Below are 113,855 nucleotides of genomic sequence, written 5' to 3' on the forward strand. Positions count from 1 at the left end.
TACCGAGGCGATCGGGCGAACTGTGGTTAAGGAACTCGGCAAATTGCCCCCGTAACTTAGGGAGAAGGGGGGCCGGAGACGTGAAGCCCCGCGCGGGTGGAGCGTTGTATGGCCGCAGAGAGCAGGGGGAAGCGACTGTTTACTAAAAACACAGGTCCATGCGAAGAAGTAATTCGATGTATATGGACTGACGCCTGCCCGGTGCTGGAACGTTAAGGGGACCTGTTAGCTCTCACGAGCGAAGCGGAGAACTTAAGCGCCAGTAAACGGCGGTGGTAACTATAACCATCCTAAGGTAGCGAAATTCCTTGTCGGGTAAGTTCCGACCTGCACGAATGGCGTAACGACTTCCCCACTGTCTCAACCACAGGCCCGGCGAAATTGCATTACGAGTAAAGATGCTCGTTACGCGCGGCAGGACGGAAAGACCCCGGGACCTTTACTATAGCTTGACATTGGTATCTGAATTAGCTTGTGTAGGATAGGTGGGAGCCGGTGAAGTCCATACGCCAGTATGGGTGGAGGCAATCTTGAAATACCACTCTGGTTGATTTGGGTATCTAACTTCGGACCGTTATCCGGTTCAGGGACAGTGTCTGGTGGGTAGTTTAACTGGGGCGGTTGCCTCCTAAAGGGTAACGGAGGCGCCCAAAGGTTCCCTCAGCCTGGTTGGCAATCAGGTGTTGAGTGCAAGTGCACAAGGGAGCTTGACTGTGAGACTGACAGGTCGAGCAGGGACGAAAGTCGGGACTAGTGATCCGGCACTGGCATGTGGAAGCGGTGTCGCTCAACGGATAAAAGGTACCCCGGGGATAACAGGCTGATCTTCCCCAAGAGTCCATATCGACGGGATGGTTTGGCACCTCGATGTCGGCTCGTCGCATCCTGGGGCTGTAGCAGGTCCCAAGGGTTGGGCTGTTCGCCCATTAAAGCGGTACGCGAGCTGGGTTTAGAACGTCGTGAGACAGTTCGGTCCCTATCCGCCGTGCGCGTAGGATACTTGAGAAGGGCTGTCCCTAGTACGAGAGGACCGGGACGGACGAACCTCTGGTGTGCCAGTTGTCCCGCCAGGGGCACGGCTGGTTAGCTACGTTCGGAAGGGATAACCGCTGAAAGCATCTAAGCGGGAAGCTCGCTTCAAGATGAGGTATCCCACCCACATTTGTGGGGTAAGGCCCCCAGCTAGACGACTGGGTTGATAGGCCGGAAATGTAAGCCCGGTAACGGGTTCAGTTGACCGGTACTAATAGGCCGAGGACTTGACTACTAAGCTGCTACGCGTCCACTGTGCAACTCTGAACAAACCACCACCCATGTTGTGGGGTTGGTTGACATGTTCATAGAGTTACGGCGGTCATGGCGGAGGGGAAACGCCCGGTCACATTCCGAACCCGGAAGCTAAGCCCTCCAGCGCCGATGGTACTGCACTCGGGAGGGTGTGGGAGAGTAGGACACCGCCGGACAATCTTCCAATTCAGGGCCACCCCATGCGGGGTGGCCCTGAATTGCGTTGCCCCCCGGAAAAACACCACGACGGACCGCCTCGGTCTCGTACCGTCGAGCCGGGACCGGCGACGCACGTTCGCCCGCCGGCTCGGCGGCGCGAAACGTGACGTGTCGTACGCCGGGACCGTGATCGGGTCCGACCGCACGGGGTACAGGAGTGGGCATGGAGATCGGAATCATCGGGTCGGGGCACATCGGGGGCACCCTCACCCGTCGTCTGCGTTCACTCGGTCACGACGTCGCGGTGGCCAACTCCCGCGGGCCGCAGAGCCTGACCGACCTCGCCGCCGAGACCGGCGCCCGGGCGGTGTCGGTGGAGGAGGCCGTGCAGGGCGCCGAGCTGGTGGTCATCGCGATCCCGCTGAAGGCGGTGCCGCAGCTCCCCGCGGCGCTCTTCGACGGCAAGCTGGTGGTCGACGCCGACAACTACTACCCCCAGCGGGACGGGGACATCCCCGAGCTGCTGGACCGCAGTCTCAGCTCCAGCCGCTGGACCGCCGATCACCTCAAGGGCGCGCGGGTGGTGAAGGTCTTCAACAACATCCAGGCCGCGCACCTGATGGACGAGGGCAAGCCCGCGGGTACGGCGGGCCGGATCGCGCTGCCGGTGGCCGGTGACGACGCGGACGCCAAGCGGATCGTGATGGAGTTGGTGGACGAGCTGGGCTTCGACCCGGTCGACGCGGGCACCCTGGACGAGAGCTGGCGGCAGCAGCCGGACACGCCCGTCTACGGCACCGACCGGGACGCCGACGGCGTACGCGAAGGGCTGGCCGCGGCACGGCCGTGAGAATCATGGGAAAGGCCCCGCCGGATACGTCCGGCGGGGCCTTTCTGCGTCTCGTGGATCAGTCGTCGCCCGGCTTCGGGGCGCAGATGAAGCGCGGCTCGGCGTCGTAGCGCCAGCTGAACTTCTCCCGCTTGAACACCTTGCCGTCCTTCTTGATGACCCGGAACGCGTCCTGGGCGAACCCGACAGCGCCGGCGGCGGCGATGCAGGTCGGACCCGGCGTCAGGTAGACCGTCTTCGGCTGGGTGATGTTGCGGCGCGGGCCGTACTCGGTCTTCACGCTGTCGTAGATCTTGGTGCTCCAGATCGAGACGGTGATCGAGTTGGACGTGTACGACGTGTCGATCAGGACGCCGTACGGCGTGTTGTTGCGGAACTTGAAGTCGAGCTGAGGCCAGTAGATGGTCGACTCGATCACCGCCGGGTATCGGCTGAAGTAGAACGAGTGCGGCTTGTGCTCGACGTCCTCCAGCCCGGCGTAGTAGGTGGCGTTGAACAGCGTGGTGGTGAACTGGGAGACACCGCCGCCGACGCCCGGCACCAGCTTTCCGCCGACGATCGTCGGCGCGTCCTTGTATCCCTGGTCGTAGCCGCGTTCGCCGGTGTGCCCGTTGAGCGAGAACGTCTCGCCCGGCTTCACCAGCGCGCCGTCCACGTCCTTCGCCGCACGGACGATGTTCTGGCTGCGCGGCGACGAGAGGCCGCCGGTGAATTGGGTGGTGAACGTCGACACCCGCTCCTTGATGCCGAGCTTCGCCAGCTCCGCCTCGGTCAGCTCGGGGGCGGCCGGCTTCAGCTCGGCGGTCACCGTACGGCCCTCGGTCTTCGGCAGCACCGCGAGCAGCGCCGGGCCGAGCGCGGCGGCGTCGACCTGGCGTCCGGGCTTGCTGGGCAGCACCTTCGGCTTGCCGCCGCTGATGGTCAGTCCGGCGTCCCGCGGCTCGACCTCGAGCTTCGTCAGCCGGTCCCCCAGTGCGGTACGCAGCCGCTTGACGTCGACCTTCGGGGTGAGCGTGCCGGCGTCGTCGGCGGAGAAGCGCAGCGACCGGGCGATGGCGGCGGGCGGGACGGTGACCGAGCCGCCGTCGGTGGTGAGCGTGACCGGTGCGGCCACCGCGGGCCGGGCCAGCTCGGCGACGAGCCGGTCCACCTCCTCGCGGGTGGTGGCCGGCCACTTCTCGACGAGCGGCACGGTGACCGGCTCGGCGGCCAGCCAGCCGGCCTTCACCACCGAGGTGGCGCCATCGGTGTCGATCGTCAGCGCCGGCTTCGGGTAGACCGGCTTCGGTGTGGTCCCGGTCCAGATGATCGCCGGCATGGTCATCTCACGCCCCTGCGCGCCCATCACCTTGCGCAGGGCCGTCCCAAGCTTGGCCTGGTCGACGGTTACCACCGGCTCGACCGCCCGGGAGCCGACGAGCCGGCTCACCGCGTGCGCGTCGGCCTCGGCAGCCGCCGCCACCGTCGCGTCCACGTCGATGGCGAGCCCCACCTCGGACGGCTTCAGCTCGGCCTTGTTCTCACCGACTGCGACCGCGAGCGGGGCGTCCAACTTGTCGGCCCGGCGTTCCAGCTCGGCGCGGAGCGCCTGGGCCGCCTCCGCGCGGCTCCGCCCGCCCAGCTCGGTGCCGAGCACCGTGGTGCCGCGGGGCACGTCACCGGCGTACGCGTAGGCGCCCAGGCCGACGCCGCCGGCGAGCACGGCCGCGACGATCCCTCCGGCCAGCAGCAGCCGGGCCCGTCGCGAGCGTGTCGGCTTGGCCGCGCCGCCTCCGGGTGGTGTGGCGACCGGCTCCATCTCGACGCCGGGCCAGCTCACCGCCGCCACCTTGATGGTGGGACGGTCGTCGGCAGCCGGCATCTTCTCGCCGTACATCGTCACTGCAACCTCGATCGGAAGTACACGCGGGGACCGCTTCCCCCGCGGGAGACACCTACGGTAACCAACGCTCGGGCCCGCCGGGAGTGTCCGGTCCGGCGGTCGTGTCGGTTGACCGCCGGTGTCGCACCGATCACCCGTTTCGGGGCGGTGCCGCGGTGCGGATCGTGGCACGGTGAGCTGGTGCGGACACAGGATCGGGTGCCGGCGTACGGCGGCGGATGGCTGGACCGGGCGGCGGCGCGGCGCGCCGACGCGGACTGGCTGGCCGAGCGGCTGACCGACCCGGCGAGCGTCGTGCTGCCGCTGTGGCGGGACCGCTGCCTGGTCGACGGGGACGGCCCGGTCCGGCTCACCGGTGAGCGGGCGTCGGCCGTCCGGGCCGCGGCGGGCGAGACCGTCTTCCTCGGGGTCGACGGGGACGCCGCGGTGTTCGCCGTCGATTTGTCCGCGCTGGGCGAGCGGGCCGCTGTGGAGGCGGCCGCCGCGACGCGGGCGGCCGACCTGCGGGCGCTGGCCGGCCGGCTCGACCCGGCCGGGGCGGCCGTCCAGGCGTACGCCCGGGGGTTGCTGCTGTGGCACCGGCAGCAGCGATACTGCGGCGCGTGCGGCGCGGCGGCGGTGGCCGGTGGCGGCGGACACGTCCGGACCTGCGCGGACGCGGAGTGCGGGCGGCTGCTGTTCCCCCGGATCGAGCCGGCTGTCATCGTGCTCGTCGAGGCGCCCGGCCCGCCGGGGCGCTGCCTGCTGGCCCGGCACGCGGGCGCGGCCGAGGGGGCGTATTCGACGCTCGCCGGCTTCGTCGAGGTCGGTGAGAGCCTGGAGGACGCGGTCCGCCGGGAGCTGGCGGAGGAGGCGGGGGTGACAGTCACCGACGTGACCTACCAGGGGTCGCAGGCGTGGCCGTTCCCGGCCGGCCTGATGGTGGGTTTCCGGGCCGTCGCCACCTCCGAGCAGGTCCGCGTCGACGGTGTGGAGCTGCTGGAGGCGCGCTGGTTCACCCGGGCGGAGCTGCGGGAGCGGACCGCGTCCGGTCGGTCGCTGGGCCGGGTGGACTCGATCGATCACCTGTTGCTGGGTGACTGGCTGGGCGCCGAGTCGCCGGCACGGCCATCAGCAGTGTCGTGACCACGGCCGTGGCGAGGGCCGCGACGACGAGACCGCCGACGGTACGCGGACGCACGATCGCGGCAACGGTCACCAGCGCACCGGTGCCCAGCCACAGCGGTGCGGCCGGCCACCTGACGCCTCCGGCGAGACGGTCGTTGAGCAGAACGAACGTCACCGCGTAGAGCGCGCCGACGGCGGCGAACAGCGGCGCGTACCGGCCGAGCGCCGTGTAGTCGGGTCCGCCGACGAGCCGGAAGGCCAGCCCGCCGGCGACTGCCGACGCGCCCACCAGGACCAGGCCGCAGGCACCCGTCACCGCGAGCGCGACCGTGCGGCTGCGGCGGTCCCCGCGGGCCAGGCGTGGCAGGGCGAGGACGGCGGCGACCTGCGGCGCCCAGAGCGCGCCCTTGGTCAGGACGGTCCCCACCGAGTACGCCCCGGAACCCGACGGCGGCAGCAGTTGCCGGGCCAGGAGCAGATCGGCGTAGGAGACGACGAGCATCGCCAGCGTCGCCCCGCACCCGGCGGTCACCTGGGCGACGGTCAGGCGCGGGGCGGCCGAGGGACGCCGGGGCGTACCGGTGAGCCAGGCCAGCGCCGGTGGCGCCAGCGCGGCGGTGAGCGCACCGATCGCGAGCGCGCCGGTCAGGCCCGCGCCGAGCAGCAGCCCCACGATCACCCCGCCGTAGCGCGCGGCGGCCAGCAGCGCCATCGCGGCGGCGAGCCGCAGGAAGCGCTGACCGCCCTGCAACTCGCCGAGCGAGCGCGACGAGAGCACCACCGAGGCGGTGGTGACCGCCAGCAGCGCGGGTACCACCGCCGGCAGGTCCAGCGCGGCGACGAGCACAGGCGTCGCCACCAGCAGTGCCCCCGCGCTGAGGGCGGCGGTCAGCACGGTGAGCCGCCGGGTGTCGGACGGGCCGTGCCGGGCGTGGTGCACGGCGACCGCGAGTTGCAGGCCGAGCCCCGGCACACCGGCGATGGCCACGAGGCCGAGGGCGGTGGCGAGCGCGCCGAGGTCGTCCGCGTCGAGCTTCCGGGCGGCGAGTACCGGCACCAGGTAGGCCAGGCCGTTGACCAGCACACCGGCGAGCGTGACGGCGACGCCCGCCGCTCCCAGCCCGGTCCTCCGGCCGTCCGCCGGCTGCGGGCCCGGCCGGCCCTCGCTCACGTGATCTCCGAGACGCGGGACGCCGGGCCGTCCTCCGGCCCCGGCGCGACGTCCGGTGCCGGCCGCCCGTCCGAGTCGGGCTCGGCGCGACCGTCCAGGTTCGTATCCGGCTCGGCCTCGCCGTCCGGCCCTCGGCCCGCGTCCCGGTCCGTGGCCGGCTCGACGTCGAGGTCCGGCCCCAGGTCCGCGCCCGGCTCGGTATCGCGGTCCGGCCCTCGATCCGCGTCCCGGTCCCGACCCGGCCCGGCGTCGTGCGCCGCGCCCGGCCCGGCGTCGCGGTCCGCGTCTCGGTCCGGACCCGGCTCGACGTCGAGGTCCGGCCATCGGCCCGGACCCGTGCCTGGACCGGCGAGGGCGGCGGGAGCGGCGACGGCCGCGGCGGCGAGGGCGGGGACGGGCGTCGGCTGCGCGGCCGGCTCCGGCGTCCGGGGGGCCGGCACGGCCGGGGCCGCCGCCGAGGCGGGCCTGGTCCGGCGTACGGGCCGCCGGCGGGCGGTCGTGGAGAGCCAGAGCGCGCCCAGGGCGGCGACCGTCAGGAGTTGCGGCAGCACGTCGGTGTGCCGGTCGCCCGATTCCAGATAGACCCACCCGGCCAGCGCCACCAGCGCGCCGGGGAGCCACGTCTCGGCCGCCCGGGCGATCCTCCTGACCCGCCGGGGGTCACTGGTCCACGGCAGGCGACGCGGCCCGGGTACGGCGAGCATGAAGCCCGCTGCGACCAGCAGGGCGCCGAGCAGACCGCTGTGGAGCACGAGCGCGGCGGCGCCGACTGCGAGCAGCGGCAGCGAGCGGGTGAGCCGTCGCCGGGCCGCCGGTGCGACGACGACCGCGCGATCCCCGGCGGGCCGGCGATCGGGCAGCACCGCGAGCAGCACCACCACCGCCAGCAGGACGCCGCCGAGCAGCAGACCCATCCGGTACGGGGTGTCCGGCGTGAAGCGCAGCACCACGTCCCCGGAGACACCGGCGGGCAGGATCCAGCCCTGCTGCCAGCCGTCCACCACGAGCGGGGTGAGCGTCGTGCCGCCGACGGTCGCCTGCCAGCCGGTGTTGGTGTTCTCCCGCACCGCGAGCACCCGGTCGACGGAGTGCTCGGACACCCGTACCCGCCGCTCGGTGGCCGACCAGGAACCCACCTCGATGTCGCCGGCGGTGGCCTCCGCGGCGGGCGTCGCGGTCCGTGGCGTCAGCGCGACGCGGGTGGCGGTGGCGAGCGTGCTCGCGGTGGTGACGAGGCGGTGCTCCCCGCTACCCAGGTCGAGCTGCTTGGGCGTGGTCCGGCCGCAGGCGGTGACCGGCATCTCGCGCAGCTCCAGCAGGTCGCGGACGGTGCCGGTGAGCGTGGTGGTGATCCGGGACGAGCCGACCTGGAGCGTCGGGCCGGAGCCGCAGGCCAGCTTCAGCGGCGTCTCCGGGCGGGGTGCGACAGTGGTGCCGAGGGGCAGCACCGTCACCTCGCCGACAGCGATGGGCAGCGGCTCGGGCAGCCGCAGGCCGTACGGGTCGGTGCTGGTGGCGGACGGCTTGTCGAGGAACTGGATGGTGATCGAGTCGGTCCGCATCGGCGGGTCGAGCGTGAGCACGCCGTCGTTGGTGAGCAGGTTGCTGCGGAACCCGTCGTTGCCGACCACCCGGACGCTGCCGATCCGGGTGGCGGCGGTCCCCTCCTCGACGGTGAACCGGATCCGGCTGATGACCTGCGGTTCGAGCCAGGTGAGGCGCAGGATCGGCGCCTCGTCGTTGAGCGCCGGTGACCAGCTCGTGGCGGGGTTTCCGTCGAGGACCGCGCCGGGCCGGCCGGCCGGGTCGGGCACCGCCGTCGAGGACGCGGTGACCTGCGGCGCGAGGCGCAACGGCTGGGCGTCGGCGACCAGCTTGTCCAGAGCGGCGTTCAGCTCCGGGCCGGGCGTCGGCCGCGCCCACAGCTTCGCGTCGTACGTTCCGGCCACCGGCAGCGTGAAGGTGCGGTCGATGGTGGAGGCGTCCTCCGAGCCGCGGATCGCGTCGGTGGAGCAGCGGGGGCGGCCGTCGACGGTGAAGCAGGCGGGCGTGGACGGGGCCGCCGACACGACCACGCCGGCGGGCTGGTCGGTGGCGGGGGCGGCGGGCAGTTGGAGGGTCCGGCCGGTCTGGACACCTGGGATCTTGATCTCGGTGATGCCGACCGTCTTGTCGCCGAACGGGCGCAGGTCGAACGCGGCGTCCACTGATACCTCGACCTTGCGTGTGGCGTGCACGCCGGGCAGCTCGAAGACCATGTGGTCACCGAACTGCTCGACGGTGCGGCTCTCGTATCCGGCGGTCACGGTGACTGTGGTGGGCAGGGCGTCGGCCTTCAGGTCGAACCAGACCTCCACCCGGGTGACCCGGGTCGGGTTCGCCAGGTTCACCTCGATCCACTGCCTGTCGCTGCGTGAGTGCGGCGCCGACCGCCAGGATGTGGCGGTGTTCCCGTCCATCGCCGCGTACGGCTGGTATTCGGGCCGGGTGCCGCCGGTCGCGTCGATCTGGGAGCGGGCGGTGGAGGCGCGGATCCCGCTGATGCCCTCGAAGCGCGCGACGGTCGACCACTCCGGCCCCCAGTCGGGCAGGTAGTCGTGCGCGGGCGCGGACACCGCGAAGGTGTCGTCGGCGGTGAGCGTCTGGGAGGAGTTGTCGCGCAGCCGGCCGAACGAGACGTCGCGCCTCCGCAGCCCGTCGGTCATCACGACCCGCCCGGTGGTCTCACCGGCCTTCGCGTCGCCGGCCAGGATCGTGGGCGCGGCGCCGAGCTGGCCCGAGGCGGCCAGGTCGAGCAGCGACTCGGGACCGCCGACGACGGTGGTCACGTCGTCGCGGTCGTACGCGACCACCGGCTGGACGGCGCGGTCCACCCGGTACACCTCAAGCGCCCGCCCGGGCACGTCCAGGCCCTGGTCGCGGAACTCGTCAGGGGCGTCGGAGCCGCCGCGCACCGGGCCGAAGGACACCACGCGGGTCAGGCCGGGCGAGCGTTCCAGCGCCTGCCGGACGACCGCGGGGCGGGCCGTGTCCGAGCGGCCGTGGTCGAGGTCGGCGCGGAACAGGACGTGGCTGATCCCGGAGCGGGCGAGCAGGTCGGCCAGGCCCGCCGAACCGGCGCCGGTGGCGAGCGTCGACTCGATCGCGTCCAGCAGCCGGATCGTGGCGGGCGGGGTGAACGGGATGGCGTTGCGGACCGCCCACCGGCTGTCCAGCAGCGGCTGGGCGATCTCGTCGGTGGTGCTGCCCCAGTCGTACGCGGGGAAGCGCGCGCCGGGGACGACGAGGACCCGCCCGCGTCCGGTGTTCGCGTCCAGCCAGTCGGTGGCCTCGTGCCAGTAGCCGGGCACGTCCTTCACCGCCCCCGGGGTGGCGAGGCCACCGGCGAGCGCCGGTGAGGCGACGCCCGCGACCGCGACCATCGCCGTGCCGGCGGTGAGCCAGGCCCGTGCCGTGGCCCGGCCACGACGCTGCTCGGGGGCGGTCCGGGCCGCGCGTACGGCGAGGCTGACCAGGTGCGCCAGGCCGAGCGCCAGCGGCAGGCGCAGCAGCACGTCGAACTTGTGCACGTTGCGCAGCGGGGCGCCGATGCCGTCGAGGAACTGCTGCTGCGGCCCGGCGAGGATGTTCGGCAGGTCGCCGGTGTGCCCGAGACCGACGAGCGCGACGCCGAGCAGCAGACCGGTGATGAGGAACCGGCGGTGCGGCATCCCGCGCCGGGACAGGCCGAGCACCCCGAGCGCGGCCACCGCCAGGGTGGCCACCACGAGCAGCGTGTCGTTGGCCAGCCGGGCGCCGGCCGGGATGTTCGCGCCGAACGGGGACGCCAGGTACGCGACCCAGTAGGAGGCGCCGCGCAGCGTCGTGACCGCGTCGGTGACGCTGGTGGTGTTGCGGGCGGTCTCGATGTAGTCCAGGAACGGCGGGCTGTACCGGCCGAGGACCAGCAGCGGGATCAGCCACCACGCGGTGGCCAGGGCGACCGCGCCGCACCAGGCCGCGAGGGCGGTGACGCGGCGGCGCAACGGCCGGAGCGTGGCGAGCCAGAGCAGGGCGAGCGGCACCACGGCGGCGACGGCTGTGGCGTTGACGCCGCCCGCGCAGGCGACGGCGACCGCCGACCCGGCGACCGCGCGGCGCAGCCGGGCGCCCCGGGCGAGTCCCACGAGCGGGATGAGCACCCACGGCGCGACGGCGCTGGGCCAGGACTCCACCGACGACCAGCCGAGCTGGGTCAGGATGCGCGGGGACAGCGCGAACGCGACACCGGCGATCATCCGGCCGGCGGGGCTGCCGATGCCGAGCCGGCCCGCCAGCCGCACCACACCGAGGTACGCGACGCAGAACAGCAGCGCCCACCAGAGCCGCTGGACGATCCACGGCGCGATGCCCAGTTCCGTCCCGAGCAGGAAGAACGGGCCCATCGGCCAGAGATATCCGTACGCCTGGTTCTGGAGCTGGCCGAACGTGCCGGTGGGATCCCACAGGTGCAGCGAGCGCAGCAGCCACCCGGCCGGATTGACGTTGAGGTCGACCTTCGTGTCCGGTACGACCTGCCCGGGGGCCTGCTGGAAGGCGAGGGCGGTGAGCGCGAGGCAGATCGTCAGGTGCCGGAACCGTCGCGCCGTCTGCCGGGCACGGCCGGTCTCCCGGGCGGGGGTTTCCGTCCCCGTCGGCGACGTTGTCGTCCCGTCCGCACGCATTTTCGGCTCCCGTCTCCGCCGGCCGTACGCGCACCTGCAACATGACGCGTGTCGCGCGACGTTATCCGGACCGGACGCGCAGTGGCGACCTGGGGGCGCGGCAGGGCGTTATCAGGAGAACGGCCGTCCCCACGGCGTGTAAGCGTGTGGCAGGCTGCCGACCATGTCAATGCCACAAGCAGCGGCCGAGACGCATCCGGCAGCCGTCGGCGCGGAGGACGACGGACCCGGACCGATCGGTCGCTGGATTGCCGCCGACCGCGTCCGCGCGGTCGCGATCGCCCTCATCGTCGTGTCCGTCGCGTCGCGCGCCGGGCTGGCCGCCCGTGGCTGGTTCTCGCAGGACGAGTTCGTCATCGCCGCGCAGGTGCTCGACACCCGGCTGGACCCGGACTACCTGCTGGGCACGTTCAACAACCACCTCATGCCGGCCGGGCTGGCGGTCGCGTGGCTGATGGTCCGGGCGGCCGGTTTCGCCGGCTGGCCGTGGATCCTGCTGCTGGCGGCCGGGCAGGCGGCGGTGGGGATCGCCCTCTACCGGCTGCTCCGTGATCTGCTGCGGCCCGGCTGGGGGCTGCTGGTCCCGCTGAGCCTGTTCCTGTTCAGCCCGCTGACGCTCGAGGTGTCGTCGCTGTGGCTGGTCGGGCTGCTCGTTCTGCCGCCGCAACTCGCCCTGGTCCTCGCGGTGGCGGCCCAGGTCCGGTACGTGCGCACCGGCCGTAGGCGGCACCTCGTCCTGGTCGCGTTCTGGCTGGTGTTCGGCCTGCTCTTCGACACCAAGGCGCTGCTCATCGTGCCGCTGCTGTTCCTGCTGACCGCGTTCCTGTTCACCAAGGGCCGCGCGTGGCGCAGCCTGGTGACCACCGTCGTGCGGTTCTGGCCGGCGTGGCTGATGCTCACCGTGCTGTCCGGGGCGTACCTGGCGTACTACCTGACCCGCCCGGCCCGGGGGCTGGACGAGCCCACCTCGGTCGGGCAGGTCTTCTCCTTCCTCGGCGACCTGATCGGCGACACGGTGGTGCCGGGCCTGCTGGGCGGGCCGTGGCGCTGGACGTACGCCGGTGACGGGCCGCCGCTGTCCGACCCGTACGACATCGCGAAGTGGCTGTCCTGGGCGGTGCTCGCGGCGCTGATCGTGGTCACGGTGCGGCGGCGGCCGTCCGCCGGGCGGGCCTGGCTGCTGCTCGCCTGCTACCTCGGCCTGGTCGCGGCGCTGTTCGCGGTGACCCGGCTCGGCGGGCCGCTCGGGCCGCTGGTCGGCGTCGTCCCCCGGTACGTCGCGGACGTGGTGCTGGTGGCCGCGATCTGCGTCGGGGTGGCGCTGCTCGGGATGAAGGACAACGACGAGGACGACGTGTCCGCGTGGCCGCTGCCGACTGTGCTGCGGGAGCCGGGCGCCTTCGCCGTCGGCCTGGTCTCGATGGTGGTGCTGCTGGCGACCATCGGCGTGGGCACGCTGTGGAGCACCGCGCGGTTCGGCGACAACTGGAGCACCAAGCACGGGCGGGACTACCTGGCCACCACGCAGGCCGAGCTGGCCGCCGCTCCGCCGGGCACCGTCTTCTTCGACACGATCGTGCCGGACCGGGTGGTGGCCGGATACTTCTGGCCGGACAACCTCCAGTCCCACTTCTTCCGTCCGGCGGAGCGCCGGCCGACGTTCGTGACGATGAGCGAGAAGCCGTCGACGTTCGACGAGAACGGCCGGATCCGTCCGGTGGTGGTCGAGGGACGCAAGGTCGCGCCCGGCACCGTGGAGGGCTGCGGGCACCTGGCCGAGGGTGGCCGGACCACCCGGATCCCGATGGACGGCTACCTGGTCGAGTGGCCGTACGTGGTGCACTTCGGCTACGTCAGCTCCGGTGACTCGACGGCGGTGTTCAAGCTCGGCGACGCCACCCGCGAGATCACGCTCAAGAGCGGGCTGAACGACGTGTTCTTCATGGTGGAGGGTGCCGGGTCCGCCGTCGAGCTGACCGTGAACACGCCCGGAGTCAGGTTGTGCACCAACCTGATCACCATCGGCCGGGCGGTGCCGAAGCCGTAATGACCGGACGTCCCGCCGAGGGCGGCGGCCCCGCGGTCCGGCGGTGGCGGGAGGCGCTGCCGCTGTACCTCGTGGCGGTCGTCGTCACCGCGTTGATCCTGGCCCCGCTCGCGGCGCCGGGCTACGCGCTGCGGTACGACATGGTGTTCGTCCCCCGGCAGCCGCTGAGCTGGGATCTGGTGGCCCCGGCGCAGAGCCTGCCCCGGGCGGTGCCGATGGACGCGCTGGTCTCGCTGGTGACCCAGCTCGTGCCGGGCTGGGTGGTGCAGCGGGTGGCGCTGGCCGGTGCGGTCCTGTTCGCCGCCGTGGGCGCCGGACGGCTGGTGCCGACCGAGCGGCGTGCGGTGCAACTCGTCGCCGCCGTGGCGTACGCGTGGACGCCGTACCTGGCCGAGCGGCTGCTGATCGGGCAGTGGGGGCTGCTGCTGGCGTACGCCGCACTGCCCTGGCTGGTGCGGGCGGCGCTGGACCTGCGGGCGGGCCGCGACGGCGCGCTCGCCCGGGTGGTGCTGCTCGCCGCGCCCGCCGCGATCACCCCGACCGGCGGCCTGATCGCCCTGGCGACGGTGCTGGTGCTGGCGGCGGATCGGGCCCGGCTCCGGCTGTCCGCGGTCGCGGTGGGCGGTGTCGCGCTGCTCAACGCACCGTGGATCGTGGCGGCCCTGGTGACCGGCGCGGGCGGCACGTCCGACCCGGCGGGTGTGGCGGCGTTCGCGGCGCGCGCCGAGAACTGGGCCGGCCCGCTGGTGGCGCTCGCGGGCACCGGCGGCATCTGGAACGTGCAGGCCACCCCGTCCAGCCGGTCCGGCACGCCGGCCCCGCTGGCGACCCTGGTGCTCGTGGTCCTGGCCGTGGTCGGCGCCGGCCTGCTGCGGCGCCGGCTGCCGGCGGGCGCGGCGGTACGGCTGGGCGTGCTGGCCGGCGGCGCGTACCTGCTGGCCGCCCTCGCCGTGCTGCCCGGCGGGAACACGGCGCTGAGCTGGGCGGTGGCGCACGTGCCGGGCGCGGGACTGCTCCGCGACGGGCAGAAGTTCCTCGCGCCGTACGCCCTCGTGCTGGTGGTGTGCGCGGCGCTCGGCGCCGAGCGGCTGGTGGCCCGGATCGACCGGGAGGTCGGCGGGATCGTGCTGGCCGGGCTGCTGCTCCTGCCGTTGGCCGCGATGCCGGACCTGGCGTTCGGCGGGGCCGGCCGGATCAGCCCGGTGCGCTACCCGGCGGACTGGCAGGCGGTCGCCGAGCGCCTGCCGGACGACCCGGGTGAGATCCTCGCCCTGCCGCTGACCACCTACCGGGCCTATCCGTGGAACCCGGGCCGGGTGGTGCTGGACCCGGCGCCCCGCTACCTGCCGGGAACCGTGCTCACCGACGACACGCTCGTGGTCGACGACGTCGCGGTGGCGGGCGAGAATCCGCGCCTGCGCGAGGTACGCCGGGTGCTCGCCGAGGGACGGCCGGTCTCGGCCACCGGCGTGCGCTGGGTGGTGGTGCAGCACGGTACGCCGAGCACAGTGGACCCGGCCGTCCTGGCCGGTCTCGACCTCCGGTACGAGGGGGAGTCGCTGAGCCTCTACCGGAACCCGGCCGCGTCGGGCTCGCCGCAGCGGGCCGGATCCGGTCGCTGGCTTGTCGTGCTCGCGTGCGGAACTGCCGTTCTGGTGGTCATGGCTGCCGCCTTTTCGACCCTACGCCGGCGAGCTACTGCGTGGTAACGTCCGCTCGCACGTCTCACCACTGGAGGAATGGCATGCGTAGAGCTCTAACCCTTGTCGTGTCCGGCCTGGTGGCGGCGTTGCTCGGGGTCCTGGCCCTCGGCGGGCTCTCCGCCGCCGCGACCGCCACGGCGGAGGAGGCCGCAACCGAGGCGCGTAACGCCTCGGAGGCGGCCAAGCGGGCCGGGAAGCAGGACCCGTACGCCCCCGAGGTCTACGGCAACAGGTAGGACGGATCGCCCCGCCGCTGCACCCGGCGGGGCGAGTCCGCGGTCTCCAGCAGGGTCGCGAAGCGTTCCCCCGCCACCGGCCAGGTGAAGTTCGCCGCGTGCCGCCGGGCCTGAGCGCCCATCTCCTGACGCATCTCGTCGTCGTGCAGCAGCGCGCGCACCTTCGCCAGGTAGTCGTCGATGTCGTCGGCCAGCAGGCCGGTGCGCCCGTCGACCACCGCCTCCGCGACGCCGCCCGCCTCCCGGAACGCAACTGTCGGCGTGCCCGCCGCGCCGGCCTCCACGATCGTCAGCCCCCAGCCCTCCTTGAGCGACGGCGTCAGAGCGACCCAGGCCGAGGCCAGCAGCGCGGCCTTCTCCTCCTCCGTCACGAAGCCCCGGAAGTCGACCCGGTCGGTGATGTCCAACTCGTCGGCGACCTCGCGCAGGTGCGACTCCCACCAGCCCTGACCGGCCACCACCAGCCGGAGCTGGGGCAGCTCGTCGGCGAGCGCCGCGACCGCCCGCAGCGCCACCTCCACCCGCTTGTGCGGCACCAGCCGGTTCAGCGTCACGAGCAGCGGGAACGGTGCGCGCCCGGCGTCGGTGCGGGGCAGCTCCGGCGTGCCGTTGTAGACCACCGAGACCTGCTCCGGCGGTACGCCGAGGGTGGCGAGTTCGCGCCGGGTCGCCTCGGACACGGTGACGTACCGGCACCGCCGGTAGACGCGTACCGCCAGCGACGACTCGACCCACCAGCCGAACCGGGCGGCCCACTGCGGCAGGACCACCGGCCACTGCTCGCGGTGCACGTGGTGGATCAGCTTGACCACCGGACGCCGGGCCCAGAGCGGGGAGAGGAACGGCAGGCCGTTGCAGACGTCGACGAGGATGTCCGGCCGGCCGCCCCGGCGCGCGGCGAGCGGGCCGAGGCCGAACGCCCCGGCCAGGTAGCAGAGCGCGGCCCAGAGGTAGACGGTGTGCCGGCCGCCGCGACGGACGAACCGGATGCCCTCGTCGTTGACCTCGTCGGCGGGAGCCTCACGGTGCGCGGCACAGAACAGGGTGGCGCGGAATCCGCGCGCCACCAGCTCGGCGGCGATCCGTTCCACGTACACCTCGGAACCGCCGCCCTCGGGGTTGCGAGTGTCTCGCCAGTTGAGGAACAGCACGTGTCCGGGCATGCCGAAGCGACGCTCCACGCGAACCCTACTCTCAAGTAATTTAGCGGTGCGCGTCACATTAAGGGCTGGGCCTGCGCCCGGCAATGCCCCGAGCGGCGGCGTTGAGCCGCCGGGCGTCGTCGGATGACGCTCGGTGTTCGGCTGGTGACCGCTAGGCGGGTGCCGCGACGTCCGGCGTGGTGGCCGGGACGTCCGGCGTGGTGGCCGGGACGGCCGGTGCCCCCGCCGCCGGTCCGCGCCCGGTCGGCCGGCGGCGGCTCTGCGTGCCGAGCGTCTGGAGAGGGCGCTCGACGCCGTAGTAGCTGGCCGCGGCGTACATCAGTCCGAAGACCATGGTCAGGGCGAAGACGTTGACGAACTCGCCGGTGAACAGCGGCCGGTCCTCGAGCAGGTAGATCAGCTCGATGACCAGCGGGTGCCACAGGAACAGCCCGTACGACACGTGGCCCATCCACCGCGCCGACCCGGTGCTGAAGACCTCCTTCGCCCGGGTCGGGCCGCCGAACGCCACCGGGACCGTGATCAGGACGGCGATCAGGAGGTAGAGCGCCATCTTGGTGCCGAACTCGACGGCGGTCGGGCTGGTCAGGTCGCGCGGGCCGGCGATCGGCGTCGTCGCGATCGCCATCACCGCGACCGCGGCACCCCAGCAGGCGAGCGGCGCCGAGGCGAGGTCGTCGAGCACGCGGAAGGCGGCCGGCGCGGTGCCGGTACGCAGGGCCACGTGCGCCGCGGCCAGCGCCATGCCACCGCCGAACCAGGCGCCGTACGAGGGGAACCACATGGTGTGCAGCGCGCCGTCGAGCCAGCCGGCGCCCATCATGGCGACCCACGCGACGGTCAGCAGCGCGCCGGAGGAGGCGAGCAGGACGGTGCGGACGGGACGCCAGGTCCGGCCCACGGCGAGCACCGCGAGCAGCGGCAGGAGCAGGTAGAAGACGACCTCGGTGGCGAGGCTCCAGGTCTGGCTGAGCCCGTGGCGGAGCTGGCCCGGGCCGTAGATCTGGGTGAGCGTGAGGTGGCGCAGCCAGTCACCGGCCGACACCGGGTGGTTGCCGGGCAGGACGACGAAACAGACCACCACCGCCAGCCAGTACGCGGGCAGGATCCGCAGCGCCCGGCGCCAGAAGTACCGCTTGGCGCGGGGCCGTGGGCGCCCGGTGGCGACGGTGAGCGCCCACGGGCGGAACAGCAGGAAGCCGGAGAGCACGAAGAAGATCGCCACGCCCACGTCCAGGCGCGCCAACCAGCCGCCCCACGTGGTGTTCATGGTGACGGCGGTCTGGAAGCCGACGTGGTGACCGACGACCGCCACCGCGCCTATCGCTCGCAGCGCGTCGAGGGCGGGAAGACGGCCCGTTACCGGTGGCTCCGGGATTGTTGGCGTGGTGGCTGTGGACATCTGGACATCCAGGGGGTCGCTTTTGCAGGTGACTGGGGAGTAACCTCCCGCCAATGCTAAGGATCGGGTGCCCCGGACGACAGACCGTAGGGCGGCAGGTTACAGGAGGATGAGTGAAGCTTCGCGTGGGCGCCGCGCTCTTCGGGCTAGGTGTCTTGTTGCTGGTCTTCGCGGCCGGGCTGCCGTTCTACGTGGCCCCCGCCGTGACCAAGCTGCCCTATGACCTGGAACCAACGACGTCCGTCGCGGAGGCGAAGGGCGCGAAGTTCCTACAGATCAAGTCCGAAGCCGGCGGCGTGAGCATCGACGTGCCGCAGGCCGACCTCGTGTCCAGCGTCGAGGTCATCCCGCAGCCGGAGGACACGAAGGACCGCTTGCCCAAGGAGCTGAAGGGCGACGCGGTCATCTGGAACGTCTTCCAGACGGTCAAGCGCGGCGACAACCAGGATGTGATCAGCCAGTACAGCACGGAGCTGGCGCTGTACCGGATCTCCGGCGCGGCGGCGCCGTGGGACGAGCAGTGGCTCAACGAGTCCGGCGCGCAGCAGACCCCGGTCGGCAACGTGCGCTACTCCGGCCAGATCTACAAGTTCCCGTTCGGCACCGGCAAGCGTGACTACCAGGTGTTCGACCGTGACCTGAAGAAGACGGCCCCGGCGCGGTTCACCGGCACGGAGAAGATCAAGGGCGTCGAGACGTACCGCTTCGAGCAGCGGATCGAGAACGAGCCGCTGAACACCCCGGAGGACAGCGTCAAGACGCTGCTGGGCAAGTTCGCGCCCGGCGCGACCAGCGGCCAGGTCGTCTACAGCAACACCCGTACGCTCTGGGTCGACCCGGTGACCGGCGCCTACGTCAAGGTCCGCGAGCAGCAGTACAAGGAGCTGCGCCCGGACACCGGCGCCCCGACCGTGCTGCTGGACGCGGACTTCAACTACAACGACGCCACGATCAGCCGCAGCGTCGAGACGGTGAAGGACAACCGTTTCAAGATCGGCCTGATCAGTGTCTGGGGTCCGATCATCGCCGGCGTGCTCGGCCTGATCGCCCTGATCGCGGGCGTGTGGCTGGTGACCCGGCCCAAGGGTGACGGCAGCGCCCGGCACCGCGCGGACGCGCCGACCTCCGACCCGACGCCCACCCGCGTGGACCAGGAGCCCGTGGGTGGCCCGCTCGACGACGAGATCCCGCCGGCGTCGACGAACTGGCGGTCCGACGATCCGTCGGTGCCGGCCCAGCGTTCGGGCGCCGGTGAGGTGGAGCGCCGCTGACCGGTACGCCGGAAGCACGACGGAGGGGTGGGCCGCGATGCGGCCCACCCCTCCGTCGTCAACATCTCCCATGCGGGCGAACCTACTTTACATTCGTTACTCGATTGTAACGGCGAGATGTCCGGTGACTTTCCGTCGCGTTCACCGTCATCTATGCCCGGTTTGCCGCGACATTTCGCCCTCCACGCCCTGCCTGGGCAGGGATTTCGTGACGCCTGGTCACCTTTCTGTCTCACCCCGGTGTTACCGCCGGGTAATCAGGGGGTTGTGAGCTGCACCGCATCGGGTGCACGATCAGGCTCGATCGTTACCCGTCGGTAACAGAGGACGGGCCCGGCGCGGGCCACCGGTTCCCCACCGGCCGCCGCGCACATTCGTTCGAGGAGGAACCCCGTGCAGAATCGGCTCGACAACCAGGGTCGTACCCGGTGGCGGCGGTTCGCCGCCATGATCGTGCCCACCACGGCCGCCGCCGGTGCCATCCTGTTCGGCATGTCGACCGGCGCCATCGCCTCCGACATCACCGTGTCCGGGCAGACGTTCAAGATCGGCGCCGACCGCCTGGAGGGTGAGGGCTTCAAGCAGTACGGCGGCATCGTCCGCGAGAAGGGCGAGGACGGGAAGGCCGGCGCGACCCGCCCGGTCGCGATGGCCGAGATCAGCAGCGCCGAGCTGTACAAGCTCTGCCAGTCCGTCCGCGCCGACCTGCCCGGCCTGCCGGTGGTGCTCACCATCAACGCCGGTGAGGGCAAGGACCCCGCCCGGGCCAAGGACCTCGTGATCGCGATGGACTCGCTCGAGGGCAACGCGACCTTCACCAACATCAAGATCGGACGCGACGCCAGCGACCTCAACCCGACGGCGCAGCGCGGCTCGTTCGGCCAGAACTCCGACCGGGTGACCATCCGTGACCTGAAGCAGGTGTCCCGCTACACCACTTCCTCGACGTTCAACCTGGTCGGGCTGCGGCTCAAGGTCAACGTGGGCGACGACGCCAAGGGCAAGGAGTGCTTCTGAGCTGAGCACGGCCCGCGGTGGCCGACCACCGCGGGCCCGCCCGATCGTTCCCGTCCCCGCTCCGCCAGGAGGAGTACGTGACAACCGTCGACCCGTCCCACGCCCGGCTCGGCACCGCGGCCCGGGCATGGCGTACCTTCCGCCGCTGGCAGCGGAGCCGGCCGTTCTGGGGCGGCCTGTTCATCATCCTGGCCGGGGTGGAGATGCTCGCCTCCACCCGGTTGACCCTCAACGGCCTGAGCTTCAGCAGCGGCGCCACCGGTCTGCTCTCGCTGCTGATCCCGGGCATCCTCGTGACCTGCGGGGTGCTGCTCTGGCTCAGCCCGCCGCAGCGGCTGTTCTACTCGATCGTCGCGGCGATCACGACCGTCTACTCCCTGATCGGGCTCAACCTCGGCGGCTTCTTCGTCGGTCTGCTGCTCGGCATCGTGGGCAGCGCGCTCGCGTTCGCCTGGGTGCCGACCCCTCCGGCCGGTCCCGCCGGTCCGGCCGCCGACGAGCGCGACGCCGAGGCGGACGCCGAACCCGGCACCGCTGTGGACGCCGAGCCCGGCACCGCCGCGGACGGGCAGCCCGTGGACACGCAGCCCGCGGACGAGCGGCCGACCGTCGAGGTGCCGGCCGGCGTACGGCCGGCCGTCGAGCAGCCGACTGCCGAGCGGCCGGGCGGGGAGCGGCCGGTCCCTCGGCAGTCGGTGAACGGGCAGGCGGCCGGATCCGACGGCGGCCCGCCGGAGTGGGCGGGGCGTTCGGCGGACCCGCGCGCCTTCGGCATCGTCCTCGTGGTGCTCGGCCTCGCCACCGCCGGCCTCGCCGTACAGCCGGGGGTGGTGCAGGCCGCCCCGAGCAAGCCCGCCGCCAGCGCCTGCCCGTCGAAGCCCGCCACGCCGACGCCCGGCGCGAGCGCGCCCACGGCGACGCCCACCCCGTCGCCGAGCGCGAGCCCGACGCGGGAGGGCAACATCATCACCGACTTCTTCGAGGGGATCGGTGACCTGTTCAAGGGCAGCAGCAAGAAGAGTGAGACGCCGTCGCCCACACCGACCGCGAGCGGGTCGGCGGCCCCGACGAGCAAGCCGGCGACCCGGCCCGGATCGACCGAGTGCCCGGCGCCGGGCAAGCCCGGCAAGGTGGACCCGGCGAAGCCCGGCAAAGTGGAACCCGGCAAGCCCCTGCCGCGTATCGCCGCCGACCCGAGCCTGCCGAAGGTGGGCCAGACGCCGTCGAAGCTCACCGGCTCCAAGGTGACCATGACCGGGCTGCGGTTCGAGGGGATCACCGACCTCCAGACCGAGCAGGGTGCGCTCAAGGTGCTGAAGTTCAGCATGAAGGAGGCGGTGACCGACGACTTCCTGCTGGTCGCCGACGGTCCCAGGGGCCGCACCCAGCGGTACGCGACCGACCGCCTCACGGTTCGCGACGACGTCGCGTTCTACTGCACCCGGTTCGTCGGCAAGCTCGCCGGTATCAAGCTGACGCTGACGCCGGACCTGCCGTTCCCGGACGGCCTGCCGGTCACGCTGCCCATCCCGGTGACGTTCACCGACCCGGTCATCGACCTGGCGTACGTCACCAGCAACACGCTCACCGGCCGGCCGACGTTGCGGCTGACGCTCGGCGCCTGACCCGGCGGGTGCCGGCGGGACTCACCGCCGGCACCCGCACCCGGTTCAGAGCCGGGCCAGCGCCTTGCGCAGCGGGTCCAGCCCCAGCGAGCCCAGGTCGAGCGCCTGGCGGTGGAACTCCTTGAGGTCGAAGTCGGCGCCCTTGCGGGCCTTCGCGTCCTCGCGGGCCTGCAACCAGATCCGCTCGCCCACCTTGTACGACGGGGCCTGCCCGGGCCAGCCCAGGTAGCGGTTCAGCTCGAAGCGCAGGTTCTCGTCCGGCACCCGGCAGTGCGCCCGCATGAACTCCCAGCCCAGCTCCGGCGTCCACCGCTCGCCCGGGTGGAAGCCGAACGGGTTGTCCCTCGGGATCTCCAGCTCCAGGTGCATGCCGATGTCCACGATGACCCGGGCCGCGCGCAGCGCCTGCCCGTCGAGCATGCCGAGCCGGTCACCCGGGTCGTCGAGGTAGCCCAGCTCGTCCATCAGCCGCTCGGAGTAGAGCGCCCAGCCCTCGCCGTGCCCGGAGACCCAGCACAGCAGCCGCTGCCAGCGGTTGAGCAGGTCGGCCCGGACGGCGGTCTGGGCGACCTGGAGGTGGTGACCCGGCACGCCCTCGTGGTAGACGGTGGTCACCTCCCGCCAGGTGGAGAAGTCGGTGATGCCCTGCGGCACCGCCCACCACATCCGTCCCGGCCGGGAGAAGTCCTCGCTCGGGCCGGTGTAGTAGATGGCGCCGTCGCTCGTCGGCGCGAGGCAGCACTCGATCCGGCGCACCTGCTCGGGGATGTCGAAGTGGGTGCCGTTCAGCTCGGTGACCGCCCTGTCGGCGAGCGCCTGCATCCAGTCCCGGAACGCCTCCTTGCCGCGTACCGTCCGCGCCGGGTCGGCGTCGAGCGCGCGTACCGCGTCGTCGACCGAGGCGCCGCGCCCGGCGATCCGCGCGGCCACCGCGCGCATCTCAGCCTCCAGCCGGGCCAGCTCGGCGAAACCCCAGGCGTACGTCTCGTCCAGATCGACCTTCGCGCCGAGGAAGTACTGCGAGGCCAGCTCGTAGCGCTCCCGCCCGGCGGCCTGCTTCTCCCTGCCCACCGGCGCCAGCTCGGTGCGCAGGAACTGCCCGAACTCGGCGGTGGCGGCGGTCGCTGCGGCGGCGCCCTTGCGCAGCTCCGCGCCGAGCGCGCCGTCGGCGTCGATCCGCTCGACCAGCCCGTGGAAGAAGTTGTCGCCCTCCGGGTCGACCCAGACGTCGCACTGCTTGGCGACCTCGACGAGCTGCACCCGCGAGCTGACCCGTCCCGCCGCGGCGGCCTCGCGCAGCGTGCGCTTGTAGCCGTCCAGCGCGGACGCGAAGCGGTTGAGCCGTGCGGCCACGTTCGCCCGGGCCTGTTCGCCGTCGGTCGGCATGAGGTCGAAGACCATCCGGATCTCGTGCAGCCCGCTCGCGATCACGTTGACCTCGCTGCCGGTCTCGCCCGCGTCGTAGCGGGCCAGCTCCAGGCCGAGGCGCTCCTGCATGGCCTCCTGGGCGGTCCGCTCCGCCTCGGTCTCCGCCTCGGTCACGTCGAGTTCGCCGAGCGTGCGGCGGGCCAGGTCGGCGCGCGCCGCGTAACCCTCGGGCGACAGGTCGTCGAGCTGGTCGTCGTAGCCGGCGATGCCGACGTAGGTGGCGCCGGTCGGGCTCAGCGGGGCCCACTCGGCCACGTACCGGTTGGCGAGGTCATCGATTCGTCCCACGAGGCGACCCTACGTGACCCCGCATCCGGAATACCGCGCGACTTCGTCGTACCTCTGCGGCAGAGTGTCAGGGGTGAACGTCGAGATCACTCCTGACCGCGCGCCGGCGCGGAGCTGGCTGCCCGGGTTCGTCGCGCTCGCCGCCATCTGGGGTTCCAGCTTCCTGTTCATCAAGGTCGGTGTCACCGAGCTGCACCCCGTGCACCTCACCCTCTACCGGGTGGCCACCGGTGCGCTGACGCTGCTCGTGGTGCTTGCCGTGCTGCGCGACCGGCTGCCCCGCGACCCCCGGGTCTGGGCGCACATGCTCGTGGTGGCCGCGTTCGGCGTCGCGGTGCCGTTCACGCTGTTCGGCTACGGCGAGCAGCGGGTCGAGTCGATGCTCGCGGGCATCTGGAACGCCACCACGCCGCTGATCGTGCTGCCGCTGGCGGTGCTGGTGTTCCGCACCGAGCGGCTGACCGTCCGGCGTGCGGTCGGGCTGGGGCTGGGCTTCGCCGGCGTGCTCGTGGTGCTCGGCGTCTGGGAGGGCGTGGGCGGCGCCCACTTCGTCGGCCAGCTCATGTGCTTCGGCGCGGCGGCCTGCTACGGGCTGGCGATCCCGTACCAGAAGAAGTTCGTCGCGGGCAGCGCGTACTCCGGGCTGTCGCTGTCGGCCGCCCAGCTGCTGGTGGCGACCGCGCAGCTCGCGCTCGTCGCGCCGTTCGTCGGCACGCCGCCGTCGCCGACCGGCCTCTCCCCGCGCGTGATCGCGAGCGTGCTGGCGCTCGGCGCGCTCGGCACCGGGCTCGCCTTCGTGATCAACATGCGCAACATCCGGCTGGCCGGGGCGAGCACGGCGTCCACCGTGACGTACCTGATCCCGGTGTTCGCGGTGCTCGTCGGCGCGGTGGTGCTCGGCGAGCGGATGAACTGGCACCAGCCGGTCGGCGCGTTCGTGGTGCTCGTCGGCGTGGCGGTCGCCCAGGGCCTGTTCGGGCGGCGTCGCCCACGCCCGGAGGCGGTGGCGCCCGCAGTCCGCGCCGCCGAGCCGGCCACCCGGGGCTGACGTTCAGCTACGGCCGGTCGTCCACTTCACCAGGCGGTCGGCCGTCCAGGTGTTCACCACCCGCTTCGCCGGTACGCCGCACAGCGCGGCACGCTCGCAGCCGAAGCGCTGCCAGTCGAGCTGGCCCGGCGCGTGCGCGTCGGTGTCGATGGCGAACCGGCACCCGGCCTCCAGCGCGAGGCGGATCAGCCGCTTCGGCGGGTCCTGCCGCTCCGGCCGGGAGTTGATCTCGACGGCCACGTCGTGCTCGGCACAGGCGGCGAAGACGGCGTCCGCGTCGAACTCGCTCTCCTTGCGGGTACGCGCCCGGTGCCCCCGGTCGCCCGGCCCGGTCACCCCGGCGGGCCGGGAGGAGACCATCCGGCCGGTGCAGTGGCCGAGGATGTCCAGGTGCGGGTTCGCGATCGCGGTCAGCATCCGGCGGGTCATCTTCGCCCGGTCGTCGTTGAGGCCGCTGTGCACCGAGCCGACCACCACGTCGAGGCGCGCCAGCAGGTCCTCGTCCTGGTCGAGTGAGCCGTCGGCGAGGATGTCCACCTCGATGCCGGTGAGGAGGCGGAAGCCCTTCGGCAGCGCCTCGTTGACGGCGGCGACGCGGTCGAGCTGCTTGCGCAGCCGCTCCGCGGTCAGGCCCCGGGCCACAGTCAGCCGCGGCGAGTGGTCGGTGAGCACCATGTACTCGTGGCCCAGCTCGACCGCCGCCAGCGCCATCTCCTCGATCGGTGAGCCGCCGTCGGACCAGTCCGAGTGGGTGTGGCAGTCGCCGCGCAGCGCGTCCCGCAGCTTCGCCGCCGCCTCGTCCAGGTCGGTGCCCTCGGTCGCCAGCAGGCGGCGCAGATAGACCGGCTCCTCGCCGGCCAGCGACTCGGCCACGCAGCGGGCGGTGACGTCACCGACGCCGGACAGCTCGGTCAGCTTGCCGGTGCGGGCCCGCTCGGCCACCTCGGCGGCGGGCAGCGCGCCGAGCGTCTTCGCCGCCGACCGGAACGCCCGGACCCGGTACGTGGCCTCGTTCGCCCGTTCCAGCAGGAACGCGATCCGGCGCAGGTCGGCGAGGGGATCCCGGGCACTCATGTCCTGGAACCTACGCGCATACGCCGTCCGCCGCGTGGCCCCGCAACCGCGAGTCGGTCAGCCGCTGCGGGTGGACCGGCCGGGCGAAGCCGGGCAGCCGTGCTTGCGCTGCCAGGCGGTGACCTCGGCGACCGGCGAGCGGTTGCCGCCCTTGCGCCACGAGTTCAGGTACGGCGCCGGCCAGACCACGCCCCGGCGGATCCACCAGTCGTCCGCGCCCGTGCATTTCGGGGAGAGCCCGAAGTGCAGGTGGCAGACGTTGTTGGCGTTCCCCGTACGGCCCACCTCGCCGAGCTGCTGCCCGGCACGCACCCGTACCCCGGCGTCGACACCCGCAGTGATCGCGCTCAGGTGCGAGCCGTAGTAGCGCACCCCGTCGTCGCCGAGCAGCGAGACGGAGAGCCCACCGTTGTCCGGGCCCAGCGGCCCGCGCTTGTCGAACCGGTCGACGCGGCTCACCTCCAGCACGACGCCGTCGGTCACCGCCACCACCGGTTCCCCGCAGTCGGCGAACACGTCGGTGCCCGGGTAGCCGCCGTGCGTCGGGTGGTAGTCGACGTTGCCGGCCCGTACCGGGAAGACCCGCTTCGCGTCGGTGCGCGCCGGCGACGGCGCGGCGGACGAGGAGGCGACCGGCGGGGCCGGGTCGGCGGGCTGCGCCGCCGTCGCGATCGGACTCGGTTCCTGCCACCTGTCGGCGCGCCCGGTAGGGGCGCCGCACCCGGCGACGAGCGCCGCGACGAGCAGCAGGACCGGGTACGCCGGCCGCGCGCGGCGTCCGATCGATGGCGAGCGCATCCGGTCATCCTGACAGACCACTACCGTAGGGACGAAAGCCGAACGCGGGACGGACGGTCCGGGAAAGGGGGCGGCGGTGACGCACGGGTGGCACGGCGGACCCGAGGGGACCGGTCCGGGGGCGTTCCCGCCACCACGTACGCCCTCGGGGCTGTTCCCGTCGAGCACGTCGATGCGGCCCAGCTACCGCGAGCCGTACCCGATCACCGGCGCCGGCGTCGCTGTCGGTGCGCTGGTCGCGTTCGCCTGGTTGCTGTTGTTCGGGCTGGTCGGCGGCGGCGTCGCCGGTTACGCCTGGTGGACGCTGCTGGCCGGCGGCCTGGCCTGGCTGGCCGCCGCGGTGCTGGTCCGCCACGGCGACCGGGGGGTGGCGACGGGCGTAGCGATCGTCACCGCGGGTGGCTGGAGCATCGCCGCAGCGATAGTCGCGATGCGGTGGGCGCAGACCGGGGACTGGCCGCTCTGGTGACCTTCGGTGCCGGTTTCGCTGCGTAGCGAAGGCCACCTTGACGTACGCCTGAGGACGGTCCACGCTCGCGGTATGGCCTGGACCACACCGCCGCGGCTCGACCCCGATCGGAGCCGCCGACGCCTGCAACTCCTCGCCGAGTTGGCCGGTGCCCGTGCGGTACAGCAGCGCCAGCGGCCGCAGCGGGCCCGCACCGAGCGGCTGCGCCAACTCATCGCCACCCGCCGGCGCGTCGTCGGCTGACCGGCTTTCTCTTCAGGAACGGCCGGCCCATACGGGGCGTTGACCGCTCGCCTGCCGACCCGACCGGTTAACGTGCATCGCGTGACGTGTCGGCGTGCTGCCGAGGCTGATTTGGGGGGACCGTGTCGTACTTCGCTGCTGCCGTGGCGCGCGTCGACGGCGGCTGGACCGCCGGTGAGGTGAGCCTGCGGGGCGTCACCGACATCGAGGAGGTCGCCGACCGGCTGCGCGACGTCGAGCCGGACGCCGACCTCTCGCTGCTGTTCGTCGAGGCCGACGACACGTACCTGGTCATCCTGCGCCTGGACGAGGGGGAGGACCTGCGGGTCTTCGGCTCGGACTCGGCGTACGCGGAGGAGTCCCGGCTGGGCGCGCTGCTCGTCGGCGACCTGAAGACCTCGGTGACTGGGCTGGAGGAGGTCGACGAGCCGCGCGCCTCCGGCGGCGACGACGACACCGAGCAACCCGCTGTCGACCCGGAGGCCGACCCGGTCGGTGACGCCGACCTCCTCGCCGACCTGGGCATCCCGGCGCAGAAGCTGCTGGCGCTCTGCGCGCACGAGGGCTCCATGCCGGCCGACGTGACAGCCGAGATCTGCCAGGTGCTCGGCTGCGCGGACGAGGTCGAGGAGCTGCGTGAGGTCTGAGCCCGGGGAGTCCCTGACGCCCGGCGCCGCCGAACCGGCCGACGCGACAGATCCGGCGCTGGAGACCGTACGCCCGGGGCAGCCTACCCCCGGCCGGGCCGGGCGCGTCGGTCCGGGCGCCGACGAGGCGCTCGCCGACCCGGGCGCGATCGGCCGCCGGCAGCGGCACGAGCTGTGGATGCGCCGGGCCCTGGAGGTCGCGGTGACCGGCCCGGACGATGCGACCCCCGACGCCGACGACGTGCCGGTCGGCGCGGTGCTCTACGGACCCGACGGCGCCGAGCTGGCGATCGGACGCAACGAGCGGGAGCTGACCGGCGACCCGACCGCGCACGCCGAGGTGCTGGCGTTGCGCCGGGCCGCGCAGCGGCTGGGCCGCTGGCGGCTGGACGACTGCACGCTCGTGGTGACGCTGGAACCGTGCACCATGTGCGCCGGGGCGATCGCGCTGGCCCGCGTCTCGACAGTGGTGTTCGGCGCCTGGGAACCCAAGACGGGCGCGGTCGGGTCGCTCTGGGACGTGCTGCGCGACCGCCGCGTCACGCATCGCCCCGAGGTGTACGGCGGCGTACTGGAACGCGAGAGCGCGACGTTGCTGCGCGCCTTCTTCCGCTGACCGCCAGGTCTCAGGCGTCGGCCGGGGCGGGGCGCAGCAGCGTCGCGGCGACCGCTCGGCCGACCTCGGTCCAGGCGGTCGGGCGCAGCGTGGCCGGGTCCAGCCGGACGATCGACCGGGTGCCGGTGGCGTGCACGGTCGCGCCGTCCACCGAGCGGAACTCGAAGGCGTAGCGGGCGCTGCTGGTGCCGAAGTGTTCGAGCCAGAAGTGCACAGCCACCGTGCCGACGCCGACGACCGGCGCCTGGTAGGTGATGGTGAACTCACGGACCGCGTGGAACACGTCGGGGGTGGCGTGCACGTCGCCCCGGAAGGCGACGCCGCGCTCGGCCCAGTAGGGAGTCAGGGCGCGTTCCAGCAGCACGGCGTAGCGGGCGTTGTGCAGGATGCCCATGGCGTCGAGGTCGTCGAAGTGCACCGGCACGTGCTCGACGTGCCCGAACTCGGCGACCTGCCGGTCAGCGGTGGCGTGGCTCATGACTGGCCTTCCGGTAGCAGGGTCGGATCCGGGCAGAGCGCCCGCAGCCGGGTCAGCAGGCCCTGGCGGGCGTGCCGGTAGGTGGCGTCCGGGTCGAGCAGCCGGGACCGCATCACCGCGCTGATCCCCAGCGCGTCGATCTCGTACGCGAGCAGCGGCACGTCCAGGTCGGCGGGAAGCTCGCCGAGGTCGACCGCCTCCTGCACGAGGCGCTCCAGCAGTGCGGTCCACCTGGCGAACGCCTCGGCGAGCCGGTCCCGGACCGGGCCGGGGCGGGCGTTGTACTCGAACTCGGTGTTGGCGAAGAAGCAGCCGCCGGGCAGCACCCGGGCGGCGTAGAAGTCGATCCGGGCCTCGTGCAGCGCGCGCAGCCGGCGTACGCCTCGTGGCGCGCTCAGAGCGGGGGTGACGATCCGTTCCTGCCACTGCGCCACGGCCCGGTCGACTGTGGCGAGTTGCAGTGCCTCCTTGGAGCGCCAGTGCGCGAAGAGGCCGGACTTGCTCACCTCCAGCCGGTCGGCGAGCTGGGCCAGGGACAGACCGTGCAGGCCGACCTCGGTCGCCAGCGCCACGGCGGTGTCCAGCACCGCGGTGCGGGTGCGGTCGCCGCGGGCGACGCGGCCGTCGGAGGTCATGCGATCAGCCTAGGGGAAACAAGCACGACCGGTCGTATTTATTTTTGTGACCCGGGTAACGCGCAACCGCCCCGCCACCGAGCGGTGACGGGGCGGCCCTGGATCGATCAGGTCAGGCGATGATGGTGTCCAGCGCGATCTCGACCATCTGGCCGAACGTCTGCTCACGCTCCTGCGACGTGGTCTTCTCGCCGGTCTTGATGTGATCGCTGACGGTCAGGATGGTCAGCGCGCGGGCCTTGAAGCGCGCCGCGATCGTGTAGAGCGCCGCCGACTCCATCTCCACCGCCAGCACGCCGTAGTCGGCCAGCCTGTCGTACAGGTCGGGCCGGTCCGTGTAGAAGGCGTCCGCCGCCAGGATCGGCCCCACCCGCATGCTGATGCCGCGCCGCTCGGCCACCTCGACCGAGGTACGCAGCAGCCCGAAGTCGGCCACCGGGGCGTAGTCGATCAGCCCGTCGAAGCGCATCCGGTTCATGTTCGAGTCGGTGGACGAGCCGATCGCCGCCACCACGTCCCGCAGTTGCAGATCCTCGGTCAGGGCACCGCAGGAGCCGACCCGGATCAGCGACTTCACGCCGTACTCGTTTACCAGCTCGTGGGCGTAGATCGAGGCGGACGGCATGCCCATGCCGGAGCCCTGGACGGACACGTCGACACCGTTCCACCGGCCGGTGAAGCCCAGCATGCCGCGCACCGTCGTGTAGCAGCGGGCCCCCTCCAGGTAGGTCTCCGCGATCCACTTGGCCCGCAGCGGGTCGCCCGGCATCAGGACCCGCTCGGCGATCTCTCCCGGCTCAGCGCCGATGTGCGTACTCATGGCAAAGATCCTGCCAGGCCGGGCCGAGGGATACCGGTTCGGCGTCCAAGCCGGCGGTCCTGTACCCTCGTCGGCGGTGGCGTGTCCGAGTGGCCTAAGGAGCACGCCTCGAAAGCGTGTGAGGGTTTACGCCCTCCGCGGGTTCAAATCCCGCCGCCACCGCTCGTGAACAGCGAGAACGCCCGGTCGATCCGTGAGGATCGGCCGGGCGCTCCGCTTGTGGTCTCAGTTTCGGTCTCAGTTGCTGCTCAAGAGGTCGATTTCGGGTCCTCTGTCGGGGTGTCCCACAGCAGCCCTCCGACGCGCTGGGCGATGTCCCGGCGCACCTGAGCGGTGAGGTGTTGGTACCGGGCCGCCATTGCCGAGTTCGACCAGCCCATGATTCCCATCACCGCCCGTTCGGCCACCCCGAGGATCAGTAACACCGTGGCGGCGGTGTGCCGGGCATCGTGCAGCCGGCCGTCCCGCAGCCCGGCGAGCTTGAGCAGCCGCTTCCATTCGTCGTAGTCGGTGCGTGGGTTGACCGGGCCGCCGGTCGGGGTGGCGAACAGCCAGTCGCCGTCCTCCCAGAGTTGGGCGGCGGTGGCGCGCTCCTGGTCCTGCTCGTCGCGGTGCTTGCGGAGCAGCGCCACCAGCTCATCCGGGAGACCGATGCTGCGTCGACCGGCCCGAGACTTGGTTTCAGCGGTGTCGGCCCGCACCTGGCGGCGGTCGGGACAGTGCCCGCCGTGCTTTCGGCCGCACGGCGAGCGGCACCCGTGCTCCCACCGCGGCCGCTGTCGGCCGCGTCGCACCGTCAGCGTCCCGGCGTCCAGGTCGACATCCGACCAGCGCAGGCCGAGCGCCTCCCCTTGGCGCAGGCCGAGGGCGAGCGCGATCGCCCACCGCGCGCTGTTGCGCCGGCCACGGGTTGCGGCCATCAACCGCTGTACCTCGGACACCGTGTACGGCTCAATCTCGATCTCGGGCAGTCGTGGTGCTTTGGCGAGGGCGGCCGGGTTCTTGACGAGGTGCCCCCGGCGCACCGCCTCATTGAGCGCCGTGCGGATCGTGCGGTGTGCCTGGTGAGCGGTCGCCGGGGCGCTGCCGTTCTCCTGCATCCGACGGTAGAAGCGCTCCAGGTGCTCGGGCTCCAGGCGCTCGATGCGATGGGCGCCGAGACCGGGGATGAGGTGCCGGTAGACAGCCACCCGGTAGCCGGCGAGGGTGTTCTCTCGCACGATCGGGGCAGCGATGTTCTCTACCCAGTGAGTGAGCCAGGTCTTCACCGTCCAGCGCTGGCCGACCTTGCGGACAGTGCCGCTGTCCCGCTCGCGCTCCAGGAGCCGAACCTTCTTGATGACGGCGGCTTCGGTCTTTCCGCGGACGTGGCGGCGGTCCGGCGATCCGTCGTCCTTCACGCCGACGGTGACCCGGCCGTGCCAGGAACCGTCTGCGCCAAGGTAGATGCTGGATGCGCCGTTTGGCTTGCGTCCCATTGGCTGGCTCCTCTCGTCAGGCGGCGTGGTCTAGTTGGGTCGGTTCGGCGAGCAGGTTCCGCACGTACTCGTCCAGGCAGAAGGTCGGCACGCGGCGGAGGCGGCCGATGGTGACGGTGCGGATCTGGCCGGTTTTGATGAGTGCGTACATGGTGGTGCGGCCGATGCCGAGTCGTTGGGCGGCTTCTTCGATGGTCAGGACGACGCGGTTTTCTGGCGTGGGCACGGCTTCTCCCCGTTGTTCCGGTGGGTTGAGAGCGCCGGTGGTGGGCGTTCTCGTCGGGCGAGGGTGAGTGGCTAGGTAAGGCAGGCGGATCGATGGCAGTCGTTAGAACGGCCCGCTGAGAGCGCCGTAGAGGCAAGATCTCCGGCGGCCCGGTGTAAGGCGTTGGGGGCAACCGTCTGCGTGGCTCTCAGCGGGTCGTTTCTGCGGCTCGGTTCGTCACTGGCGATATGAGGTGACCCGTGGCCGGGGGGTATCCGTACCATCCGTACCAAGCTCGTTTTTCCTGCTCAGATGCGGTACGGATTGGTGTGCTGGTACGGATTGATGCGTACCAGGGACGCGGTTGGGCGGGGTTCGTGGTACGGATTGATCCGTACCAGTGAGGGAATCCGTCCCGGGGATGAGCTGCGGAAACGAGGTTGGGACGCTTGGTACGGATGGTCCGGCGGTGGGTGCTGGGCAGTAGCGGTTCCATGCGTCGGTGAAGGCGTCTCGGGTGTAGCCCTTGGCTTGTCCGACGGGGAATCGGATGGTGGTCGAGGTGATGCCGAACTCGCGGAGCAGGTCGCCGAGGCGCTTGCCGGTCAGCCCGGTCGGTCCGAATCCTGCCCAGGGGGCTTCTTCGTCGCCGTTGAGCGCGGTGAGTAGGTCGTGGGTGGAAGCCGCGGGCGGGTCGCCGAGCACGGTGAAGGCGGTGCGCACGTCGGCGAGCAGCCGCACGCGGGTGGAGACGTTGCCGGACTCGTCGGCTTCGGCGGTCAGGATGGTGACGGCCTGGCGGGCGCGCTGCGGCCAGGTGCCACCGGCGAGGTCGGCGACCGCGACGAGGGGTTCCCAGGTGTCGGCGGCGCGGTCTTCGACCGGCATCGGTGGTTCGGCGGCTTCGAGGGTGGAGAGGTGCGCGCCGAGCCACTGTCCGAGGCGTTGCGCGATCGCTTTCAGCGCTGGGCCGTCGCGGCGGTGCCGGTAGGGGGCGACGGTCTCGCCGGGGGCGCGGCGGCGCATGCGCACGACAACGGCGCGGTCTTCGATGGTGTCGGGCATCGCGCCGATGCCAGCGAGAGCGGCCATGGCGAAGGTGGGGATCTTCTCCAGGCGTTGGGTGCCGGCGTCCCACCGGATTGCGGGTCGGTTGCGTTGGTGGCCGGCGTTGAGCAGGCCGCGTAGGTCTTCGTTCGCGTCGGCGTTCTTCCCGCCGAAGATGGTGTCGGCTTCATCCACGAGCAGGGTGGGTGGGTTGTCGCTGCCGATGGCGCGGTAGACGGCGGCGGGGGATGCGTTGACGGTGATGAGTGGGTTGTGGCAGCAGCCTTCCACCACGTCGAGCAGCCGCGATTTTCCGCAGCGCTTCTCGGGTGCCCGGATCACGAGGCGGGGTGCGTGCGCCCACGCGGGTTGGGCGTGGGTGGCGGCGATCCACAGCGCCACCGCGTCGATGGCCTCGGCGCTGGGCAGGATGACGTAGCGGGTCAGGCAGGCGTGCAGGGCGTCGAGGATGGCTGCCCCGTCGACGGGCTCGGTGGTGGTCATGCGGCGACTCCTTCGTCTCGGAAGCCGCCACGGATGGCGGCGCGGATATCGCGGTCGGTTTGCTCCGCTTGGTGGCCGGCGTTGGTGAGGGCGGTGATGGCGTCGGCGGGGTCGATGGCTCCGGCGGCGACCATGCGGGCGACGCCTCGGGCTGCGCCGTAGAGGGTGGTGCGGCGGGTGCCCTCGGCGGCTGAGGTCACCCGGTCGAGCAGGGCGGCTAGGAGCCGGTCGGGGTGGGAGATGCCCCCCGCCTCACGCAGCCGGGTCGGTCCGGTCACGGCCGGGACGGGTGGTGTCGGCGGTCGGGTGCATGCCGTGAGCAGGGCGGGGGGCATCTCTCTCACGGTCTGGCCGGACACCCACCGGTACGGGCGGCCGGTACGCGGATGTATAGACGGCGGCAGCACCACGTAGCCGCCGTCGGCTTTCACGTCGATCCCCGGGCCGAGCCCTTGACCGGGCTTGCCCTGGCTGCACGGCACCCGTCCGCCGGGATGCCGGTAGTACAGGTGCAGCCCGCCCGACCCGGTAAGCACCCGCGCGGTGGGCGGGGTGAGACCGGCACCGATCAGCCGGGCCAGGGTGTCCGCACCGCCGTGGGTGGGGTCTACGTCGACCACCACCAGCCCGGCGGCTGTGCCGGTGCGGAGGGCGAGTTGCCCGCGCGGGACGGCGGCGACGATCGCGGCGACCCTTGTGGGGTCGGTGGTGGCGGCGTAGAAGCCGTGGCAGGTGAGGCAGCGGCAGGCTTCCTGATCGTGGGTGGGGTCCTGGTCTGCGTTGGGGCAGGCGGGGCAGTTGGCGACGGGCCGTTTCGACCGGCCGAGCATGAACACGGGCCACCCGTGGGCGGCGTAGCGCAGGGCGGCGGTGAGCAGGTCAGGCAACGGGCCTCTCCCTTCGGGTGGTGCGGCGGGCGCGGGTGGCGGCCAGGTCGACCACCGCCCCGCCCGCCGGGTCGGGCTGCTGGTGGGTGCGTTCGTGGCGCTCCTGTGCGCAGGCGGCGCAGTTACGCCGCAGGAGGTAGACCGGCCGACCGCTCTGGGCGTCGGCGGCGGCCAGCGTTCGCCCGCAGATGTGCGGGTAGGGCTCGGCGTCGGTGACCGGTCGGCCGAGGATCGTGGACGCGGCGAGCCACCGCCTGCCGGTCACCGCGCGGCCCGCCTCGGCCGAGGCCGCGCGGTGATCGCAGCGCGCGTGACGGCCTGGCGCAGGTCGCCGAGCAGCCCCACCAACTGGCGGCGGGCGGCCAGCTCGCCCGGGGCGAGCGCCACGCGGACGCGCACTTCGGCGTGTTCCCGCCCGGTGGTGGTCCGTACCCGGACGAGGACGGCGCGGGCGTGGCCGGGGATGTCGACCACGATTTCGGGTGAGCGGTGTTCGCCGAGGCCGCATCGGTGGTCCCGTCCGCACCACGGGGTGTGGTCGTCGGGGCGGCGGCGGTTCATCGGTGGGCCTCGGCGCGCAGCCGGTGGAGGACGTTGTAGACGCGCCGTCCGAGGCGCAGTCGCATGCCTCGGTCGCAGCGGCGGCAGGCGCGGGGCCGGTGCAGGAAGCGGGTGGTGGTGCGGCCGGTGCCGGCGCACCGCTGGCAGGTTTTGAAGGGGATGACCCAGCACAGCCCGGCGTAACCGAGCGTGATCAGGGCGAGGATGGCGGCGGTGCCGCTAGCGAGGGTGAGCAGGGGGTCCACAAGTGCCTCCCGGGCCGGTTTTCGGGTGTGAGCGGCCGTGAGCTGCTAGCTACTAGCGGGCAGCTCATGATTCGGATGGGGTGCTAGCGGGGGTGCTAGCGCTAGCAGGACGGGCCGCTAGCGCTAGCACCCTCAGAGGTGGTTATCCGGCGGACCGCTTGCGGTCACGCTCCGCAATCGCGGCCAGGAGGTCGGCGTGCTTGATGCCGCGCCGGGTGACCGGCTTGCCGTCGATGCGGCGGCCGACGTCGGCGACCTTCACGGCCGGGTGGGGCTTGAGCGCGGTGGTGAGCTGCGCCGCCTCCCACCCGCCGTACACGTCGGGTCGCAGCTCGGCCAGGAGGCCGCACAGCGTCTCGTTCCAGGCGGCCTTGTCGTCGCCCGGCCACACGCGGGCCAGGTCGCCGAGTACGTCGGCCACGGGCGCGATGTCGCGGGTCTGCTCGTCCGGCTTGGGCAGCGTCCCGGCGGTCTGGCGGAGGGCGACGGCGCGGGTGACGATGCGGGCGGCGGCGGTGGTGTCGACGTAGAACGACCGCACCGCCGACGCCTTCGGCCCGAACCCCCGCAGGATCCCCCACCCCGCCTCAATCACCGGCTGAAACACCGTGGCCCGGTAGCCGTTCTTGTAAGCCGAGGTGCCAAGGATCATGTCGTTCGCGGTCTGGTCAGCGACGGAGAGGCAGAAGCGGCTGTTGACGTTGCGGGTGATGCCCGTCGGGAGGCTGTCCTTGTCGGGGATCTGCGTGCCGATCATGATGATCACGCCGAGCGCCCGGCCGAGCTTGATGACCTTTTCCAGCAGTTCGCCTGCGTCTTTGCCGTACTTGCTGGTCATCAGCTCTTGCAACTCGTCGAACCACGCCACCAGGGGATGCAGGCCGGACCCCTTGAGCGACGCCAGTTCCGGCGTGACCTTGTTCTCCGGGGCCTTACCGAGGCGGGCGTAGTGCTCGATGCGCTTGGAGCGGCGGCGGCACTCCTCGTAGAGCCACTCGATGAAGGCGAAGCAGCGGGCGAGGGTGTCGTCATCGAAGCCGTTGCCGTACTCGGCCATCACCGGCTCAAGGACGGCGAAGTCCCCGACGCCCTTGAGTTCGTAGCCTCGGATCTCGGCGCGGGGGTCGAGAGCGGCGGCCAGGATCAGATCCCGCAACGCGAACGTCTTCCCGCTGCCCGGCTGCCCGCCGAACAGGAAGTTGCGGAACATCAGATCCACAGCCACGGTGTCCAGGCGGGGCGTGGTGGCGAACGGGAACGCCTTGAACACGTCCACCTTCGCCGAGGCCGACAGCAGCGGCCACGGCGGTTGCTTCATCTGCGACGCCGGTTCGTAGCCCACCCACAGCGCCAGGCGGCCGGTGTGACCCGGCGCGGGCTCGGGCCACACCTGATCCAGCGGAAGCCGCATCGCCGAGGCCAGCTTGCCCCGCCGGGCGACCACCTCGGCCGCCTCCACCCCATACGGCAGGTCGACCACAGCCAGGTGGCCAGGGCCGTCACGGTGGATGTCCACCGGGAACGAGATGGCCTTCGGGTCTTTGGCTACCGCGCTGTTGATGCCGCTCATTTGCAGCGACGTGAGCGCCCGCCGCACCAGGTCGGCGGTCAGCTTGCGGTAGCGGCTGCCCTCGGTCACCCGGTCGGTGAGCGGCTTGTCCGCCGGACGCCCGAGCGTCGCCAGCAACGGCACCACCACCAGCAGCGCGGCGTAACGCCACCACGCCGGGCCGAGCGCCAGCACCACCGCCCCGACCACCATGGCGGCAGCCGTCGCGGCGAGCACCCACCACCGCCACACCGTCTGCCGCTGGCGGCGGGCGTCGAGCTTCATCCACGTGTCCGCATCCCCCCGGGACGCGGCGGCCTGCCGCAGGTGCCAGTTGCCTTCCTCGGCGCTGGCCCAGCGCAGCGCCCGACCGGCACCCCGGAACAGACCCAGCGGCGCGTACACGGCCGTCTTCGCCGCGTACTTCGGCATCCTGACGGCGTGGTAGGCGGTGACGTAGCCGGCGTCCTTGACCTGGTGGCGCAGCGCGGCACGGAAGGCGCGCCAGGAACGCGCCCAGTCGGCCAGGATCGGCCGGCGGTCCCGCTGCCGGGCCAGCACGTCACGGGGGATGTCGTCGGCGGTGTCGACCGGGCCGCCGTCGCGGTCCGGGCCGTCGTCCACGCTCTCCGCGTCGTCGGCGGCGTCGTCCGGGGCGTCGTCGTCGGCCGAGGGACGCGGGCGGGGGGTGCGGCGGGCGCGGGCGTCGTCCAGGTCGACCACCTCGGCATCCGGCCCGCCGGTGGTGGGGTCGGTCAGGTCCGCTTCGGCGGCCTGCCAGTCGAAACGGTCGTCATCGTGAGGGGTGGGGCTAGCCACGGCGGGCCTCCTTGCGAGTCGCGGGGATGCGGGAGGTGGTGCGGATGGCAGCGATGTCGGCGCACAGCCGGGCGTAGGAGTCGATCTGCCACGGCGTGGTGCGGGTGAGGCCACGCTCGGCGAGGGCGGCGGCGACGGCGGTGAACTCCCGTTCGTCGGGCCGGTCGTAGTCCTCCATGCGAAGCGGCAGGTCCACCCATTCGGTGCCCTGGCTGTAGTCGATGAGCAGCGTGTAGCCGCCGCACGCGGCGGCGGTGATCGTGGCTCGCAGCGGAGTGCCGAGCCAGAGGGGGCGGCGGGGACGCAACCGGGCCGCTGCTCGCCGCAGCGCCCGCAGAGGTGACAACATCAGTGCTCTCTCCTAAGGGTGTGATGCCGGATGGGGAGACCGGCGGCACGGCGTGGTTTGCGAGGCCAGGGCCGTGCCGCCGGGCGGCGCTAGTCGTGCGTGCGGACCAGGTGGGCCAGTGCGGCGCCCATGCCGAGCACTGCGACCGGGAGGCAGGCGACGGCGGTGGTGATCCACCACGGGGCGGCGGTGACGCCGGCGGCTTCCAGGAGGTGGTAGGCGACCTGGCCGAGCGCGCCGACCAGGAGTGAGGCGATCGCGGACCACTTCGCGAAGCGGCGTGCCCGCTCCGGTACCCGGCCGGACAGCCACACGTACAGCGCGTACGCGCCGTAGGTCTCCACCCCGATCGGCAGGGTGATCGCGGAGTTGATGGAGAAGCTGTCCCAGATTCCCGGCAGCGGGTGAACCACGCCGAAGCCGGTGAGTCCGCCGAGTCCGACCCACCCGGACCAGATCGCCACGAACGCCGGCAGCGCCAGCAGCACCACCGGCCACACCACCGCCGAACGAACCGGCGCGGGCGGCGCGGCCGGGGTGGGCGTGTCCGGGCGACCGACCGGCGTGGCCTCGGTGTCCGGCTCAGACGGCGTGATCTCTGGTGCGGGCGTCGGGTCCACCGCGACCGGCGGCGCGGGCTCGGGCACGGTCGGTGCGTCGGCCGGGTCCGGGGTGTCCGGGGCGGTGCTGTCGACCGGCAAGGTGGTGGGCTCGGCCTTGAGCAGGGCCAGGAGTTCACCAGCCTTCGGCGCGCCGATGCGGAACTCACGCATCAGCCGGTTCCGCGACGGGAACCGCTGCCCCTCGGGCAGGTCCAGCCCTCGGGCGGCGGGCAACAGGTCTTCGAGGGGCTGCGGGTAGCGGGTGCCGTTGATCGTGGGGGCGGTCATGCTGCGTCCTCCAACGGGTAGGCGCACGCGAGGCATTCGCCCAGCGAGCGCGGAATGTAGTAGCCGCGCACCTGCCGGCAGGTCGGGCAGGTGCGGCGGGCGGTCAGCGCGGCGGCGATGGCGCGCCGTTGGGCGGGGGTGGCGGTGCGCTTCGGCCGGGCCAGGTCGACCCGGTAGAGGTAGGCGGCGCGGGTGCCGCCCACGCCGCGCCAGAGCACCTGAGCGGCAATCGGTTGACCACCGGGCCGTAGACCGGCGGCGGTCAGTTGGCGGCGGGTGGCGTAGCCGGGCGGGGCACCCCGCCACCAGTAGGTGGGGATGCCGTACCGCGCTCCATCCGGATCGTGAAAGGCGGCGCGGATGCGCGACATCAGGCCGCGCGGTGCGGGATCGGGTGGGCGGCCAGCTCGGCGGCGGCGCGGGTGACGCGGGCCTCGGCCCGGCGCAGGCGACGCCAGTCCAGCGCAGTCGGTCCGCCGTGGTCCTCGGCGTAAAGCAGGGTGATTTCGGCGTCGAGTACGTCCAACTCGGCCGCGATCAGCGGCCACTCCGCCTCGATGGCTGCCAGGTTTTCGGCGGCCGGCTCGGCAGTGACAGGGGCGAGGTGCTTCCGCACTGGAAACCTCCGGGGAGTCGATGAAGTGGGGAGCCCCCGGGGTGCGACCAAACCGGCCGCACACACCCGGGACGAACAGCGAACAAGAGGCAGAAGCCGAAACCGCGCGCCAAGATCCGGCCCGCTCGGCCCGCTCGCTCGGGATCTACCGAGGTCGGTCACCGTGTGACTCAAGGCGGGGATGCCGCAGACGGATCTACGCGGCGCTTCTGCTGTGAAGTTCTGAATGAACGACCACACGACCGGCCCGTGAGCGCGCAGCGCATGCGCCACCTTCCCCGGCTTCCGCTCGGCTTGTCTTGCCTGGCTAGCCAGGCCCGACGCAATGAACGTAGGTCTGCCTGGCTAGCCAGGTCAAGGGGGCGCGGCAAACTTTCCTTACTTGGCTAGTCAGCGCTACCGTGTGCGGGTGAGCGAGAACCTTGACTTCCTCGGTCAGCTAGATCCCGACGACCCCAAACAGGCTTCGCAGCAGATCGCGAACAAGCTGCGGGCGGCCATCCTCACGCGCCGGCTCGCCCCGGGCGACAAGCTGCCTTCGCAGCCCGAGCTAGCCGCCCGCTACGGCGTAGCGCGGGAAACGGTCAAGCGAGCGTTGGAACTGCTTCGGGCAGAGCGGCTGATCGTGTCTCGGCAGGGCAGCGGCGCATTCGTCCGAGCGCAGACGCAGCGAGCCGTCGAGCTGCGTCCACACATTGAAGCGGCGTTCGAGCGACCGCACGTCACCATCGACTTCGCTGGGTTCTCCGGGGAGACGCTGCGCGATGCGCTCGCCGAAGCGCTCGACAAGGTGCGGGTCGGTCGGCTCGCACCGGAGACGATCGCCGTACGGGTCCTGATCTCCGACATGACGGTCCCGATGGCGCTGCCATCGCGGGCCGAGACGCAGGCCGACGACCCAGCGGTACGCGAGCGCGCGGAACGCATCACCCGGCGGGCGGCAGACGGCATCATCGACCAGGTCGCCGAGCTGGGCGACCTCGGACTCATTCGGTCAGCCCTGGTTGAGGTGCGGATGCACCGAGCATCCCCGCTGTTCAAGCTCTACATCCTGAACGGCGAAGAGGTCTTCTACGGCTTCTACCCGGTCGTTGAGCGCACAGTCTCAATCAAGGGCGAGCCCATGGCGATTTACGACCTGATGGGCAAGGACGTGCCGCTGTTCCACTACGCGGTGACCGACGATGACACCTCGCACGGCACGCAGTTCGTGGAGGCATCCCGCCAGTGGTTCGACTCGGTGTGGTCGACCATCGCTTACCGGTATGACGGATGACCGCCGACCTTGGCCGGCTGCTTAGTGAGGTCGGCGCGGTGCTGCTCGACTTCGACGGGCCGGTGTGCAGCGTCTTCGCCGGCTACCCGGCGCCGCAGGTTGCCGCCGAGCTAGTTGACGTGCTGCGGCGGCAGAGTGTCGACGTCCCGCCGGACCTCGCCCGCGAGACGGACCCGCTTGAGGTGCTGCGCCGCACCGGCGCGACCGGCGACCAGGGTGTGACACGGGCGGTAGAGGACGCGCTCTGCGCAGCCGAGCGCCGGGCGGTCGATACCGCCGAACCTACGCCTTACGGGCGGGAGGTCATCGTGGCCGCGCGACAGGCAGGGCTGTCCGTAGCGGTAGTCAGCAACAACTCTCCCGGTGCGGTCAGCGCTTACCTAGGGGCACACCGACTCGCCGGGTACGTGTCCCCGGTGGTCGGGCGGTCGTACGCCGATCCGGCTCGGATGAAACCTAACCCTGAACCGATCCTGCAAGCAGTCCGAGCTCTCGCTGTGGCGCCGGACCGCTGTGTCCTTATCGGTGACTCGCTCTCGGACATCGAGGGAGCCGGGGCAGCTGGAGTGCGGGTAATCGCCTACGCAAACCGAGCCCAGAAGGTGTCAGCGTTCCGGGCCGCGGGAGCCAATGCCATCGTCACCAGTATGAGCGAGGTAGCCGGCTACTTGATTTCGACCGAGTAGTTGCGAAAGCGGCCGTCTAACTTAACGCCTCCGTTTCGTGGAGCTTCGGTTGGGCTGCGGACGACGTGCACGGCTTACCTTTCCCTGAATGAACCGTTCGACCTGTTCAATAGCGATAACGGGGACGTTCGATTCGAGGAGTCGGGGTGAGACCAAGTCACGACTCGTCACAATAACTGGTTCCACTGTCCAGCCGGCGAGGTCTGCGTCTAGTTTGAAGTGCTTTATGACCGACTGCAGGTTCTGCCTCACCCATTGGGCACGTCCGGTCAGTTTGCGCAACGCACTCCGGTCGCCGTAGAGGAGATTGTCTGCTTCGTGGGCAAGTTCCCTGGGTATGCGAGCTAGTTCAAAGTCCTTCGCTTCGCCTACGAAGACCAGGCGGCGATCAACGTGGATACCGATCGCATCAATGTCACCAAGGTCGTCGCCATTGCTGGACTGTAGTCTCTTTCCGTCGACCTTCGAAAGTCGGGCGGCGGCAAGAGAACATCCTCCTCGGCCGAAGGCGTCGGCCACGGACTGCTCGAAGGCTGAATTCTCCTCTTGACGGATGGTGCTCACCACCCTCTTGAGTTCCGGCGTCTTTGCGCGCATTCGGCCCGAGTAGATGAGATTAAACCAATACTCGCCCGCTGACCAAAGACGCCGATTACCCCACACCAAGTCTTGGCTATTTTGTGGACCGTTCAACTGCACAAGAGGGCGGCGCAGGTACGACCATTCCCTGTTGTAGCGCCACGGATAAGCATCGGCGCCGACGGAGAGGAAGCGGCGACGAGGCCGAAGGCTAAGGTTGTCGATAAATTTGCTAACCTTGCCGTCTTCCCACTCAAGCGAATCACGCAACCGCTGCTCCACCACTGGGCGGGGAAGGCGGCAAGGCTCCTCGGAGCAGCTTTCATCTCCAAGCCGAATGAGCTCGGCGATCCCCGCAGCAAGATCGGCCAATGTGAAGCCGAACTCGGCCAAGATTGCGGATTCAACAGCAGAGGACGGCATGCTAGGTGATGCGGCCATCTCCTTGGGAGCGGAGTCGGTTTCGATCGCCAACCGCCTGATTGCCTCTGCCTGAGCCTGCCCGAAGGCGCCTGTGCCGATCTCGTACCTATCTCCACGAGAAGTTCCCAGGCGCTTGGAGTCGAGCACCGACAACTTCGCGTCTGAGAATCGGTAGTGAATGGCGTCCGACAGTGTCGCGCGGGCATATATCTCAGCGGCCAATGCCAGAAGGTGATCGTATACGTCAAGCGAGATTTTCTTAGTACCTGACGGTGGTGTGGCGGCGACGTATTCGACCAGGAACCGACTTGCGATCGCCGCCTCGGTCCGCTTCCGCTCGCTGCGGGCGATCTCCTCCGTCAACTCCGGGGACTCCCCGAAGCACGCGACGCGATATGCGAGCGATTGGCGCTCTAGCGCGTCTGCGTACAGGTTAGCCTCGTCGTGATTAACGAGATACTCGATCAAGCCGTCCGGGTCTAGTTGGCCCACCTCGGCCTGAATCCGCTTGAAATAGTAGTCAACGCACTCGCCAAGTATGCTCGTGCGATCGGCGTCTGGTATGTCTCCGACGCTGTAGCCAGCTTCCGCGAGCCAATCGCCTAACTGGTCAAGGACTACGGCTGTCACGGCCGGTTGAACCAACCGGGCCGCGCGGAACGTTGCGGGACGAAGCAGAACGTCAGCGCGCGTGTTTGTTCGAATGATCTTCTTTCGACCAATCGGTGCCACCGTGTCGACTATGGAAGCCAGCCCCTCTAGGTCGATGCCTGTTGCGTCGGCAAGCGCAGTGGCTAGGGCGGCGACGAGAAGCCTGTCTGCTTCGTTCCTCTGAGAAAAGAGGCTCCGCGCTCCACGCGCATGCAGGCAAAGCTTGGCGCTGCCCAGCGTCGAATCGCTAGCGGAGATCCAAGTGCTGTCAGCACCTTCGTCAGTCGATCCCGCCAGCGCTGAAACCCATGCCTCCTCGTCGTCAATCGCCAGCTCGACACGAAGACGATCGCCTGAAGAGCCTTGCAAGAACCCGGGAACATGCAGGAAAAGTTGCCAGGTCCAATAAGCTGCCGCGTTTGCTACTTCATTTACAAACCCTCTCAACCTGGGGCCTGTTTCTGCGTCAGCACCGACCCATATATGGAGGTCGCCGAGCTCGACTAGCCTCTCATCTTCTTCGTGTCGTGGGTGCACAAAGTAGATCGGCGCATTGTCGGTGCCGTGCATTGACACAACCTGAACGAACGCCGGCCGTCGAGGGCTAGGCACTTCGTGCGCGCCGACCTTGCGGTAAGCTTCCGCCTTAAGCGGTAAAGAATAATCAGTAGAGATGTGCAGCGAGTCCGGCCGACGGTCATCCGAGAGGTAGAAACTGTAGTCGCTTTTTCGATACAAGCCGTACCGGTCGAGTGTACTGAATGAGAGGACTCTAGTCGTCTCATGCAACCGGTCATCGGCTTGAGCGAAACGCCAAAGGGCAAGCGGATCTGCCCCGTCGAGGACCCCAATAACTTCTAGTTCAGCCGGCCTCGCCATGATGATTGGCCCATCGCGCCGGGGTGACATCAGGCCGAGCGTATACGATCGACCTAGAGGTTCTTGCAGGATCAGGCGGAGCGTGTTCGCGTCCTTCGGATCCGAGTCTCCTGCCGAATCGACTACCTCCCGTAAGCGCTGACTCAGGTCTGGAACGCTCCAAACGCCGAATGGATCATCGGCAGCGTAATCGCGGAGGTCGTCAGTAAGGATGGCGAGATCAAGGAACTTGTCATCGGCGAACTCGAAGCGCTGACGAATGATCAGAGGGTCCGGCGTTTTCTCGACCGGAGTGAGTGGGCGCATCCCAAATAGCTGTAGGGTTATGGCCGCTTCCCTGGCTACCTGCCGTCGGATAGCCACAGCCAGCTCCTCGATGCAACCATGGCGCTGTGCAAGGGTGACGAGATTGTGGCGCAATGATCCCGAGAGTTCGGCTGGATTGGCTACGATAAGGTCCTCACCAAGTTTCAGAAACGGCCTGACCACGAGGGCGTTTTCGTCTGGCGCCGGCGTAGAGGCATCGACGGCCCTAGGAGTCAATGCAAGGTCGTGCACTACCCCGATCGCGCCCGTCGGTAGAAGACTGCCCAGCTCCGTGGGTGTCAAGAGCACGGTCCGCGAAAGGCGTTCGAGCGTCTCTCGGCCTGGAACGAATACCTTCGCGCGCATCTTGGTTCCCGGCATTTGGCCGCGATACAGTCCTGCGCGACGGCAGACAAGGTCGCTGATCCTTAGCAGCGCTGTTGCGAGAAGTGAAGCATCGCGCCGGAATTCCTCGGGTAGGAGATTTTCGTGAGGCGTGAAGATTGCCCGCAGCATGCGCCCGGCAACCTGGCCGGCCTCTGTGCAGAGCCCTTCGATTGTGAGTTGTGGACCGCCGTGGAAGGGAACGTCGCAGGTGAAGAGGTCTTCCGGCGGATCCTCGTTGTGTAGCACCTCCTCGACGGGTGGGCGTTGTAGCGCCTGGCGCAACCCGCTCGGGGACAGCCTCCCCACGTTGCCTCGTATCGGAAGCCCAGCACCGATCGCCGCTAGACGCTGTAGGCGCAGATAGGCCGGGCGGTTCTCGGGGAGGAGTTGGAGCGCAGCCGCGGCCTGAACAAGTGAGGGGCCGTCGACCGTTACCCAAGGCCGAGCGGTCGGGTCTACGAGCACAGCGGTTCCTTGTCTTCGGATCGGAGACGCTTGTTGGATTTCAGTCGGTCTTCTCGTCGCTCACGTGATGCTTTCGGTGGTATTCAAACTGAGCCCAATTCAGCGGGTGGCTGCTGGTTACCCTGAGATCACCTAGGGCGCTATTGCTCCCGATCTCCCGAACCTGACCCGAAGAATCGATGTAAATCGCCCCAGTGTCGAATAGGAGGTGATGGTTCGGGCAAAGGCAAAGAATGTTGTCCGCATCATCTGGGCCGTTGTGGGGCTTACCCAAAGGCCGAATGTGCGCGGCTTCGGCGTATGCTCCGGCGGGAGTGATGAGTCGTACCCCGCAAATCTGGCAGGTGTAGTCGTGGAGTCGCTTCACGCCTACGGCTTTGGCCGTACTTCTGACCAGCCGCTGGATGGTGGTCTCGACACGGCTGACAGGCTTGCCGGGGTCGCTCTGAATGGGGTCCGGCGGCGGGTCCGCACTTTCGAGGGCGACCAACCTGTATCGCCAAATCTTGAAGCCATCGATGCCTGTAGCCGTCCAATGGTCGACTACTCGAAACAGGCCGTCATAGCGGAGGCCCGTCGTCGGTGAGTGCTTAGGGTCTCCTCCAGCGCCACGGATCACTCGAACCGGGTTGCCGTCGAGCTGGCTCCTGGCAAGGCCGAGGTTGCCGAGGATCAGCTTTTGGTCTGCGATCTGCCGCTTTGTGCTTGGGTCGTTGCCGCCCTGGCCCGTGTAGACGATCTCGTCGCCGTAGTCCTCATCGTCCACGTACCCGCCCGACACGACGATGGACTCTGCACCGTCGGCCCCGCCACAGATGCCGCCTTGGTTCGGTCGGTGAACCTGGGACTTCGCGAGCTCGGTCCGGTTAGCAAAGGTCGAGCCCGGTGGGAAGCCTGGGATCTCGCCGTAGGTCCGCTTCGGCATACGGGCACGATAGGGGAGGCCTGCGACATCCGGGCGCCCGGAGACGGCGGGATGTCGCGGGCGGTCTCAGTGTCGTCTCGCTCGGCCACGTCCGGAGGTCATCCGGTGACCTCCCCACACCGCTCGACGCCGCTCCCCGGTACGGCTGCGAGGCTGGGCGGATGCCCGAGGACGGAATTGGAGGCGTGCCGGCATTCCGAAGGCGTAGCGGGCGGGGGCTAATCGCAGACGATGCCGAACGCTGTTCAGCGCAGCCCACGCACCAGGTCGGCAAGCTCGCTCAGAGCCGAGGCATATGACGTCTCGTCCAGCAGGTCTGTTATCACGATGCCCGTGGGGAATTCGGCCGCGATCCGGTAGCGACCGCCCTGGTCCACTACGCGAAGCCCGATGGCCTGCCGAAGGTTCACCCAGTCGTTCTGGTCATCGTCGCGGTGGTGCCGGCGAAGCGGCGCCCAGCATCCTCCTGCCAGCTCCTTCATCTCCGCAACGCTACGCACTTGGCTCGGGCAGACGTGTCCGGTCTACGACACCGCGGTCTTCAGGAGAGGACGCCGCGGTCTCAACTCCGGTCTCATTCGCCGCCGTACGCAGCCGTTCGCGGTGGTCCGACGGACAGCAGATCCGCTGGTCGTGTGCACGTTGGAACTAGCCCGGATGCATGATCGCAGACCTCGAAAGCGTGTGAGGGTTTACGCCCTCCGCGGGTTCAAATCCCGCCGCCACCGCTCGTGAAATGCGAGAACGCCCGGGTCGATCCGCGAGGATCGCACCGGGCGTTCTCGCATCCCGTCACGAAGGAGCCGTCGGTGCGGCCAGCGTCGCCGCGCCTGTCACCGCACGCCGGGCCCGAAGCCTGTCGCGCTCATGGCGCGTATCACCGCAGGCGAGTCGAGCAGCCGTACCGCTGACTCGACGCAGAGTCCGCGAATGCACACCTCGAGCGGGTTGGCCGCCGGGAACAGCAGTTGGCCGTCCCGTTGTCGCCAGGCCTTCACCAGATCCGACGACCTGACGAACTCGAGCTGGGAATAACTGTGACTGCGGCCGCGCAGCGCATCGGCACCGAAGTCGCAGATTGCCAGGACGGTGAGCATCAGAGTGTCTTCGATGCTCCCGTCCTGGCCGGTCGGGTCGTCGACGTCGCTTCGCATCGCCAGCCGGAAGGCGCATCGCCCGGATGTGTAGCCGGTGTCGAGGAGGGAGCCGTCGAGGACTTTCTTCGAGAGGAGGGCTTCGACGGCGTAGCCGGCTGCTGTCGACGTCGACCGCGTCCTGCCGAAGGTGCCCTCCGCTCCTTCGAGTTGCCTCGTCTCGCCGCTCCTGATGACTCCGGTCTCCTGGATCGCCCACTCTGCCGGCACGCGCATGGTGGGGATGCTCACGACTCCTGGATGGCGGACGTTCCCCTCACTGCTCCGAATGCCGACCAGTACCAGCTCCGGGTCGTCGGCGGGCACCATGACGAGACCGATCACTGCTTGGGGAAGATCATTCGGTGCCCGGCGTCGAATCGTCGACGCCTCATCTCGAAGCCACATCGGTCCTCGCTCGAAGAATATCGATCTGTTTCGTTGGCTTGTATTTTCGGATAGGTCGGCGTGGTCAGTGACTGGCGGCAATTGGGCGAGCCAGAATGGTGGTGCGGAACCATCCCTCGCGCTGCGTCAACAGACGATTCAAACGATCAGTATACGCCTCGGTGTACAGGTCGGACTGGCTGACCACGAGGAGGTTCTCCTCCCGGTCCCAGTCCTCGGCTGCGACGAGTTCGTCGAAAGGCTCATGCCGGTTGAGCACCAACTCGAACACGGCGAAGCCGAGTTGTGAGCCGTCCGCCGTGGAAACGACCTGGTATCCGTGGAACTGGAATCGGCTCTCCGGGGCATCGAGGCCGCAGCAGATGAACAACTCCCGCTGCGCTGCGCGTATGAACGCCTTCACCGGGACCCCGAGCGGGCCATCGGTTCTGGTTGCCTGCCACATCGCGTCGGTGGCGGCATCCACGTGCCGGTCGGCGAATACCGGAACTCCCAGTGCGGTAGCCAGGTCCTCCTCAAGGAGCCTGCTGGTGATGAGCGAGTATTTTCCGAAGGAGTCGGTGTCCGAGAACTCGTTGCGCTGCCTGAGCATGACGACCGGGCCGCGGTTGGTGTTCGCGCGGATCATCACGGCCGCCACTGGCATGCAGGCGGGACGGGCCTGCCCGCCGGTCCCGTACGGCTCGAGGCCGTGTACGACGAGGTAAGGCGTCTTCTCGTCGTGCCGGCCTCCCGGCGGTGGGGGGCCGTTCACATCGCTCGCTTCGATCAGGTCACAGCGCACCTGCCGGATCGCCAGCTCTTCGCAGCCTTCGATCAATCGGCTGTGCATGTCATCTAGAATGGGATAGTTGTCGTCCGTCTCCTCGACCACCAGAAGGGGAAGGTCGTTGCTCTGATGGCCGGCCCCTATTGTCAACCAGAACTCTTTACGGCCTGTACTGCGGACGGTGACGTGCATCAGCATTTCCAAGAAATAGTGACGCATCCCCAGCAACTGCAATGCTTTGCTCCGCCTGGCAGCGGCGGCGGGGACCGCCCGCGCCTGCTGACGAGCGCAGTTTCGGATCGTGTCCACGGCCGCCTGCCAGTCCCGTACGACCGGCCCGAGCCCGACTCCGCTGCGCCCGGTGAGAATCATTGACGGCGTCGGTGTGACGTAATGCAGGCTGTCCCACGGGAAGTCCTTTTCGCTCTTGCGTACCTCCGCGGCAACTGTTGACATCGCCAGTACTACGCTCCGGCTGGCGATTCCGCATATCGAGATCTTCGAGGCCTCGCGTAACGTACGTTCCAGCTCGGAGCGCCGGTTCGCCTCCGGCGGCCCCACCAGATACTGGCTCCGTCGCAAAGCGTTCGACGACTTGGACGTGGCGGGGCCGGTTTTCCCCATCAATTCCTCGGTGAGCCGAAGATCCTCGTTGCCCCTGCCCCCATGATTTGCCATGTCGCTGTCCTCAAAGATGTGAACGATAGACGCGGGAGACCTCTCGGATCATGACCGTCCATTGCCGCAGGATGTCTTCCTCGTCGGCGTCTGATCTCGCCACCGCATTGGCGAGGCTGAGGCATGCCTCGCGAGCTGCCTGGTCCTTCAATCGCGCGGCCGACAGCACCAACCGACGACGTACCGCCGATTCCGATTCGGTCAAGGCGCGATAGACGCTGATGTCCTCGAACAGTCCCAGTATCTCGTCACATCTCGCACGCTGGTCCTCCCTTCTTCGCCGTCGACTCTCTCCCGACCCCGCAATCATCGGCGCGACAAGACCCGCGATCAGCCCTACGAGTGCCATGACTGCGGGAATGAGGGCTGGAACGACGGGCTGGTCCATGGCCTCCCCAGATCACGGTGCGCGACACGTAGGCGGACATCGAGATGGCCCCGTCATGGGCACCAATGCGGCCATTATCACATGAAAATGAAGCGCAGAGAATCATCCAATCAGGCCGTACCGGCGTCAGAGCTCAGGGCTTCGCTATTCGATAAGCGGCAGACCTGATAAATCGTCCCATTGGTCGAGCGTGGGTCGTTGAGCCGAGGCGCCGGAAGCGGCCGGGTGGAGGGCTGTGCCCGGCGGTCGCTGCCGAGCGTCAGCAGGGGCCGTAGCCCTCGTCGAAGAGGCGACGGGCCCAGTCCGCGTACCCGGCGATGATCTCGCGGACGGTGACGCCGTCGTGCAGGAACAGGTACGCGCGGTCGCCCTCGCGGGCGAGCAGCCCGGCGAAGCGGTGACTGCCGGGCGGTGCCGGCAGGTCGACGGCGCCGGGATACGCGGCGCGGACCTCGCCGACCGGCGTGCCGGCGCTGATGCCCTCGGGCGTGCTCATCGGGTCGTCGAGCCACAGCAGGACGAGCCGGTCGTCGACGAAGATCGGGCTGACCGAGCCGTGCCCCACAAGCGCGGGTCCGCATGCCTCCTCGTCGGCGCGCAGCACGCCGCGCCGGGTCAGGGCCGCCTCGGTGTCGCCGAACTCCGCGTTGCGCAGGCCTTCCAGGCTGACCACCTGGGCGGCGCCGACCGGGCGGGTGGGCCACTGTGGATGAACGCCGCTGCCGGCTGCGGACGCGGCAGCAAGCATCGCGGCAATAAAGCCGAATTGTCGTAGCTTCATGCAATCCCCCAGTCACCAACGGGGCCAGGGCGATGAGGTTGCTGGTGCTGGTCGGATTGGCGTAGTTCCCACTCTTCAGCCAGGTCGTCCCAGTAGTCGGCGGACAGTCCACGGCGGCCGTGCGCCAGCCAGCCGTCCGTGTCGCGCTCGAGGTGCAGGCCCAGCTCGGCGAACGGGTCGATCCACGCGCCCGGCTCCGCGCCCAGCCGGGCCAGCGCCGTGTTGATCGGCCACTCGGTCCGCGGCCGGTCCAGCGCGGCGTCGTACCGCGGGCCCCAGCTCACCTCGCCGCCCAGCCAGACCACCGCCGACTGGTGGCCCAGGCCGCCCGCGAACTCCGCCTCCAGGTACGCCACCGGGCCGCTCCTCGACCAGCGGGCCAGCACCTCCGCGAGCGGCGGCGACAGCACCAGCCGGAACGGGCGCTCGGCGCGCGGCTCGTCGGTGGCGTAGTCCGGCAGGCCGCCGGTCAGTTCCTGCACCAGTTGCGGGGTGACCGGCAGCAGCGCGAAGTCCTGGCGGAGCGCGGCGAGCACCGCGTGGTCCAGGTCGGCGGTCTGCTCGCGAAGCAACTCGACGTCGGCGACCACGGCGCTGAGCTGGTAACTCATCCGGTCCTCTCGGCATCCACACGCTGTGGATGGAACATGTGTACGAGGGTCTCAGGTGGTTCCGTTGGTCAGGTACCTCGGGCGTCCGTCGCTCAGCGCGGCCACCGCGTGACGCAGCCGATGCCAAACGTACGGGCGAAGCAGCGCCTGCGCATCATCGAGCGCAACGAATCGTGCGTCGGCCAGTTCGCCGTCAGCCGGTTTCAACGGCTCGGCGGGAGGCAGTGCGCCGCCGTCGAAGATGAACATCAAGCTGTCGTCCCACGGGCCGTGCGGTGCCACCCAGTCCACGACCAGCAACGGTCCGACGCGCAGTTCGAGACCCAACTCCTCGCGTAGCTCCCGCTCGGCGGCCAGGTGCGGCGGCTCGTTCGCCTCGGCCATGCCGCCCGGCAGGTCCCAGTCGGGCTTGTAGCGCGGATCTACCAACAGGATGTCGCCGTCACCGTTGCGCAGCAGTACGTCGGCACCCACCCGCTTCCGGGGCTGCCGCGCGTTGCCCTCGGCGAGGTGGACCTGCCAGGCTGCCGGATCTCGCTCGTACAGGGGACGCTCGTCGGCCATACCGACGATTGTCGGCCGTCCTCACGCCGTCGGCAGCGGCAGCGCCACCCATCTCCGCTCCCGGATGGCGTCGCGAAGCCGGTCCAGAAGCTGTGGCACGTCCGGGCACCGGACGGCATGCGACCGCAGCAGCAGTGCGAGATGTCTGAGCTGGTCGAGGACAACGGCCGACCCCAGCCCGTGGGTGAGTTCGACGGTCTGGTGCGTCAGGTCGCACGCCTCCTCGATCCGGGCCTGCCCGACGAGCGCGGTGGCCAGGAGCATCCGGGCGAGCGCCTGACTCCGCACCCGGCCGCCCGGCCGCTCGGCGACGTTGCCGTTGAGGATGCGAAGAGCGGCCGTGACGTCACCGAGGCGAAGTCCCGAACCAGCCAGCGACAGTGGTTTGGGGCAGCGGCTGTCGCCCGTGATAGGGATGGTGACGGTAGGCGCGGACAACGCGACCGAGGTGCCGATCCGCAAGCGCATGGCGAAGCGGTTCATGGGACCAGAAGCTGGGTGGAACGTCGGGAGCAGCGACGATGCGGTCCCGCTCCGCTCGTTGACAGGGAGCGCACCGTCCCGAGCCGTTGTCGGCAGCCAGGTTGGCGCCGCAACGCGCACACCTGCTTGGCCTCGATGCCGCGATCACTCACTTATTCAGTCTGCTCAGTGACTGTCGGTTATTCACGCAATGCATAACCGGCCATGACTAGGACGAGAGCTTTGACGTGCCACGTACGAGAATTGCGTGATCGACCTCGTCGGGGGCTGTCGGATCGGGGTGGCGGCGTTCGTAGCCGGGGTGACGGCGGCCCGGCCCGCGGCCGGCGAGAGTGAAAGAGGAACCGATGGCGCAGTACCTGATCTCCGTACTCGACGACACGACCGGCTCGGCCACCGACGCGGAGATGGCCGCGATCGGTGAGTTCAACGAGCGGTTGCGAGCCGACGGCCACTGGGTCTTCGCCGGTGGGCTCGCGGCGCCGGAGACGGCCACGGTCGTGGACGCGCGAGGCGGGAGTCCGCTGCTCACCGACGGGCCCTACCTGGAGACGAAGGAGTACGTCGGCGGGTTCTGGATCATCGAGGCGCCGGACTTCGACGTGGCGCTGCCGCTCGCCGCGCTGGCGTCGCAGCGGTGCAACAGGCGGGTCGAGCTGCGGCCGTTCCTGGGCGCGTGAGCGACGTCGGCGAGGCGCTCGCCCGGGTCCACCGCGGAGAGTGGGCCCGGGTCGTAGCCACGCTCGCCCGGCGCATCGGCGATCTCGACGTCGCAGAGGAGATGACAGCCGAGGCGTTCGCCGCCGCCGTCGAGCGGTGGTCGGCCGACGGCGTACCGCCGAATCCCGGCGCGTGGCTCACCACCACCGCGTACCGCAGGGCCGTCGACCGGATCCGGCGCGAGAGCCGGCGGGAGGACAAGCACCGGGAGGCGATGATGCTGGCCGACGTGCCGGAACCGCTCGGTGTCATCGACGACGACCGGCTCCGCCTGATCTTCACCTGCTGCCACCCGGCGCTGGCCATGGAGGCGCGGGTGGCGCTGACGCTGCGCCTGGTCGGCGGGCTCACGGTGCCCGAGATCGCGCGGGCCTACCTGGTTCAGGAGGCCGCCATGAGCAGGCGGATCACCCGGGCCAAGACGAAGATCAAGGCGGCCGGGATTCCGTACCGGGTGCCGTCCCGCGAGGACCTCCCGGCCCGGGTCACCGGCGTGCTCGCCGTTCTCTACCTGATCTTCAACGAGGGCTACCTCGCCTCCGACCCGGGCGGCAAGGAGGCGGTCCGCGCCGATCTGACCGCCGAGGCGATCCGCCTCACCCGGCTGGTCCGCACGCTGCTGCCCGACGACCACGAGGCCGCCGGGCTGCTGGCGCTGATGCTGCTCACCGAGGCGCGCCGGCCCGCCCGGGTCTCCGCGACGGGCGAACTCGTCGTCCTCGCCGAGCAGGACCGCAGCGCCTGGGACCGCGAACTCATCGCCGAGGGGCACGCCCTGGTCCGCGCGTGCATCGCCGCCGGACGGCCGCCGGGCCGCTACCAGATCCTCGCCGCCATAAACGCCGTCCACACCGATGCGCGCGACACGCGGGACACCGACTGGGCGCAGGTCGCCGCGCTCTACGACCATCTGGTACGCGTCGACCCGTCGCCGATCGTGCGGCTCAACCGGGCGGTGGCGGTCGCCGAGCTGGACGGGCCGCAGGTGGCGCTGGCGGAGGTGGACGGGTTGCCGCTGGAGGGTTACCACGCGTACCACGCGACGCGGGCCGAGTTGTTGCGCCGGATGGGACGGGGCGGGGAGGCGCGGGCGGCGTACGACCGGGCGATCGAGCTGGCTGGGAACAGCGCGGAGACGGCTTATCTGAAGCGGCGGCGGGACCAGTTGGGCGGCCGGTGAGGGGCACCGCGGAGTACGACTCAGGGCCGGCCCCGTGCGGGAACCGACCCTGTCGTCTGCGAGCGGAGGATACGAGATTCGAACTCGTGAGGGTGTGAACCCAACACGCTTTCCAAGCGTGCGCCCTAGGCCTCTAGGCGAATCCTCCGCGAGCCAGGATACAGGTCCCGCGACGGCGGGCCACCCCACCCTCCCGGAAGATCCACAACCCTTCGGGTAGGCTTGGCGTCACCTCCCGTGCGGCGGTACCTCGTGAACCTCCCCAGGGCCGGAAGGCAGCAAGGATAAGCGAGCTCTGCCGGGTGCACGGGAGGCCTTTCTGTCTCCCGGGCCGGGTAACGTCGCTGCGGGTCGGGTCACGGGGTGGTGGGTGGTCACCCGGGGCCGACCGGCGCAGAATGGCTCGGTCGAGAGGAGGCGGGACGGGTGGCACTGGCCCTTTACCGCAAGTACCGGCCGCGGACGTTCGCCGAGATGATCGGCCAGGAGCAGGTCACCGAGCCGCTGTCGCAGGCGCTGCGCAGCGGGCGGCTCAACCACGCCTACCTCTTCTCCGGTCCGCGGGGCTGCGGCAAGACCTCCAGCGCCCGGATCCTGGCCCGCTCCCTCAACTGCGAGCAGGGCCCCACCCCCGAGCCGTGCGGGCAGTGTGACTCGTGCCGCGGGCTGGCTCCCGACGGCGGCGGCTCGATCGACGTCATCGAGATCGACGCGGCCAGCCACGGTGGTGTCGACGACGCCCGTGAGCTGCGCGAGAAGGCGTTCTTCGCCCCGGCCCGCAGCCGCTTCAAGATCTACATCATCGACGAGGCGCACATGGTCTCGTCGGCCGGCTTCAACGCGCTGCTCAAGCTGGTCGAGGAGCCCCCTGAGTACGTCAAGTTCATCTTCGCCACCACCGAACCGGAGAAGGTCCTCGGCACGATCAAGTCGCGGACCCACCACTACCCGTTCCGGCTGTTCCCGCCGAAGGTGGTCCGCCCCTACCTCGAACAGCTCTGCGAGGCGGAGGGCGTCAAGGTCGAGCCGGCGGTCTTCCCGCTGGTGGTGCGCGCCGGCGGGGGCAGCATGCGCGACAGCCTCTCCGTGCTCGACCAGCTCATCGCGGGCGCCGGCCCGGAGGGCGTCGGCTACGCCCGGGCCGCCGCGCTGCTCGGTGTCACCGACGCCGCGCTGATCGACGAGATGTGCGACGCGCTCGCCGCCGGTGACGGCGCCGCCGCGTACGCCACCGTCGACCGGGTCGCCGAGGCCGGGCACGACTCGCGCCGCTTCGCCTCCGACCTGCTGGAACGCCTCCGCGACCTGATCGTCCTGCAGCAGGTGCCTGATGCCGCCGCCAGGGGCCTCATCGACGGCCCGGCCGACCAGATCGAGCGGATGGCCGCCCAGGCGCAGCGCCTCGGCCCGGCCACGCTGTCGCGCTGCGCCGACATCGTGCACAACGGCCTGGTCGAGATGCGCGGCACCACCGCGCCCCGGCTGCTGCTGGAACTGATCTGCGCGCGCATGCTCCTGCCCGGCGCGGACGACTCGTCCGGCGGCCTGCTCCAGCGCCTGGAGCGGATGGAGCGCCGGCTGACGCTCGGGGGCGCCGAGCTGCCGCCGGCCGCCGCCGACCCCGCGCACCCCAACCAGACCCAGGGGGTACGCCCGGCGGCTCCCGCCCCGGGCGCGGCTGCCGCCGCGGTCCACGCGGATTCCGCCGGCACGCCGGCGGCTGCCGGTGCCCCGACCGGCGCCGCCGCCGCACGTGCCGCTGCCGCCGCTGCGGTGGGCGCCCGGAACGCCGCACCCGGTTCCCGTCCGGCTCCCGCCGGGACGGAGCCGGCAGGCGGCCCGGAGGCTGCTTCCCCCGCCCCGGCCGCTCCCGAGCGAGCCGCCGTCGATCCGGCCGCTTCCGGCTCGCCCGCTGCCGCCTCTGATGCTCCCGCCGCTGCCCGACGTCCGGTACCGCCGTCCGCTGTGATGCCCGACCCGGCCACGCCCGAGCCGCCCCGCCCCGGCGCGGCGAATCCCGGCGCGCTCGACGCGGTCGCGGTGCGCCGCGTGTGGCCCGAGGTGGTCGGCAAGGTCAACCGCAGCAACAAGCGGATCGCCGCGCTGATGCGGGACGCGGTGGTACGCGACCTGGACGGCGACACGCTCGTGCTGACCGTGAAGTCGACGGTGCTGGCGAAGATGATGGCCGACCACGCCGCCGTGCTGACCGACGCGCTCTACGAGGAGCTGGGCGGTCGCTGGCAGATCCGCTGCGAGGTGGCGGGCGAGCGTGGCGCGTCCTCGCTCGGCGGCCCGTCCCGTCCGTCCGGTGCGAGCCGCGCGCAGGCCGACGCCGCACCAGGCCGCAACGCGCCCGAGAGCGCCCCGGCCCGCCCGGCGGCCGCCCCGTCCGGCCCGGCGTCCGACACCGGGTCCGGTCGCCCGGATTCCCGGGCGCTAGGTACTGCTCAGGGCCGTCCGGACGCCGACGCGGCCGATGCGGGACCGAGCCGTCCGGGCTACGACTCCGGACTCAACCGTCCCGGCTCCGACGCGGGACCGGGCCGCCCGGGTTCGGCCCACGCCGGGCCAGGCCGTCCTGACTCCGGTGTCGCCGGACGTCCGGCAACCGACGCCGTCGGCGGCGCCCCGGGACAGCCGGTGTCCGGCTCGGGCAGCGCCACGGGCAGCCGAGCCACTGGCAACCCGGCCACTGGTAGCCAGGCCGGGGGGCCGGCGGGCCGGGCAGGCGCGGGTTCGCCCGACGCCTCGCACCGTTCGACGGCGAGCCCTGCGGCAGACCAGACCGAGGAGGACTGGCCGGAGCCGGCCCGACCCGGTGGCACGGCCTCGGCCACCGGCACCGCCTCGGCGGCGAGCGGCGGCGACGGGGAGGACTGGCCGGCTGCGGCCCGTCCGGGCGGGGGCACGGCTACCGCTACCGCGCCTGTCGTCGTACCCAAGCCTGCGGCACCCGCGGCGGCGCCGGCGCCTGCCGCTGCGGCGAGGCCGGCGGGGGCGAAGAACAGCGCGATCGCGGCGGCGCGTGCGGCCGCGGCGGCTGCTGCTGCGGGCGGTGGTCCCGGCAAGGGGCCGCGCGCGGCGCAGCCGGCGCGGAAGACGGCCGATGCCGAGTGGGCGGGCGAGCCGCCCTACGACCCGGACTTCGACGGCCCGGTGCGAGGTGGGGGCGCGCCTGCGGCGGCACCCGCCTACGAGGGATTCGACCCGGGCGACGAGCCGCTGGACGACGTGATCGACGAGCGGACCGCCCGGCAGTCGAGCGAGGAGCAGGCGGTGCAGCTGCTGCGCGAGACGTTCGGCGCGGAGAAGATCGACGAGGTGGACGCGCGCTGAGCGCGCGCCGACCGCGATTCAGCGGTGCCGTGGCCCGACTAGGCTGGGCGCGGCCGAGCAGACGAGTGGAAGAAGGAGCGGTCCGTGCGCCCAGGTGGACAGCCGAACATGCAGCAGATGCTGAAGCAGGCGCAGAAGATGCAGCAGCAGATCGCCAAGGCCCAGGCCGAGCTGGCCGAGGCGGAGCTGACCGGCACCGCCGGCGGGGGTCTGGTCACCGCGACGGTCGCCGGTACCGGTGAGCTGAAGGCGATCAAGATCGACCCGAAGGCGGTCGACCCGGAGGACGTCGAGACGCTGGAGGACCTTGTGGTCGCGGCCGTGCACAACGCCGCCGAGGCGGCCCGCGAGCTGACCGAGAAGAAGATGGGCCCGGTCGCGGGCGGCATGGGCGGCCTCGGCCTGTCCGGGTTCTGAGCCGGCAGATGTACGAGGGTGCCATCCAGGATCTGATCGACGAGCTGGGCCGGTTGCCGGGCGTGGGCCCGAAGAGCGCTCAGCGGATCGCGTTCCACGTGCTGTCGGCGGATCCGGCCGACGTCAACCGGCTGGCCGGCGCGCTGCGCAAGGTCAAGGACCTGGTCCGGTTCTGCACGACCTGCTACAACGTGGCCGAGTCGGAGCAGTGCCGGATCTGCCGCGACCCACGGCGTACCGACGAGGTGCTCTGTGTGGTCGAGGAGCCGAAGGACGTGGTGGCGATCGAGCGGACCGGCGAGTTCCGCGGGCGCTACCACGTGCTCGGCGGCGCGATCAATCCGCTGGAGGGCATCGGCCCGGACAACCTGCGGATCCGTGAGCTGATGACCCGCCTCGGCGGCGGCGAGGTCCGCGAGCTGATCCTCGCCACCGACCCGAACACCGAGGGCGAGGCGACCGCCACCTATCTGGCGCTGATGGTCAAGCCGATGGGGATCGCGGTGACCCGGCTCGCGAGTGGACTGCCGGTCGGCGGCGACCTGGAGTACGCCGACGAGATCACGCTGGGCCGGGCCTTCGAGGGCCGACGGGCCGTCTGAATCCGGTCGTGCCGCCTCCGGCGGGTGCCCTGCGGGGTGCCCGCCGGACGTGTCTCCGGGCCGGAACGGGATGCTCGTCGATCTAACAGGAACGTGCGTCCGGGACCGGATCGACGTAATAAATTCGGCCTTCTAGCCGACGAAACATCGGAAACGCAAGGGATTCTCCTTCGATTCGTATGCCTCGTTGCGGAACAGACACGATTCGATACCAACCCGCCCCCCGCCCGTTTCCGCGCCGTCCACCCGAGGGCTAAGGTCTGCGCACATCGGTGACCCTGTCACCACGTTGTCCGTACCCCCAAGGACGAGGTGAAGCACCATGCGTGCATCCAGGCCGAAGGTCGCAATCGCGGCCATCGCGGTCGCGGCCCTCGCGGTTGCAGGCTGCGCCGAGAGCGACCGTGAGAGTGGCTCCGGAGATAGCAAGAAGGACACCCTCGTCTTCGGCGTCGCCGGAGACCCGAAGGTGCTCGACCCCAGCTTCGCCAGCGACGGTGAGTCGCTGCGCGTGGCGCGCCAGGTCTTCGAGACCCTGGTCCGTCCGGAGGAGGGCGGCACCAAGGTGACGCCGGGCCTCGCCGAGTCCTGGACGCCGGATGCGGCGGGCACGACCTGGACGTTCAAGCTCCGCTCGGGCGTCAAGTTCCACGACGGCACCGACTTCAACGCCGAGGCCGTCTGCGCCAACTTCGACCGCTGGTACAACGCCAAGGGCCTCATGCAGAGCCCGGACGTGACCGCGTACTGGCAGGACGTCATGGGCGGGTTCGCCAAGAACGAGAACCCGGACCTGCCGCCGAGCCTCTTCAAGTCCTGCACCGCCAAGGACGCCACCACTGTGGACCTGGCGTTCACCCGGGTCTCCAGCAAGATCCCGGCCGCGCTCATGCTGCCGTCGTTCTCGATCCAGAGCCCCAAGGCGATGGAGCAGTACGACGCCAGCAACGTGACCGGCACCGCCGAGGACATCAAGTACCCCGCGTACGCGATGGAGCACCCGACCGGCACCGGCCCGTTCAAGTTCAAGGCGTGGGACATCGCGAACAAGTCGCTCACCATCGAGCGCAACGACGACTACTACGGCGACAAGGCCAAGCTGAAGACCATCATCTTCAAGACGATCTCGGACGAGAACGCCCGCAAGCAGGCGCTCCGCTCGGGTGACATCCAGGGCTACGACCTGGTCGGCCCGGCGGACGTGGAGCCGCTGAAGAAGGAGGGCTTCAACGTCCTCACCCGGCCCGCCTTCAACATCCTCTACCTGGCGATCAACCAGAAGGGGAACCCGAAGCTGGCCGACCTGAAGGTCCGGCAGGCCATCGCGCACGCGCTGAACCGGCAGGCCCTGGTCGACTCGAAGCTGCCCCCGGGCGCCAAGGTCGCGATGAACTTCTTCCCGGACACCGTCGAGGGCTGGAACGGCGACGTCACCAAGTACGACTACAACCCGGAGAAGGCCAAGCAGCTGCTGGCCGAAGCCGGCGCGTCGAACCTGACGCTGAAGTTCCACTACCCGACCGAGGTCACCCGGCCGTACATGCCGAACCCGAAGGACATCTTCGAGCTGCTCTCGGCGGACCTCAAGGCGGTCGGCATCAACGTCCAGGCCATCCCGCTGAAGTGGAGCCCGGACTACCTCAACGCCACCACCTCCGGCAACAAGCACGACCTGCACTTCCTCGGCTGGACCGGTGACTACGGCGACGCGTACAACTTCATCGGCACCTTCTTCGACCGCCCGAAGGACGAGTGGGGCTTCAACAACCCCCAGCTCTTCGCGCAGTTCAAGGACGCCGACACCACCGCCGACGCGGCGGCCCGTACGGAGAAGTACAAGGCACTGAACAAGACGATCATGGACTTCCTGCCGGGCGTGCCGATCTCGCACTCCCCGCCGGCGATCGTGTTCGGCAAGGACGTGACCGGGATCAAGGCGAGCCCGCTCACCGACGAGCGGTACGCGACCGCAGAGTTCAAGTGATCTGAAGGCACCGTACGCGGGCGGGCGCTGTGACCACAGCGCCCGCCCGCACCCCTCCGCACACCCTCCGAGGCGCCCGTGTTCCGGTTCATCATCAGACGCCTGCTACAGCTGATACCCACGCTGTTCGGGCTCTCCGTCCTGCTGTTCATCTGGCTCCACCGACTTCCCGGCGGGCCCGAGACCGCGATCCTCGGAGAACGGGGCACGCCCGAGACGCGCGCCGCCATCCGGCGCAACCTCGGCCTCGACGAGCCGATCCTGGTCCAGTACGCCCGCTTCCTGCGGCGGATGATCCGGCTCGACCTGGGCACCTCGACCGGTACGAAGCGGGCCGTCACCACGGAGTTCGTGGAGCGGTTCCCCGGCACCGTCGAGCTGACCGTGATGGCCATGATCCTCGCGGTCGGCATCGGCATCCCGCTCGGCTACCTGGCCGCCCGCCGCCGGGGCCGGTTCCTCGACCACGCCTCGGTCGGCGGATCGCTCATCGGCATCTGCATCCCGGTCTTCTTCCTGGCGTACGTGCTCAAGGCGATCTTCGCGGAGAACCTGGGCTGGTTCCCCTCCAGTGGCCGGCAGGACCCGACCATCGGGGCGACCCGGGTCACCAACTTCTTCGTCCTCGACGGGCTCATGACCCGCGAGTGGGACGCCGCCGCCGACGCGCTCTGGCACCTCGTGCTGCCGGGCATCGCGCTCGCCAGCATCCCGCTCGCGATCATCGTCCGGATCACCCGGGCCAGCGTGCTGGAGGTGCTCAACGAGGACTTCGTCCGGACCGCCGAGGCCAAGGGCCTGACCGAGCGGACCGTACGCCGCCGGCACGTGCTGCGTAACGCCATGCTGCCGGTGGCCACCTCGATCGGCCTGCAGACCGGTCTCCTGCTCTCCGGCGCGGTGCTCACCGAGACCGTGTTCGCGTTCAGCGGCATCGGCGCGTTCGTCGCCGAGTCGATCAGCCAACGCGACTACCCGGTGCTGATGGGCTTCATCATGATCATTGCGGTGGTGTACGTGCTGGTGAATCTCCTGGTCGACCTCTCCTACAGCGTGATCGACCCGAGGGTGAGGGTGCGATGACCATCACCACTGGCAAGAAGCGCGAGAAGATCGACCGGCTCGCCGAGCTGGCCGCCCGCGACGACGAGCAGGGGGTGAGCCTCTGGAAGGAGGCGTTCCGCCGGCTGCGGCGCAACCCGGCGGCCGTCATCGGCGTCATCATCCTGGCGGTCTTCGTCCTGGTCGCCGTCATCGGGCCGTTCCTCGTCCCGTACAGCCCGACGGACTCCATCGGCATCCGCGAAGGACTGGTCAAGTCCGGCCAGGGCATCATCCCGGGCGTCTCCGCCGACCACTGGCTCGGCTTCGACCACCAGGGCCGGGACGAGTTCAGCCGGCTCATCGTCGGCGCCCGGCAGACGCTGCTCGTCGGCGTGGTCTCCACCCTGATCGGCCTCGCGGTCGGCGCGCTGATCGGCGGCGTCGCCGGTGCCGCGGCCGGGCTCGGCGGGCGCTGGGGCCGCTGGATCGACACCACCCTGATGCGCTTCATCGACATGCTGCTGGCCATGCCGAGCCTGCTGCTCGCGGTGAGCATCGCGGCGCTGCTCGGCGCCAGCCTCACCACCGTGATGATCGCCGTCGGTGTGGTGTCCGTGCCGATCTTCGCCCGGCTGCTGCGCGGCTCGATGATCGCGCAGGCCAACAGCGACTACGTGCTGGCCGCGACGTCGCTCGGCGTGAAGCGCTCCAGGATCGCCCTCACCCACGTGGTGCCGAACTCGATCGCCCCGGTCATCGTGCAGGCCACGCTGACGCTGGCCACCGCGATCATCGAGGCGGCCGCGCTGTCCTTCCTCGGTCTCGGCAACCCCGACTCGGCCATCCCGGAGTGGGGCGTCATGCTCGCCGACGCGCAGCCGTACCTGGGCATCCGGCCCGGCCTGGCGATCTATCCGGCGCTCGGCATCATCATCACCGCGCTCGGGTTCACCCTGCTCGGTGAGGCGATGCGCGAGGCCCTCGATCCAAAGCTGCGGAAGTAGGTCAGTCAGTCATGGCACTGCTCGAAGTGGACGACCTCTCCGTCACGTTCGCCCGTCGTGGGCAGCGCACCGTGCACGCGGTGGACGGGGTGTCCTTCTCGGTCGACGCCGGCGAGGTGGTCGGCCTGGTCGGCGAGTCCGGCTGCGGCAAGAGCGTCACGTCGCTGGCCATCATGGGCCTGCTGCCCAAGCAGCCGGGCCTGCGCGTGGGCGGCAAGGCGGTCTTCGACGGCACCGACCTGCTCCAGCTCGATGACCGGTCCCGCCGCGACATCCGCGGCCGGGACGTGGCGATGATCTTCCAGGACCCGCTGTCCTCGCTGAACCCGGTCATCCCGATCGGGCTCCAGGTGACCGAGGTGCTGGCCCGGCACCGGGGCATGAAGGGCGAGGCGGCCACCAAGGAGGCGGCCGCCCTGCTCGACCGGGTGGGCATCCCGGACCCGCGGCGGCGGCTCAAGGAGTACCCGCACCAGCTCTCCGGCGGCATGCGGCAGCGGGCGCTGATCGCCATGGCTGTCGCCTGCCAGCCCCGGCTGCTGATCGCCGACGAGCCGACCACCGCGCTCGACGTCACCATCCAGGCGCAGATCCTGGAGCTGCTCAAGGACCTGGTCCGGGACTCCGGCACCGCACTGGTGATGATCACTCACGACCTCGGCGTGGTGGCCGGCATGTGCGACACCATCAACGTGCTCTACGCCGGCCGGGTGGTGGAGACGGCCACCCGTCGTCCGCTGTTCCGCCAGCCCCGGCACCCGTACACCGAGGGGTTGCTCGGTTCGGTGCCGCGCCTGGACGCCGGCCGCGGCGAACGGCTGAACCCCATCCCCGGCTCGGTGCGTGACGTGCTGCCCTGGCCGGACGGCTGCGCGTTCGCCCCGCGCTGCGCCCGCCGCGTCGACGCGTGTGTGGGCGAGCCGCCGGAGCTGGTGCTGACCCACGACGCGCGCAGCTACCGCTGCGTCAACCCGGTGCCGGTCCCCGGCCTGACCCCGGAGGCGGACGCCCGCGCGACCGCGCCGACGACCGCCGAACCGGGTGCGGTGCCGGCCCAGGCCGAGCCGGCCGACCCGCCCGCCGTGCCCGGCTTCGGACCGGCTCCGCGCGAGGAGGAGACCCCATGAGCGACAACGACATCCTCGTCGAGGTCCGCGATCTGAAGGTGCACTTCCCGATCCGCCGGGGCGTGATCTTCGACCGCACGGTCGGGCACGTCAAGGCGGTCGACGGGGTCGACCTGAGCATCCCGCGCGGCAAGACGTACGGGCTGGTGGGCGAGTCGGGCTGCGGCAAGTCCACGCTCGGCCGGGCGCTGCTCCAGCTCAACCCGCCGACCAGCGGCGAGGTGAAGTTCGACGGCGTCGAGCTGACCACGCTCCCCGCCGGCAAACTGCGCGCGATGCGCCGCCGGATGCAGATGATCTTCCAGGATCCGATGTCCAGCCTGGACCCCCGGCAGAACGTCGAGTCGATCCTGACCGAGGGCCTCCAGACCCACGGCATCGGCGCGAACCGGGACGACCGGCGGCGGATCATCGGCGAGACGCTCGACGCGGTGGGCCTGCCGAAGTGGGCGCTGTCCCGCTACCCGCACGAGTTCTCCGGCGGCCAGCGCCAGCGCATCGGCATCGCCCGCGCGCTGGTCCTCGGCCCGGAGCTGATCGTCGCCGACGAGCCGGTCTCCGCGCTGGACGTCTCGATCCAGGCGCAGGTGGTGAACCTGCTCGACGAACTCCAGGACAGCCTCGGCCTGACCTACCTGGTCATCGCGCACGACCTGGCCGTGGTGCGGCACATCTCCGACATCGTCGGCGTGATGTACCTGGGCGCGCTGGTGGAGGAGGCGCCGAGCGACCGGCTCTACACCGAGCCGCTGCACCCGTACACCCGGGCGCTGATGTCGGCGGTGCCGGTGCCGGACCCGGACGTGGAGGACCGGCGCGAGCGCATCCTGCTCGCCGGTGACCTGCCGTCGCCGGCCAACCCGCCGTCGGGCTGCCGGTTCCACACCCGCTGCCCGTGGGCGCAGCCGACCCGCTGCGCCGACGAGCGGCCGGAGCTGCGCCAGATCGGCGCCAGCCGGGTGGCCTGCCACTGGGCCGAGAAGATCGCCGCCGGTGAGCTGCGCCCGCACGAGGTGACCGCGAAGATCACCCGGCCGGAGGGGGAGGGCGAGGAGCCGGGCGTGGTCTCCGCGCCCAGCGAGCCCGGATCGTACGTCTGACACGACGAAGCGCGCCCCCACCCGGGCCGGGTGGGGGCGCGCCTTGTCGTCGGTCAGCCCTCGGGGCGGTTGAGCAGGCCCACCGCGATCGTGTGCACGGCGTCGAGCGCGGCCGGGTCGGCCAGTGGCGCGGAACCGCCGGTGACCGCGTACCACTCGTCGGCGTCCTTGTACTGCACCCGCAGCGTCACCCGGCCGTCGGCGTGCTCGGTGCGCAGCGTCAACTCGCCGGTCACCACGCCCACCTCGTCGGTCATGACCCCGCCCGGACCTGCGGTGATGTCCGAGGTGCGGTCCGCCGGTCCGCCCGGTGCGCCCCCGGCCGGTGCGCCCGGCACCACGTCGGCGGTCATGCCCGCCCCGGCGACGTCCGCGGACGCCGGCTGCCGGCCGTCCGCCGTCATCCCGGCCGAGGCCGGACCCGCCGGTGCCGACTCCGGGGCCGGTGCGGCGTCTGCCTCCGGCGCCGGTGTGGCGTCCGGCCCGGTCACGGTTTGCTCGCCCATGTGCAGCCCTCCAGCATGTCGGTGAGAGCGGCCTTCTCGGCACTTGTCACAGTCAGCCGCCAGTAGTGCTTGACCGTCACCCAGTCCGCCGCGTACTGACACCAGGACGACCGGTTCGGCGGCTTCCACTGGGACGGATCCTGGTCACCCTTTGCCCGGTTGGACCGCGCCGAAACCGCGATGAGCTGCGGCCGCGTCAGGTCGTTGGCGAAGTCGCCGCGCTTCGAGTCGTCCCACTCGTCCGCGCCCGAACGCCACGCGGCGGCCAGCGGAACGGTGTGGTCGATGTCCACGTCCGACGGATCGTTGAGCACCACACCGTCGTAGACGCTCTCCCACCGCCCGCCCACCACGTTGCAGCCGGACAACTTGATGCCCTCGCCGTCGCGTTGCAGCACGCTGTCGCGGACGTCGCAGTTCTTGCCGGTATCCCGCCAGTGCGGGAAGCGGGAGCGGCTGTAGCCCTTCATCGACCCGGCGGTGGCCACTGTCAGCTCACCGAGCTGCTTGTTGACGTTCCCGGTGGCACTGGGCGGCGCCTCCGGCTCGGTGACCGACACGTCGCAGCCGGCCACGCCGAGGGCGAGCACCGCGCTCAGCGCGGCCGCCAGCCCGGCTCGGGCTCCTGATCTCGTACGCACAGACGACACCTCTCCAGCTTGCGTGCTCCGGGCGAGTCCGCACAGTACCCGGCGGCGGTTTCCGCGATTCGTGGCGTCGACGGTGGGCGGCGGGCAGAGTGGTGAGACGTGACCGCACCCGCTCCCGCGCTGCGTACCGGCTCCGCCGCCGGACGCGGCACGCTGCTCGCCGCGATCCTCGCCTCCGGCATGGTGTTCCTGGACAGCACTGTCGTCAACGTCGCGCTGCCGCGGCTCGGCGCCGAACTGGACGCCACAGTCGCCGGTCTTCAGTGGACCGTGAACGGCTACCTGCTCATGCTCGCCGCGTTCGTGCTGCTCGGCGGCGCGCTCGGGGACCGGTTCGGCAGGCGGCGCGTCTTCCTGCTCGGCGTGGTCTGGTTCGCTGTGGCGTCGGTGCTCTGCGGGCTGGCCCAGGACACCGGCTGGCTCGTCGCCGCCCGGTTCCTCCAGGGCGCCGGCGGGGCGCTGCTCACCCCCGGGTCGCTGTCCGTGCTCCAGGCCAGCTTCCACCCGGACGACCGGGGCCGGGCCATCGGCACCTGGTCCGGGCTGTCCGGTGTGTCCACCGCGCTCGGTCCGCTGCTCGGCGGCTGGCTGATCGACACGCTCTCCTGGCGGTGGATCTTCTTCGTCAACCTGCCGCTGGCCGTCGGCGTGGTGCTCGCCGCGCTGCGCTGGGTGCCGGAGAGCCGGGACGAGGAGATATCCCGCACCGGGGGCGGGCGGCGGCGGTTCGACGTGGCGGGCGCGCTGCTCGGCGCGCTCGCGCTCGGCGGTGTCACGTACGCGCTCATCGACGCCCCGGCGCGCGGCCTGGACTCCCCGGCGGTGCTGGTCGCGGCGGTGCTCGGGGTGGTCGCCGTGGTGGTCTTCGTGCTGGTCGAGCGGCGGCGCGGCGACACCGCGATGCTGCCCACCGGGCTGTTCTCCAGCCGGCTGTTCTCCGTGCTGAACGTCTTCACAGTCGTCGTGTACGCGGCGCTCGGCGGGTTCACCTTCTTCCTCGCCGTCTACCTGCAGAACGTGGTCGGCTGGTCGGCGCTGCTCACCGGCCTGGCCACAGTGCCGATGACTGTGCTGCTGCTGGTCGGCTCGCCGCGCGCGGGCGCGCTGTCGGCGCGCATCGGCCCCCGGCTGCCGCTCACCGTCGGGCCGGTGATCGCCGCCGTGGGTCTGCTGCTGTTGCGCCGGGTCGGGCCTGGTGCGTCGTACTGGGTGGACGTGCTGCCGGGCGTGGCGCTGTTCGGCGCCGGGCTCACTCTCGTGGTGGCGCCGCTGACCACGTCGGTGCTCGGTGCCGTCTCGGACCGGTTCGCCGGGGTGGCGAGCGGCTTCAACAACGCCGCGTCCCGGGCCGGTGGTCTGCTCGCGGTGGCCGCGTTGCCGCTGCTGGTGGGGCTGTCGGGCACCGGGTACGAGCAGAAGGGTGCGCTGGCCGACGCGTACCGGGGGGCGCTGGCGTGGTGCGCGGGGCTGCTGCTGGCCGGCGCGGTGCTCGCCGCCGTGCTGATCCACCGCCCCCGGCGGGGGGAAGGAAGGGCCCCTTCTTAACGCCTCCGGTAGAGGAAGGGCCCCTTGTTAACACTCGGGCCATTCGGGCGCGGGCGTTAAGAAGGGCCCCCTCCTATGCAGAATGCGTTAAGAAGGGGCCCTTCCTTACACCTCAAGCACCTCAGGCGCGGGTGCGGTTCACCGCGCTCGTGACCGCCTTGATCGAGGCGGTGACGATGTTGGCGTCCACCCCGACGCCCCACACCGTACGGCCGTCCACCTCGCACTCCACGTACGCGGCGGCCTGCGCGTCCCCGCCGGAGGACAGCGCGTGCTCGTGGTAGTCGAGCACCCGTACCGCCACGCCCAGGGACTGCAACGCGTTGACGTACGCGTCGATCGGGCCGTTGCCGACAGCGGTGAGCTGGCGGGTCTCGCCGCCGAAGCCGACGCGGGCGTCGATCTCGACCTTGCCGTCGACGGTGCCGATCGTGTACTCGGCCAGCTTCACGGCCGGGTCGACCTGGTGGTCGACCAGGTAGTTGCGGGCGAAGATCTCCCACATCGCGCCCGGCTCGACCTCGCCGCCGTCGTGGTCGGTGACCTGCTGCACCACGCCGGAGAACTCGATCTGGAGGCGGCGCGGCAGGTCGAGCTGGTGCTCGGTCTTCATGATGTACGCGACGCCGCCCTTGCCGGACTGCGAGTTGACCCGGATGACCGCCTCGTAGGTGCGGCCCAGGTCCTTCGGGTCGATCGGCAGGTAGGGCACCGCCCAGGTGAAGTCGTCCACGGGCACCCCGGCCGCCGCCGCGTCGGCGTTCAGCGCGGCGAAGCCCTTGTTGATCGCGTCCTGGTGCGAGCCGGAGAACGCGGTGTAGACCAGGTCGCCCGCGTACGGGTGGCGCTCGTGCACCGGCAGCTGGTTGCAGTACTCGACCGCGCGCTTGACCTCGTCGATGTTCGAGAAGTCGATCATCGGGTCGATGCCCTGGGAGAACATGTTCAGGCCCAGCGTCACCAGGTCGACGTTGCCGGTGCGCTCGCCGTTGCCGAACAGGCAGCCCTCGATCCGGTCGGCGCCGGCCAGCAGGCCCAGCTCGGCGGCGGCCACGCCGGTGCCCCGGTCGTTGTGCGGGTGCAGGCTCAGCACCAGGCTGTCCCGCCGGGGCAGGCGCCGGTGCATCCACTCGATCGAGTCGGCGTAGACGTTCGGCATCGCCATCTCGACGGTGGCCGGCAGGTTGATGATCAGCTTGCGGTCCGGCGTCGGGTCGATCACGTCGATCACCGCCGAGCAGACCTCCAGCGCGTACTCCAGCTCGGTGCCCGTGTACGACTCCGGCGAGTACTCGTAGTGGATCTCGGTGTCCGGGGTGTGGATCTCCGCGTACTTCTGGCACAGCCGCGCGCCCTGGGTGGCGATGTCGGTGATGCCGTCGCGGTCCAGGCCGAAGACCACCCGGCGCTGCAGCGTCGAGGTGGAGTTGTAGAAGTGCACGATGGCCCGGTGCGCGCCGCGCAGCGACTCGAAGGTCCGCTCGATCAGGTGCTCCCGGCACTGGGTCAGCACCTGGATGGTGACGTCCTCGGGGATCAGGTCCTGCTCGATCAGCTGCCGTACGAAGTCGTAGTCGGTCTGGCTCGCCGACGGGAAGCCGACCTCGATCTCCTTGTAGCCCATCTGCACCAGGAGCTGGAACATCCGCCGCTTGCGCTCGGGCGACATCGGGTCGATCAGGGCCTGGTTGCCGTCGCGGAGGTCGACTGCGCACCAGCGGGGCGCGGCCTCGACGCGGCGGGTGGGCCAGGCGCGGTCCGGCAGGTCGACGCCGAACTCGCTGTCGTACGGAACGTAGCGGTGGACCGGCATCCGGCTGGGGCGCTGGCGGGCGAACGGATCGGTCTCGGTGACAGGTTGAGCCATCTCGGAGTGCTCCCTGGAACATGTGGCGTCAGCAGATCGGAAAGGTGTCGGCGGGCTGCCGGGCGACGGTGCGCGGCGGTGCCGAGAAGAAGATCGGATGTGCTGGACGGCGCGTAGCGACTCCGCGACGAGGTGCCGGCCGGTCAGGCCTCGTCGCGGCAGCCAAGGAGAAGGTACGCGCGCCACATGACAAGGTCACCCTACGTGGTGGGACGTGCAGTGGGAAGGCTCGTCCGGACTATGGGATCAGAGTCACCGGATCGGGGCCGGCTACGGGGTCCCCGGACTCGGGGCGTCCCGTCCCACCGGCTCGCCGTCTGTCACCGCACCGGCCAGCTCGACGGTGCCCGGCGCGGCGCCGGGCTCGCCGGTCAGCGTCAGGGTGCCGAATCCGGCCCGTACCGCCGCGGGTGTGCCGTCCTCCCGGAAGCAGTAGATGCCCACGTCCAGCGGCGCGTTGAGCGATGCCGAGGTGCTGTCGACCGTGTAGCAGGGGCCGGTGGCGCCGGGCAGCGGCTCGGCGGGGGACACCGCGAGCGGCGCGCGCCGGTCGGTGAGCACCTCCAGCCAGTCGGTGAACGGGTGCTGCACGCGGGGGTCGAGCCGGCGCGGCACCGCGTCGTCGGCGTCGCCGAGGCGGACGCAGGTCGCCGCCTGCGCCCAGCCGGCCGAGGGCAGCGCGCACTGGAACAGCCCGTCGGACGTGCCGGCGAGCGAGACGTCCACCGTGCCGGCGTGCCCCCAGCCGGGCACGTCGACCCGCCAGCTGCCGTCGTTGGCGCTGGTCACCGACACCGTGCGGGGCGTGCCCTCGGCGGGCGCGAACGCGTACGTGGCGGTGAGGTGCCGGTCCTGCGCCGCGGCGGCCAGTCCGGCCAGTTCCTCGCGGGCGGCGTCGACCTGCACCGGGACCGGGTCGGCGGTGCCGGTGGGCGCCGCCTCGGGGTGGCCGCCGTCGCAGGCGGCCAGCAGTACCGGCAGGGTGAGCGCGAGCACGCCGGTCAGCCGGCGGGCCGCACGTCGATGAGCGTGCACCGGCTCATTCTGCGTCGTGGGGAGGGTCCAGGTCAGCCCACCGTACGGCTGTACCGCTTGGCGTGTCGCGTACTCCCGGGCTGGTGAGCCGCCCCACGGCGGGGCCGGATGGTGGGATCACCCGACCCGGCCTCGCGGGCCGCCCGATAGGCTGAGGCGGTCTGACACGCGCCGCCGGACCGAGAGAACCGGCGGCGTCGGCACGCTCAGGGTCGTCGCTGGGAGGGAGTGCACCGTCGTGGCACTCGTGGTGCAGAAGTACGGCGGGTCCTCCGTCGCCAACGCCGAGCGGATCAAGCGGGTGGCCGAGCGCATCGTGGCCGCGCGCAAGGCCGGCGACGACGTGGTGGTGGTGGTGTCCGCCATGGGCGACACCACCGACGAGCTGCTCGACCTGGCCAACCAGGTCAGCCCGCTGCCGCCGGGCCGTGAGCTGGACATGCTGCTCACCGCCGGGGAGCGGATCTCCATGGCGCTGCTGGCCATGGCCATCCACAACCTGGGGTACGAGGCACGCTCGTTCACCGGTTCGCAGGCCGGCGTGATCACCACCTCGGTGCACGGCCGGGCCCGGATCATCGACGTGACCCCGGGGCGGCTCAAGGGCGCGCTGGACGAGGGCGCGGTGGTCATCGTCGCCGGTTTCCAGGGCGTCTCGCAGGACACCAAGGACGTCACCACGCTCGGGCGGGGCGGTTCGGACACCACTGCCGTGGCGCTCGCCGCCGCGCTGGAGGCGGACGTCTGCGAGATCTACACCGACGTGGACGGCATCTTCACCGCCGACCCGCGCATCGTGCCGAACGCCCGGCACATCAAGCAGATCACGTACGAGGAGATGCTGGAACTGGCCGCCTGCGGCGCGAAGGTGCTGCACCTGCGCAGCGTCGAGTACGCGCGGCGCGCGGGCTTGCCGATCCACGTCCGTTCGTCATACTCGACCAACACCGGCACGATGGTCACCGGATCGATGGAGGACCTTCCTGTGGAACAGGCACTGATCACCGGGGTCGCCCACGACCGCAGCGAAGCGAAGATCACGATCGTCGGCGTGCCCGACGAGCCGGGCGCCGCCGCGTCGATCTTCGACACCGTGGCCGGCGCGGAGATCAACATCGACATGATCGTGCAGAACGTGTCCACCGAGGGCACCGGCCGCACGGACATCTCGTTCACGCTGCCCAAGGCCGACGGCCCGACCGCGATGACCGCGCTCAGCAAGATCCAGGAGTCGGTCAAGTTCAAGGGCCTGCTGTACGACGACCACGTCGGCAAGGTCTCCCTCATCGGCGCGGGCATGCGCTCGCACCCGGGCGTGGCCGCCGGCTTCTTCGCCGCGCTCGGCGCGGCCGGCGTGAACATCGAGATGATCTCCACGTCGGAGATCCGGGTCTCCGTGGTCTGCCGCGACACCGACCTCGACAAGGCGGTCCGCGCCATCCACGACGCCTTCGAGCTGGGTGGTGACACCGAAGCCGTCGTCTACGCCGGCACCGGGCGGTAACGCGCCATGGCGTCGCTGCCCACCCTCGCCGTGGTCGGGGCGACAGGTGCCGTCGGTACGGTGATGTGCCAGATCCTCTCCTCCCGGCGCAACGTGTGGGGCGAGATCCGGCTGCTCGCCTCCGAGCGGTCGGCCGGCCGGCGCGTGCAGTGCCGGGGCGAGGAGCTGACCGTCCAGGCGCTCACCGCCGACGCGCTCGACGGCGTCGACGTGGCGATGTTCGACGTGCCGGACGACGTCTCCGCGGAGTGGGCCCCGGTCGCCGCCGCGCGCGGCGCGGTGGTGGTGGACAACTCCGGCGCGTTCCGGATGGACCGCGACGTCCCGCTGGTGGTCCCCGAGATCAACCCCGAGCAGGTACGCAACCGGCCCAAGGGCATCATCGCCAACGCCAACTGCACCACGCTGGCGATGATCGTGGCGGTCGCGCCGCTGCACCGCGAGTACGGGCTGCGCGAGCTGGTGCTCGCGTCGTACCAGGCGGTCTCCGGGGCGGGCCAGGCCGGCGTGGACGCGCTGCACCTCCAGCTCGGCAAGATCGCCGGCGACCGGGTGCTCGGTTCCCGCGCCGGTGACGTGCGACAGGCAGTCGGCGACGAGCTGGGTCCGTTCCCGGCCCCGCTGGCGCTGAACGTCGTACCGTGGGCGGGCTCGCTCGCCGACGGCGGCTGGTCCTCCGAGGAGATGAAGCTGCGCAACGAGTCGCGCAAGATCCTCGGGCTGCCCGACCTCAAGGTGTCCGCCACCTGCGTACGGGTGCCGGTGGTGACCGGCCACTCGGTCGCCGTGCACGCGGTCTTCGCCACCGAGGTGGACGCCGAGGGCGCCCGTGAGGTGCTGCGCAACGCGCCGGGCGTGATCCTGGTCGACGACCCGGCCGCAGGGGAGTTCCCGATGCCGATCGACGCCGTCGGCACCGACCCCTCGTGGGTGGGCCGGATCCGCCGCGCGGTGGACGACCCCCGCGCTCTGGACCTCTTCGTGACGGGCGACAACCTCCGCAAGGGCGCCGCCCTCAACACGGCCCAGATCGCCGAACTCCTGGCCAAGGACCTGACCCGCCCATAACGCCGCCCTCCTCCCGCCGCCCTCCCTCCCGCCGCCGCCCCGTCCGGCGTTGATCTTGCACTTTCGGCCCTGCTTGTGGGGCATATGCGGCATTTGCCAGGGCCTAAAGTGCAAGATCGCGGGGGAGAGGGGTGACGGGAGAGGGGTGACGGGGGCGGGGGCGGGGCGGACGGAGTGGGTCAGGCGGCGGAGAGGTGGACGCCGTCTCGGCCGTGGCGCTTCACGGCGTAGAGAGCCTGGTCGGCTCGGTGCAGGGTGCGTTCGGGAGACTCGCCGGGTCTCGGCAGGGCGATGCCGACGCTGATCGTCCGGCCGGTACGCCGGGCCGCCTCGGTGAGCCGCTCGGCGATCCGTACCGCCTCCTCCGGGCGGCTCACCTCGATCACCGCCACGAACTCGTCGCCGCCGGTCCGGTACAGCTCGTCGCCCTGACGTAGCGCGCCTTCGAGCGCCCGGGCCAGCCCCACCAGGAGCCGGTCACCGGCCTGGTGGCCGTACGTGTCGTTGACGTCCTTGAACCCGTCCACGTCGATCGCCAGCAGCGCGGTACGCCCCGGCGTGGCGGTGGCGATCCGCTGCCCGAACGGGCCGGTGTGCCGCAGCCCGGTGAGCGGGTCCGAGCTGGCCTGCTCGCGGAGCCGGGCGAGCGTACGCAGCCGGTCCAGGCAGGTCCACGCCTGCCCGGCGAGCAGCTCGATCAGGTTGACTGTGGTCGGGTCGGGGCGCAGGCGCTGCTCGTCGGCGACGAGCAGCACGCCACCGGAGGCCGGTGTGCCGACCGGCACCGCCACAAGCGTGCGCGCGCCGGCCCGGGTCAGCGGCAGGTACTCCTCGGTGGGCGGGTGGCCCGCCTCGCCCAGCGTGTACGCCGAGCCGTACCGGTGGGCCCGGTCGATCATGCGGTCGAGCGCGGCCGCTCCGGCCTCGTCCAGCTCGGCCCGGATCCGTGCCTCCAGCTCGCCCGGTGTGGCCGTGGGCGCGCCGAGGCGTGGGCCGCGCCGGCCGGTGAGCACCAGTACGGCGGCGGAGAGCGCTGAGACGTCCCGGGCCGCGGCGAGCGCGGCGGTCATCAGGTCCCAGTCGGTCGGGGCGGCGGTGAACGCGGCGGCGTGCCGGAGCAGCTTCTCGCTGCGGCTCTCGGCCGGCGGCCCGCCGAGCGCGGCGATCCGCCCGCCGAGTCGGTCGGCCACCAGCTCGGCTGTCTCCCGCCAGGCCGCGAGCACGACCGGCTCGCTCCACTGCAGGTCGAGCACCCCGATCGGACGGCCGTCCGGGTCGCGTACCGGCACGCAGAGTTCGGCTGTGACGTCCGGGCGGACCTCGAGGTAGTCGGGGTCGGCGCCGACGTCGGGCACGGCGGCGGTGGTCCCGGAGGCGTAGACCCGCCGCACCACCGAGGGTTCGGGCCGGTGGCGGCCCGGTGGGGTGCCGTCGGCGGTCGCCGGCACGTGCGAGAAGACCTGCCAGGCGCCGGTGGCGGCGACGCAGCGCAGACGGTCGTGGACGCGGAGCAGGACGGTGGCGGTCGCCGGGGTGTGCCGGGCGAGCGCGGCGACGGTCCACTGGCACGCCTCCGGGACGGTCGACGCCGTGGGGAGGCGCACCGTGACGTCGCGGAGGACTCGCTCGTGATCCACGTCGTTCCTGCTCGGAGGGGGTCGGGTCGCGATCAAGGGTACTCAGCGCAACCGCCGCCGACCTTCGTACACATGTGCTATCCACAGGCTGTGGACACAGCCTGTGGGCAGAAGCGGGCCTGCGCGGGGAGGGTGCGCGGCGATAGCGTGAGGGCCCGGGCACCCGAGGAGGCGGCCGATGCTCATCGCCCAGCTCAGCGACCCGCACGTGACCACCGGCCCGCTCGCGGCCGACCCGGCGTCCGGGTTGCACCGGGCGCTCGGCACGGTGCTCGCCCTGCGTCCCCGGCCCGACTGCGTGGTGATCACCGGCGACCTCACCGCGAACGGCCGGCCGGACGAATACCTCGCCCTGCGCGAGATCGTCGGCGCGTTCCCGCTGCCTGTGCACCTGGTGACCGGCAACCACGACGACCGCGAGTCGCTGCTCGACACGTTCGGCGGCGCCCCGTACCTGGCCGGTGGCTTCTCGGCGCACTACCACGTCGACCTGCCGGACGCGACGCTCGTGGTGCTCGACTCGCTCACCCCGGGCAGCCCCGGCGGACGGCTCGGCGACGAGCAGCTCGCCTGGCTGGACGGGGTGCTCGCCGGGCGTACCGACGCACCCGCCGTCGTGTGCCTGCACCATCCGCCGGTCGCGGTGGGCGTGCCGGGCATGGACGCGATGGGCCTCGCCGACGCCGACGCGCTCGCCGCCGTGGTCGGCCGTCACCCCCATGTCGTACGCGTCGCCGCGGGGCACCTGCACCGCCAGGTGACGAGCGCGTTCGCCGGTACGGTGCTGACGACCGCGCCGAGCACCTGGATCCAGGTGAGCCTGACCATGGCCGACGAGGAGGAGCCGGGTTTCGTCGCCGAGCCGACCGCCTTCCTGCTGCACCGCATCGCCGACGGCGGCTGCGTGACGCACACCGTCCAGGTCAGCCACGCCGCCGGGCGCACCTGCTGGTTCTGAACCGCGCCGCCGATGCTCTGGTACGTCGCGTACGGCTCGAACCTGCACGCCGCCCGGCTCGGCTGGTACCTGCGTGGCGGGTGTCCACCGGGCGGGCTGCGCACGTACCCCGGCTGCCGGGACCGCCGGCCACCGCGCCGGACGGTGCCGGTGCTGATCCCCGGCGGCGTCTACTTCGCCGGTGAGTCGCGGGCCTGGACCGGCGGCATGGCGTTCTACGACCCGCTGCTGCCCGGCCGGGCAGCAGCGCGCGGCTATCTGGTGACCGTCGAGCAGTTCGCTGACATCGCCGCGCAGGAGATGTACCGGCCGCCCGGCGCCGACCTGGCCGGGATCCTTGCGGCGGTCGAGACCGGGCGGGCGACGCTCGGGCCGGGCCGCTACGAGACGCTGCTGCGCGTCGGCGTCCACGAGGATCTGCCGATGCTCACGTTCACCGCGCCGCATCGGGCGGTGGAGGTGCAGTGGACCCGGCCCGCCCCGGTCTATCTCGGGATGCTGGCGCGCGGGCTGCGCGAGGCGCACGGCTGGGACGCCGCGCGGACGGTCGGCTATCTGGCGGGCCGGCCGGGGGTCGCCGGGCGGTGGACGCGTCCGGCGTTGCGCAGGCTCGTCGTCACCGCCCACAGCGGACCTCGGACCGGCACGCCCGGCAGTGAGTCGAGTTCGGACAGTTCGTTCGATATGCCGGGCCGTCGGACATGAACGACCGTTCGGTCCGCGATGGGTGTCCGGCAGGAGGTGATTCCGGCAAGGACGGTTGCCAGCGCAAGGATTTCCGCGTGACATGAGCGTCGGCGTCGGCTCCCTGTCCCTGGGAGCCGGCGCCTTCGACAGCGGCAGGCATCGACAGCGTGCGCCGCGCGGAATTTCACCTGACCGTCATGTCCGACTCGTCCGGCAGACCGGTACGGGCCGCTCAGGACAACGACGATTCCTGATGCCGCCCCGTTCGACCTGGCGGCCGGTGGATGAGAAGCTACCCCGGCGGGGCGGCGTTCCCCCGAGTACCGCCCTCCGCGATCGACACCTGTCACGGCACGGATCAGGGTCGCCGGGCGAACCATCGCCCGGACGCCACATACCGGCATCTCACGAGGAGTTCCATGTCCGTCACCGGGATGCGACGCCGGGCCGCCGTCGGCCTGGCCGCACTCGCCGCGACCGCGTTCACAGCGGTCGCCGTCACCCCCGACCAGGCCGAGGCCCGCCCGAAGCCGGTCGACGTCCAGTTGCTCGCGATCAACGACTTCCACGGAAACCTGGAGCCGCCGACCGGCTCCAGCGGCACCATCGAGGGCCAGCCGGCCGGTGGCGCGGAATACCTGGCCAGCCACCTGAAGTCGATGCGCGCCGCCGCCAAGCAGCAGGGCAAGGGCACTGTCACGGTCGCCGCGGGTGACCTGATCGGCGCCTCGCCGCTGCTCTCCGCCGCGTTCCACGACGAGCCCACCATCGAGGAGATGAACCTCGCCGGGCTGGAGTTCGCAAGCGTCGGCAACCACGAGTTCGACGAGGGCGCGGCCGAGCTGCTGCGCATGCAGCGCGGCGGCTGCCACCCGGTGGACGGCTGCGCCGACGGCACCCCGTTCGGTGGCGCCAAGTTCAAGTACCTCTCGGCGAACGCCTTCAAGACCTCCACCGGCCTGCCGCTGATGCAGCCGTTCGGCATCAAGATCGTCAAGGGTGTCCCGATCGGCTTCATCGGGATGACCCTGGAGGGCACCCCGAACATCGTCAGCCAGCAGGGCGTCGCCGGCCTGCGGTTCACCGACGAGGCCGACACCGCCAACAAGTACGCCAAGATCCTGCGCCTGCTCGGGGTCAAGAGCATCGTCGTGCTGCTGCACGAGGGCGGCGTGCAGAACGGCGGCGGCATCAACGACTGCACCGGGTTCAGCGGCCCGATCGTCGACATCGCCAACCGGATGGACCCGTCCATCGACGTGATCGTCAGCGGGCACACCCACGCCGCGTACAACTGCAACATCAACGGCAAGCTGGTCACCAGCGCCAGCTCGTTCGGCCGCCTGGTCACCCAGATCGACCTGAAGATCGACCCGCGTACCCGCGACGTGGTCACCGCGTCCGCGAACAACGTGGTGGTCACGCGGGACGTCGAGAAGGACCCGGCCTCGACGGAGCTGATCAACCGGTACAAGACCGCGCTCGGCCCGGTGGCCGACCGGGTGGTGGGCGAGACCACCGCCGCGATCACCAAGACCCAGGAGAACCTGTACCAGACCGGGGTCGACGTCAACGGCAAGCCGACGTACCAGACCGGTGAGTCGCCGCTCGGCAACCTGATCGCCGACGCGCAGCTCGCCGCCACCGACACCGAGCAGAACGCGGTCGCCGCGTTCATGAACCCCGGTGGCGTCCGCGCCGACCTCGACGCCGGCCCGGTCACCTACGCCGAGGCGTTCACCGTGCAGCCGTTCGCCAACAACCTGGTGACGCTGGACCTGACCGGCGCGCAGCTCTACTGCATGCTGGAGCAGCAGTTCACCGTCGCGCGCGTGCTCTACGCGTCCTCGACCGTCAACTATGTCGTGGACGTCAACGGCACCACCGCGCCGGCCGGCACGCCGTGCGCCGGCACCCGGGTGGTCCGGGGCAGCCTCACCATCAACGGCACCCCGGTGACGGACACCGCCACCTACCGGGTCACCGTGAACAACTTCCTCGCCGGTGGCGGCGACGGCTTCAGCGTCCTGACCGGTGGCACCAACGCGGTGACCGGCCAGATCGACCTGGACGCCTTCACCGCGTACCTGACCGAGAAGTCGCCGGTCTCCCCGCCGGCGCTGGACCGGATCCGCACGACTACCGAGGTCGCCGTCGGCTGACGGCCGACCGCACCGCCGACGGGCCCCGGAGCGCTCAGCTCCGGGGCCCGTTCGGTGTCAGGCCACGCCGGCCGGCTGCTTGGCCGGGGCGGGGGCCAGGCGGCCGTCCTGCGCGGCGGTGAGCAGCGGACGCAGCGACAGCGCGAGCACCGAGGCGGCCAGGCAGCCGCCCACCACGACCGCCACCCACACCCGGCCGTGCGCCGCGCCGATCAGCGGCCCGGCGGTGACCGGACCGACCACGCCGCTGATCCCGAAGATCATCGAGCTCATCGCGTTGTACCGGCCGCGCAGCTCGTCGGTGGCCAGCGCGTTTGTGAGCGCGGGCATGACCGGCGACAGCATCGTCTCGCCGAACCCGAAGATCGCCGAACAGGCCACCACGCCGAGCGCCGCGAGCACCGCGTTGCCGCTGCCCACCACACCCGCCGCGCCGAGCACCAGCCACGCGCCGGCGAAGACCGCGCCGACGGTGGCGAGTGCCCGGGTACGGCTGCGCCCCTCCAACCGCCGGATCACCAGCAGCTGCGAGAGCACGATCATCACGGTGTTCGCAGCGAGCGCCCACGCCACCACCCGGGGCGTCACCTCGACCACCCGGACCGAGTACGCCGCGAAGCCCACCTCGATCTGCGCGTACCCGCAGGTGGTGAGCACCAGGCCGAAGACGACCAGGCGGCGGAACGGCCGGTCCCGCAGCACCGTGAGGTAGCCGCCGCTCCTCCGGTCGTCGGCCTTCGCGCCCGTGGCCAGGATCGGCCGGTGCCCCACGTTCGGCAGCGTGAGCAGGATCAGGGCCGGAGTCAGGTAGCTCACCGCGTCCAGCAGGTAGATCACCTCGAAGGTGACCGGACGGGCCACGTCGACCACCGCGCCGGAGATCAGACCGCCGGTGCCGATGCCCAGGTTGAGCAGCGCGAAGTTGAGCCCGAAGACGCGCTGCCGCTCGCCGTCACCGGTCAGCGAGGCGAGGATCGTGTTCTGCCCGGCCCAGATCGCCGAACTGCCCACCGCGACGACCGTCATCACGCCGAACGCCGAGGCGGTCGAGTCGACCAGCGCCAGCGAGCCGGTCCCGACCGCCTCGATCACCAGGCAGGGCAACACCACCCGGCGCGCGCCGAACCGGTCGATGAACGTGCCGGCCAGCGGCGACAGAGCGAGCGTGACAGCGCCGAACCAGCCGATCACCAGCCCGGCCCGGGTGTCGGTCAGGCCGCGTACGTCGGTGAGGTAGATGAACAGGAACGGCAGGGTGAGGCCGCGCCCGACAGCGGAGAACAAGGTGCCGAGCAGGATCCGGCGGGCTTCGGGACGGGCGGGCAGGGCGCGGCGCAGCATGGCAGGGATTCTGTTCGGCGGGTACGACTACCGCGACCCGCTTACCCCTTACACACGTGGTCGCCGGGCCGGAAGGTGAGCGATCACACTTGCTCTGCCATGCTGACCCGGTGACCACGACCTGGCGGCACCTGCCCGCACCGGCCCGCGAGATCGCCGAGACGGCCACCGACGCGGTGAGCGCCGCGCAGGCCCGCGACGCCGAGGCGTACGCCCCGGCCGTCGAGCGGCTGGCCGCCGCCGACCGGGCCGGGCTGGTGCTCGGCGGCGTGGTCCGGCTGCTGCTGGAGGAGGGCCACCCGGACGGGCTGGACGGCGACGACGTACGCCAGGTGCTCGAACAGTGCGTCCGTTCGGCGGCGTCCTGGTGGCCCGACGTCGACCCGCACGTGCTGCTGGTGCTGCTGGCCGGCGCGCTCGGCGTCTACGACCCGGGCGACGACGAGAACCCGCCCGCCCCGGCGGCGATCGCCCGGCACGCGCCGCTGCTGGTGGCCGACCTGCTGGCGGTCACCGGGCGCCCGTTCGCCGAGTACCTGACCGCCGCGTTCGCCGAGGTGGCGCGCACGGAGATGCACGACTGACGGTTCTTGCCGGCGGCGCTTGCCGGTGCGCGGCCCGGCAGTGGGCCCCGCTTACGGGCTGGCGGCCAGGAAGACGAACGCGGCGAGCAGCACCAGGTGCACCCCGCCCTGGAGCACAGTCGCCCGTCCCGGCACCACGGTGAGCACCGCTGCCACAGCGGTCAGCGCCAGCAGCGTCATCTGGGTGCCGCCCAGGCCCAGCACCAGCGGCCCGTCCAGCCAGATCGAGGCGATCGCGATGGCCGGGATGGTCAGGCCGATGCTGGCCATGGCCGAGCCGAGCGCGAGATTGAGGCTGATCTGTACCCGGTCCCGCCGGGCTGCCCGGGCGGCGGCGAGCGTCTCCGGCAGCAGCACCAGCAGCGCGATGACCACGCCGACGAACGCCTGCGGCAGGTTCGCCGCGCCGACCGCCGTCTCGATCGCCGGGGAGATCGTCTTCGCGTCGCCCACCACCGCGACGAGCGCCACCACCAGCAGGGCCAGGCTGGCCAGCGCGGTACGCGTGGACGGCGGCTCGGCGTGCCCGTCACCGTTCTTGTCCTCGGCGAGGATGCTGCCCTCCTGCGTGACCGGGAGGAAGTAGTCGCGGTGCCGGCCGGTCTGCACCATGACGAACAGCAGGTAGAGCGCCAGCGAGGCGACCGCCGCGAAGGCGAGTTGCGCCGGGGAGAACTCCGGTCCCGGCCGGCTCGTGGTGAACGTCGGCACCACAAGGCTGAGCGTGGCGAGCGTGGCCACAGTGGCGAGCGCCCCGCCGGTGCCCTCCGGATTGAACACCGCGACCTGTCGCCGCAGCGCGCCGAGCAGCAGCGAAAGGCCGAGGATGCCGTTGCAGGTGATCATGATGGCGGCGAAGACGGTGTCCCGCGCCAGCGCCTGCGTCTTGTCCCCGCCGCTGATCATCAGCGTGACGATCAGACCGACTTCGATCACGGTGACCGCCACCGCGAGCACGAGTGACCCGAACGGCTCACCGACCTTGTGCGCGACCACCTCGGCGTGGTGCACAGCCGCCAGTACGGCCGCGGCGAGCAGGGCCGCCACCACGAAGATGAGCGGGCCGGGCAGCTCCCGTCCCCAGGTCATCACGAGCACGAGCACGGCGACCAGGGGCGCGACGGTGGTCCAATCGGTCAGGCGGGATCGGATCATCGGCGACATGCGCACACTTTGCCAGGAGGCAGGGGCAACCGCGCGTGGCGGGGTGGCTTCGGGCAGTTCCGTCGATCTAATCGGCCGAGGCCGGTTGCTCCACGTGGGCGGGCAGGTCACCGAGGTTCGCGATCACCGGTCCGATCCAGCCCGGATCGGTGTCCTGGTGTTCCGTGGTCCGGAGCACCGTCATGCCGGCCGCGGCCGCGCCGGCCAGCTCGCCGTCCGCGCCGTCGCCCACGTACACGCAGTCGGCCGGCGCGACGCCCAGCCGCTCCGCGGCGGTCCGGTAGATAGCCGGGTCCGGCTTGGCCAGCCCGACCTCGCAGGAGAACACCGTGACGTCGAAACGCCGGGCGAGCGTCCCGCCCGGCCACGCCTCGGCCGTCTCGGAAGTGGCGTTGCTGATCAGGGCCAGCCGGTGCCCGCGCTCGCGCAGCGCGTCGAGCACGTCCAGCGTGACGGGCGAGACGCGGCCCAGCACCCGGTGGGCGAGAGTCAGCCGATGCGCGGCGGCCCGGGTCACCTGCTCATCAGTCGGCGAGCCGCCGAGACGCGCGGCGAGGATGCGTACCGTCTCGGCCGCGTCCCACCGGACCAGGCGGTCCCGCCAAGTGGCGTGGTACGCGGAGACGAGCGCCGCCGGATCCACTCCGACGATGGGCGCCATCTCGCCGACCACCCGGTCCCGCTCGTCGTCGGCGCCGTGGACCAGGGTGTGGAAGAGGTCGAAGACCACCGGCCGTGGCATGGCGGGATCCTACTGCGACGGTGATCGGTGCCGGGAAAACGCAGAGGGCACATCCGATCGATCGGATGTGCCCTCTTACCTCTGGTCGGGGTGGCCGGATTCGAACCGACGACCTCTTCGTCCCGAACGAAGCGCGCTACCAAGCTGCGCCACACCCCGAGGCGTGCCGACAAATAGTAGCCCACCCGCCCGCACGGTCAAACTCGGTACCCCCCGCCCCGCGTACCCGGCAGATCTTGGTACGGATGAGCCCTCCGAGGGGCGGCCGCGTACCAAGATCTGCCGGGGGGTCAGCGGGGGATCAAGGTGAGGATGCTGGCCTCTGGGGGGCAGGCGAAGCGGATCGGGGCGGTGGGGTGGGTGCCGAGGCCGGCGGAGACGTGCAGCCAGGAGTCCGAGCCGGGCCAGCGGTGCAGCCCGCGCGCCATCGAGCGGGGCAGCCCGCAGTTGGTCACCAGGGCGCCGTACCCGGGCACGCAGACCTGGCCGCCGTGGGTGTGCCCGGCGAGCAGCAGACCGAAGCCGTCGGCGGCCATCCGGTCCAGCACCACGGGCTCGGGGGAGTGGGACAACGCGATCGAAAGCGCCGCGTCGCCACTGACCGGGCCGGCCACGGCGTCGTAGTCGTCCCGTTCGATGTGGGGGTCGTCCACGCCTGCCAGCTCGATCTCCCGCCCGCCGGCCTTGAGCGTGGTGCGGGCGTTGTTCAGGTCCGCCCAGCCGGCGCCGGTGAGGATGTCGCGCAGTTCCTCGTACGGCAGCGGCACGCCCTCGGTGTACTCCCGGTCGGGCAGGAAGTAGGTGAAGGGGTTCTTGAAGACCGGGCCGGTGTAGTCGTTGGAGCCGAAGACGAACGCGCCGGGCAGGTCGAGCAGCGGTTGCAGGGCGCGCAGCACGCCCGGCACCGACGCCGGGTGCGCCATGTTGTCGCCGGTGACCACGACCAGGTCGGGGTCGAGTGCGGCCAGCGAGGCCACCCAGTCCTGCTTGCGTCGCTGGTCGGGCATCATGTGCAGGTCGGAGAGGTGCAGCACCCGCAGCGGTTCGGCGTCGGTCGGGAGCACCGGCACGTCGTACCGGCGGAGGGTGAACATGTTGCGCTCAATGAGCGACGCGTACGCCAGGGTGGCCGCACCGGCGGCGACGGTTCCGGCCGCGAGCCGGAATAGTGTGCGCTTTCGCATGGCGTTCAGGGTAGTTTCACCGTCCATGAGCACGCTGAAGGACCGTCTCACCGCCGACATGCGCGCCGCTCTCAAGGCGCGCGACGAGCTGACCACCTCCACGCTGCGGATGGCCCTGGCCGCCGTGGGCAACGCCGAGGTCGCCGGCCGGGAAAAGCGCGAGCTCAGCGACGACGAGGTGCTCGCCGTGCTGACCAAGGAGGCCAAGAAGCGCCGCGAGGCGGCGTTGGCGTTCGCCGACGCCGGGCGCGCCGAGCAGGCCGGCAAGGAGACCGCCGAGGGTGAGGTGCTGGAGCGCTACCTGCCCAAGCAGCTCTCCGACGACGAGCTGGCCGAGCTGGTCTCGGGGGCGCTCGCCGCGGGCGGCTTCACCGGCAAGGCGCAGATGGGCCCGGCCATGAAGGCGGCCCAGGGCGCGGTGGCCGGCCGGGCCGAGGGTGGTCGGGTCGCCGCCGAGGTACGCCGCCAGCTCGGTCTCTGACCCCGGCGCTCCGGTAGCGCGGAAACGACGACGGCCACCTCCCGAGGGAGGTGGCCGTCGCTGTTGTCGGCTGTCAGTTCGGCGGTCGTCCCGGTCGGCCGCCGTTACCCGGTCCGCCCGGGCCACCCGGCCGGCCCGGTGTGGCGGTGTCGCCCTGCTCCGGGGTGCCCTGGCCGGAGCTGACCTCGATCATCACCACGCCACCCTTGATGGTGCGGCCGTCGGGGCTGGTGCCGGCGGCGGTGCCGGCCGGGCACTCCGACGGCACCTTGTTGCTGGAGACCACCGGCTCGAAGCCGGCACCCTTCAGCCGGGACTTCGCGGTCTCGATGGACTCGCACTTCACGCCCGGGATGGAGCGCTGGTCACCCAGGACGATCTTGCCGCTGGGCGGCGTGAAGTTCTTCCGCTCCTTGCCCTTCATGGCGTCGCGCAGCGTCTGGTAGACAGCCGGGTTGATGCCCTGGGGCGTCTCGTCGTGGCCCATCTTCTGGTTGGTCTGCGGCCAGTCCGGGTCGGCCATGATGCCGGCCACCGCGTACTGCTTGGTCATCGCGACCAGCGCCGAGGTGCGGTCGGAGTCGGTGGTGCCGGACTTGCCGGCCACCGGCGCGTTGACGATGTTGCGGACGTTGCCGGCGGTGGCGGGGCCGCACTTCGTGGTGGAGGAGCGGTCACCGACCGGGCAGCGCGCGGCATCCACGGCGGCGCGGGCCACCTCGGTGCTGACCCGCTGCTCGCAGCGGGGGTTGGCGACGTCCAGCTTCTCGCCGTCCGGGCCACGGATCTCCTGCACCGGGATCGGCTCGCAGTACTTGCCGTCGGCGGCGAGCGTCGCGTACGCGTTCGCCAGCTCCAGCGGAGTGGTCTGGGAGACGCCGAGGCTGAACGCGCCCCACTGGTGCGGGTTGGCGGCGAGCTGCGCGTCGCTCGACGAGCGGAACGTGATGCCGAGCTTCTGCGCGGCCTTCACCACGTTCTCCGCGCCGACCCGCTGCTGGAGGTCGATGAAGAACGTGTTGACCGAGAAGCCGAAGCCGCTCCACATGTTGTGCATGCCGGCCATCGCGGGGTTGGCGTTCTTCGGGCAGTACTTGCTGGTGCCCGGGCAGGCGGCGGGCGAGTTGAACTCGACCGGGTAGTCGGACTTGAACACCGGCTGCGCGTTGATGGGGTAGCTGAGCGGGTAGCCCTTCTCCAGCGCGGCCACCAGCGTGAAGATCTTGAAGGTCGAGCCGGCCTGGTAGCCGGCGATGCCGGGACCGCCGGTGACCAGCGGGTTCACCGTGTTGGGGTAGTTGCCCCGGATCTTCTTCTTGGCCTTCTTCGGGTCACTGGAGATCTTGTTCTGCGGGTCGGCCGGGTCGTCGAGCTTGAAGTTCCGGTTCACCGCCACGGCGCGCACCCGGCCGGTGCCGGGTTCGACGGCGGCCACCATGCGGGCCGCCTTGCTGCTCTCGCCGAGCTTGTTGCGGACGGCCTTGTCGGCGCCCTTCTGGGCCTGGACGTCCAGGGTGGAGACGATGGTGTAGCCGCCGCTCTTGAGCCGCCGCTCACGGTCGTACGAGGTGGCGCCGAACGTCTCCTGCTGGAGCCACCAGCGGTAGAGGTAGTCGCAGAAGAAGCCCCACGAGCGGGTGGTGGTCTGGGTGCAGCCGTTCGGGGTGCGCTTGCCCTTGACCTGGAGCTTGATCTTCTTGGCGGCGTCCGCCTCCTGCTGGGTGACCGCGCCGATCTGCACCATGTTGTCGATGACGTAGTCGCGCCGGCCGACCGCCTCCGGGTAGCCCGCCTTGGTGGTCGGGTCGAACGCGGTGGGTGCCTTCACCATGCCGGCGAGCATCGCCGACTCCTGGATGTCGAGCTTGCTCGGCGGTTTGTTGAAGTAGACCTGGCTGGCCGCCCAGATGCCGTACGCGCCGTTGCCGAACGCGGCGATGTTCAGGTAGCGCTCCAGGATCTCGTCCTTGGAGAGCTCCTTGTCGACCTGGAGCGCCAGGCTCATCTCGCGCAGCTTGCGGCCGCTGGTGTCCTCGGTCGCGGCGACCACGTCGGCCGGGTGGGTGGCCGAGTAGGAGATGGCCAGCCGGACGTACTGCATGGTGAGCGTCGAGGCGCCCTGCCGGGAGGAGCCGGAGGCCTGGTTGTTGACGAAGGCCCGCGCCACACCGTTGATGTCCACGCCGTTGTGCTTGTAGAAGTCGTGGTCCTCGGCCGCGATGATGGCCTTCTGCATGTACGGCGAGATGTCCTTGAGCTTGACGTCCTTGCGGTTCTCGTCGTACATCGTGGCCAGCACGGTCTTGCCGTCGGACGCGAGCAGCCGGGTGATCTGGGGCGCCCGGGCGACTGTCAGCTCCTTGGGCAACGCATCGAACGTCTCCGCCCCCGCCTTGGCGGCCAGTCCGGACATCGCCGCCACGGGGAAGGCCGCCGCGGCGACCACCACTCCGGCCAAGAGGCCGCAGATCAGCAGCGATGCGGCGTTGGTCAGCACGTTGTGGTCACGTTTCCGCATCCAGGTCACCTCGACAGGGTACGCGAGTAGGGAACGGCGGGCGCGCGGGGAACTTTCCCCATTTCCTGCACGCGCCGGCCTCGTTGTGCTAAACGCACGAGCCCTGGTCCGGGGTTGCGTGAGATCCGGCGGAAGTCTCTCCGAAGTCCGGGAGTGGCGCAGCGTTTTCACGTACTCGGGCGGGGTAGTCGCGGGGCGAAAGCCCGGGAAGCCGGGAGTGTCCGGAATGATGGATTTCGCCGACAACGTTGCGTAATCGGGCGACTACACAGCATGATGGTGGCGGCGACCGCAGCCATGAGTCGTTCGTGCCGCCCTGGGGAGGCCGGCGCGAACGACCGGGGGGATGTACGAGGGCTGCTCGCGCGAAGTCGGTAGGTACTGCAAGGGGGGACGTGTACAGATGGGCATGATCACTGACTGGCCGTCACTGGCGGCATGTCAGAACGGAGACCCGGACGCGTTGTTCGTACAGGGCGCCGAACAGAACGTGGCGAAGAGGATCTGCCGGAGCTGCCCAGTTCGGTACGAGTGCCTGGCCGACGCGCTCGACAACCGGATCGAGTTCGGCGTGTGGGGTGGCATGACCGAGCGCGAGCGCCGGGCGTTGCTGCGCCGTCACCCGCAGGTCACCAGCTGGCGCAAGATGTTCGAGGCGGCCATGAAGAAGAACGCCAAGGAGAAGGCCGGCAAGGACAAGATCCTGGTCACCACGGCCAACTGACCGGACCGGTCAGCTCCGGCTGATCGCCTCGCCGATCGTCCGCAGCCCGTCGACGTCGTGCACGTCGGCGGGCTGCGCCGTCACCGACACCGCCGGCACCGCCGGGAACGCCTCGGTGAACCGGGCCGCCACCTGCTCCTCGCGTACCGCCTGCTGGGCCAGCGCGGCGTGCGCGCGCAACACCTCGACGGTGCCCTCGTGCCCACCCACGCCGGCCAGCCGCTCCGCGGCGGCCAGGCTCTCCGCGGCGGACAGGTCCGACGCCGGCCGGTGCACCCGGTTGAGCACCAGCCCGGCCAGCGGCATCCGCTCGGAGCGCAGGCGGCCGGCGAAGTAGGCGGCCTCCCGGACCGCGTCCGGCTCCGGCGCCGCGACCAGCAGGAACGCCGTCTCCCGGGCCTGGAGGATCCGGTACGTCTGCTCGGCGCGCTGCCGGAACCCGCCGAACATCGAGTCGAGGGCGGCCACGAAGCCGGACAGGTCGGTGAGCAGTTGGGCGCCGATCACCTTCTGCACCACCTTGGAGAACATCCCGAAGCTCGCCGTGACCAGGCTGAACATGCTCCGCCCGCCGCTGCGCGCGGGGGCCAGCAGCAGGCGCAGCATCCGGCCGTCGAGGAACCGGGACAGCCGGGCCGGCGCGTCCAGGAAGTCGAGCGCGGAGCGCGACGGCGGCGTGTCCACCACGATCAGGTCCCACTCGCCCCGGGCGTGCAACTGGCCCAGCTTCTCCATCGCCATGTATTCCTGCGTGCCGGCGAAGGTGGAACTCATGGCCTGGTAGAAGGGGTTGGCGAAGATCTCCGCGGCCTTCGCCGGGTCGGTGTGCTGAAGCACCACGTCGTCGAACGTGCGCTTCATGTCGAGCATCATGGCGTGCAGTTCGCCGCCGCTGGCCTCGACGTCGATGCCCTTGACCTGCCGGGGTGTGTTGTCCAGCTCGGTCAGGCCGAGCGACTGGGCCAGCCGGCGGGCCGGGTCGATGGTGAGCACCACCGTCCGCCGGCCGTGCCGCTCGGCCGCCCGCAACGCCAGCGCCGCCGCCGTGGTCGTCTTGCCCACGCCGCCCGCGCCGCAGCAGACCACGATCCGTACGCCGTCGTCGGCGAGGATCTGGTCGACGTCAAGCGGAGGCGCCGCGTCTTCGGAAGGCACCAATCGAGCGTATCGGTCCCGAGGGGCACTCTGCTCCGTGCCGGCCGCAGGTGTGAGTCAATCCGCCCGGACGAGGGCCTCGGCGAGCGTCTCCAGCCCGGCCCGGTCGACCCCCTCGGGCAGCAGCGGCAACTCGACCAGGGGCAGGCCGAGGTCCACCAGGTCACCCCGGAGGGAGTCCTCCAGCTCTCGGCGTACCTGCTGGTCACGGGCCTCTTCGACGAGCCCGGCCACGGTCGGGCCGTCGGTCGGCAGGCCGGCGGCGGCCAGCCCGCGCTTCAGCTCGGCCGCTGTCACCGCCCGCCCGGCCGGCACCGGCGGGCGGACGCCGTTGACGATCACGCGGCCGACCGGGAAACCGAGCTGGGTCAGCTCCGCCACCGCGTCGAGCGTCTCCTGGACCGGCATCTCCTCCAGCAGCGTGACCACGTGCACAGCGGTCATCGGCGACCGGAGCAGCGCGGAGACGCCCTCGCTCTGGGTCTTGATCGGGCCGACCTTCGCGAGCCGGGCGGTCTCCGCCGTCACGTTCAGGAAGCGGCCGATCCGCCCGGTCGGGGGCGCGTCCAGCACCACCGCGTCGTACGTCCGGCGCGACCCGCTGGTCCGGGTGGTCGCCTCCTTGACCTTGCCGGTGAGCAGCACGTCGCGCAGGCCCGGCGCGATCGTGGTGGCGAAGTCGATCGCGCCGAGCTTGCGCAGCGCCCGGCCGGCGGCGCCGAGCTTGTAGAACATGTCCAGGTATTCGAGGAGCGCCTCCTCGGCGTCCACCGCCAGCGCCCGCACCTCACCGCCGCCGGGCGCGTCGGCGAGGTGCCGTTCCTCGTACGGCAGCGGGTCGGTGCCGAAGAGCTGGGCGATGCCCTGCCGGCCCTCCACCTCGACCAGCAGGGTGCGCCGGCCCCCGGCGGCCAGGCCGAGGGCCAGCGCGGCGGCCACGCTCGTCTTTCCTGTGCCGCCCTTGCCGGTCACCACGTGCAGGCGGGCCGGCCATCTGCCGGCGGGCTCGGCCGGCTGCTCACTCGCTGCCACCCGTCGAGCCTAACCAGCCGTTGGGACCAGCTCTGTCCGGCCGGTGGGATCAGCCGACCTCGCAGACCCACCAACCCGTCTTCCGCACCACTGTGAAACGCAGCGCCTGCTCGGCGACCTTCTCGTCGGCGGTGGTCATGGTCACCCGGGCGGAGACGGTGGCCCGGTCCCCGGTCTGGTTGTCGACGGTCGGGGTGGGCCAGCGGAACCGGGGGTTCTGGTACTGCGCGACGTACTTCTGGACCTCGGCGACCTTGGTGGTGATCTTCTCGTCGTCGCGGGCCGCGGAGCAGACGAACGCCGCAGCCTTCTCGGCGTCGCGCTCCTGGTAGACGGCCTTGAGGAAGCCGTCCACCGCGACCTGCGGCTCCTTCGCGCCCTGGCCGTCCTCGCTGTTGCGCAGCGCGAGGAACGCGGCAGTGCCCCCACCGCCGCAGAGCAGGACCGCGGCGGCCAGCACCAGCGAGACGATCAGCACCGCCGGTCGCTTGCGCGGCTGGGGTTCGGACGGGTACGCCGGCGGGCCGGCCGGGGGTGCGGATCCCGGCGGCGCGCCGCCGGTGGGCGGCGGTTGCGGATTCGGGTCGCCGGGCGTGCCGGTGTCGCCACCGACGGGCGGTTGGGTCATCTGTCTCCCCCGGGTTGCGGCTCCCGTCGCCGCCCCAGGCGACGGGCACGGGTCGAGGTGTGCGGGCGCGCGTCGGCGCGCGTCCAGTCCGGAAGGGTATCGGTCGGCGGGGCGCTTGCCAGCCCCGCGTACGCGCCCCGCCGGACGGAGACGGCTACCGCGTTCCCGACCAGCCTTGTGTCGCAAATGTGACTGGACGTGACGAGGCGTGCGCGTCCCGTTGCCGGGACTTGTCGCAGGATCTACGTTCGTCCCCGACGCGGAGAGCCGGGCCGGGGACGGCTCCGAGCCGGATTGCGGTGTTGGTGAACAGGTACGACGCCCGGAGGCGAAGGATGCGCGACGCGGAGAACAGTCCTCGGGGCCAGTTCCCCGGTGACCGGGCCGGACGGCCGGGTGAGGCCGAGGGACCGGGCGCGCCGTTCAACGAGCGCTCCTACGGCCCTCCGGCCGACGTGGTCCGGACGCTTCCCCGTTCCGGCGGGAGGGGGCGGGACGAGGACGAGCCCGGCTACGTCATCCACCTCCAGGTCCGGGTGCCCGACCTGGCGGCGGCCACCGCGCTCGCCGGCACCGTGGCCACCTCGCTGGGCTTCCTGATGGAGCTGGACGCGGGCGAGACCACCGTCTCCACCGCTGACGACCAGAACAACAGGCACCGGGTCTTCTGCGACCTGCTGCTGCCCGACCGCAGCCGGTGCCCGCAGCGCTTCGAGCACGAGGGCCCGTGCGGCGAGCCGCCGCCGGCGCCGGAGCCGCGTCCCGCGTCCTGGTGACCGCGGCGGACCGTAGGCTGTGCCTGACCGAAGTCCAAGTCAGGCAAGGGAGCCCTCCTCCGATGCAGAAGTGGGAATACGCCACGGTGCCGCTGCTGGTCCACGCGACCAAGCAGATCCTCGACAACTGGGGCGAGGACGGCTGGGAACTGGTCTCCGTGGTCCCCGGCCCGAACCCGGAGCAGCTCGTCGCGTACCTGAAGCGTCCGAAGGGCTGACCTCGATGAGCAACGGACCCCAGGCGAAGCTCGCCGAGCTCGGCCTCGAACTGCCCGAGGTGGTGCCGCCGGTGGCCAGCTACGTACCGGCCGTCCAGTCCGGGCAGCACGTCTACGTGTCCGGCCAGCTGCCGATGGCCGAGGGCAAGCTGCTCGCCACCGGGAAGGTCGGCAACGGCGTCTCGGCCGAGCAGGCGAAGGACCTGGCGCAGCGGTGCGCGCTCAACGCGCTCGCCGCGATCGACGCGCTGGTCGGGCTGGAGAACGTGGTCAAGGTGGTGAAGCTGACCGGCTTCGTGGCCAGCGCACCCGGCTTCACCGGCCAGCCCGGCGTGATCAACGGCGCCTCCGACCTGTTCGGCGCCGTGTTCGGCGAGGCCGGCCGCCACGCCCGCAGCGCGGTAGGCGTGGCCGAACTCCCCCTCGACGCCCCGGTAGAGGTAGAGGTCATCGTCGAGGTCGCGTGACCGTGCCCTCTCGCCCGCCGTGAGAGCCCGCGATCTTGCGGTTGCGGCCCCGGCAGAAGCCCCACACGGGGACAAAGCTCGGGCCGGAACTGCAAGATCGCGGGGAGCGGCGGGCGGAGTCGTACGATCGCAGCCATGGGTGGGCGTATGGCCGGGGCCGCGGGGGCGCTTGCGGAGGAGCTACCGGCGTGGGTGACGTTGCTGCGTGCGCCGAACCCGGGGCCGATGACGCTCGACGGGACCAACACCTGGGTGCTGCGGGCCGGGCCGGACGCGCCCGCCGTCGTGGTCGACCCGGGGCCCGCCGACGAGGGGCACCTGGCCGCGATCGCGGCGCAGGGGCGCATCGGGTGCGTGCTGATCACGCACGGGCACGCCGACCACACCGAGGGCGCGCCCCGGTTGCGTGAGCTGCTCGACGGCGTACCGGTGCTCGCCGCCGACCCGGCGCACACCGCCGGAGGTGAGCCGCTCAGCGCCGACACCGCGCTCGACGTGGGGCTGGACCTGCGACTGCTGCCCACCCCCGGGCACACCGCCGACTCGGTCTGCCTCGTCGCCGCGCACGGCGGCGAGCGCGTCGTGCTGACCGGCGACACCATCCTCGGCCGGGGCACCACAGTGGTCGCCCACCCGGACGGGCACCTCGGCGACTACCTGTCGAGCCTGGAGCTGCTCTCCACGTACCGGGAGATCCCGGCGTTGCCGGGCCACGGCCCGGCGCTGGCCGACTGCGGTGTGGCGGCCGACTTCTACCTGGCCCACCGGCGGGCCCGGCTGGACCAGGTGCGCGCCGCCGTCGCCGCGGGCGCCACCACCGCGGCCGAGGTGGTCGCAGTGGTCTACGCCGACGTCGACAGGTCGCTGTGGTGGGCCGCCGAGTGGTCGGTCCGGGCCCAGCTCGAACACCTCGGAGTGGAGCAGCCGTGACCTGCCCGGTGTGCGGAACCGTAGCCGTGCCCGGGGCGCGGTTCTGCCACAACTGCGGGGCGGCGCTGCCGGCTGCCGCCACGCTGCCCGCGGCCGAGCGCCGCGTGGTGACCGTGCTCTTCGGTGACCTCTCCGACTTCACCTCCTGGTCGGAGGACCTGGACCCGGAACGGGTCGGTGCGGTCACCGACCGGGTGCTGGCGGCCCTCGCGGGCGCGGTCAAGACCTTCGGCGGGCACGTCGACAAGCTCACCGGCGACGGGATCATGGCGGTCTTCGGCGCCCCGGTCGCGCACGAGGACGACGCCGAGCGGGCGGTCCGCGCGGCGCTGTCCATGCAGCGTGCGGTGCGGCGGGTGCTCGACGACGAGCGCGGCGGCGGCGCGCCGCTGGGCCTGCGCGTCGGCCTCAACACCGGAGACGTCATCGCCGGCATCCAGGCGGCGATCGAGTACACGGTCATCGGCGACACTGTGAACACCGCCGCCCGGCTGGCCGACGCCGCCGCGGTCGGCGCGGTCTACGCCGGTGCGCGCACCTCCGCGGCCACCCGGCACGTCGCCTCCTGGCGGGCGCTGCGCCCGCTGCGGCTCAAGGGCAAGCGGGAACCGGTCGAGGCGTACGAGCTGCTGGGCCTGCTCGACGCGCCCGGCACCCGGTCCGGCCTCGGTGACGAGGCGCCGTTCGTGGGCCGGGAGACCGAGATCGGCCGGATCGCCGGCCGGCTCGCCGAGGTGATCGACAGGGGTGAGCCCCGGGTGCTGCTGATGACCGCCGAGGCGGGGATCGGCAAGTCCCGGTTCGCGGCCGAGGTGGAACGCCTCGCTGCCGGCTACGACGTCGGCGCCGGGCGGTACGCGGCGCACACCGGCGCCCGCGTGCTCTCGGTACGCTGCGCGGCGTTCGGCGAGCGCCGCCGGCTGGCGCCGCTGGCCGACCTGGTCCGGGCCGCCGTCGGCCTGCCGGGCGACGCGGCCACCGCCGTCACCCGGCCGGCCGTCGAGGAGCGGCTGCGCCGCCTCGGCCAGCGCCTGTCCCGGCTCCCCGGCGACCCGCCGCCGATCGCCGTGGACCAGCTCCTGGCCCTGCTCGGGTACGCCGAACTCCCGCCCGCCACCGAGAACGGCGAGTGGAACGCGGCCGGGCCGCCGCCGGACGACGAGGCGGTGCCGACCGCCGTGGCGGACCTGCTCAGCGCGCTCGCCGGTGAGGCGCCGCTGGTGATCGTGGTGGACGACCTGCACGACGCCACCGCCGAGACGCTCAAGGCGCTGGCGCTGACCCTCAACCGGCTCAGCGGGCCGGTGCTGGTGCTGCTGCTCGGCCGTCCCGAGCTGGTACGCACCGCCGGCGCGCTGACCCGCGTCGCGGACGCCGAGGTGCACGCGCTGCCGCCGCTGCGCGGCGCGGACGCCTCCCGGTTGCTCACCAGCTACCTGTCCGGTGGCCGCATGCCCCAGACCGACGCGGACCGGCTGCTCGCCACCGCGCAGGGCAACCCGTTCTATCTGGCCGAGCTGGTCACGCTGCTGATGGAGCGCGGTGCGCTCACCGCCGGCCCGGGGCGGGGCGCCGACGTCGGCTGGCGACTCGCCCCCGGCTCGCTCGGCAGCCGCCTGCTCTCCCGCGACCTGGCCGCGGTGCTCGCGGCGCGTATCGACGCGCTGCCGCCCAACGCCCGCTCGGCGCTGCGCGACGCCGCGGTGGTGGGCGACACCGTGCCGGCGGGAGCGCTGGAGGCGTTGCGGGAGCAGCGGGTCGGACGGGACGGGCGGCCCGCCGCGGTGGCCGCCGTCGAGCTGGACCGGGCCGTGGAGGAGCTGCTGCAACGGCGCATGCTGCACCGCACCCGCAGCGGGTTCGCCTTCGCCACCCCGCTGATGCGGGAGGCCGCGTACGCCGGGGTGAGCAAGGCCGAGCTGGCCGAGCGGCACGCGGCGCTGGCCCGCTGGGCCGCGCCGGAGAGCGTCGACGAGACCGGCGGCGCCCCGGGGGGCGCGTTCACCGAGGCCGCCCGGGACGACTTCGTCGCCGAGCACGTGGAGCGGGCCACAGCGCTCGCCGACGCGGTCAACCTGCGCCCGGACGCGCCGGCCCGGGCGGTCACCCCGCTGGGGGTGGCCGCGCTGGGCCGGGCCGCCCGCCGGTCGCTGCGGTCGGGGGAGCCGGCGCTCGCCGTCGAGTACGCCGAGCGCGCGGCCGAGTTGGCCCGCGACGGGGTGCCACCGGCGGACCGGGTGGTGCACGCCCGTGCGCTGCTCCAGATCGGCCGCCCGGCCGACGCGCTCGCGTTCGCCGAGAAGATCGCCGCGAACACCGGCGACCCGGCCACCCGGACCGCCGCGCTGCTGCTCGCCGGGCAGGCCCAGCAGACACTCGGTGACGCCGAGCGGGCCGAGTGCAACTGGCAGGAGGCGTTGCAGGTGGCCACCGACGCCGGTCTGCCCACGCTGCGGGCCTCGGCGATGCGGCGGCTCGGCATGGCCGACTTCATCGCCGGCCGGCTCGGGCAGGCGAGCAGCCGGCTGGCCGCGTCCTACCAGGTCAGTCTCGCCGCGCGGGATCCCCGCGGGCAGGCCTGGTCGTTGCAGAACCTGGCCTGGGTGACCACCACCCGGGGCGACTTCGCCGGCACCGACGCGGTGCTCGGCCGGGCCGCCCGGCTCTTCGCCGAGCTGAAGGACCCGTACGGGCGGGCCTGGCTGCGCGGCACCACCGCGTTCGCCCGGCTGCTCGCCGGCCGGCTGCGGGAGGCGTGCCGGATGGCGCGGGTGTTCCTGCCGTTCGGGGAGCGGGTCGGCGAGGCGTGGGCGGTGGGGACGCTGCGCGCGGTCGAGGCGTACGCCACCGCCGAGCTGGGCGACCTGGCCGAGGCGGACCGGGCGGCGCGGCGCGCGTACCGGGACTTCGCCGAGGTGGGCGACGACTGGGGGCAGGGCTTCGCGCTGGTGGTGCGCGGGGTGGTGGCGCGCGGGCTGGGCGAGCCGGAACACGCGGCCGACCTGTTCACCGAGGCGCTCGAGTACGCCGACCGGACCACCCACCCGTTGCTCACCGGCATGGCCGGCACGCTGCGCGGCTTCGTGGCGCTGGACATGGGCGACCATGAGACAGCCGAGCGGGAGGCGCGGTCGGTGCTGACCCGGGTGGAGCCGCACAACCCGCAGGCGCCGGCCCAGGTCGCGCCGCGGGTGCTGCTCGCCATGGCCCGGCTCGCGGCGGGTGACCCGGGCACCGCTGTGGGGCTGCTCGCCCCGGTCGCGACCGGCGCGGCGAACGCGCCCTCGCTGCTGTTCTCACGGCGGCAGACGATGGCCCGGTACGCCGCCGCGCTGCTCGCCCACGGCCAGCGCGAGCAGGCGCTCGACTGGGCTCAGCGGTCGATCACCGCCCCGGCCGAGGACGTGCGCAGCCAGGTGGTGGCGCTGCTGGTGCTGGCCGAGGCGCTCGACGCCTGCGGTCGCCGGGCCGAGGCGCTGACGAACGCGGAGGAGGCGGTACGCCTCGCGTACGCCACCGAGCAGCGCAGTGAGCGGATCGTCGCGGACGCGTTGCGGGTCCGCCTCTCCGGCGGCTGACCGCCCGTTGTTCTGACGGTTCCGGGGATGTGTTCGTCGGTGGAGCCGGTTAGCGTGGGGCCGCGACAGTGGTGGATCGACTGCCGCCTCCCGGTGCGCGCCTGCGTCACCGGCAGACCACGCTGGGGAGGAACGATGAGGCTGCCGCGCTCGGGCGCCGGCTGGACGATCGCGGTCTTCGGGCTCCTCGCGCTGCTGCTCGGCGCGCTCGGTCTGATCTGGCCGGAGACGCAGCTGCGCCTGCTCGGCTTCGAGGTGCCGGCCGAGCGCGCTCCGGGCGACTACACCGGCACGTTCCTCACCGCGTCCTCGATGGCCTCGTTCAACATGGGGGTCTACTACCTGCTCGCCGTCGCCACCGAGTGGCGGCCGTTCTACCGGTTCACCGTGTGGTTCCGCCTGGTCACCTTCACCGTGTTCACCATCGCGGTGCTCTCCGACGTCGCGCCGGACCGCTTCTTCGCGGTCGCCGCGTGGGAGGGCCTGGGCGCGGTCGCGACGGCGGTCGGCCTGTGGTGGGACGCCCGCCGGGCGGCCGCCGCCACTGACGACTCCGTCCCGGGTCCGGTGCCGGCCACCGACACGGCGCGCTGACGGGTCCGGATCGTTGGGTATTTTCGAGTCGTGACCGAGACCCCGCCCGGCGCCCTGCGGCTGCCCATCGTGCCCGGTCTGACCGATCTGCAGGTGTTCGCCCGGGGCGGGTACGCCACCATCTACCGGGCCACCCAGATCTCGGTGGGGCGCGAGGTCGCGGTCAAGATCGAGAACCGCACGCTGGACAGCGAACGCGACCAGGCCCGTTTCCTGCGCGAGGCCCGTGCCGCCGGGCGGATGTCGTCGCACCCCCACGTGGTGGACCTGTTCGACGTCGGCGTCACCGTCGACCAGCACCCCTACCTCATCATGGAGCTGTGCGACGGCTCGTACGCCGAGCGGATGCGCACCTCGCCGCTGGGCCCGGCGGAGACCCGCGACCTCGGCGTGAAGATCGCCGACGCGCTGGCACACTCGCACGCGGCGGGCGTCCTACACCGCGACGTCAAGCCGGCGAACATCCTGCACTCCGAGTTCAACTCGGCCGTCCTGGCCGACTTCGGCCTGGCGGTGCTCGCCGAGTTCCGCGACTCCTCGGTGATGCTGGAGGCGCTCACCCCGGCGTACGCGCCACCGGAGACGTTCAACCACAGTCCGCCCACGCCCGCAGTCGACGTCTACTCGCTGTGCGCCACGCTCTACGCGGTGATGTACGGCCGTCCGCCGCGCTGGCACTCCGAACGCAACCCGAGCCTGGTCACCGTGCTGGAGATGTTCCAGCAGCCGATCCCGGGCCTGCCCGGCGTGCCCGGTGAGCTGATCGACGTGCTCCGGTTGGGCATGTCGAACGACCCGGGCGCGCGGCCCTCCGCGGTCGAACTGCGCGGCCTGCTCGCCTCGCTGCCGCTGGACGGCGCCCCGGCGACCGGCGGCCTGTACGACGGCGCCACCGGCGACCGGTTCCACCGCACCGGTGGGCCGAACCCGCGGCCGCCCGCGGACGACGACCACCCGACGGTGGCCTCGCGTGGCCGGCGCTGGCCCAAGCGCTGGTTCCTCGGCGGCGCCGGTGTGCTGGCGCTCGCCGCCTCGGCCGGTGGCGGCTGGGTGGCAGGCGGGCACACGCCGGCCGTCACGCCCACACCGGCGACCAGCGGCGTGGCCGGGGTGGCGCCGGTGCCCGGCTGCGCGTCCGCCGACGTGCGGCTGCCCGCCGGGGCGCGCTGCGCGACGGAACTGGAGTGCTTCGGTCCGGTACGGCTGCGCCGCGACCGGGCCGAGGCGAGCCGGGTGCCGTGCGACGGCCAGCACACCTGGGAGACCTACGCCGCCGGTGACCTGCCGGCCGGTCTCGCCGGGGCCCGCCACGAGACGGTGGCGGCCGACCCGGCCGTCGGGCGGGTGTGCAACGCCGACACGTTCCGGCTGGTCAGCGGCGGCAAGTCGGCGAGCGGGTGGAACCTGGAGGTGCTGCCGCCGGAGGCCGAGGCGGACCGCACCTACCGCTGTCTGGCCGGCCGGGGCGTCAACGCGCTCGCCGGCCCCACGCTCACCGGTCGCTGAGCCCGTTCACGGTCCGGCCCTGCCGGACCGACCGCGGGTCGAGCGTCTCCAGCGTGTCGGCGTCCACCGCCGTCGTCGCCCGCATGCCGCGTACCACCCGCGGGTCGAGCGTCTCCAGCGTGTCCGCGTCGATCGGCTGGCCCGCCGGCGTGCGCAGGTTCCGTACCGCGCGCGGGTCGATCGCCTCCAGCGTGTCGGCGTCCACTCCGTACCCCTGGTGGGGGACCGGCCAGGTCTCGGCCTGCGGGGCGGGCCCGCCGGTGCCGCCGGGCTGACGCGCGGCGGTGATCGTCACTCCCGTGATCATGGCGAGCAGGACGCAGACCAGGGCCAGCACGACCGACAGGATGCCGGGCGGACGCCACACGGCGAGGGTCACCACCGCCGCCACCGTCGCCAGGGACGCGACGACGGCCTTCGCCCGCGCATCGGGCTTCGGGAACGATCTCACCCGACAAGCATGGCCCAGCGCGTCCACCTGTCAACCGGCGGGATGAGACGGCTTCCCGTCACCGACGCTCCACTTCGGAGTCGCAGGTAGCGACGATCGAGAAAAAATCGTTACATCATCTGGTTGTTTGCCGTATCGATCCCCGTTTGGGGGCCACTAACGTGGGCGTCGATCCCTACAGTGACGGGGGTCGAGGTCTCCTCGACGGAACTGTTCCCCGACGGAAGGCAGCCTCATGCCCCGTGCAATCCGATCCCTGGCCGCAACCGGGATCGCCGGCGTCCTCCTCGCCGGACCGGCCGTCGCGCCCGCCGCGGCGGCGACTCCGCAACCACCCGCGCACGACAGGACCACCGCCGCCGAGGCGCGCCGGGTGGACCGCGTGCCGACGCCGAAGCTCGACTGGTACGCCTGCTACGACTACGCCGAGTGCGCCACGGTCCGGCTCCCGCTGGACTACGACAACCCGAAGGGCGCCACCACCGAGGTCGCACTGCTCCGGGTCAAGGCCCGCGACCAGCAGCGCAAGGTCGGCAGCCTCTTCCTCAACCCGGGTGGCCCGGGTGGCTCCGGCACGAGCATCGCGCTCGCCGCGCCCTACTTCCTCGGCGACGACCTGCTCGACCGCTTCGACATCGTCGGCGTCGACCCGCGCGGCGTCGAGGCCAGTGACAACATCAAGTGCTTCCGCTCGGTGAAGGACCAGACCCGGGCGTACGCCGGGCTGAACGTCGCGTTCCCGTGGACCAAGGCGGAGGAGAAGGCGTACGTCGCGGCGTCCAAGGCGGTCGGCAAGGCCTGCTCCACCACCGGTAAGCCGCTCACCGGCGCGGCGTCCACCGCCGAGGTGGCCCGCGACATGGACGTGCTGCGCCGCGCCGTCGGCGACAAGAGGCTCAGCTACCTCGGCTTCAGCTACGGCACCGCGCTGGGCCAGTACTACGCCAACATGTTCCCGGACCGCTTCCGCGCGCTGGTCGTCGACGGCGTGCTCGACCCGAACGCCTGGATCGGCCAGGGCAGTGCCCGCAACCAGCTCCAGGAGACGCGGCTGCGCAGCGCCGACGGCGCGTACCGGGCGCTGCGCGAGATCCTGGCCCGGTGCGGCGAGGCTGGCGCCGAGCAGTGTGCGCTGGCTTCCACCGGCAACCCGCTGGCCGCGTACGACACGGTGGCGAAGCGGCTGCGCAAGAAGCCGGTGGTGATCGAGGACCCGGACTTCGGCTCGTTCACCGTCAGCTACGCCGACTTCGTCGGTGCCACGCTCGGTGCGCTCTACGACCCGTACGGCTGGCAGTCGGTCGTGGACCTGACCGTCCAGCTCCTGGCCCTGACCGACCCGGCCGCCGGCAAGGCCGCCACCGCCACGGCCCGCAAGGCACTCGCCGCCCGCGCCGCGCAGGCACGGCAACAGCGGGGGTACGACTTCCCGTACGACAACGGGCTGGAGACGTTCCTGACCGTCGACTGCACCGACGCGTACCACCCGAAGAGCGCCGACGCCTGGCCGGCGCTGTCGGCGAAGGAGGACAAGCGGGCGCCCTACTTCGGGCGGGCGTGGGCCTGGGGCACCTCGCCCTGTGCCCGCAACACCTGGACGGTGCGGGACGAGGACGCCTGGACCGGGCCGTTCAACCGGGTCACCGCCGCCCCGGTGCTGGTGGTCGGCAACTACTGGGATCCGGCGACCAACTACCAGGGCGCGGTCAGCTCGGCGAAGCTGCTGCCGAACAGCCGCCTGCTGAGCAGCGACAGCTGGGGCCACACCGCGTACGGCACCTCGGCGTGCGTGACCGGCCGGATCGACGCATACCTGCTCACCGGCAAGCTGCCGGCCAAGGGCACGCTCTGCGTCGGTGACGCGCAGCCGTTCCAGGAGGACACGGCGGCCGGCCGGGCGGACGCGTCGAAGAGCGCGCTGGCCCGGGCGGGCGAGCCGAGCCGGGGCGAGCCGAAGCGGCTGCCGCCGGTGGCGACGCCGCGCCCGGCGGTCGGCACGCTGACCGTCCGCTGACGGACCCCCGGGGTACGGCGGGTGATCGGGCACCCGCCGTACCCCGGGCCCACCTCGGTCAGTAGGACTTGTCCTGGCCGAGGACGTGCTGGGCGACGAAGTTGAGGATCATCTCCCGGCTGACCGGGGCGATCCGGCCCGCCCGTACCGCGCCGAGCAGCGTCGCCACGCCGTACTCGGTGGTCATGCCGGCCCCGCCGAGCGCCTGGACGGCGGTGTCGACGGCGAGCGCGGCGGCCTCGCCGGCCGCGTACTTGGCCATGTTGCCGGAGATGCCGGCCTCCAGGTCGCGGCCCGCGTCGTAGAGCGTGGCCGCCTTGTGGATCATCAGCCGGGCCAGCTCGACCTGCACTGCGGCGTGCGCCAGCGGGTGCGAGACGCCCTGGTGGGAGCCGATCGAGCGTCCGCCCCACACCTTGCGGGTAGCTGTGTAGTCGCTTGCCCTCTCGATCGCGTACCGGCCGGTGCCGGCGCCCATCGCGGCAACAGTGATGCGCTCCGGGTTGAGCCCGGCGAACAGGGCGGGCAGCCCGGCGTCGAGCGATTCACCGACGAGCGCGTCGGCGGGGAGCCGGACGTCGTCGAGGAAGAGCAGGAACTGGTTCTCCGGCGACAGGATCTCCATGTCCAGCTTGGACTTCTCCAGGCCGGGCGCGTCGGTCGGCACGATGAACAGCGCCGGCTTCAACTTCCCGGTGGACGCGTCCTCGGTACGAGCGACCACGAGGACGTGCCCGGCCTCGTCCACCCCGGAGATGTAGATCTTCCGGCCGCTGAGCAGCCAGTCGTCGCCGTCGCGGCGGGCCACTGTGGCGAGGCGGTGGAAGTTCGATCCGGCGTCCGGCTCGGTGATCGCGAAGACGATCTTCTGGGAGCCGTCGGCGAGGCCGGGGAGGTGCTTCTTGCGCTGCTCCTCCGTACCGTGCTTGTTGATGATCGTGGCGGCGATGGCGGGGGAGACCACCAGGAGCAGCAGCGGGCAGCCGGTCGCGGCCAGCTCCTCGCACACCAGCGCCAGCTCGGTGATGCCGCCGCCCCCGCCGCCGTACTCGGTGGGGATGTTCACGCCCAGGTAGCCCAGCCGCCCGGCCTCGTGCCACAGCTCGGTGGTGTGCTCGCCGGACCTGGCCTTCTCGACGAAGTAGGAGTGGCCGTACTTGCGGCCCAACGCCCGTACGGCGTCGCGGAGCTGGTCCTGCTCGGGGGTCAGGTCGAAGTTCACTGCGGGTCCTCCTCGGGGTCCACCACGGCAAGTACGGCACCCGTCTCGACCTGGCCGCCGGCCGGCACCGGCAGCTCCGTCACCACGCCGTCGGCGGGGGCGAGCACGGGATGTTCGAGCTTCATCGCTTCCAGCGTCAGCAGCAGGTCACCGGCAGCAACCCGCTGACCGACCTCGACGTGTACCCGGGTCACCGCGCCGGGCAGCGGCGCGAGCAGCGACCCGGCCGCCAGCTCCGCGGTGGGCAGGGGCAGGCGGGGCAGTTCGGTGAGGCTCGCCGCCCCGTCCGGGCCGTCCACGAAGACCGACGACCCCGCCCGGTGTACACGGAAGGCCCGCCGCACCCCGTCCACGTCGAGCACCACCCGGCCCGGGGTGGCAGTCACCAGCTCGACCACCGGCAGCTCGGTGTTAACAAAGGACCCTTCCTCTACCGGATCCGTTAAGAGAGGGCCCTTCCTTCCCCACTCGGCGAGGCCGCCGGTGCGGTCGAGCCGGTAGCGCACCTCGATCTCCTCGCCGTCGCCGACGGTGAAGCGGGTGACCTGCGGGAAGGACGGCACGTTGCGCCAGCCCGACGGCAACCCGGCCAGCACCGGTGCGGCGGCCCGGCGCTCGGCGGCCCCGGACAGCGCCGCCGCCAGTGCCGCCACCGGAAGCTGCTCCGCCGGCAGCAGTGGCGCGAACACCTCCGGGTGCCGGTCCAGGAAGCCGGTGTCGAGGTCCACGGCGGTGAACTCCGCGCTGCGCAGCACACGGACCAGCAGGTCCCGGTTGGTGGCCACGCCGTGCAGTTCGGCGCGGGCCAGCGCGCCGGCCAGGGCACGGGCCGCCTCGGTGCGGGTGGGCGCCCAGGCGACGAGCTTCGCCAGCATCGAGTCGTAGTGCACGCTCACCGTCGAGCCGTCCACGACGCCGGAGTCCAGGCGCAGGCCACGGGCCGGACCGAACTCGGCTGCGACCCCGGGGATCGCGAACCGGTGCAGCGTGCCGGTGGCCGGGCGGAAGCCCTGAGCCGGGTCCTCGGCGCACAGCCGTACCTCGATGGCGTGGCCGTCGGCCGGTGGCGTGGTGGTGACCGGCAGCGGCTCGCCCTCGGCGACGAGCAGTTGCAGCCGGACCAGGTCCAGCCCGGTGGTCAGCTCGGTGACCGGATGTTCCACCTGGAGGCGGGTGTTCATCTCCAGGAAGTGCACCTGCCCGTTCGGCGCGAGCAGGAACTCCACGGTTCCCGCGCCGACGTAGTCGACAGCCCGCCCGGCCGCCACCGCCGCCTCGTGCAACTCCGCGCGCACGTCGTCGGGCAGCACACCCGGTGCCTCCTCGACGATCTTCTGGTGGCGGCGCTGGATCGAGCAGTCGCGTACCCCGAGGGCCACGACGGTGCCGTGGGTGTCGCCGAAGATCTGCACCTCGACGTGGCGTCCGCGTTCCACGTACCGCTCGATGAAGACGGTGCCGTCGCCGAACGCCGCCGCCGCCTCGCGGCGCGCACCAGCGACGGCCTCGGCCAGCCCGGCGGCGTCGCGGACGATCCGCATGCCCCGGCCGCCGCCACCGGCGGCGGCCTTGACCAGCACCGGGAAGGCGGTGACCTCGGCCGGGTCGGTCCAGGTGGGCAGCATCGGCACGCCCGCGTCGGCGAGCAGCGCCTTGGCGGCCATCTTGTCGCCCATCGCGGCGATCGCCTTGGCCGACGGCCCGACCCAGGTCAGGCCCGCGTCGGTCACCGCTGCGGCGAACTCGGCGTTCTCGGCCAGGAAGCCGTAGCCGGGGTGGACGGCGTCGGCGCCGGAGCGCCGGGCCGCGTCCAGGATGGCGTCGATGCGCAGGTACGTCTCGGCCGGCGTGTTGCCCGGCAGCCGGACGGCCTGGTCGGCGTCTGCGACGAACGGCGCGTCGGCGTCCGCGTCGGAGTGCACGGCGACGGTGGCCACGCCGAGGGCGCGGCAGGTGGCGAAGACCCGGCGGGCGATCTCGCCCCGGTTCGCAACCAGAAGTTTGTTGATCATCCGCGCTGAGCCTGCCTTTCGTTCGCGACTGCGGGACTCCGCTTCGCTGCGTTCCTCGCGCTCACAGGTCACATCCGGAAGACGCCGAAACCGTCGGCGCCCTTCACCGGTCCGTTGTGGATCGCCGACAGGCACAGCCCGAGGACGGTACGGGTGTCCCGGGGGTCGATCACCCCGTCGTCGTAGAGCCGCCCGGACAGGAACAGCGCCCCGGACTGCGACTCGATCTGCTGCTCGACCATCATCCGCATGGCGGCGTCGGTGTCCTCGTCGTACTCGCGTCCCCTGGCGGCGGCGGCCTGCCGGGCCACGATGGACAGCACACCGGCGAGCTGCGCCGGACCCATCACCGCCGACTTCGCGTTCGGCCAGGTGAACAGGAACCGGGGCTCGTACGCCCGGCCGCACATGCCGTAGTTGCCGGCGCCGTAGGAGGCGCCCAGGTTGACCGTCAGGTGCGGCACCTTCGAGTTCGACACCGCGTTGATCATCAGGGCGCCGTGCTTGATGATGCCGCGCTGCTCGTACTCGGTGCCGACCATGTAGCCGGTGGTGTTCTGGAGGAAGACCAGCGGCGTGTCCGCCGCGTTGGCGAGCTGGATGAACTGGGCCGCCTTCTGCGCCTCCTGGCTGAACAGCACGCCCCGGGCGTTCGCGAGCACACCGACCGGGTAGCCGTGCAGCTCGCCCCAGCCGGTCACGAGCGCGGTGCCGTAGCCGGGCTTGAACTCGTCGAACGCGCTGTCGTCGAGCACCCGGGCCAGTACCTCGCGCGGGTCGAACGGCACCTTCAGGTCGGCGCTGGCGATGCCGAGCAACTCCTCCGGGTCGTACCGGGGCGGCAGCGGGTGGGGGTTGCGCGGCGGGGGGCCGTGCTTGCGCCAGTTGAGCCGGCGGACGCACTGCCGGGCCAGCCGGATGCCGTCGCGCTCGTCCTCGGCGAGGAAGTCGGCCAGGCCGGACGTGGTGGCGTGCATCGCCGCGCCGCCGAGCGACTCGTCGTCGGTGACCTCGCCGGTGGCCATCTTCACCAGCGGCGGTCCGGCCAGGTAGACCTGCGAACGGTCGCGGATCATGACGGTGTAGTCCGACATGCCCGGCACGTACGCGCCACCTGCTGTGGCGTTGCCGAAGACCACGCTCACGGTCGGGATCCGCTGCGCGGACAGCCGGGTCAGGTCGCGGAACACCCGGCCGCCGGGAATGAAGATCTCCGCCTGGGTGGGCAGGTCCGCGCCGGCCGACTCGACCAGGTTCACCATCGGCAGCCGGTTGGCCGCAGCGATCTCACCCGCCCGCCGGGTCTTCGCCAGCGACCACGGGTTGATCGCGCCGCCGCGTACCGTCGGGTCGTTCGCCACGATCAGGCACTCGACGCCCTCGACCACGCCGATGCCCGTCACGGTGCTGGCGCCGACCGGGAAGTCGGTGCCGAACGCGGCCACCGACGACAACTCCAGGAACGGGCTGTCCGGGTCGAGCAGCAGCTCGATCCGCTCCCGGGGGAGCAGCTTGCCGCGACCGTGGTGCCGGGTCACGTACTTCTCGCCGCCACCGCCCCGGGCCTGGTCGAGTGCCTCCTCCAGCTCCGCCAGGCGTTCCAGCAGCGCCTCCCGGTTGGCGGTGAAGGCGGGCGCGGACGGGTCGATGGTGCTCTGCAGGACAGTCGTGCTCATAGGCCCATGCCCTTCGCGATGATCTCGTTCATGATCTCGGTGGTGCCGCCGCCGATGCCGAGCAGACGGGCGTCCCGGTAGTGCCGCTCCACCTCGGCGTCACGCATGTAGCCGAAGCCGCCGTGCAGTTGCAGCGCCGCGTCGACCACCCAGTCGCAGGTGGCCACCGCCACGTTCTTCGCCATCGCCACCTCGGTCACCACCGGCTGCCCGGCGGCCACCCGCTCGGCGACGTCGTGCACGTACGCCCGCGCCGCGTCGGTGCGGCTGTGCATCTCGGCCAGCTTGTGCCGGACGACCTGGCGCCCGACGAGCGGCCGGCCGAACGTCTGGCGGTCCCGGCACCACTGCACGGCCAGGTCCACGCAGCGCTGCGCGGTCGCGTAGGCCTGGGTGGCGAGCGACAGCCGCTCGTTGGCGAACTGCTGCATGATGGCGAGGAAGCCGGTGTCCTCCGGGCCGACCCGGTTCGTCACCGGCACCCGCACGTCGACGAAGGACAGCTCGGCGGTGTCCGAGCAGTGCCAGCCCAGCTTCTCCAGCCGCCGCCCCACCGTGAACCCGGGCGTGCCCTTGTCGATGACCAGCAGGCTGACCGAGCCCGAACCGGGGAACTCGGTGCAGACAGCAGTGGTGACGAAGTCGGCGCGGACCCCGCTGGTGATGTACGTCTTGGACCCGTTGACGACGTAGTGGTCACCGTCGCGGACCGCGCAGGTGCGGATGCCCGCCACGTCCGAGCCGCCGTCCGGTTCGGTGATCGCCAGCGCGCCGATCATCGTCCCGGCGAGCGCGGGCCGCACGTACTTGTCGATCAGCCCTTCGTCCTGGGTCTCGACCATGTGCGGCAGCGCGATCCCGTGCGTGAACAACGCGGCGACCAGCCCGGACGACCCGCCCGAGCGGATGATCTCCTCGGTGACCACCATCGAGTCGAGCAGGTCGCCGCCGCTGCCGCCGACCGACTCCGGGAAGCCGATGCCGAGCAGGCCGATCTTGGCTGCGGTCTCGTGCAGCGACCGGGGTACCTCGCCCGCCCGCTCCCAGTCGGACAGGTGCGGCAGCACCTCCCGGGTCACGAACGAACGGGTCAGCTCGCGCAGTTGCCGGCGTTCCGGCGTGTCCACGATGGTCATGCGCGTGCCTCCGTCGGAAGATCGACCACTCGCGAGCGCAGCAGCTCGCCGAGCGCCTTGGCCTGGGGGTCGAACCGGGTGGACGCGGCCACGCCCTGCCCGAGCAGTCCCCGGATCACGAAGTTGACAGCGCGCAGGTTCGGCAGCTCGTACCGCTCGACTGTGAGCGACGCCGTCTCCGGCAGCAGCTCGGCCAGCCGCTCCACCGTCAGCCAGTCGCGCAGCCACGGCCAGGTCGCGTCGGTGCGGGCCCACACGCCCAGGTTGGCGTCGCCACCCTTGTCGCCGGACCGCGCGCCGACCAGCTCGCCGAGCGGCCTCCGCCGGGTGCCGGGCAAGGAAGGGCCCCCTCTTAACGCCTCGTGTTGTACAGGGGCCCCCTGCAAACCGCCCGTCACCGTCGGCGGCGCGATCGGCACCCGCTCGCCGGAGGGCAGCACCGCGACGTGCTCGACAGCGTCCTGCGCGATCGTGTCGGCGGTGAACACCCCGTACGGCGTCGCGTCACCGGGCAGCGTGGTCAGCGTGCAGCCCGGGTAGGAGGCCAGCGCCAGCTCCACCGCCGCCGCCGAGAACGCCCGCCCGGCCCGCGACTTGTCACCGTCCCGCAGGTGTACGTGCAGCAGCGCGCTCGCCGCCTCGGTGTCGCCGGTGTCCGGGTGGTCGGTACGGGCCAGCGTGAACTCCAGCCCCTCCGTGCCGACCGACTCCTCGATCTGGCCCCGGACCAGTGCCGCCTTGGCCGGGATGTCCAGCCCGCACAGCACGAACGTCATCGAGTTGCGGAAGCCGCCCAGGTTGTTGACGCCCACCTTGAGCGTGTCCGGCGGGGGCGTGCCGCGCACCCCGGAGACGCGTACCCGGTCCGGACCCTCCTGCTCCAGCCGCACCGTGTCCAGCCGGGTCACCACGTCCGGCCCGAGGTAGTCCGGCCCGCCCACCTCGTACAGCAGCTGGGCGGTGACCGTCTCGACCGTCACCGCGCCGCCGGTGCCGGCGTGCTTGGTGAGCACCGACGAGCCGTCCGCGTGCAGTTCGGCGATCGGGAAGCCGGGCCGGTGCCCGCCGTCCGGCAACTCGGTGAAGAAGCTGAAGTTGCCACCGGTGACCTGCGCGCCGCACTCGATCAGGTGCCCGGCGACGGTCGCGCCGGCCAGCGCGTCGAGGTCGTCGCGGGTCCACCCGAAGCGGGCGATCGCCGGTCCGACGGCCAGCGAGGCGTCGGTGACCCGCCCGGTGACCACCACGTCCGCGCCCGCGTCGAGGCAGGCCGCGATCCCGAACGCGCCCAGGTAGGCGTTCGCGGTCAGCGCGTCCGGCCGCTGGATCGCGTCGCCCTCGACGTACCCGACCCGGACCTGGAGGCCGAGCCGGTCGCCGAGCGACCGGATCGCGTCGGCCAGCCCCGCCGGGTTGAGGCCGCCCGCGTTGGTGACCAGCGTGACGCCGCGCTCCAGCGCGGTGCCGAGCACGCCCTCCGCCTGACGCAGGAACGTCTTGGCGTAGCCGAGCGACGGGTCGCGCATCCGGTCCCGGCCGAGGATGAGCATGGTCAGCTCGGCCAGGTAGTCACCGGTCAGCACGTCCAGCTCGCCGCCGTCGAGCATCTCCTGCCAGGCGGCGAAGCGGTCGCCGTAGAAGCCCGACGCGTTCCCGATCCGCAGCACGCTCATGAGGAGGTTCCGTTCGCCGGCTCGCGCTTGCCGCCGGGCGGCCCGGCGAACGCCTGGGCCACGTCCAGCCACTCGTCGGCCACCGGCCCGGTGGCGGTCAGGGCCAGGTCCGCGCGGTGCCGGCGCTGCGTGACGAGCAGGCAGAAGTCGAGCGCCGGGCCGGTCACCCGGTCGGCCGCGTCGGCCGGCCCGAACTCCCACACCTCGCCGTCCGCGGGCGCGGTCAGCTCGACCCGCACCGGCGCCGTGGGCACGTCGCGGCCGTGGGCGGAGAAGCCGTGCCCGAGGGTACGGAAGCCGAGGTGCGCGATGTGCCGCAGGCGCGCGGTCGGGGTACGGCTGACGCCCAGCGCGTCTGCCACGTCCTCGCCGTGCGCCCACGTCTCCATCAGCCGTGCCGTGACCATCGACGTGGGCGACATGCTGGTGCCGTACCAGGGGATCTTCTGTCCGGCCGGTACGGCGGCGAGCGCCCCGGCGAGCGCCGACCGGCCGGCACGCCACCGGGCCAGCAGCGCGGGCGGTGACGCCAGGAAGGACTCGGCACCGTCCTCGACCAGGCGCGACGGGTCCGGTGCGGCCATCACCGAGGCGAAGAACGCGGACTCGTCGGTGGCCGCCAGGTAGGCGACGTGGTCGGTCCATGCCAGGTGCGCGACCTGGTGCGCGACGGTCCAGCCCGGGGCCGGTGTCGGCCGCTCCCATCCTTCCGGCGGCAGGTCCGCGACGAGCGCGTCGAGCTGTTCGGACTCGGCGGCCAGATCCGCGAGCAGGGCTGTCAGGTCGACCATTGTGCCTCCGGGCGGGGGTGGGGCGTCAGGGGATCAGTGCCGCTCGCTCTCGGGGGTGAGCAGCGCGGCGAGCTGGCGTTTCCAGGTGTGCAGCAGGGCGGCGCGGCGGGGCGAGTCGTCGCTGAGCAGGTTGGCCACGCCGAGGCCGCGGAGCAGGTCGAGGGTGGCCTGCACCGACTCGCGTACGCCCGGCTTGCGCTCGTCCACACCGAGCAGCTCGACGGTGAGCCGGTGCATCTCGCGGCCGATCCGCGCCTCCAGCGGCACCAGCGCGGCGCGCAGCTCGGCGTCGGTACGCGCGGCCACCCACAGTTCCAGCGCGGCCACGAACAGCGGGCCGGTGAACGAGGCGGCGAGCAGGTCGACCACGCCGTCGAGCCGCTTCGGGCCGACCGGCAGGTGCGCCGCCTCGGCGCGCAGCTCCGCCGCCCGGCGCTCGGTCAGGTGCGTGACGGCGGCGGTCACCAGGGCGGCCTTGGTGGGGTAGTGGTGCAGCTGGGCACCCCGGGAGACGCCGGCGTGGGCTGCCACCACTGTCGTCGTGGTGCCGGACCAGCCGTGCTCCACCAGGCACTCGACAGTCGCCTCCAGCAGCCGGGCCTGGGTGGCACGGCTGCGCTCCTGCTGCGGAACTCGGCTCGACACGCAGACAGCGTGCCCCGCCCAAAACAAACAGTCAAGCCTGACTTTTTCTGAAAGGAGGGGGCCCTTGTTAACGCCTGCGGTAGAGGAAGGGCCCCTTGTTAACGCCTCAGCGGCCGTCGCGCGGAGCGAAGACGGTGAGCGCGTCGGCGTCGGAGTGGCGGGAGCGGACGTACTCGTCGGCCCAGGCCGCCGCATCAGGGAACGTGGACTCGGCGGCGACCCGGGCGCAGGCGGCGTCCACGTCGAAGCGGGTCCGGCGCAACTGCACGCCCGGGCCGAGCAGCGCCCACCAGGCACCGGCGCCCCCGTACGGCATGCCGACGCTGCCCGGGTTCACCACCAGGCGGCGATCGGCCAGCCGGGTGAACGGCATGTGCGTGTGCCCGCAGACCACCGTGCCGACCTCGGCCGGCAGGCCGGCGAAGACCTCGGCCCAGCGGTCCAGCCGCGAGTCGACGAGCACGACCTCCTCGTCGTCGCGCGGGGTGGCGTGGCAGAACAGCACGTCGCCCAGATCGGTGACCGGCAGCGTGACGGACGGCGGCAGCGCTGCCAGCCGGGCCACCTGGTCGTCGCGGAGCTGCCCGGCGGCCCAGTTCGAGACGGCGATCGGGGAGGACCTGCCGGCCCGCGCCTGCACCAGCTCCCGGTCGGCGTTCCCGCCGACCCAGCAGGCCCGGTCACCGAGCGCGGCCAGCCGGTCCAGCACCTCGACCGGCTGCGGACCGGCCGCCAGGTCACCGGTGAGGACGATCAGGTCGGCGGCTGCCACGTCCGGCTCGGCCAGCACTGCTTCCAGCGCGGGCAGCACACCGTGGATGTCGGAGAGGACGGCGACGCGATGAGGCATCGTCCCAGCCTGGCGACACCGTTGCGGGAGCACCAAGCGATTCTGCGGCGGGCAGAGACGGCGCCGGCCACCCCGCGCCCTGACGGCACCGGCCCGCTCAGAGGCGGCAACGGTCCCGGCTTGGGCAGAGACGGCATCGGCCCGGCCTGCGCAGAAGACGGCAGCAGAGGACGGCATCGGCCCGGCTCCGCGCGGTGGCGGGCCGGGCCGGGAAGCCGGTACGGAGGGTCAGACCCGCGCGCGGCGGGCCAGGCGCTCCGGGTCGAGGATGATGATGCTCTTGCCGTCCAGCCGCAGCCAGCCGCGCGAGGCGAAGTCGGCCAGCGCCTTGTTGACGGTCTCCCGGGAGGCGCCGACGAGCTGGGCGATCTCCTCCTGGGTGAGGTCGTGCGTCACGCGCAGCACGCCGCCGTCGCGGGTGCCGAACCGGCCGGCCATCTGGAGCAGGTTCTTGGCGACCCGGCCCGGTACGTCGGTGAAGATCAGGTCGGCGAGCGAGTCGTTGGTCCGGCGCAGCCGGCGGGCGAGCACCCGCAGCAGCTGCTCGGCGATCTCGGGCCGGTTGTTCAGCCACGGCCGTAGCGCCTGCTTGCGCAGCCGGACCAGGCGGGTGTCGGTGACCGCCGTGGCCGTCGCCGTACGCGGACCGGGGTCGAAGAGCGACAGCTCACCGACCATGTCCGACGGGCCCATCACGGCGATCAGGTTCTGCCGGCCGTCCGCCGCGCGGCGACCCACCTTGATCTTGCCGGACAGGAGGATGTAGAGACTGTCGCCGGGCTCGCCCTCGTTGAACACGATCTCGCCCTTGCGGACCTCGATCGTCTCCATCTCCTTGGCGAGCGCCTCGGCAGCCTCCGGGTCGACACCCTGGAAGATCCCGCTGCGGGCCAGTACCTCGTCCATCGCGCACCTCCGCCTGCGCGTGCCGTCCGTCGGCCGGGTCTGCCGTCCGCTGATCCCTCGCGCGCCGCCAGTCTAGGCGCACATGAGCAGGAATCAGAGGTGCACCCCTGGAATCTTGATCGTTGGGCGTAACCCACCCGACCTGGGGAGCGGCTAAGATCCCGCCCCCGGCACGGGCCGGCGCCACCCGTTCCCACCTGTGATCGTAGGGTGACCGGCGTGCTGTGTGAGCCGTTCCTGACCAGCCGGTCCGAATCCGGGTGGGACATCCCGATGCTGGCCTGGCGGGCCGAGGCCCCGCTGCTGGCGGTCGGCTCCGCGCCGCTGGGCGGGGGGATCGGCGTCCGCCGGTGGGTGCTGAACGCGACGGTGCCCATGTCGTACGACCGGGACGACCCCGCCGCGCACCTGGCCGAGCTGGCGCACGGCCTCGACCTGGACGGCCCCGGGGTCGGGCTGCTGACCGGCGTGGACGTGAGCGAGGTGGTCCGCCGCACGGACGGCGGCGTCCGCGTCTGGGCGACTGTCGGCCTGGGCACGCCGGTCTGGGCCGCCGCCCCCGAGCCGGCCACCGTCGCACCCGAGCCGTCCGCCGTGCCCGAGCCGGCGCCGTCGGCCGCGAGCGAGCCGGCCCGGCCCGCGCAGCACGTCGGCACCGTCAACATCGTCGTGTACGTCCCGGTGCGGCTCGGCGACGCCGCCCTGGTCAACGCCGTGGCCACCGCCACCGAGGCGAAGGCCCAGGCGATCTGGGAACTCGGACTGCCCGCCACGGGCACCCCCACCGACGCGGTGACGGTGCTCTGCCCGGCCGACGGCGATCCGGCCCCGTACGGCGGTCCCCGGTCGGCCTGGGGCGCACCGCTGGCCCGGGCCGTGCACGCCGCCGTCCGCTCGGGCGGCGCCGGGACCGTGGTGCCCTGGTCCGACCGGCGGGCGGGCTGACGTGGGCCCGGCACACGCGACACGCCGGGTTTTCCGACCGATCGGCCCTCGTCGCGGCGTTCCGGGGACGGTAGCGTCGCCGACGATGTACGCTTCCGCCCGCTCTGTGCCCCGTACCCTCCGCGCCGCCGTCGCCGGACCGCCAGCCGCCGTGCCCGGCCCGCGTCGTGCGGTGCTCGGCCGAGGCCTGGCCGCGTTCGCCGCGCTCGTCGCCGTCCTGTTCGTCGCCGGCTGCGGCGACGCCGCCGGCGGGTCCGGCAACGACCCCCGGTGGCAGACGGGACAGGGCGGCGGATCGACCGGCTCGGCCGGGCCGGCCACCGGTGACCAGCCGGCCGCGCCTGATGCGTCGAAGGAGCCGTCGATCTCGCTCACCGCGACCGGTGACGTGATCATGGGCAACGCGCCGGACCGGCTGCCCCCCAACGGCGGCAAGGGCTTCTTCGACGACGTGAAGTCGGCGCTCAAGGGCGACCTGGTGATGGGCAACCTGGAGGAGCCGCTCACCGACGACACCGGCGCCGGCAAGTGCGGCCCGGAGCCGAAGAACTGCTACCAGTTCCGCGCGCCGCCCGGCTACGCCGCACACCTGCGCTCGGCCGGGTTCCAGCTGCTCAACCAGGCCAACAACCACGGCTACGACTACGGCCGCCAGGGCTACGAGAACACCCAGTCGGCGCTGGAGGCGCACGGGCTCAAGCACACCGGCGCGCCGGGCGAGATCACCGTGGTGGACGTCAAGGGCATCAAGGTCGCCGTGGTGGGCTTCTCGTCGTACCCCTGGTCCAACAGCCTGGTCGACCTGAACGCCGCCAAGCAGGTGGTCGAGATGGCCAAGGAGCAGGCCCAGATCGTGGTGGTGCAGGTGCACATGGGCGCCGAGGGGGCGGACAAGACCCGGGTGAAGCCGGGCACCGAGATGTTCTTCGGCGAGAACCGCGGCGACCCGATCCGCTTCTCCCGGACCGTCATCGACGCCGGCGCCGACCTGGTCATCGGGCACGGCCCGCACGTGCTGCGCGGGATGGAGTTCTACAAGGGGCGGCTGATCGCGTACAGCCTCGGCAACTTCGCCGGTGGCGGGAAGTCGCTGAACAGCTCCGGCCGGCTCGGCTGGGGCGGCGTGCTCAAGGTGTCGCTCACCGCCGACGGGACGTTCGCCGGTGGCACGTTCACCTCCACCGTGATGAACGGTGTGGGCCGTCCCTCGGTGGACCGGCAGAACCGCGGCCTCGGACTGGTCCGCGACCTGAACCGGTCCGACTTCCCGGACACCGGCGCGAAGCTCGACGGGACCGGCAAGATCACCGCACCGGCGGGTGGCTGAGCGCACGCCCGCCGCGCCGAGCCGCCGGAGCGTCGGCCCCGCGACGTAGGCTGGCCGACGTGACCACGCGCTCCCCCGAGACCGACCTCGGCCGTACGCGCCGCGCCCGGCGCATCGGCCGCGTGCTGACCGAGACGCACCCCGACGCGCACTGTGAACTCGACCACGCCAACGCGCTGGAGCTCGCAGTGGCGACGATCCTGTCCGCCCAGTGCACCGACAAGAAGGTCAACGAGGTCACGCCGAAGCTGTTCGCCCGCTACCGCACCGCCGCCGACTACGCCGCGGCGGACCGCGCCGAGCTGGAGGAGCTGATCCGGCCCACCGGGTTCTACCGCAACAAGACCAGCTCCCTGATCAACCTCGGGCGGGCGCTCTGCGAGCGGTACGACGGCGAGGTGCCCGGGCGGCTCGACGACCTGGTGACCCTGCCGGGGATCGGCCGCAAGACCGCCAACGTCATCCTCGGCAACGCCTTCGGCGTCCCCGGCATCACCGTCGACACCCACTTCCAGCGGCTGGTGCACCGGTGGCAGCTCACCACCGAGACCGATCCGGTGAAGATCGAGCACGCGATCGGCGCGCTCTACCCCAAGCGCGACTGGACGATGCTGTCGCACCGGGTCATCTTCCACGGCCGCCGGGTCTGCCACGCCCGCAAGCCGGCCTGCGGCGCGTGCACGCTGGCGAAGCTGTGTCCCGCGTACGGCACCGGGCCGACCGAGCCGGCCGCCGCGGCC

Annotated in this window: 100 protein-coding genes, 3 tRNA genes, 2 rRNA genes, 1 other RNA gene and 1 pseudogene (2 of these 107 cut by a window edge); 49 read left to right on the top strand and 58 right to left on the bottom strand. The window is 71.6% G+C overall.

Going from position 1 to position 113,855, the window contains the following annotated elements:
• The 3 genes from BFV98_RS20330 to BFV98_RS20340 all read left to right on the top strand — a co-directional run.
• Nucleotides 1–1,267 (top strand): 23S ribosomal RNA (locus BFV98_RS20330) (it extends 1,843 nt beyond the left edge of the window).
• A 79-nt stretch (nt 1,268–1,346) separates the two neighbouring features.
• Nucleotides 1,347–1,463: ribosomal RNA gene (rrf, locus tag BFV98_RS20335) — 5S ribosomal RNA — on the top strand.
• A gap of 206 nt (nt 1,464–1,669) precedes the next feature.
• Nucleotides 1,670–2,296: an NADPH-dependent F420 reductase gene (locus BFV98_RS20340; protein WP_013474935.1), complete on the top strand. Its 627-nt coding sequence runs from the start codon at nt 1,670–1,672 to the stop codon at nt 2,294–2,296.
• Nucleotides 2,297–2,354: 58 nt separating this feature from the next.
• Here the strand turns inward: BFV98_RS20340 and BFV98_RS20345 are convergent, their stop codons facing one another.
• Nucleotides 2,355–4,172 (bottom strand): VanW family protein, encoded by a 1,818-nt coding sequence (locus BFV98_RS20345; protein WP_176921781.1) that lies wholly within the window; start codon nt 4,170–4,172, stop codon nt 2,355–2,357.
• A 300-nt stretch (nt 4,173–4,472) separates the two neighbouring features.
• On the opposite strand from BFV98_RS20345, the pseudogene nudC reads away from it, so the two are divergent.
• Nucleotides 4,473–5,138 (top strand): annotated as a pseudogene (gene nudC / locus BFV98_RS31565) (NAD(+) diphosphatase); the annotation flags it as partial.
• A gap of 34 nt (nt 5,139–5,172) precedes the next feature.
• Here nudC and BFV98_RS32755 read toward each other — a convergent pair.
• Complete coding sequence (locus BFV98_RS32755; protein WP_071097440.1) at nt 5,173–6,456, bottom strand: lipopolysaccharide biosynthesis protein; 1,284 nt, start codon at nt 6,454–6,456, stop codon at nt 5,173–5,175.
• Entirely contained in the window at nt 6,453–11,159 is a 4,707-nt protein-coding gene (locus tag BFV98_RS20355; protein WP_071097442.1) for an alpha-(1->3)-arabinofuranosyltransferase, read from the bottom strand. Before BFV98_RS20355 ends, BFV98_RS32755 begins: the two co-directional genes overlap by 4 nt.
• 169 nt (nt 11,160–11,328) lie before the next feature.
• Between BFV98_RS20355 and BFV98_RS20360 the strand changes: the two genes are divergently transcribed.
• From BFV98_RS20360 to BFV98_RS20370, 3 genes are read left to right on the top strand one after another with little or no spacing between them, the layout of a single operon-like run.
• The gene (locus BFV98_RS20360) at nt 11,329–13,206 is read left to right on the top strand and encodes a hypothetical protein (RefSeq protein ID WP_369752259.1); all 1,878 of its coding nucleotides are present in this window, start codon (nt 11,329–11,331) and stop codon (nt 13,204–13,206) included.
• A complete protein-coding gene (locus BFV98_RS20365) occupies nt 13,206–14,915 on the top strand; it encodes a hypothetical protein (protein WP_013289077.1) in 1,710 nt (569 codons plus the stop codon). The genes BFV98_RS20360 and BFV98_RS20365 overlap by 1 nt, the downstream gene beginning before the upstream one ends.
• Before the next feature lie 35 nt (nt 14,916–14,950).
• Complete coding sequence (locus BFV98_RS20370; RefSeq protein ID WP_013289076.1) at nt 14,951–15,145, top strand: hypothetical protein; 195 nt, start codon at nt 14,951–14,953, stop codon at nt 15,143–15,145.
• Here the strand turns inward: BFV98_RS20370 and BFV98_RS20375 are convergent.
• Nucleotides 15,130–16,308 carry a glycosyltransferase family 4 protein gene (locus BFV98_RS20375; protein WP_085983664.1) on the bottom strand — a complete coding sequence of 393 codons (1,179 nt, stop codon included), beginning with the start codon at nt 16,306–16,308 and terminating at the stop codon, nt 15,130–15,132. The two genes, BFV98_RS20370 and BFV98_RS20375, sit on opposite strands and share 16 nt — an antisense overlap.
• A gap of 151 nt (nt 16,309–16,459) precedes the next feature.
• Nucleotides 16,460–17,710 (bottom strand): acyltransferase, encoded by a 1,251-nt coding sequence (locus tag BFV98_RS20380; RefSeq protein WP_071097444.1) that lies wholly within the window; start codon nt 17,708–17,710, stop codon nt 16,460–16,462.
• Nucleotides 17,711–17,823: 113 nt separating this feature from the next.
• Between BFV98_RS20380 and BFV98_RS20385 the strand changes: the two genes are divergently transcribed.
• The 3 genes from BFV98_RS20385 (at nt 17,824) to BFV98_RS20395 (ending at nt 21,623) form a co-directional block, all read left to right on the top strand.
• Entirely contained in the window at nt 17,824–18,981 is a 1,158-nt protein-coding gene (locus tag BFV98_RS20385) for a DUF3068 domain-containing protein (protein WP_013289073.1), read from the top strand.
• A gap of 393 nt (nt 18,982–19,374) precedes the next feature.
• Nucleotides 19,375–19,998 carry a DUF6230 family protein gene (locus tag BFV98_RS20390; protein WP_013289072.1) on the top strand — a complete coding sequence of 208 codons (624 nt, stop codon included), beginning with the start codon at nt 19,375–19,377 and terminating at the stop codon, nt 19,996–19,998.
• 77 nt (nt 19,999–20,075) lie between these two features.
• Nucleotides 20,076–21,623 (top strand): DUF6114 domain-containing protein, encoded by a 1,548-nt coding sequence (locus BFV98_RS20395; protein ID WP_071098950.1) that lies wholly within the window; start codon nt 20,076–20,078, stop codon nt 21,621–21,623.
• A gap of 45 nt (nt 21,624–21,668) precedes the next feature.
• Here BFV98_RS20395 and BFV98_RS20400 read toward each other — a convergent pair whose 3' ends face one another.
• On the bottom strand, nt 21,669–23,339 hold the full coding sequence (locus BFV98_RS20400) for a DUF885 domain-containing protein (RefSeq protein WP_030274951.1): 1,671 nt from the start codon (nt 23,337–23,339) through the stop codon (nt 21,669–21,671).
• Nucleotides 23,340–23,412: 73 nt separating this feature from the next.
• On the opposite strand from BFV98_RS20400, the gene BFV98_RS20405 reads away from it, so the two are divergent.
• Nucleotides 23,413–24,387 carry a DMT family transporter gene (locus BFV98_RS20405; RefSeq protein WP_174361751.1) on the top strand — a complete coding sequence of 325 codons (975 nt, stop codon included), beginning with the start codon at nt 23,413–23,415 and terminating at the stop codon, nt 24,385–24,387.
• 3 nt (nt 24,388–24,390) lie between these two features.
• Here the strand turns inward: BFV98_RS20405 and BFV98_RS20410 are convergent, their stop codons facing one another.
• Nucleotides 24,391–25,461 carry a PHP domain-containing protein gene (locus BFV98_RS20410; RefSeq protein ID WP_030274952.1) on the bottom strand — a complete coding sequence of 357 codons (1,071 nt, stop codon included), beginning with the start codon at nt 25,459–25,461 and terminating at the stop codon, nt 24,391–24,393.
• Between the two features lie 57 nt (nt 25,462–25,518).
• Nucleotides 25,519–26,259 (bottom strand): M23 family metallopeptidase, encoded by a 741-nt coding sequence (locus tag BFV98_RS20415; RefSeq protein ID WP_071097446.1) that lies wholly within the window; start codon nt 26,257–26,259, stop codon nt 25,519–25,521.
• 172 nt (nt 26,260–26,431) lie between these two features.
• Between BFV98_RS20415 and BFV98_RS20420 the strand changes: the two genes are divergently transcribed.
• From BFV98_RS20420 to BFV98_RS20430, 4 genes are all read left to right on the top strand, one after another.
• Nucleotides 26,432–26,728 (top strand): hypothetical protein, encoded by a 297-nt coding sequence (locus tag BFV98_RS20420; RefSeq protein WP_013289066.1) that lies wholly within the window; start codon nt 26,432–26,434, stop codon nt 26,726–26,728.
• A 72-nt stretch (nt 26,729–26,800) separates the two neighbouring features.
• Nucleotides 26,801–26,971 (top strand): hypothetical protein, encoded by a 171-nt coding sequence (locus BFV98_RS32315; protein WP_018786529.1) that lies wholly within the window; start codon nt 26,801–26,803, stop codon nt 26,969–26,971.
• 122 nt (nt 26,972–27,093) lie between these two features.
• Entirely contained in the window at nt 27,094–27,618 is a 525-nt protein-coding gene (locus BFV98_RS20425) for a tRNA adenosine deaminase-associated protein (protein ID WP_013474946.1), read from the top strand.
• A gap of 148 nt (nt 27,619–27,766) precedes the next feature.
• Nucleotides 27,767–28,234 (top strand): nucleoside deaminase, encoded by a 468-nt coding sequence (locus tag BFV98_RS20430; RefSeq protein ID WP_030274955.1) that lies wholly within the window; start codon nt 27,767–27,769, stop codon nt 28,232–28,234.
• Between the two features lie 10 nt (nt 28,235–28,244).
• Here the strand turns inward: BFV98_RS20430 and BFV98_RS20435 are convergent, their stop codons facing one another.
• From BFV98_RS20435 to deoD, 3 genes are all read right to left on the bottom strand, one after another.
• Entirely contained in the window at nt 28,245–28,712 is a 468-nt protein-coding gene (locus BFV98_RS20435; RefSeq protein ID WP_013289063.1) for a thioesterase family protein, read from the bottom strand.
• Nucleotides 28,709–29,347: a TetR/AcrR family transcriptional regulator gene (locus BFV98_RS20440; RefSeq protein WP_030274957.1), complete on the bottom strand. Its 639-nt coding sequence runs from the start codon at nt 29,345–29,347 to the stop codon at nt 28,709–28,711. The genes BFV98_RS20435 and BFV98_RS20440 overlap by 4 nt, the downstream gene beginning before the upstream one ends.
• Nucleotides 29,348–29,459: 112 nt before the next feature.
• Nucleotides 29,460–30,167 (bottom strand): purine-nucleoside phosphorylase, encoded by a 708-nt coding sequence (gene deoD, locus BFV98_RS20445; RefSeq protein ID WP_013289061.1) that lies wholly within the window; start codon nt 30,165–30,167, stop codon nt 29,460–29,462.
• A 75-nt stretch (nt 30,168–30,242) separates the two neighbouring features.
• Between deoD and BFV98_RS20450 the strand changes: the two genes are divergently transcribed.
• Nucleotides 30,243–30,329 (top strand) — tRNA-Ser (locus BFV98_RS20450).
• 86 nt (nt 30,330–30,415) lie between these two features.
• On the opposite strand, the gene BFV98_RS20455 is transcribed toward BFV98_RS20450, so the two are convergent.
• From BFV98_RS20455 to BFV98_RS20510, 12 genes are all read right to left on the bottom strand, one after another.
• On the bottom strand, nt 30,416–31,645 hold the full coding sequence (locus tag BFV98_RS20455) for a tyrosine-type recombinase/integrase (protein ID WP_071097447.1): 1,230 nt from the start codon (nt 31,643–31,645) through the stop codon (nt 30,416–30,418).
• A gap of 16 nt (nt 31,646–31,661) precedes the next feature.
• Nucleotides 31,662–31,871, bottom strand: a complete 210-nt coding sequence (locus BFV98_RS20460) for a helix-turn-helix domain-containing protein (RefSeq protein ID WP_071097449.1) — start codon at nt 31,869–31,871, stop codon at nt 31,662–31,664.
• Between the two features lie 216 nt (nt 31,872–32,087).
• Nucleotides 32,088–33,401, bottom strand: coding sequence for a DUF3631 domain-containing protein (locus tag BFV98_RS20465; RefSeq protein WP_071097451.1), 1,314 nt, complete (start codon nt 33,399–33,401; stop codon nt 32,088–32,090).
• On the bottom strand, nt 33,398–34,288 hold the full coding sequence (locus BFV98_RS20470) for a bifunctional DNA primase/polymerase (RefSeq protein ID WP_071097452.1): 891 nt from the start codon (nt 34,286–34,288) through the stop codon (nt 33,398–33,400). Before BFV98_RS20470 ends, BFV98_RS20465 begins: the two co-directional genes overlap by 4 nt.
• On the bottom strand, nt 34,281–34,553 hold the full coding sequence (locus tag BFV98_RS20475) for a hypothetical protein (RefSeq protein WP_071097454.1): 273 nt from the start codon (nt 34,551–34,553) through the stop codon (nt 34,281–34,283). The genes BFV98_RS20470 and BFV98_RS20475 overlap by 8 nt, the downstream gene beginning before the upstream one ends.
• On the bottom strand, nt 34,550–34,849 hold the full coding sequence (locus tag BFV98_RS20480) for a hypothetical protein (RefSeq protein WP_071097456.1): 300 nt from the start codon (nt 34,847–34,849) through the stop codon (nt 34,550–34,552). The genes BFV98_RS20475 and BFV98_RS20480 overlap by 4 nt, the downstream gene beginning before the upstream one ends.
• A complete protein-coding gene (locus BFV98_RS20485; protein ID WP_071097458.1) occupies nt 34,846–35,094 on the bottom strand; it encodes a hypothetical protein in 249 nt (82 codons plus the stop codon). Before BFV98_RS20485 ends, BFV98_RS20480 begins: the two co-directional genes overlap by 4 nt.
• Nucleotides 35,095–35,236: 142 nt before the next feature.
• Nucleotides 35,237–37,462, bottom strand: a complete 2,226-nt coding sequence (locus BFV98_RS20490) for a cell division protein FtsK (protein ID WP_071097460.1) — start codon at nt 37,460–37,462, stop codon at nt 35,237–35,239.
• Nucleotides 37,455–37,811, bottom strand: coding sequence for a hypothetical protein (locus BFV98_RS20495; RefSeq protein ID WP_071097461.1), 357 nt, complete (start codon nt 37,809–37,811; stop codon nt 37,455–37,457). The genes BFV98_RS20490 and BFV98_RS20495 overlap by 8 nt, the downstream gene beginning before the upstream one ends.
• 89 nt (nt 37,812–37,900) lie before the next feature.
• Nucleotides 37,901–38,701 carry an ABC transporter permease gene (locus BFV98_RS20500; RefSeq protein ID WP_071097463.1) on the bottom strand — a complete coding sequence of 267 codons (801 nt, stop codon included), beginning with the start codon at nt 38,699–38,701 and terminating at the stop codon, nt 37,901–37,903.
• Complete coding sequence (locus BFV98_RS20505; protein WP_071097465.1) at nt 38,698–39,072, bottom strand: RRQRL motif-containing zinc-binding protein; 375 nt, start codon at nt 39,070–39,072, stop codon at nt 38,698–38,700. Before BFV98_RS20505 ends, BFV98_RS20500 begins: the two co-directional genes overlap by 4 nt.
• On the bottom strand, nt 39,072–39,317 hold the full coding sequence (locus BFV98_RS20510) for a DUF6284 family protein (RefSeq protein WP_071097467.1): 246 nt from the start codon (nt 39,315–39,317) through the stop codon (nt 39,072–39,074). Before BFV98_RS20510 ends, BFV98_RS20505 begins: the two co-directional genes overlap by 1 nt.
• Nucleotides 39,318–39,726: 409 nt before the next feature.
• On the opposite strand from BFV98_RS20510, the gene BFV98_RS20515 reads away from it, so the two are divergent.
• Nucleotides 39,727–40,593, top strand: coding sequence for a GntR family transcriptional regulator (locus BFV98_RS20515; protein WP_071097469.1), 867 nt, complete (start codon nt 39,727–39,729; stop codon nt 40,591–40,593).
• Complete coding sequence (locus tag BFV98_RS20520) at nt 40,590–41,279, top strand: HAD family hydrolase (protein ID WP_071097471.1); 690 nt, start codon at nt 40,590–40,592, stop codon at nt 41,277–41,279. Before BFV98_RS20515 ends, BFV98_RS20520 begins: the two co-directional genes overlap by 4 nt.
• Nucleotides 41,280–41,300: 21 nt before the next feature.
• Here the strand turns inward: BFV98_RS20520 and BFV98_RS31985 are convergent, their stop codons facing one another.
• From BFV98_RS31985 to BFV98_RS20560, 10 genes are all read right to left on the bottom strand, one after another.
• Nucleotides 41,301–44,969: a hypothetical protein gene (locus tag BFV98_RS31985; protein ID WP_143025348.1), complete on the bottom strand. Its 3,669-nt coding sequence runs from the start codon at nt 44,967–44,969 to the stop codon at nt 41,301–41,303.
• 40 nt (nt 44,970–45,009) lie between these two features.
• On the bottom strand, nt 45,010–45,894 hold the full coding sequence (locus BFV98_RS20525; RefSeq protein WP_071097473.1) for a YDG/SRA domain-containing protein: 885 nt from the start codon (nt 45,892–45,894) through the stop codon (nt 45,010–45,012).
• 245 nt (nt 45,895–46,139) lie between these two features.
• Nucleotides 46,140–46,376, bottom strand: coding sequence for a hypothetical protein (locus BFV98_RS20530; protein WP_143025349.1), 237 nt, complete (start codon nt 46,374–46,376; stop codon nt 46,140–46,142).
• Nucleotides 46,377–46,727: 351 nt separating this feature from the next.
• Nucleotides 46,728–47,279 (bottom strand): hypothetical protein, encoded by a 552-nt coding sequence (locus tag BFV98_RS20535; RefSeq protein ID WP_225319525.1) that lies wholly within the window; start codon nt 47,277–47,279, stop codon nt 46,728–46,730.
• A gap of 220 nt (nt 47,280–47,499) precedes the next feature.
• A complete protein-coding gene (locus tag BFV98_RS20540) occupies nt 47,500–48,882 on the bottom strand; it encodes a hypothetical protein (protein ID WP_071097476.1) in 1,383 nt (460 codons plus the stop codon).
• 10 nt (nt 48,883–48,892) lie between these two features.
• A complete protein-coding gene (locus BFV98_RS31990; protein WP_041799133.1) occupies nt 48,893–49,270 on the bottom strand; it encodes a hypothetical protein in 378 nt (125 codons plus the stop codon).
• A 259-nt stretch (nt 49,271–49,529) separates the two neighbouring features.
• Entirely contained in the window at nt 49,530–50,051 is a 522-nt protein-coding gene (locus BFV98_RS20545; RefSeq protein ID WP_013289058.1) for a hypothetical protein, read from the bottom strand.
• Nucleotides 50,048–50,662, bottom strand: coding sequence for a hypothetical protein (locus BFV98_RS20550; protein ID WP_071097478.1), 615 nt, complete (start codon nt 50,660–50,662; stop codon nt 50,048–50,050). The genes BFV98_RS20545 and BFV98_RS20550 overlap by 4 nt, the downstream gene beginning before the upstream one ends.
• A gap of 51 nt (nt 50,663–50,713) precedes the next feature.
• Nucleotides 50,714–51,226, bottom strand: coding sequence for an NUDIX domain-containing protein (locus BFV98_RS20555; RefSeq protein ID WP_071097480.1), 513 nt, complete (start codon nt 51,224–51,226; stop codon nt 50,714–50,716).
• 21 nt (nt 51,227–51,247) lie between these two features.
• Nucleotides 51,248–51,709 (bottom strand): hypothetical protein, encoded by a 462-nt coding sequence (locus tag BFV98_RS20560; RefSeq protein ID WP_235437441.1) that lies wholly within the window; start codon nt 51,707–51,709, stop codon nt 51,248–51,250.
• Nucleotides 51,710–52,056: 347 nt separating this feature from the next.
• Between BFV98_RS20560 and BFV98_RS20565 the strand changes: the two genes are divergently transcribed.
• On the top strand, nt 52,057–52,389 hold the full coding sequence (locus tag BFV98_RS20565; protein WP_030273827.1) for a YciI family protein: 333 nt from the start codon (nt 52,057–52,059) through the stop codon (nt 52,387–52,389).
• Nucleotides 52,386–53,609: an RNA polymerase sigma factor gene (locus BFV98_RS20570; protein WP_071097482.1), complete on the top strand. Its 1,224-nt coding sequence runs from the start codon at nt 52,386–52,388 to the stop codon at nt 53,607–53,609. The genes BFV98_RS20565 and BFV98_RS20570 overlap by 4 nt, the downstream gene beginning before the upstream one ends.
• Before the next feature lie 63 nt (nt 53,610–53,672).
• Here BFV98_RS20570 and BFV98_RS20575 read toward each other — a convergent pair.
• Nucleotides 53,673–53,757 (bottom strand) — tRNA-Ser (locus tag BFV98_RS20575).
• An 81-nt stretch (nt 53,758–53,838) separates the two neighbouring features.
• Here BFV98_RS20575 and ffs point away from each other — a divergent pair.
• The 9 genes from ffs (at nt 53,839) to BFV98_RS20620 (ending at nt 64,226) form a co-directional block, all read left to right on the top strand.
• Nucleotides 53,839–53,928, top strand: an RNA gene (gene ffs / locus BFV98_RS20580) — signal recognition particle sRNA small type.
• Nucleotides 53,929–54,035: 107 nt separating this feature from the next.
• Nucleotides 54,036–56,948 carry a DNA polymerase III subunit gamma and tau gene (locus BFV98_RS20585; RefSeq protein WP_071097484.1) on the top strand — a complete coding sequence of 971 codons (2,913 nt, stop codon included), beginning with the start codon at nt 54,036–54,038 and terminating at the stop codon, nt 56,946–56,948.
• 108 nt (nt 56,949–57,056) lie between these two features.
• The gene (locus BFV98_RS20590; RefSeq protein ID WP_013289051.1) at nt 57,057–57,365 is read left to right on the top strand and encodes a YbaB/EbfC family nucleoid-associated protein; all 309 of its coding nucleotides are present in this window, start codon (nt 57,057–57,059) and stop codon (nt 57,363–57,365) included.
• Between the two features lie 8 nt (nt 57,366–57,373).
• Complete coding sequence (gene recR / locus BFV98_RS20595) at nt 57,374–57,967, top strand: recombination mediator RecR (RefSeq protein ID WP_013289050.1); 594 nt, start codon at nt 57,374–57,376, stop codon at nt 57,965–57,967.
• 322 nt (nt 57,968–58,289) lie between these two features.
• Entirely contained in the window at nt 58,290–59,951 is a 1,662-nt protein-coding gene (locus tag BFV98_RS20600; RefSeq protein WP_013289049.1) for an ABC transporter substrate-binding protein, read from the top strand.
• Nucleotides 59,952–60,029: 78 nt separating this feature from the next.
• A complete protein-coding gene (locus BFV98_RS20605) occupies nt 60,030–61,034 on the top strand; it encodes an ABC transporter permease (protein ID WP_013289048.1) in 1,005 nt (334 codons plus the stop codon).
• Nucleotides 61,031–61,999 (top strand): ABC transporter permease, encoded by a 969-nt coding sequence (locus BFV98_RS20610; RefSeq protein ID WP_013289047.1) that lies wholly within the window; start codon nt 61,031–61,033, stop codon nt 61,997–61,999. Before BFV98_RS20605 ends, BFV98_RS20610 begins: the two co-directional genes overlap by 4 nt.
• Nucleotides 62,000–62,010: 11 nt before the next feature.
• The gene (locus tag BFV98_RS20615) at nt 62,011–63,126 is read left to right on the top strand and encodes an ABC transporter ATP-binding protein (RefSeq protein WP_030273817.1); all 1,116 of its coding nucleotides are present in this window, start codon (nt 62,011–62,013) and stop codon (nt 63,124–63,126) included.
• Nucleotides 63,123–64,226, top strand: coding sequence for an ABC transporter ATP-binding protein (locus tag BFV98_RS20620; RefSeq protein ID WP_013289045.1), 1,104 nt, complete (start codon nt 63,123–63,125; stop codon nt 64,224–64,226). The genes BFV98_RS20615 and BFV98_RS20620 overlap by 4 nt, the downstream gene beginning before the upstream one ends.
• 53 nt (nt 64,227–64,279) lie before the next feature.
• On the opposite strand, the gene BFV98_RS20625 is transcribed toward BFV98_RS20620, so the two are convergent.
• Together BFV98_RS20625 and BFV98_RS20630 are read right to left on the bottom strand one after the other, a co-directional pair.
• A complete protein-coding gene (locus tag BFV98_RS20625) occupies nt 64,280–64,732 on the bottom strand; it encodes a hypothetical protein (RefSeq protein WP_071097486.1) in 453 nt (150 codons plus the stop codon).
• Nucleotides 64,714–65,373: an HNH endonuclease family protein gene (locus tag BFV98_RS20630; RefSeq protein WP_013289043.1), complete on the bottom strand. Its 660-nt coding sequence runs from the start codon at nt 65,371–65,373 to the stop codon at nt 64,714–64,716. The genes BFV98_RS20625 and BFV98_RS20630 overlap by 19 nt, the downstream gene beginning before the upstream one ends.
• 108 nt (nt 65,374–65,481) lie before the next feature.
• Between BFV98_RS20630 and BFV98_RS20635 the strand changes: the two genes are divergently transcribed.
• Nucleotides 65,482–66,927, top strand: a complete 1,446-nt coding sequence (locus BFV98_RS20635) for an MFS transporter (RefSeq protein ID WP_071097488.1) — start codon at nt 65,482–65,484, stop codon at nt 66,925–66,927.
• 121 nt (nt 66,928–67,048) lie between these two features.
• Here BFV98_RS20635 and leuA read toward each other — a convergent pair whose 3' ends face one another.
• Both leuA and BFV98_RS20645 read right to left on the bottom strand, forming a co-directional pair.
• Complete coding sequence (gene leuA / locus BFV98_RS20640) at nt 67,049–68,794, bottom strand: 2-isopropylmalate synthase (protein WP_013289041.1); 1,746 nt, start codon at nt 68,792–68,794, stop codon at nt 67,049–67,051.
• A gap of 270 nt (nt 68,795–69,064) precedes the next feature.
• The gene (locus BFV98_RS20645) at nt 69,065–69,829 is read right to left on the bottom strand and encodes a hypothetical protein (RefSeq protein WP_225319527.1); all 765 of its coding nucleotides are present in this window, start codon (nt 69,827–69,829) and stop codon (nt 69,065–69,067) included.
• Between the two features lie 238 nt (nt 69,830–70,067).
• Here BFV98_RS20645 and BFV98_RS20650 point away from each other — a divergent pair, with 238 nt between their 5' ends.
• Both BFV98_RS20650 and BFV98_RS20655 read left to right on the top strand, forming a co-directional pair.
• Nucleotides 70,068–71,333, top strand: coding sequence for an aspartate kinase (locus BFV98_RS20650; protein WP_013289039.1), 1,266 nt, complete (start codon nt 70,068–70,070; stop codon nt 71,331–71,333).
• 6 nt (nt 71,334–71,339) lie between these two features.
• Nucleotides 71,340–72,401 (top strand): aspartate-semialdehyde dehydrogenase, encoded by a 1,062-nt coding sequence (locus tag BFV98_RS20655; protein WP_013289038.1) that lies wholly within the window; start codon nt 71,340–71,342, stop codon nt 72,399–72,401.
• Nucleotides 72,402–72,580: 179 nt separating this feature from the next.
• Here the strand turns inward: BFV98_RS20655 and BFV98_RS20660 are convergent, their stop codons facing one another.
• A complete protein-coding gene (locus BFV98_RS20660) occupies nt 72,581–74,038 on the bottom strand; it encodes a diguanylate cyclase domain-containing protein (RefSeq protein WP_071097489.1) in 1,458 nt (485 codons plus the stop codon).
• Nucleotides 74,039–74,216: 178 nt separating this feature from the next.
• Between BFV98_RS20660 and BFV98_RS20665 the strand changes: the two genes are divergently transcribed.
• The 3 genes from BFV98_RS20665 to BFV98_RS20675 all read left to right on the top strand — a co-directional run bounded on the left by BFV98_RS20665 (nt 74,217) and on the right by BFV98_RS20675 (nt 77,845).
• A complete protein-coding gene (locus BFV98_RS20665; RefSeq protein ID WP_071097491.1) occupies nt 74,217–74,996 on the top strand; it encodes a phosphodiesterase in 780 nt (259 codons plus the stop codon).
• Nucleotides 74,997–75,008: 12 nt separating this feature from the next.
• A complete protein-coding gene (locus BFV98_RS20670) occupies nt 75,009–75,701 on the top strand; it encodes a hypothetical protein (protein WP_030273805.1) in 693 nt (230 codons plus the stop codon).
• Nucleotides 75,702–76,102: 401 nt separating this feature from the next.
• A complete protein-coding gene (locus BFV98_RS20675) occupies nt 76,103–77,845 on the top strand; it encodes a bifunctional UDP-sugar hydrolase/5'-nucleotidase (protein WP_071097493.1) in 1,743 nt (580 codons plus the stop codon).
• A gap of 57 nt (nt 77,846–77,902) precedes the next feature.
• Here the strand turns inward: BFV98_RS20675 and BFV98_RS20680 are convergent, their stop codons facing one another.
• Complete coding sequence (locus tag BFV98_RS20680) at nt 77,903–79,186, bottom strand: MFS transporter (RefSeq protein ID WP_071097495.1); 1,284 nt, start codon at nt 79,184–79,186, stop codon at nt 77,903–77,905.
• A 110-nt stretch (nt 79,187–79,296) separates the two neighbouring features.
• On the opposite strand from BFV98_RS20680, the gene BFV98_RS20685 reads away from it, so the two are divergent.
• Nucleotides 79,297–79,770, top strand: coding sequence for a hypothetical protein (locus BFV98_RS20685; protein WP_225319843.1), 474 nt, complete (start codon nt 79,297–79,299; stop codon nt 79,768–79,770).
• A 51-nt stretch (nt 79,771–79,821) separates the two neighbouring features.
• Here the strand turns inward: BFV98_RS20685 and BFV98_RS20690 are convergent, their stop codons facing one another.
• The 4 genes from BFV98_RS20690 to BFV98_RS20705 form a co-directional block, all read right to left on the bottom strand.
• A complete protein-coding gene (locus BFV98_RS20690; protein WP_013289031.1) occupies nt 79,822–80,925 on the bottom strand; it encodes a calcium:proton antiporter in 1,104 nt (367 codons plus the stop codon).
• Nucleotides 80,926–81,001: 76 nt separating this feature from the next.
• A complete protein-coding gene (locus tag BFV98_RS20695; RefSeq protein ID WP_071097497.1) occupies nt 81,002–81,676 on the bottom strand; it encodes an HAD family hydrolase in 675 nt (224 codons plus the stop codon).
• Nucleotides 81,677–81,758: 82 nt separating this feature from the next.
• Nucleotides 81,759–81,835 (bottom strand) — tRNA-Pro (locus BFV98_RS20700).
• Nucleotides 81,836–81,966: 131 nt separating this feature from the next.
• On the bottom strand, nt 81,967–82,860 hold the full coding sequence (locus tag BFV98_RS20705) for a metallophosphoesterase (RefSeq protein WP_013289029.1): 894 nt from the start codon (nt 82,858–82,860) through the stop codon (nt 81,967–81,969).
• A gap of 25 nt (nt 82,861–82,885) precedes the next feature.
• Between BFV98_RS20705 and BFV98_RS20710 the strand changes: the two genes are divergently transcribed.
• Entirely contained in the window at nt 82,886–83,341 is a 456-nt protein-coding gene (locus BFV98_RS20710; RefSeq protein ID WP_013289028.1) for a GatB/YqeY domain-containing protein, read from the top strand.
• 73 nt (nt 83,342–83,414) lie between these two features.
• Here the strand turns inward: BFV98_RS20710 and BFV98_RS20715 are convergent, their stop codons facing one another.
• Nucleotides 83,415–85,859 carry a transglycosylase domain-containing protein gene (locus BFV98_RS20715; RefSeq protein WP_013289027.1) on the bottom strand — a complete coding sequence of 815 codons (2,445 nt, stop codon included), beginning with the start codon at nt 85,857–85,859 and terminating at the stop codon, nt 83,415–83,417.
• A 403-nt stretch (nt 85,860–86,262) separates the two neighbouring features.
• On the opposite strand from BFV98_RS20715, the gene BFV98_RS20720 reads away from it, so the two are divergent.
• Nucleotides 86,263–86,583, top strand: coding sequence for a WhiB family transcriptional regulator (locus tag BFV98_RS20720; protein ID WP_013289026.1), 321 nt, complete (start codon nt 86,263–86,265; stop codon nt 86,581–86,583).
• Between the two features lie 9 nt (nt 86,584–86,592).
• Here the strand turns inward: BFV98_RS20720 and BFV98_RS20725 are convergent, their stop codons facing one another.
• From BFV98_RS20725 to BFV98_RS20735, 3 genes are read right to left on the bottom strand one after another with little or no spacing between them, the layout of a single operon-like run.
• Complete coding sequence (locus BFV98_RS20725) at nt 86,593–87,741, bottom strand: ArsA-related P-loop ATPase (RefSeq protein ID WP_030273791.1); 1,149 nt, start codon at nt 87,739–87,741, stop codon at nt 86,593–86,595.
• A 54-nt stretch (nt 87,742–87,795) separates the two neighbouring features.
• On the bottom strand, nt 87,796–88,770 hold the full coding sequence (locus BFV98_RS20730) for an ArsA-related P-loop ATPase (protein ID WP_013289024.1): 975 nt from the start codon (nt 88,768–88,770) through the stop codon (nt 87,796–87,798).
• A 49-nt stretch (nt 88,771–88,819) separates the two neighbouring features.
• Nucleotides 88,820–89,398, bottom strand: a complete 579-nt coding sequence (locus BFV98_RS20735) for a hypothetical protein (RefSeq protein WP_013289023.1) — start codon at nt 89,396–89,398, stop codon at nt 88,820–88,822.
• Nucleotides 89,399–89,733: 335 nt separating this feature from the next.
• On the opposite strand from BFV98_RS20735, the gene BFV98_RS20740 reads away from it, so the two are divergent.
• The 7 genes from BFV98_RS20740 (at nt 89,734) to BFV98_RS20765 (ending at nt 97,467) form a co-directional block, all read left to right on the top strand.
• Complete coding sequence (locus BFV98_RS20740; protein ID WP_030273785.1) at nt 89,734–90,174, top strand: hypothetical protein; 441 nt, start codon at nt 89,734–89,736, stop codon at nt 90,172–90,174.
• Between the two features lie 62 nt (nt 90,175–90,236).
• A complete protein-coding gene (locus BFV98_RS31995; protein WP_013289021.1) occupies nt 90,237–90,392 on the top strand; it encodes a DUF4177 domain-containing protein in 156 nt (51 codons plus the stop codon).
• Nucleotides 90,393–90,397: 5 nt separating this feature from the next.
• On the top strand, nt 90,398–90,859 hold the full coding sequence (locus BFV98_RS20745; protein ID WP_013289020.1) for a RidA family protein: 462 nt from the start codon (nt 90,398–90,400) through the stop codon (nt 90,857–90,859).
• 135 nt (nt 90,860–90,994) lie between these two features.
• Complete coding sequence (locus BFV98_RS20750) at nt 90,995–91,789, top strand: MBL fold metallo-hydrolase (protein WP_030273782.1); 795 nt, start codon at nt 90,995–90,997, stop codon at nt 91,787–91,789.
• On the top strand, nt 91,786–95,367 hold the full coding sequence (locus BFV98_RS20755) for an adenylate/guanylate cyclase domain-containing protein (protein ID WP_071097499.1): 3,582 nt from the start codon (nt 91,786–91,788) through the stop codon (nt 95,365–95,367). Before BFV98_RS20750 ends, BFV98_RS20755 begins: the two co-directional genes overlap by 4 nt.
• A gap of 135 nt (nt 95,368–95,502) precedes the next feature.
• Nucleotides 95,503–95,961: a hypothetical protein gene (locus BFV98_RS20760; RefSeq protein WP_013289017.1), complete on the top strand. Its 459-nt coding sequence runs from the start codon at nt 95,503–95,505 to the stop codon at nt 95,959–95,961.
• Between the two features lie 30 nt (nt 95,962–95,991).
• The gene (locus BFV98_RS20765; protein WP_013289016.1) at nt 95,992–97,467 is read left to right on the top strand and encodes a serine/threonine-protein kinase; all 1,476 of its coding nucleotides are present in this window, start codon (nt 95,992–95,994) and stop codon (nt 97,465–97,467) included.
• On the opposite strand, the gene BFV98_RS20770 is transcribed toward BFV98_RS20765, so the two are convergent.
• Nucleotides 97,454–97,918, bottom strand: coding sequence for a hypothetical protein (locus BFV98_RS20770; RefSeq protein WP_013289015.1), 465 nt, complete (start codon nt 97,916–97,918; stop codon nt 97,454–97,456). The two genes, BFV98_RS20765 and BFV98_RS20770, sit on opposite strands and share 14 nt — an antisense overlap.
• 235 nt (nt 97,919–98,153) lie before the next feature.
• Here BFV98_RS20770 and BFV98_RS20775 point away from each other — a divergent pair, with 235 nt between their 5' ends.
• Complete coding sequence (locus tag BFV98_RS20775) at nt 98,154–99,932, top strand: alpha/beta hydrolase (RefSeq protein ID WP_071097500.1); 1,779 nt, start codon at nt 98,154–98,156, stop codon at nt 99,930–99,932.
• A 58-nt stretch (nt 99,933–99,990) separates the two neighbouring features.
• On the opposite strand, the gene BFV98_RS20780 is transcribed toward BFV98_RS20775, so the two are convergent.
• From BFV98_RS20780 to BFV98_RS20820, 9 genes are all read right to left on the bottom strand, one after another.
• Complete coding sequence (locus tag BFV98_RS20780) at nt 99,991–101,154, bottom strand: acyl-CoA dehydrogenase family protein (protein ID WP_013289013.1); 1,164 nt, start codon at nt 101,152–101,154, stop codon at nt 99,991–99,993.
• Nucleotides 101,151–103,166 carry a biotin carboxylase N-terminal domain-containing protein gene (locus BFV98_RS20785; protein WP_071097502.1) on the bottom strand — a complete coding sequence of 672 codons (2,016 nt, stop codon included), beginning with the start codon at nt 103,164–103,166 and terminating at the stop codon, nt 101,151–101,153. The genes BFV98_RS20780 and BFV98_RS20785 overlap by 4 nt, the downstream gene beginning before the upstream one ends.
• A 68-nt stretch (nt 103,167–103,234) precedes the next feature.
• Nucleotides 103,235–104,842 carry an acyl-CoA carboxylase subunit beta gene (locus BFV98_RS20790; RefSeq protein WP_071097504.1) on the bottom strand — a complete coding sequence of 536 codons (1,608 nt, stop codon included), beginning with the start codon at nt 104,840–104,842 and terminating at the stop codon, nt 103,235–103,237.
• A complete protein-coding gene (locus BFV98_RS20795) occupies nt 104,839–105,978 on the bottom strand; it encodes an acyl-CoA dehydrogenase family protein (RefSeq protein WP_013289010.1) in 1,140 nt (379 codons plus the stop codon). The genes BFV98_RS20790 and BFV98_RS20795 overlap by 4 nt, the downstream gene beginning before the upstream one ends.
• A complete protein-coding gene (locus BFV98_RS20800) occupies nt 105,975–107,651 on the bottom strand; it encodes an acyclic terpene utilization AtuA family protein (RefSeq protein ID WP_071097505.1) in 1,677 nt (558 codons plus the stop codon). Before BFV98_RS20800 ends, BFV98_RS20795 begins: the two co-directional genes overlap by 4 nt.
• Entirely contained in the window at nt 107,648–108,442 is a 795-nt protein-coding gene (locus tag BFV98_RS20805; protein WP_071097507.1) for a TIGR03084 family metal-binding protein, read from the bottom strand. Before BFV98_RS20805 ends, BFV98_RS20800 begins: the two co-directional genes overlap by 4 nt.
• A gap of 33 nt (nt 108,443–108,475) precedes the next feature.
• On the bottom strand, nt 108,476–109,087 hold the full coding sequence (locus BFV98_RS20810; RefSeq protein WP_013289007.1) for a TetR/AcrR family transcriptional regulator: 612 nt from the start codon (nt 109,085–109,087) through the stop codon (nt 108,476–108,478).
• A gap of 106 nt (nt 109,088–109,193) precedes the next feature.
• Entirely contained in the window at nt 109,194–109,937 is a 744-nt protein-coding gene (locus BFV98_RS20815) for a metallophosphoesterase (RefSeq protein ID WP_071097509.1), read from the bottom strand.
• Nucleotides 109,938–110,165: 228 nt separating this feature from the next.
• Nucleotides 110,166–110,843 (bottom strand): Crp/Fnr family transcriptional regulator, encoded by a 678-nt coding sequence (locus BFV98_RS20820; protein ID WP_007466162.1) that lies wholly within the window; start codon nt 110,841–110,843, stop codon nt 110,166–110,168.
• A gap of 219 nt (nt 110,844–111,062) precedes the next feature.
• On the opposite strand from BFV98_RS20820, the gene BFV98_RS20825 reads away from it, so the two are divergent.
• The 3 genes from BFV98_RS20825 to nth form a co-directional block, all read left to right on the top strand.
• Nucleotides 111,063–111,788 (top strand): adenosylcobinamide amidohydrolase, encoded by a 726-nt coding sequence (locus BFV98_RS20825; protein WP_071098952.1) that lies wholly within the window; start codon nt 111,063–111,065, stop codon nt 111,786–111,788.
• Between the two features lie 106 nt (nt 111,789–111,894).
• Nucleotides 111,895–113,115: a CapA family protein gene (locus tag BFV98_RS20830; protein WP_255368184.1), complete on the top strand. Its 1,221-nt coding sequence runs from the start codon at nt 111,895–111,897 to the stop codon at nt 113,113–113,115.
• Between the two features lie 59 nt (nt 113,116–113,174).
• Nucleotides 113,175–113,855: the 5' portion of an endonuclease III gene (nth, locus tag BFV98_RS20835; RefSeq protein WP_013289003.1), read on the top strand. 99 nt of this gene lie beyond the right edge of the window; the window shows 681 of its 780 coding nt (coding positions 1–681); the start codon lies at nt 113,175–113,177; its stop codon lies off the right edge, out of view.

The organism is Micromonospora sp. WMMB235 (assembly GCF_001855515.1).
Classification (GTDB): domain Bacteria; phylum Actinomycetota; class Actinomycetes; order Mycobacteriales; family Micromonosporaceae; genus Micromonospora; species Micromonospora aurantiaca.

Excerpts from the sequence above, each read along its gene's own strand:
- BFV98_RS20340 (WP_013474935.1), top strand. The coding sequence starts at position 1,670 with ATGGAGATCGGAATCATCGGGTCGGGGCACATCGGGGGCACCCTCACC.
- BFV98_RS20345 (WP_176921781.1), bottom strand. The coding sequence starts at position 4,172 with ATGTACGGCGAGAAGATGCCGGCTGCCGACGACCGTCCCACCATCAAG.
- BFV98_RS20355 (WP_071097442.1), bottom strand. The coding sequence starts at position 11,159 with ATGCGTGCGGACGGGACGACAACGTCGCCGACGGGGACGGAAACCCCC.
- BFV98_RS20360 (WP_369752259.1), top strand. The coding sequence starts at position 11,329 with ATGCCACAAGCAGCGGCCGAGACGCATCCGGCAGCCGTCGGCGCGGAG.
- BFV98_RS20365 (WP_013289077.1), top strand. The coding sequence starts at position 13,206 with ATGACCGGACGTCCCGCCGAGGGCGGCGGCCCCGCGGTCCGGCGGTGG.
- BFV98_RS20370 (WP_013289076.1), top strand. The coding sequence starts at position 14,951 with ATGCGTAGAGCTCTAACCCTTGTCGTGTCCGGCCTGGTGGCGGCGTTG.
- BFV98_RS20375 (WP_085983664.1), bottom strand. The coding sequence starts at position 16,308 with ATGCCCGGACACGTGCTGTTCCTCAACTGGCGAGACACTCGCAACCCC.
- BFV98_RS20380 (WP_071097444.1), bottom strand. The coding sequence starts at position 17,710 with ATGTCCACAGCCACCACGCCAACAATCCCGGAGCCACCGGTAACGGGC.
- BFV98_RS20410 (WP_030274952.1), bottom strand. The coding sequence starts at position 25,461 with ATGAGTGCCCGGGATCCCCTCGCCGACCTGCGCCGGATCGCGTTCCTG.
- BFV98_RS20415 (WP_071097446.1), bottom strand. The coding sequence starts at position 26,259 with ATGCGCTCGCCATCGATCGGACGCCGCGCGCGGCCGGCGTACCCGGTC.
- BFV98_RS20420 (WP_013289066.1), top strand. The coding sequence starts at position 26,432 with ATGCGGCCCAGCTACCGCGAGCCGTACCCGATCACCGGCGCCGGCGTC.
- BFV98_RS32315 (WP_018786529.1), top strand. The coding sequence starts at position 26,801 with ATGGCCTGGACCACACCGCCGCGGCTCGACCCCGATCGGAGCCGCCGA.
- BFV98_RS20435 (WP_013289063.1), bottom strand. The coding sequence starts at position 28,712 with ATGAGCCACGCCACCGCTGACCGGCAGGTCGCCGAGTTCGGGCACGTC.
- BFV98_RS20440 (WP_030274957.1), bottom strand. The coding sequence starts at position 29,347 with ATGACCTCCGACGGCCGCGTCGCCCGCGGCGACCGCACCCGCACCGCG.
- deoD (WP_013289061.1), bottom strand. The coding sequence starts at position 30,167 with ATGAGTACGCACATCGGCGCTGAGCCGGGAGAGATCGCCGAGCGGGTC.
- BFV98_RS20455 (WP_071097447.1), bottom strand. The coding sequence starts at position 31,645 with ATGGGACGCAAGCCAAACGGCGCATCCAGCATCTACCTTGGCGCAGAC.
- BFV98_RS20465 (WP_071097451.1), bottom strand. The coding sequence starts at position 33,401 with ATGACCACCACCGAGCCCGTCGACGGGGCAGCCATCCTCGACGCCCTG.
- BFV98_RS20480 (WP_071097456.1), bottom strand. The coding sequence starts at position 34,849 with ATGAACCGCCGCCGCCCCGACGACCACACCCCGTGGTGCGGACGGGAC.
- BFV98_RS20495 (WP_071097461.1), bottom strand. The coding sequence starts at position 37,811 with ATGTTGTCACCTCTGCGGGCGCTGCGGCGAGCAGCGGCCCGGTTGCGT.
- BFV98_RS20500 (WP_071097463.1), bottom strand. The coding sequence starts at position 38,701 with ATGACCGCCCCCACGATCAACGGCACCCGCTACCCGCAGCCCCTCGAA.
- BFV98_RS20505 (WP_071097465.1), bottom strand. The coding sequence starts at position 39,072 with ATGTCGCGCATCCGCGCCGCCTTTCACGATCCGGATGGAGCGCGGTAC.
- BFV98_RS20520 (WP_071097471.1), top strand. The coding sequence starts at position 40,590 with ATGACCGCCGACCTTGGCCGGCTGCTTAGTGAGGTCGGCGCGGTGCTG.
- BFV98_RS20525 (WP_071097473.1), bottom strand. The coding sequence starts at position 45,894 with ATGCCGAAGCGGACCTACGGCGAGATCCCAGGCTTCCCACCGGGCTCG.
- BFV98_RS20530 (WP_143025349.1), bottom strand. The coding sequence starts at position 46,376 with ATGAAGGAGCTGGCAGGAGGATGCTGGGCGCCGCTTCGCCGGCACCAC.
- BFV98_RS20540 (WP_071097476.1), bottom strand. The coding sequence starts at position 48,882 with ATGGCAAATCATGGGGGCAGGGGCAACGAGGATCTTCGGCTCACCGAG.
- BFV98_RS31990 (WP_041799133.1), bottom strand. The coding sequence starts at position 49,270 with ATGGACCAGCCCGTCGTTCCAGCCCTCATTCCCGCAGTCATGGCACTC.
- BFV98_RS20545 (WP_013289058.1), bottom strand. The coding sequence starts at position 50,051 with ATGAAGCTACGACAATTCGGCTTTATTGCCGCGATGCTTGCTGCCGCG.
- BFV98_RS20550 (WP_071097478.1), bottom strand. The coding sequence starts at position 50,662 with ATGAGTTACCAGCTCAGCGCCGTGGTCGCCGACGTCGAGTTGCTTCGC.
- BFV98_RS20555 (WP_071097480.1), bottom strand. The coding sequence starts at position 51,226 with ATGGCCGACGAGCGTCCCCTGTACGAGCGAGATCCGGCAGCCTGGCAG.
- BFV98_RS20560 (WP_235437441.1), bottom strand. The coding sequence starts at position 51,709 with ATGAACCGCTTCGCCATGCGCTTGCGGATCGGCACCTCGGTCGCGTTG.
- BFV98_RS20565 (WP_030273827.1), top strand. The coding sequence starts at position 52,057 with ATGGCGCAGTACCTGATCTCCGTACTCGACGACACGACCGGCTCGGCC.
- BFV98_RS20590 (WP_013289051.1), top strand. The coding sequence starts at position 57,057 with ATGCAGCAGATGCTGAAGCAGGCGCAGAAGATGCAGCAGCAGATCGCC.
- recR (WP_013289050.1), top strand. The coding sequence starts at position 57,374 with ATGTACGAGGGTGCCATCCAGGATCTGATCGACGAGCTGGGCCGGTTG.
- BFV98_RS20600 (WP_013289049.1), top strand. The coding sequence starts at position 58,290 with ATGCGTGCATCCAGGCCGAAGGTCGCAATCGCGGCCATCGCGGTCGCG.
- BFV98_RS20610 (WP_013289047.1), top strand. The coding sequence starts at position 61,031 with ATGACCATCACCACTGGCAAGAAGCGCGAGAAGATCGACCGGCTCGCC.
- BFV98_RS20615 (WP_030273817.1), top strand. The coding sequence starts at position 62,011 with ATGGCACTGCTCGAAGTGGACGACCTCTCCGTCACGTTCGCCCGTCGT.
- BFV98_RS20620 (WP_013289045.1), top strand. The coding sequence starts at position 63,123 with ATGAGCGACAACGACATCCTCGTCGAGGTCCGCGATCTGAAGGTGCAC.
- BFV98_RS20625 (WP_071097486.1), bottom strand. The coding sequence starts at position 64,732 with ATGGGCGAGCAAACCGTGACCGGGCCGGACGCCACACCGGCGCCGGAG.
- leuA (WP_013289041.1), bottom strand. The coding sequence starts at position 68,794 with ATGGCTCAACCTGTCACCGAGACCGATCCGTTCGCCCGCCAGCGCCCC.
- BFV98_RS20655 (WP_013289038.1), top strand. The coding sequence starts at position 71,340 with ATGGCGTCGCTGCCCACCCTCGCCGTGGTCGGGGCGACAGGTGCCGTC.
- BFV98_RS20665 (WP_071097491.1), top strand. The coding sequence starts at position 74,217 with ATGCTCATCGCCCAGCTCAGCGACCCGCACGTGACCACCGGCCCGCTC.
- BFV98_RS20670 (WP_030273805.1), top strand. The coding sequence starts at position 75,009 with ATGCTCTGGTACGTCGCGTACGGCTCGAACCTGCACGCCGCCCGGCTC.
- BFV98_RS20675 (WP_071097493.1), top strand. The coding sequence starts at position 76,103 with ATGTCCGTCACCGGGATGCGACGCCGGGCCGCCGTCGGCCTGGCCGCA.
- BFV98_RS20680 (WP_071097495.1), bottom strand. The coding sequence starts at position 79,186 with ATGCTGCGCCGCGCCCTGCCCGCCCGTCCCGAAGCCCGCCGGATCCTG.
- BFV98_RS20690 (WP_013289031.1), bottom strand. The coding sequence starts at position 80,925 with ATGATCCGATCCCGCCTGACCGATTGGACCACCGTCGCGCCCCTGGTC.
- BFV98_RS20695 (WP_071097497.1), bottom strand. The coding sequence starts at position 81,676 with ATGCCACGGCCGGTGGTCTTCGACCTCTTCCACACCCTGGTCCACGGC.
- BFV98_RS20705 (WP_013289029.1), bottom strand. The coding sequence starts at position 82,860 with ATGCGAAAGCGCACACTATTCCGGCTCGCGGCCGGAACCGTCGCCGCC.
- BFV98_RS20710 (WP_013289028.1), top strand. The coding sequence starts at position 82,886 with ATGAGCACGCTGAAGGACCGTCTCACCGCCGACATGCGCGCCGCTCTC.
- BFV98_RS20715 (WP_013289027.1), bottom strand. The coding sequence starts at position 85,859 with ATGCGGAAACGTGACCACAACGTGCTGACCAACGCCGCATCGCTGCTG.
- BFV98_RS20720 (WP_013289026.1), top strand. The coding sequence starts at position 86,263 with ATGGGCATGATCACTGACTGGCCGTCACTGGCGGCATGTCAGAACGGA.
- BFV98_RS20735 (WP_013289023.1), bottom strand. The coding sequence starts at position 89,398 with ATGACCCAACCGCCCGTCGGTGGCGACACCGGCACGCCCGGCGACCCG.
- BFV98_RS20740 (WP_030273785.1), top strand. The coding sequence starts at position 89,734 with ATGCGCGACGCGGAGAACAGTCCTCGGGGCCAGTTCCCCGGTGACCGG.
- BFV98_RS31995 (WP_013289021.1), top strand. The coding sequence starts at position 90,237 with ATGCAGAAGTGGGAATACGCCACGGTGCCGCTGCTGGTCCACGCGACC.
- BFV98_RS20745 (WP_013289020.1), top strand. The coding sequence starts at position 90,398 with ATGAGCAACGGACCCCAGGCGAAGCTCGCCGAGCTCGGCCTCGAACTG.
- BFV98_RS20750 (WP_030273782.1), top strand. The coding sequence starts at position 90,995 with ATGGGTGGGCGTATGGCCGGGGCCGCGGGGGCGCTTGCGGAGGAGCTA.
- BFV98_RS20760 (WP_013289017.1), top strand. The coding sequence starts at position 95,503 with ATGAGGCTGCCGCGCTCGGGCGCCGGCTGGACGATCGCGGTCTTCGGG.
- BFV98_RS20775 (WP_071097500.1), top strand. The coding sequence starts at position 98,154 with ATGCCCCGTGCAATCCGATCCCTGGCCGCAACCGGGATCGCCGGCGTC.
- BFV98_RS20785 (WP_071097502.1), bottom strand. The coding sequence starts at position 103,166 with ATGATCAACAAACTTCTGGTTGCGAACCGGGGCGAGATCGCCCGCCGG.
- BFV98_RS20790 (WP_071097504.1), bottom strand. The coding sequence starts at position 104,842 with ATGAGCACGACTGTCCTGCAGAGCACCATCGACCCGTCCGCGCCCGCC.
- BFV98_RS20795 (WP_013289010.1), bottom strand. The coding sequence starts at position 105,978 with ATGACCATCGTGGACACGCCGGAACGCCGGCAACTGCGCGAGCTGACC.
- BFV98_RS20800 (WP_071097505.1), bottom strand. The coding sequence starts at position 107,651 with ATGAGCGTGCTGCGGATCGGGAACGCGTCGGGCTTCTACGGCGACCGC.
- BFV98_RS20805 (WP_071097507.1), bottom strand. The coding sequence starts at position 108,442 with ATGGTCGACCTGACAGCCCTGCTCGCGGATCTGGCCGCCGAGTCCGAA.
- BFV98_RS20815 (WP_071097509.1), bottom strand. The coding sequence starts at position 109,937 with ATGCCTCATCGCGTCGCCGTCCTCTCCGACATCCACGGTGTGCTGCCC.
- BFV98_RS20820 (WP_007466162.1), bottom strand. The coding sequence starts at position 110,843 with ATGGACGAGGTACTGGCCCGCAGCGGGATCTTCCAGGGTGTCGACCCG.